The 114,505-nt window shown below is 72.4% G+C and carries 105 protein-coding genes and 8 tRNA genes (1 of these 113 cut by a window edge); 85 read left to right on the forward strand and 28 right to left on the reverse strand.

The annotated features are described in order from the left end of the window. Positions 1-129: 129 nt before the first annotated feature. A complete protein-coding gene (argG, locus tag AC067A_RS27750) occupies positions 130-1,575 on the reverse strand; it encodes an argininosuccinate synthase (RefSeq protein ID WP_479245218.1) in 1,446 nt (481 codons plus the stop codon). A 298-nt stretch (positions 1,576-1,873) separates the two neighbouring features. Here argG and AC067A_RS27755 point away from each other — a divergent pair, with 298 nt between their 5' ends. Then, positions 1,874-3,469 (forward strand): FAD-dependent monooxygenase, encoded by a 1,596-nt coding sequence (locus AC067A_RS27755; protein WP_479245219.1) that lies wholly within the window; start codon positions 1,874-1,876, stop codon positions 3,467-3,469. Positions 3,470-3,705: 236 nt separating this feature from the next. Here AC067A_RS27755 and AC067A_RS27760 read toward each other — a convergent pair whose 3' ends face one another. The 3 genes from AC067A_RS27760 to AC067A_RS27770 all read right to left on the reverse strand — a co-directional run bounded on the left by AC067A_RS27760 (position 3,706) and on the right by AC067A_RS27770 (position 5,405). After that, positions 3,706-4,182 (reverse strand): hypothetical protein, encoded by a 477-nt coding sequence (locus tag AC067A_RS27760; protein WP_479245220.1) that lies wholly within the window; start codon positions 4,180-4,182, stop codon positions 3,706-3,708. A gap of 147 nt (positions 4,183-4,329) precedes the next feature. Beyond that, the gene (locus AC067A_RS27765; protein ID WP_479245221.1) at positions 4,330-5,076 is read right to left on the reverse strand and encodes a DUF2071 domain-containing protein; all 747 of its coding nucleotides are present in this window, start codon (positions 5,074-5,076) and stop codon (positions 4,330-4,332) included. Continuing rightward, the gene (locus AC067A_RS27770) at positions 5,073-5,405 is read right to left on the reverse strand and encodes a metalloregulator ArsR/SmtB family transcription factor (RefSeq protein WP_479245222.1); all 333 of its coding nucleotides are present in this window, start codon (positions 5,403-5,405) and stop codon (positions 5,073-5,075) included. Before AC067A_RS27770 ends, AC067A_RS27765 begins: the two co-directional genes overlap by 4 nt. Positions 5,406-5,619: 214 nt before the next feature. Between AC067A_RS27770 and argC the strand changes: the two genes are divergently transcribed. Genes argC through AC067A_RS27795 form a run of 5 tightly spaced genes read left to right on the forward strand, consistent with a single transcriptional unit; the run spans position 5,620 to position 10,447 of the window. After that, entirely contained in the window at positions 5,620-6,648 is a 1,029-nt protein-coding gene (gene argC, locus AC067A_RS27775; RefSeq protein WP_479245223.1) for an N-acetyl-gamma-glutamyl-phosphate reductase, read from the forward strand. After that, positions 6,645-7,811, forward strand: coding sequence for a bifunctional glutamate N-acetyltransferase/amino-acid acetyltransferase ArgJ (gene argJ, locus AC067A_RS27780; RefSeq protein WP_479245224.1), 1,167 nt, complete (start codon positions 6,645-6,647; stop codon positions 7,809-7,811). The genes argC and argJ overlap by 4 nt, the downstream gene beginning before the upstream one ends. Continuing rightward, the gene (gene argB, locus AC067A_RS27785; protein WP_479245225.1) at positions 7,808-8,713 is read left to right on the forward strand and encodes an acetylglutamate kinase; all 906 of its coding nucleotides are present in this window, start codon (positions 7,808-7,810) and stop codon (positions 8,711-8,713) included. Before argJ ends, argB begins: the two co-directional genes overlap by 4 nt. After that, a complete protein-coding gene (locus AC067A_RS27790) occupies positions 8,710-9,909 on the forward strand; it encodes an acetylornithine transaminase (RefSeq protein ID WP_479245226.1) in 1,200 nt (399 codons plus the stop codon). The genes argB and AC067A_RS27790 overlap by 4 nt, the downstream gene beginning before the upstream one ends. A 7-nt stretch (positions 9,910-9,916) precedes the next feature. Next, positions 9,917-10,447: an arginine repressor gene (locus AC067A_RS27795; RefSeq protein ID WP_033206443.1), complete on the forward strand. Its 531-nt coding sequence runs from the start codon at positions 9,917-9,919 to the stop codon at positions 10,445-10,447. 169 nt (positions 10,448-10,616) lie between these two features. Here the strand turns inward: AC067A_RS27795 and AC067A_RS27800 are convergent, their stop codons facing one another. Next, on the reverse strand, positions 10,617-11,885 hold the full coding sequence (locus tag AC067A_RS27800) for a hypothetical protein (RefSeq protein ID WP_479245227.1): 1,269 nt from the start codon (positions 11,883-11,885) through the stop codon (positions 10,617-10,619). A gap of 411 nt (positions 11,886-12,296) precedes the next feature. Here AC067A_RS27800 and argH point away from each other — a divergent pair, with 411 nt between their 5' ends. Beyond that, positions 12,297-13,727, forward strand: coding sequence for an argininosuccinate lyase (gene argH, locus AC067A_RS27805; RefSeq protein ID WP_479245228.1), 1,431 nt, complete (start codon positions 12,297-12,299; stop codon positions 13,725-13,727). 170 nt (positions 13,728-13,897) lie between these two features. On the opposite strand, the gene AC067A_RS27810 is transcribed toward argH, so the two are convergent. Then, the gene (locus tag AC067A_RS27810) at positions 13,898-14,464 is read right to left on the reverse strand and encodes a GNAT family N-acetyltransferase (RefSeq protein WP_479245229.1); all 567 of its coding nucleotides are present in this window, start codon (positions 14,462-14,464) and stop codon (positions 13,898-13,900) included. A gap of 70 nt (positions 14,465-14,534) precedes the next feature. On the opposite strand from AC067A_RS27810, the gene AC067A_RS27815 reads away from it, so the two are divergent. Beyond that, positions 14,535-15,086, forward strand: coding sequence for a TetR/AcrR family transcriptional regulator (locus AC067A_RS27815; RefSeq protein WP_479245230.1), 552 nt, complete (start codon positions 14,535-14,537; stop codon positions 15,084-15,086). Beyond that, positions 15,083-16,627 (forward strand): MFS transporter, encoded by a 1,545-nt coding sequence (locus AC067A_RS27820; protein ID WP_479245231.1) that lies wholly within the window; start codon positions 15,083-15,085, stop codon positions 16,625-16,627. The genes AC067A_RS27815 and AC067A_RS27820 overlap by 4 nt, the downstream gene beginning before the upstream one ends. 66 nt (positions 16,628-16,693) lie before the next feature. Here AC067A_RS27820 and AC067A_RS27825 read toward each other — a convergent pair whose 3' ends face one another. Beyond that, the gene (locus AC067A_RS27825; RefSeq protein ID WP_479245232.1) at positions 16,694-17,365 is read right to left on the reverse strand and encodes a lysophospholipid acyltransferase family protein; all 672 of its coding nucleotides are present in this window, start codon (positions 17,363-17,365) and stop codon (positions 16,694-16,696) included. A gap of 246 nt (positions 17,366-17,611) precedes the next feature. On the opposite strand from AC067A_RS27825, the gene AC067A_RS27830 reads away from it, so the two are divergent. The 3 genes from AC067A_RS27830 to AC067A_RS27840 all read left to right on the forward strand — a co-directional run bounded on the left by AC067A_RS27830 (position 17,612) and on the right by AC067A_RS27840 (position 20,223). After that, entirely contained in the window at positions 17,612-18,787 is a 1,176-nt protein-coding gene (locus AC067A_RS27830) for a glycerophosphodiester phosphodiesterase (RefSeq protein WP_479245233.1), read from the forward strand. A gap of 404 nt (positions 18,788-19,191) precedes the next feature. Continuing rightward, a complete protein-coding gene (locus AC067A_RS27835) occupies positions 19,192-19,692 on the forward strand; it encodes a sigma-70 family RNA polymerase sigma factor (RefSeq protein WP_479245333.1) in 501 nt (166 codons plus the stop codon). Between the two features lie 36 nt (positions 19,693-19,728). Then, the gene (locus AC067A_RS27840) at positions 19,729-20,223 is read left to right on the forward strand and encodes a GNAT family N-acetyltransferase (RefSeq protein WP_479245234.1); all 495 of its coding nucleotides are present in this window, start codon (positions 19,729-19,731) and stop codon (positions 20,221-20,223) included. Position 20,224: 1 nt separating this feature from the next. Here AC067A_RS27840 and AC067A_RS27845 read toward each other — a convergent pair whose 3' ends face one another. Beyond that, on the reverse strand, positions 20,225-20,659 hold the full coding sequence (locus tag AC067A_RS27845; protein WP_479245235.1) for a hypothetical protein: 435 nt from the start codon (positions 20,657-20,659) through the stop codon (positions 20,225-20,227). Between the two features lie 2 nt (positions 20,660-20,661). Beyond that, positions 20,662-21,024, reverse strand: a complete 363-nt coding sequence (locus AC067A_RS27850) for a hypothetical protein (RefSeq protein ID WP_470875829.1) — start codon at positions 21,022-21,024, stop codon at positions 20,662-20,664. 562 nt (positions 21,025-21,586) lie between these two features. Between AC067A_RS27850 and AC067A_RS27855 the strand changes: the two genes are divergently transcribed. The 8 genes from AC067A_RS27855 (at position 21,587) to AC067A_RS27890 (ending at position 32,865) form a co-directional block, all read left to right on the forward strand. Then, entirely contained in the window at positions 21,587-22,642 is a 1,056-nt protein-coding gene (locus AC067A_RS27855; protein ID WP_479245236.1) for a methionine ABC transporter ATP-binding protein, read from the forward strand. Next, on the forward strand, positions 22,639-23,307 hold the full coding sequence (locus tag AC067A_RS27860) for a methionine ABC transporter permease (RefSeq protein ID WP_479245237.1): 669 nt from the start codon (positions 22,639-22,641) through the stop codon (positions 23,305-23,307). Before AC067A_RS27855 ends, AC067A_RS27860 begins: the two co-directional genes overlap by 4 nt. A 93-nt stretch (positions 23,308-23,400) precedes the next feature. After that, positions 23,401-24,255, forward strand: a complete 855-nt coding sequence (locus tag AC067A_RS27865; RefSeq protein ID WP_479245238.1) for a MetQ/NlpA family ABC transporter substrate-binding protein — start codon at positions 23,401-23,403, stop codon at positions 24,253-24,255. A gap of 206 nt (positions 24,256-24,461) precedes the next feature. Beyond that, on the forward strand, positions 24,462-25,097 hold the full coding sequence (locus tag AC067A_RS27870; protein ID WP_479245239.1) for a GNAT family N-acetyltransferase: 636 nt from the start codon (positions 24,462-24,464) through the stop codon (positions 25,095-25,097). A gap of 72 nt (positions 25,098-25,169) precedes the next feature. Beyond that, on the forward strand, positions 25,170-26,459 hold the full coding sequence (gene cbiE / locus AC067A_RS27875; protein WP_479245240.1) for a precorrin-6y C5,15-methyltransferase (decarboxylating) subunit CbiE: 1,290 nt from the start codon (positions 25,170-25,172) through the stop codon (positions 26,457-26,459). A 411-nt stretch (positions 26,460-26,870) separates the two neighbouring features. Beyond that, positions 26,871-30,404, forward strand: a complete 3,534-nt coding sequence (gene cobT / locus AC067A_RS27880) for a nicotinate-nucleotide--dimethylbenzimidazole phosphoribosyltransferase (protein ID WP_479245241.1) — start codon at positions 26,871-26,873, stop codon at positions 30,402-30,404. Between the two features lie 313 nt (positions 30,405-30,717). Then, a complete protein-coding gene (gene cobA / locus AC067A_RS27885) occupies positions 30,718-31,959 on the forward strand; it encodes a uroporphyrinogen-III C-methyltransferase (RefSeq protein ID WP_479245242.1) in 1,242 nt (413 codons plus the stop codon). A gap of 87 nt (positions 31,960-32,046) precedes the next feature. Beyond that, positions 32,047-32,865, forward strand: a complete 819-nt coding sequence (locus AC067A_RS27890) for a TrmH family RNA methyltransferase (RefSeq protein WP_017241775.1) — start codon at positions 32,047-32,049, stop codon at positions 32,863-32,865. A gap of 31 nt (positions 32,866-32,896) precedes the next feature. On the opposite strand, the gene AC067A_RS27895 is transcribed toward AC067A_RS27890, so the two are convergent. After that, positions 32,897-34,105, reverse strand: a complete 1,209-nt coding sequence (locus AC067A_RS27895) for a serine/threonine-protein kinase (RefSeq protein WP_479245243.1) — start codon at positions 34,103-34,105, stop codon at positions 32,897-32,899. Positions 34,106-34,596: 491 nt separating this feature from the next. On the opposite strand from AC067A_RS27895, the gene AC067A_RS27900 reads away from it, so the two are divergent. The 3 genes from AC067A_RS27900 (at position 34,597) to AC067A_RS27910 (ending at position 36,426) form a co-directional block, all read left to right on the forward strand. After that, positions 34,597-34,764: a hypothetical protein gene (locus tag AC067A_RS27900; RefSeq protein WP_017241776.1), complete on the forward strand. Its 168-nt coding sequence runs from the start codon at positions 34,597-34,599 to the stop codon at positions 34,762-34,764. A 296-nt stretch (positions 34,765-35,060) separates the two neighbouring features. After that, positions 35,061-36,101 (forward strand): phosphotransferase, encoded by a 1,041-nt coding sequence (locus AC067A_RS27905; protein ID WP_479245334.1) that lies wholly within the window; start codon positions 35,061-35,063, stop codon positions 36,099-36,101. A 46-nt stretch (positions 36,102-36,147) separates the two neighbouring features. Next, positions 36,148-36,426 (forward strand): TFIIB-type zinc ribbon-containing protein, encoded by a 279-nt coding sequence (locus AC067A_RS27910; protein ID WP_017241778.1) that lies wholly within the window; start codon positions 36,148-36,150, stop codon positions 36,424-36,426. Positions 36,427-36,530: 104 nt separating this feature from the next. On the opposite strand, the gene AC067A_RS27915 is transcribed toward AC067A_RS27910, so the two are convergent. The 6 genes from AC067A_RS27915 to AC067A_RS27940 form a co-directional block, all read right to left on the reverse strand. Beyond that, positions 36,531-36,605, reverse strand: a tRNA-Val gene (locus tag AC067A_RS27915). 29 nt (positions 36,606-36,634) lie between these two features. Continuing rightward, positions 36,635-36,706 (reverse strand) — tRNA-Val (locus tag AC067A_RS27920). Between the two features lie 29 nt (positions 36,707-36,735). After that, positions 36,736-36,807, reverse strand: a tRNA-Val gene (locus AC067A_RS27925). Between the two features lie 34 nt (positions 36,808-36,841). Next, positions 36,842-36,913, reverse strand: a tRNA-Val gene (locus AC067A_RS27930). Position 36,914: 1 nt separating this feature from the next. Further along, positions 36,915-36,988 (reverse strand) — tRNA-Cys (locus AC067A_RS27935). A gap of 39 nt (positions 36,989-37,027) precedes the next feature. Next, positions 37,028-37,100, reverse strand: a tRNA-Gly gene (locus AC067A_RS27940). 362 nt (positions 37,101-37,462) lie between these two features. On the opposite strand from AC067A_RS27940, the gene AC067A_RS27945 reads away from it, so the two are divergent. From AC067A_RS27945 to AC067A_RS27955, 3 genes are all read left to right on the forward strand, one after another. Further along, on the forward strand, positions 37,463-38,530 hold the full coding sequence (locus AC067A_RS27945; RefSeq protein WP_479245244.1) for a chorismate-binding protein: 1,068 nt from the start codon (positions 37,463-37,465) through the stop codon (positions 38,528-38,530). Then, positions 38,527-39,357 carry an aminotransferase class IV gene (locus AC067A_RS27950; RefSeq protein ID WP_479245245.1) on the forward strand — a complete coding sequence of 277 codons (831 nt, stop codon included), beginning with the start codon at positions 38,527-38,529 and terminating at the stop codon, positions 39,355-39,357. Before AC067A_RS27945 ends, AC067A_RS27950 begins: the two co-directional genes overlap by 4 nt. 116 nt (positions 39,358-39,473) lie before the next feature. Next, the gene (locus AC067A_RS27955) at positions 39,474-40,313 is read left to right on the forward strand and encodes a GNAT family N-acetyltransferase (RefSeq protein WP_479245246.1); all 840 of its coding nucleotides are present in this window, start codon (positions 39,474-39,476) and stop codon (positions 40,311-40,313) included. 106 nt (positions 40,314-40,419) lie between these two features. On the opposite strand, the gene AC067A_RS27960 is transcribed toward AC067A_RS27955, so the two are convergent. After that, positions 40,420-40,935: a DsbA family protein gene (locus AC067A_RS27960; protein WP_479245247.1), complete on the reverse strand. Its 516-nt coding sequence runs from the start codon at positions 40,933-40,935 to the stop codon at positions 40,420-40,422. 196 nt (positions 40,936-41,131) lie between these two features. Between AC067A_RS27960 and AC067A_RS27965 the strand changes: the two genes are divergently transcribed. Further along, positions 41,132-41,548 (forward strand): hypothetical protein, encoded by a 417-nt coding sequence (locus tag AC067A_RS27965; protein ID WP_479245248.1) that lies wholly within the window; start codon positions 41,132-41,134, stop codon positions 41,546-41,548. Positions 41,549-41,659: 111 nt separating this feature from the next. Then, complete coding sequence (locus tag AC067A_RS27970; RefSeq protein ID WP_479245249.1) at positions 41,660-41,824, forward strand: hypothetical protein; 165 nt, start codon at positions 41,660-41,662, stop codon at positions 41,822-41,824. A 22-nt stretch (positions 41,825-41,846) separates the two neighbouring features. Here the strand turns inward: AC067A_RS27970 and AC067A_RS27975 are convergent, their stop codons facing one another. Together AC067A_RS27975 and AC067A_RS27980 are read right to left on the reverse strand one after the other, a co-directional pair. Then, positions 41,847-42,404: a CGNR zinc finger domain-containing protein gene (locus AC067A_RS27975; protein ID WP_479245250.1), complete on the reverse strand. Its 558-nt coding sequence runs from the start codon at positions 42,402-42,404 to the stop codon at positions 41,847-41,849. Between the two features lie 191 nt (positions 42,405-42,595). Continuing rightward, positions 42,596-43,009 carry an SsgA family sporulation/cell division regulator gene (locus AC067A_RS27980; protein ID WP_015032345.1) on the reverse strand — a complete coding sequence of 138 codons (414 nt, stop codon included), beginning with the start codon at positions 43,007-43,009 and terminating at the stop codon, positions 42,596-42,598. A 190-nt stretch (positions 43,010-43,199) separates the two neighbouring features. On the opposite strand from AC067A_RS27980, the gene AC067A_RS27985 reads away from it, so the two are divergent. Continuing rightward, entirely contained in the window at positions 43,200-43,622 is a 423-nt protein-coding gene (locus tag AC067A_RS27985; RefSeq protein WP_479245251.1) for a TIGR02611 family protein, read from the forward strand. A 54-nt stretch (positions 43,623-43,676) separates the two neighbouring features. Next, a tRNA-Val gene (locus AC067A_RS27990) sits at positions 43,677-43,751 on the forward strand. A gap of 53 nt (positions 43,752-43,804) precedes the next feature. Here AC067A_RS27990 and AC067A_RS27995 read toward each other — a convergent pair. Then, positions 43,805-46,408, reverse strand: coding sequence for an SCO7613 C-terminal domain-containing membrane protein (locus AC067A_RS27995; RefSeq protein WP_479245252.1), 2,604 nt, complete (start codon positions 46,406-46,408; stop codon positions 43,805-43,807). 84 nt (positions 46,409-46,492) lie between these two features. Between AC067A_RS27995 and AC067A_RS28000 the strand changes: the two genes are divergently transcribed. Both AC067A_RS28000 and AC067A_RS28005 read left to right on the forward strand, forming a co-directional pair. After that, on the forward strand, positions 46,493-46,984 hold the full coding sequence (locus AC067A_RS28000) for an SRPBCC family protein (protein WP_479245253.1): 492 nt from the start codon (positions 46,493-46,495) through the stop codon (positions 46,982-46,984). Between the two features lie 39 nt (positions 46,985-47,023). Then, positions 47,024-47,095, forward strand: a tRNA-Val gene (locus AC067A_RS28005). A 47-nt stretch (positions 47,096-47,142) separates the two neighbouring features. On the opposite strand, the gene AC067A_RS28010 is transcribed toward AC067A_RS28005, so the two are convergent. Further along, positions 47,143-47,871 carry an exonuclease domain-containing protein gene (locus tag AC067A_RS28010; protein ID WP_479245254.1) on the reverse strand — a complete coding sequence of 243 codons (729 nt, stop codon included), beginning with the start codon at positions 47,869-47,871 and terminating at the stop codon, positions 47,143-47,145. A 122-nt stretch (positions 47,872-47,993) separates the two neighbouring features. Between AC067A_RS28010 and AC067A_RS28015 the strand changes: the two genes are divergently transcribed. The 3 genes from AC067A_RS28015 to thrS all read left to right on the forward strand — a co-directional run bounded on the left by AC067A_RS28015 (position 47,994) and on the right by thrS (position 52,017). Next, the gene (locus tag AC067A_RS28015; RefSeq protein ID WP_479245255.1) at positions 47,994-48,560 is read left to right on the forward strand and encodes a DUF4365 domain-containing protein; all 567 of its coding nucleotides are present in this window, start codon (positions 47,994-47,996) and stop codon (positions 48,558-48,560) included. After that, on the forward strand, positions 48,560-49,855 hold the full coding sequence (locus AC067A_RS28020; RefSeq protein ID WP_479245256.1) for a hypothetical protein: 1,296 nt from the start codon (positions 48,560-48,562) through the stop codon (positions 49,853-49,855). The genes AC067A_RS28015 and AC067A_RS28020 overlap by 1 nt, the downstream gene beginning before the upstream one ends. A gap of 185 nt (positions 49,856-50,040) precedes the next feature. Then, complete coding sequence (gene thrS, locus AC067A_RS28025; protein WP_479245257.1) at positions 50,041-52,017, forward strand: threonine--tRNA ligase; 1,977 nt, start codon at positions 50,041-50,043, stop codon at positions 52,015-52,017. 13 nt (positions 52,018-52,030) lie between these two features. On the opposite strand, the gene AC067A_RS28030 is transcribed toward thrS, so the two are convergent. After that, the gene (locus tag AC067A_RS28030; protein ID WP_479245258.1) at positions 52,031-52,732 is read right to left on the reverse strand and encodes a potassium channel family protein; all 702 of its coding nucleotides are present in this window, start codon (positions 52,730-52,732) and stop codon (positions 52,031-52,033) included. Positions 52,733-52,797: 65 nt separating this feature from the next. On the opposite strand from AC067A_RS28030, the gene AC067A_RS28035 reads away from it, so the two are divergent. Beyond that, entirely contained in the window at positions 52,798-53,361 is a 564-nt protein-coding gene (locus tag AC067A_RS28035) for an HIT family protein (protein WP_479245259.1), read from the forward strand. Positions 53,362-53,465: 104 nt separating this feature from the next. On the opposite strand, the gene AC067A_RS28040 is transcribed toward AC067A_RS28035, so the two are convergent. Both AC067A_RS28040 and AC067A_RS28045 read right to left on the reverse strand, forming a co-directional pair. Beyond that, positions 53,466-55,121, reverse strand: coding sequence for a hypothetical protein (locus AC067A_RS28040; protein ID WP_479245260.1), 1,656 nt, complete (start codon positions 55,119-55,121; stop codon positions 53,466-53,468). A gap of 282 nt (positions 55,122-55,403) precedes the next feature. Then, positions 55,404-57,599, reverse strand: coding sequence for an elongation factor G-like protein EF-G2 (locus tag AC067A_RS28045; RefSeq protein ID WP_479245261.1), 2,196 nt, complete (start codon positions 57,597-57,599; stop codon positions 55,404-55,406). A 270-nt stretch (positions 57,600-57,869) separates the two neighbouring features. Here AC067A_RS28045 and pgsA point away from each other — a divergent pair, with 270 nt between their 5' ends. From pgsA to AC067A_RS28120, 15 genes are all read left to right on the forward strand, one after another. Next, a complete protein-coding gene (pgsA, locus tag AC067A_RS28050) occupies positions 57,870-58,535 on the forward strand; it encodes a phosphatidylinositol phosphate synthase (protein ID WP_479245262.1) in 666 nt (221 codons plus the stop codon). Beyond that, the gene (locus AC067A_RS28055; protein ID WP_479245263.1) at positions 58,532-59,575 is read left to right on the forward strand and encodes a phosphatidylinositol mannoside acyltransferase; all 1,044 of its coding nucleotides are present in this window, start codon (positions 58,532-58,534) and stop codon (positions 59,573-59,575) included. Before pgsA ends, AC067A_RS28055 begins: the two co-directional genes overlap by 4 nt. Continuing rightward, positions 59,572-60,723: a glycosyltransferase family 4 protein gene (locus AC067A_RS28060; RefSeq protein ID WP_479245264.1), complete on the forward strand. Its 1,152-nt coding sequence runs from the start codon at positions 59,572-59,574 to the stop codon at positions 60,721-60,723. The genes AC067A_RS28055 and AC067A_RS28060 overlap by 4 nt, the downstream gene beginning before the upstream one ends. A gap of 770 nt (positions 60,724-61,493) precedes the next feature. Beyond that, entirely contained in the window at positions 61,494-62,036 is a 543-nt protein-coding gene (locus tag AC067A_RS28065; protein ID WP_479245265.1) for a hypothetical protein, read from the forward strand. A 116-nt stretch (positions 62,037-62,152) separates the two neighbouring features. Beyond that, positions 62,153-63,067, forward strand: a complete 915-nt coding sequence (gene pdxS, locus AC067A_RS28070) for a pyridoxal 5'-phosphate synthase lyase subunit PdxS (protein ID WP_317874515.1) — start codon at positions 62,153-62,155, stop codon at positions 63,065-63,067. A 6-nt stretch (positions 63,068-63,073) separates the two neighbouring features. Continuing rightward, positions 63,074-63,667 carry a pyridoxal 5'-phosphate synthase glutaminase subunit PdxT gene (pdxT, locus tag AC067A_RS28075; protein ID WP_479245266.1) on the forward strand — a complete coding sequence of 198 codons (594 nt, stop codon included), beginning with the start codon at positions 63,074-63,076 and terminating at the stop codon, positions 63,665-63,667. Positions 63,668-63,729: 62 nt separating this feature from the next. Then, on the forward strand, positions 63,730-64,482 hold the full coding sequence (locus tag AC067A_RS28080) for a YebC/PmpR family DNA-binding transcriptional regulator (protein WP_367820379.1): 753 nt from the start codon (positions 63,730-63,732) through the stop codon (positions 64,480-64,482). A gap of 109 nt (positions 64,483-64,591) precedes the next feature. Next, complete coding sequence (gene ruvC / locus AC067A_RS28085) at positions 64,592-65,155, forward strand: crossover junction endodeoxyribonuclease RuvC (RefSeq protein WP_479245267.1); 564 nt, start codon at positions 64,592-64,594, stop codon at positions 65,153-65,155. Beyond that, positions 65,152-65,784 (forward strand): Holliday junction branch migration protein RuvA, encoded by a 633-nt coding sequence (gene ruvA / locus AC067A_RS28090; RefSeq protein ID WP_479245268.1) that lies wholly within the window; start codon positions 65,152-65,154, stop codon positions 65,782-65,784. The genes ruvC and ruvA overlap by 4 nt, the downstream gene beginning before the upstream one ends. 52 nt (positions 65,785-65,836) lie before the next feature. Further along, on the forward strand, positions 65,837-66,925 hold the full coding sequence (gene ruvB / locus AC067A_RS28095; RefSeq protein ID WP_479245269.1) for a Holliday junction branch migration DNA helicase RuvB: 1,089 nt from the start codon (positions 65,837-65,839) through the stop codon (positions 66,923-66,925). 165 nt (positions 66,926-67,090) lie between these two features. Next, positions 67,091-67,564, forward strand: coding sequence for a preprotein translocase subunit YajC (yajC, locus tag AC067A_RS28100; protein WP_479245270.1), 474 nt, complete (start codon positions 67,091-67,093; stop codon positions 67,562-67,564). A gap of 144 nt (positions 67,565-67,708) precedes the next feature. Continuing rightward, positions 67,709-69,463, forward strand: coding sequence for a protein translocase subunit SecD (secD, locus tag AC067A_RS28105; protein WP_479245271.1), 1,755 nt, complete (start codon positions 67,709-67,711; stop codon positions 69,461-69,463). A 1-nt stretch (position 69,464) separates the two neighbouring features. Continuing rightward, positions 69,465-70,538, forward strand: coding sequence for a protein translocase subunit SecF (gene secF / locus AC067A_RS28110; RefSeq protein WP_479245272.1), 1,074 nt, complete (start codon positions 69,465-69,467; stop codon positions 70,536-70,538). Beyond that, positions 70,535-71,086 carry an adenine phosphoribosyltransferase gene (locus AC067A_RS28115; RefSeq protein WP_479245273.1) on the forward strand — a complete coding sequence of 184 codons (552 nt, stop codon included), beginning with the start codon at positions 70,535-70,537 and terminating at the stop codon, positions 71,084-71,086. Before secF ends, AC067A_RS28115 begins: the two co-directional genes overlap by 4 nt. A 200-nt stretch (positions 71,087-71,286) precedes the next feature. Further along, positions 71,287-73,758, forward strand: a complete 2,472-nt coding sequence (locus tag AC067A_RS28120) for a RelA/SpoT family protein (RefSeq protein ID WP_479245274.1) — start codon at positions 71,287-71,289, stop codon at positions 73,756-73,758. A 121-nt stretch (positions 73,759-73,879) separates the two neighbouring features. Here AC067A_RS28120 and AC067A_RS28125 read toward each other — a convergent pair whose 3' ends face one another. Next, entirely contained in the window at positions 73,880-75,109 is a 1,230-nt protein-coding gene (locus AC067A_RS28125; protein WP_479245275.1) for a DUF349 domain-containing protein, read from the reverse strand. Between the two features lie 197 nt (positions 75,110-75,306). Then, complete coding sequence (locus AC067A_RS28130) at positions 75,307-76,104, reverse strand: peptidylprolyl isomerase (RefSeq protein ID WP_479245276.1); 798 nt, start codon at positions 76,102-76,104, stop codon at positions 75,307-75,309. 164 nt (positions 76,105-76,268) lie between these two features. On the opposite strand from AC067A_RS28130, the gene AC067A_RS28135 reads away from it, so the two are divergent. From AC067A_RS28135 to rpsD, 5 genes are all read left to right on the forward strand, one after another. After that, positions 76,269-76,976 carry an MBL fold metallo-hydrolase gene (locus AC067A_RS28135; protein ID WP_479245277.1) on the forward strand — a complete coding sequence of 236 codons (708 nt, stop codon included), beginning with the start codon at positions 76,269-76,271 and terminating at the stop codon, positions 76,974-76,976. 8 nt (positions 76,977-76,984) lie between these two features. Next, positions 76,985-78,247 carry a histidine--tRNA ligase gene (gene hisS, locus AC067A_RS28140; RefSeq protein WP_479245278.1) on the forward strand — a complete coding sequence of 421 codons (1,263 nt, stop codon included), beginning with the start codon at positions 76,985-76,987 and terminating at the stop codon, positions 78,245-78,247. Between the two features lie 132 nt (positions 78,248-78,379). After that, a complete protein-coding gene (locus AC067A_RS28145; RefSeq protein ID WP_479245279.1) occupies positions 78,380-79,006 on the forward strand; it encodes a vitamin K epoxide reductase family protein in 627 nt (208 codons plus the stop codon). Between the two features lie 43 nt (positions 79,007-79,049). Beyond that, positions 79,050-80,405: a replication-associated recombination protein A gene (locus AC067A_RS28150; protein ID WP_479245335.1), complete on the forward strand. Its 1,356-nt coding sequence runs from the start codon at positions 79,050-79,052 to the stop codon at positions 80,403-80,405. 385 nt (positions 80,406-80,790) lie between these two features. Continuing rightward, a complete protein-coding gene (rpsD, locus tag AC067A_RS28155; RefSeq protein ID WP_015032311.1) occupies positions 80,791-81,405 on the forward strand; it encodes a 30S ribosomal protein S4 in 615 nt (204 codons plus the stop codon). Between the two features lie 34 nt (positions 81,406-81,439). Here the strand turns inward: rpsD and AC067A_RS28160 are convergent, their stop codons facing one another. Then, positions 81,440-83,665 carry an ATP-binding protein gene (locus AC067A_RS28160; protein ID WP_479245280.1) on the reverse strand — a complete coding sequence of 742 codons (2,226 nt, stop codon included), beginning with the start codon at positions 83,663-83,665 and terminating at the stop codon, positions 81,440-81,442. A 168-nt stretch (positions 83,666-83,833) separates the two neighbouring features. Here AC067A_RS28160 and AC067A_RS28165 point away from each other — a divergent pair, with 168 nt between their 5' ends. The 15 genes from AC067A_RS28165 to nusB all read left to right on the forward strand — a co-directional run bounded on the left by AC067A_RS28165 (position 83,834) and on the right by nusB (position 97,509). Then, a complete protein-coding gene (locus AC067A_RS28165; RefSeq protein WP_479245281.1) occupies positions 83,834-84,265 on the forward strand; it encodes a DUF948 domain-containing protein in 432 nt (143 codons plus the stop codon). Positions 84,266-84,271: 6 nt separating this feature from the next. Beyond that, entirely contained in the window at positions 84,272-84,628 is a 357-nt protein-coding gene (locus AC067A_RS28170; RefSeq protein ID WP_479245282.1) for a hypothetical protein, read from the forward strand. Beyond that, positions 84,628-87,297, forward strand: a complete 2,670-nt coding sequence (gene alaS, locus AC067A_RS28175; protein WP_479245283.1) for an alanine--tRNA ligase — start codon at positions 84,628-84,630, stop codon at positions 87,295-87,297. The genes AC067A_RS28170 and alaS overlap by 1 nt, the downstream gene beginning before the upstream one ends. Before the next feature lie 2 nt (positions 87,298-87,299). Further along, the gene (ruvX, locus tag AC067A_RS28180) at positions 87,300-87,764 is read left to right on the forward strand and encodes a Holliday junction resolvase RuvX (RefSeq protein ID WP_479245336.1); all 465 of its coding nucleotides are present in this window, start codon (positions 87,300-87,302) and stop codon (positions 87,762-87,764) included. A gap of 102 nt (positions 87,765-87,866) precedes the next feature. Next, a complete protein-coding gene (mltG, locus tag AC067A_RS28185; RefSeq protein ID WP_479245284.1) occupies positions 87,867-89,669 on the forward strand; it encodes an endolytic transglycosylase MltG in 1,803 nt (600 codons plus the stop codon). After that, positions 89,669-90,496 (forward strand): shikimate dehydrogenase, encoded by an 828-nt coding sequence (locus AC067A_RS28190; protein WP_479245285.1) that lies wholly within the window; start codon positions 89,669-89,671, stop codon positions 90,494-90,496. The genes mltG and AC067A_RS28190 overlap by 1 nt, the downstream gene beginning before the upstream one ends. 46 nt (positions 90,497-90,542) lie before the next feature. Beyond that, the gene (locus AC067A_RS28195) at positions 90,543-90,803 is read left to right on the forward strand and encodes a hypothetical protein (RefSeq protein ID WP_479245286.1); all 261 of its coding nucleotides are present in this window, start codon (positions 90,543-90,545) and stop codon (positions 90,801-90,803) included. A 115-nt stretch (positions 90,804-90,918) separates the two neighbouring features. Then, the gene (gene aroC / locus AC067A_RS28200) at positions 90,919-92,103 is read left to right on the forward strand and encodes a chorismate synthase (protein WP_479245287.1); all 1,185 of its coding nucleotides are present in this window, start codon (positions 90,919-90,921) and stop codon (positions 92,101-92,103) included. Continuing rightward, positions 92,100-92,621 (forward strand): shikimate kinase, encoded by a 522-nt coding sequence (locus AC067A_RS28205; RefSeq protein ID WP_479245288.1) that lies wholly within the window; start codon positions 92,100-92,102, stop codon positions 92,619-92,621. The genes aroC and AC067A_RS28205 overlap by 4 nt, the downstream gene beginning before the upstream one ends. Then, positions 92,618-93,712 (forward strand): 3-dehydroquinate synthase, encoded by a 1,095-nt coding sequence (gene aroB, locus AC067A_RS28210; protein ID WP_479245289.1) that lies wholly within the window; start codon positions 92,618-92,620, stop codon positions 93,710-93,712. Before AC067A_RS28205 ends, aroB begins: the two co-directional genes overlap by 4 nt. Then, positions 93,709-94,155 (forward strand): type II 3-dehydroquinate dehydratase, encoded by a 447-nt coding sequence (gene aroQ / locus AC067A_RS28215; protein WP_479245290.1) that lies wholly within the window; start codon positions 93,709-93,711, stop codon positions 94,153-94,155. The genes aroB and aroQ overlap by 4 nt, the downstream gene beginning before the upstream one ends. Before the next feature lie 113 nt (positions 94,156-94,268). Further along, positions 94,269-95,270 (forward strand): AAA family ATPase, encoded by a 1,002-nt coding sequence (locus tag AC067A_RS28220; RefSeq protein ID WP_479245291.1) that lies wholly within the window; start codon positions 94,269-94,271, stop codon positions 95,268-95,270. A gap of 70 nt (positions 95,271-95,340) precedes the next feature. Beyond that, positions 95,341-96,453 (forward strand): aminopeptidase P family protein, encoded by a 1,113-nt coding sequence (locus AC067A_RS28225; protein ID WP_479245292.1) that lies wholly within the window; start codon positions 95,341-95,343, stop codon positions 96,451-96,453. 49 nt (positions 96,454-96,502) lie between these two features. Next, positions 96,503-97,069 carry an elongation factor P gene (gene efp, locus AC067A_RS28230; protein ID WP_479245293.1) on the forward strand — a complete coding sequence of 189 codons (567 nt, stop codon included), beginning with the start codon at positions 96,503-96,505 and terminating at the stop codon, positions 97,067-97,069. Between the two features lie 2 nt (positions 97,070-97,071). Continuing rightward, complete coding sequence (nusB, locus tag AC067A_RS28235) at positions 97,072-97,509, forward strand: transcription antitermination factor NusB (protein ID WP_479245294.1); 438 nt, start codon at positions 97,072-97,074, stop codon at positions 97,507-97,509. A gap of 283 nt (positions 97,510-97,792) precedes the next feature. On the opposite strand, the gene bldD is transcribed toward nusB, so the two are convergent. Beyond that, on the reverse strand, positions 97,793-98,293 hold the full coding sequence (gene bldD / locus AC067A_RS28240; protein ID WP_017242229.1) for a transcriptional regulator BldD: 501 nt from the start codon (positions 98,291-98,293) through the stop codon (positions 97,793-97,795). Positions 98,294-98,538: 245 nt separating this feature from the next. Between bldD and pyrR the strand changes: the two genes are divergently transcribed. The 14 genes from pyrR to AC067A_RS28310 form a co-directional block, all read left to right on the forward strand. Beyond that, on the forward strand, positions 98,539-99,105 hold the full coding sequence (gene pyrR / locus AC067A_RS28245; protein ID WP_479245295.1) for a bifunctional pyr operon transcriptional regulator/uracil phosphoribosyltransferase PyrR: 567 nt from the start codon (positions 98,539-98,541) through the stop codon (positions 99,103-99,105). Positions 99,106-99,189: 84 nt separating this feature from the next. Then, the gene (locus AC067A_RS28250; RefSeq protein WP_479245296.1) at positions 99,190-100,170 is read left to right on the forward strand and encodes an aspartate carbamoyltransferase catalytic subunit; all 981 of its coding nucleotides are present in this window, start codon (positions 99,190-99,192) and stop codon (positions 100,168-100,170) included. 2 nt (positions 100,171-100,172) lie between these two features. Next, on the forward strand, positions 100,173-101,462 hold the full coding sequence (locus AC067A_RS28255) for a dihydroorotase (RefSeq protein WP_479245297.1): 1,290 nt from the start codon (positions 100,173-100,175) through the stop codon (positions 101,460-101,462). Then, the gene (locus AC067A_RS28260; protein ID WP_479245298.1) at positions 101,459-102,031 is read left to right on the forward strand and encodes a PH-like domain-containing protein; all 573 of its coding nucleotides are present in this window, start codon (positions 101,459-101,461) and stop codon (positions 102,029-102,031) included. The genes AC067A_RS28255 and AC067A_RS28260 overlap by 4 nt, the downstream gene beginning before the upstream one ends. Continuing rightward, positions 102,028-103,176 carry a glutamine-hydrolyzing carbamoyl-phosphate synthase small subunit gene (carA, locus tag AC067A_RS28265; RefSeq protein ID WP_479245299.1) on the forward strand — a complete coding sequence of 383 codons (1,149 nt, stop codon included), beginning with the start codon at positions 102,028-102,030 and terminating at the stop codon, positions 103,174-103,176. Before AC067A_RS28260 ends, carA begins: the two co-directional genes overlap by 4 nt. Beyond that, a complete protein-coding gene (carB, locus tag AC067A_RS28270) occupies positions 103,169-106,477 on the forward strand; it encodes a carbamoyl-phosphate synthase large subunit (RefSeq protein ID WP_479245300.1) in 3,309 nt (1,102 codons plus the stop codon). The genes carA and carB overlap by 8 nt, the downstream gene beginning before the upstream one ends. A 73-nt stretch (positions 106,478-106,550) precedes the next feature. Next, on the forward strand, positions 106,551-107,660 hold the full coding sequence (locus AC067A_RS28275) for a quinone-dependent dihydroorotate dehydrogenase (RefSeq protein WP_479245301.1): 1,110 nt from the start codon (positions 106,551-106,553) through the stop codon (positions 107,658-107,660). Then, the gene (gene pyrF / locus AC067A_RS28280; protein WP_479245302.1) at positions 107,657-108,493 is read left to right on the forward strand and encodes an orotidine-5'-phosphate decarboxylase; all 837 of its coding nucleotides are present in this window, start codon (positions 107,657-107,659) and stop codon (positions 108,491-108,493) included. The genes AC067A_RS28275 and pyrF overlap by 4 nt, the downstream gene beginning before the upstream one ends. 353 nt (positions 108,494-108,846) lie before the next feature. Beyond that, positions 108,847-109,170, forward strand: a complete 324-nt coding sequence (locus AC067A_RS28285) for an integration host factor (protein WP_017242220.1) — start codon at positions 108,847-108,849, stop codon at positions 109,168-109,170. Between the two features lie 49 nt (positions 109,171-109,219). After that, positions 109,220-109,807: a guanylate kinase gene (gene gmk / locus AC067A_RS28290; RefSeq protein ID WP_479245303.1), complete on the forward strand. Its 588-nt coding sequence runs from the start codon at positions 109,220-109,222 to the stop codon at positions 109,805-109,807. Positions 109,808-109,869: 62 nt separating this feature from the next. Next, complete coding sequence (gene rpoZ / locus AC067A_RS28295) at positions 109,870-110,142, forward strand: DNA-directed RNA polymerase subunit omega (protein WP_017242218.1); 273 nt, start codon at positions 109,870-109,872, stop codon at positions 110,140-110,142. A gap of 120 nt (positions 110,143-110,262) precedes the next feature. Continuing rightward, positions 110,263-111,474, forward strand: coding sequence for a bifunctional phosphopantothenoylcysteine decarboxylase/phosphopantothenate--cysteine ligase CoaBC (gene coaBC, locus AC067A_RS28300; protein ID WP_479245304.1), 1,212 nt, complete (start codon positions 110,263-110,265; stop codon positions 111,472-111,474). Between the two features lie 264 nt (positions 111,475-111,738). Continuing rightward, complete coding sequence (gene metK / locus AC067A_RS28305; protein ID WP_479245305.1) at positions 111,739-112,947, forward strand: methionine adenosyltransferase; 1,209 nt, start codon at positions 111,739-111,741, stop codon at positions 112,945-112,947. Between the two features lie 93 nt (positions 112,948-113,040). Next, positions 113,041-114,505 carry the 5' portion of a primosomal protein N' gene (locus tag AC067A_RS28310; protein WP_479245306.1) on the forward strand. It continues 665 nt past the right edge of the window, so only the first 1,465 of its 2,130 coding nucleotides appear in the window; its start codon is at positions 113,041-113,043; the stop codon falls past the right edge of the window.

Genomic DNA, 114,505 nt, shown 5'->3' on the forward strand with positions numbered 1-114,505 from the left:
CGCCCCTCCCCCCGGGGGCACCGCTGGGGGCCCCGCCCGTCCTTTTGCGCCCTCTGCGGCGCCCCCCGGGCGGGGGCGGGCCCGCCCCCTGGGGCGGCGCCCCGGCCCCTTCGGGTGTCGGTGTGGCGGTCAGTCCGTGCCGAACTCCATCGCGGCGCGGTCCAGCATCTCATCGTCGTCGGAGACGTCGCCGCGGGAGGCGATGGCCTCGGCGCCGCCCTCGGGCATGGTGCCGATGAGGCCGGTGGCGGCCGCCTGGGCGGCACCGATGGAGGGGCTGCCGGCGCCGATGAGGCCGAGGCCGGCGTACTGCTCCAGCTTGGCGCGGGAGTCGGCGATGTCGAGGTTGCGCATGGTGAGCTGGCCGATCCGGTCCACCGGGCCGAAGGCCGAGTCCTCGGTGCGCTCCATGGACAGCTTGTCCGGGTGGTAGCTGAACGCCGGGCCCGTGGTGTCGAGGATCGAGTAGTCCTCACCGCGCCGCAGCCGCAGCGTCACCTCGCCGGTGACGGCCGCGCCGACCCAGCGCTGGAGCGACTCGCGGATCATGAGGGCCTGCGGGTCCAGCCAGCGGCCCTCGTACATGAGGCGGCCCAGACGCCGGCCCTCGTTGTGGTACTGGGCGAGGGTGTCCTCGTTGTGGATGGCGTTGACCAGGCGCTCGTACGCGGCGTGCAGCAGCGCCATGCCGGGGGCCTCGTAGATGCCGCGGCTCTTGGCCTCGATGATCCGGTTCTCGATCTGGTCCGACATGCCCATGCCGTGGCGGCCGCCGATGGCGTTCGCCTCCATGACCAGGTCGACGGGGGAGGCGAACTCCTTGCCGTTGACGGTGACCGGGCGGCCCTGCTCGAAGCCGATCGTGACGTCCTCGGTGGCGATCTCGACCGAGGGGTCCCAGAACTTCACGCCCATGATCGGGTCGACGGTCTCGACGCCCGTGTCGAGGTGCTCCAGGGTCTTGGCCTCGTGGGTGGCGCCCCAGATGTTGGCGTCGGTGGAGTACGCCTTCTCCGTGCTGTCGCGGTACGGCAGCTCGTGGGCGAGCAGCCACTCCGACATCTCCTTGCGGCCGCCGAGCTCGGTCACGAAGTCGGCGTCGAGCCAGGGCTTGTAGATCCGCAGGTGCGGGTTGGCGAGCAGGCCGTAGCGGTAGAACCGCTCGATGTCGTTGCCCTTGAAGGTCGAGCCGTCGCCCCAGATCTGGACGTTGTCCTCGAGCATCGCCCGCACCAGGAGGGTGCCGGTGACGGCGCGGCCGAGGGGCGTGGTGTTGAAGTAGGCGCGGCCGCCGGAGCGGATGTGGAACGCCCCGCAGGTGAGTGCGGCAAGGCCCTCCTCGACCAGCGCCGCGCGGCAGTCGACCAGGCGCGCGATCTCGGCGCCGTAGGTCTTGGCGCGGCCGGGCACCGACGCGATGTCGGGCTCGTCGTACTGGCCGATGTCGGCGGTGTAGGTGCACGGGATGGCGCCCTTGTCGCGCATCCAAGCGACCGCGACCGAGGTGTCGAGGCCGCCGGAGAAGGCGATGCCGACGCGCTCGCCGGCGGGCAGGGAGGTGAGGACCTTGGACATAGGAAGAGTATGCATCATTCTGCATGGTCATGCAACGCCGGGTGTGGAACACCCCGGGGCGACAGCCCGCGCGGACCTCGCCGACAAAAAGAAAAGGCAAGGAGTTCCGCACCCCTTGCCACTCTCAAGGTATAGCGCACAGGGGGTCTTGCGGCAAGGCCCCCGTGATACCTCAGAATGAACGACCAAGCCCAGGACCTGCGGAAACGCAAGACGGTGCCCTTGTGCCGGACGTGTTGCGCGGCTGTCCCGGTGCCTTTCCGGCCTTCTTCTCGAACGGGGTTTTCCAGTGATCGACATGATCGACGTGATCGTGGTGGGCGGCGGACCGACCGGCCTCATGCTGGCTTCCGAGCTGCGGCTCGCGGGAGTCGGCGTGGTCGTCCTCGAGAAGCTGACCGAGCCCACCGCACAGTCCCGCGGGCAGGGCTTGCACGCGCGCAGCGTCGAGCTGATGGACCAGCGCGGCCTGCTCGACCGGTTCCTCGCGGTCAGCGAGAAGTTCCGGGTCGGCGGCCTCTTCGGCGGCATCGCCAAGCCGTGGCCGGACCGGCTGGACACGGCCCACGCGTACGGCCTCGCCACCCCGCAGCCGGTCACCGAGCGACTGCTGAACGAGCACGCCCTGGAAGTCGGCGTCGAGATCCGGCGAGGCCGGGAGGTGGTCGGACTGAGCCAGGACGGGGACGGGGTGACCGTCGAGCTCGCGGACGGCACGTCCCTGCGCTCGCGCTACCTGGTGGGGTGCGACGGAGGCCGCAGCGCGGTGCGCAAGCTGATCGGCGTCGCGTTCCCGGGCGAGCCCGCCAAGGTCGAGACGCTCCTCGGCGAGATGGAGCTGACGGCCGACGCGGAGACCGTCGCCGCCGTCGTCGAGGAGGTTCGCAAGACCCAGCTCCGGTTCGGCGTCGTCCCCATCGGCGACGGGGTGCACCGTGTGGTCGCGCCCGCCGACGGCGTCTCCGGGGACCGTACGGCCGCGCCGACCCTGGAGGAGTTCAAGGAGCGGCTGCGGGCCGTCGCGGGCACCGACTTCGGCGCCCACTCGCCGCGCTGGCTCTCCCGGTTCGGTGACGCCACCCGGCAGGCCGAGCGCTACCGCGTCGGCCGGGTGCTCCTCGCCGGCGACGCGGCGCACATCCACCCGCCGACCGGAGGCCAGGGCCTCAACCTCGGCGTCCAGGACGCGTTCAACCTCGGCTGGAAGCTGGCCGCGACCGTCAACGGCTGGGCGCCCGAGGACCTCCTCGACACCTACCACGCCGAACGCCACCCCGTGGGCGCCGCCGTCCTGGCCAACACCCGGGCGCAGATCACCCTCCTCGGGACCGACCCCGGTGCGACCGCGCTGCGCGAGCTCTTCTCCAGGCTGATGGACTTCGACGAGGTGAACCGCTACGTCACCGGCCTCATCACCGCCGTCGACGTCCGCTACGACCTCGGCGAGGGCCCCGAACTCCTCGGCCGCCGCCTCCGCGACCTGAAGCTGAAGGACGGCCGCCTCTACGAGCTGCTGCGCAGCGGCCGGGGCCTCCTCCTCGACCCCACCGGCCTGCTCTCGACGGAAGGCTGGACGGACCGCGTCGACCACCTCGTCGGCCCCGCCGAGGAGATCGGCCCCGCCGAGGAGACCGGCCCCGGCACGGACGCGGGCGACGCCGCTGAGGAGATCCGCCCCGGCACGGACGCGGACGACACCGAGGGGATCGGCACCGGCACGGACGCGGGCGACGCCGGGAATGCCGCGGCCGGCCGCGGGCCCGCCGGCACCGGAGACGCGTTCGGCACCTCCGCCCTGCTCCTGCGCCCCGATGGTCATGTGGCCTGGATCGGCGAGGACCAGCAGGACCTCGTCCGGCACCTGAACCGTTGGTTCGGCCGGGCCGCGGCCTGAGGTGCGCGCTCGCGCCCGGGGTGCCTCACGCGCTCCGGGCGCGGGCCGGGGCCGCGCCGTTCGATCGGCGGGGCGGCGGGAGGGGAGTGGCCAGGGGGGTGCTACGGCGCCCAGGACGCGGCCTCTTCCGCTCACGGGTGCGGCGAAGTCACGTGCTGACCCTTCTCGGAGGCTCGGCGGCGCCCTCTCTCGGAGGCTCGGCGGCGCCCTCGCGTGGTGCGCGTGAGGACGTGTCCTCAGTCGCGGCCGAAGAGCCGGCGCTGGGGAGCGGCCGGAGGTTCCTGCGGTGCGGGCCGGTAGGCCTCCTCGTACACCTGCGCGGCGACGGTGATGCGGCACAGCCCCTGGGCGTCGTTCTCGCCCCGCACCTCCACGAGCCACGAGCCGTCGGGGACGTGGTAGGCCTTGCGGCCTGCCCGTGCGCCGTACGACAGGTCCACTTCCGGGGGCACGTATTCCCTCGCCATCTGCTCCGCCAACGCCTCGGCCGCGCTGCGGCTGTCGGCCCTGCGCGTGGTGGCCAAGTGCCAGGTGTGATCGTCATGGCCCTCCCGGCGGGAGACCTTCCCGGCCTCGACGAGGACGACCCGGCTGACGTCCTCCGGTACCGCGTCGTTGATTATGCCCACACCCTGAGCAGGCGTGGTCACGTGCGCCGCTGACCCCCACTGTGCGGCCTGGCCGAGGGCCTGGGCGGCGAGAAGGATCTCCACATGACCTCGCCGTACCCGCTTGGCGCGTCACGACCCAGCGACGCGGCGTTACGGGGCCAAAACCCGTCAACAGTTCTCCTCGCCCGCCGGCCGTTCCCCTCGTCCGCCGACCGGCGCTCTCGGTCGCCCCGTGTGTGACTGAGCGCTTCAGTTGGCGAGTCGAGCACCTTGCTCGGAAGCCATGGTCGGCAGTGGTCGCCAACTGGCGGGGACGCCGCGCATGACCAGAGCGCAGTCCAGGGTCGCACTCCCGGATGGGAAGCGGTCCGGGTCGTCGAAGAAGGACGACGCGGCGGAGCGAACCCGGCCGGCTTCCACCTGCCAGACGTCGGTCCGCAGTTCCATACCGTCCAGGTGACGGCCGGAGCTGGTGGCCGAGAAGCCCTTTGCCCCGTCCCGGAAGAAGCAGGAAGCCTCGGCGAGATCGGCGAAGAGCTCGCTGCCTCGCAGCTCGTCGGATAGCTCGACCGTGACATCCACTCGGATATCGCCATCCCGTGTCGCCAGTGCGACGCGCGTCTGACCGGGCGTCTCGTGCACCTCAAAGTCGGCGCGGCCGTGTTCACCGGGGAAGATGCGGCCTCCGGCCCATACGTTGAGCCGCGAGGCGGTGTCGCGCCGTGGAATGTAGACGCCGGTCTCGACGCCGTCCGGTCCGTCCCATTCGACAGCGATCCGATGCGCCGCGTTCTCGCTCCGCAGCCCGAACACCTTGGGCGCCCAGGCGGGCCGGACACTTCCCAGGCGCAGCAGACAGATGCCCGCGACCGCGTAGCCGTGTACCAGTTGCGGGCGCAGTGGCCCGGGGAGCAGGCGTGCCGCGGCCTCCGGGGCGACCCGATAGTTCACCAGTAGCCGTCGTTCAACGACGCTGGACAGTCGCGGCTGCCTCATGACCCCTCGCTCTGTGCCCTGGGGCGCCATTTGGTGTGGCGAAGCACGATCTGCTCGGGGCAGACTGCGCTGAGGAACCGGCCGATGCAGGTGGCCAGGCGGTCCTCGGCCAGCGCGTAGAAGATCCGGTTGCCTTCCCGTCGCTCGGTGACCAGTCCGGCTCCCTTGAGCACGCCGAGATGCCGTGAGATCGAGGGCGCACTGATGGCGAACCTGGCAGCGATCTCGCCGGCCGCAAGCTCACCGCCTCTGAGGTCCTCAAGGATCTGGCGCCTCGTCGGATCGGCGAGAGCACGGAAGGCTCCCGCCTCATCCTGAGCTTCTGTCATGCCCAATATTTAGCACCTTGGCTAAATACCTAACAAGGGGTCACGCGACCTCCGTCGGCAGTTGCGGCTGACCGCTTCGGCTCAGCCCGCCAACTGGACCGCTCACTCGCCAGCTGAAGCACTCAGTCACACCGTGGCCGGAGGGTTGGCCGGATAGTCGTTGCATAAAACTGCGGGTGCACGTATAGTCATGCCATCCATGAGGAGGGTTTCGATGACGGTACGAGTAGCAGTGGCGGGCGCGAGCGGATACGCGGGCGGAGAGCTCCTGCGCCTGCTCCTGGGGCACCCGCACGTCGAGATCGGGAACCTGACCGGCCACTCGAACGCCGGCCAGCGGCTCGGAGGCCTCCAGCCCCACCTGCTGCCGCTCGCGGACCGCGTGCTCGTGCCGACCACGGCCGAGGAGCTCGCCGGACACGACGTCGTCTTCCTCGCCCTGCCGCACGGGCAGTCCGCGGCGGTCGCCGAGCAGCTCGGGCCGGACGTCCTCGTCGTCGACATGGGAGCCGACTTCCGGCTCGTGAACCCCGCCGACTGGGAGACGTACTACGGCTCCCCGCACGCCGGGACCTGGCCCTACGGCCTCCCCGAACTGCCGGGTGCCCGCCCCGCGCTGGAGGGGTCCAAGCGCATCGCGGTCCCCGGTTGCTACCCCACCGCCGTCTCGCTCGCGCTCTTCCCGGCGTACGCGAACGGCCTCGCCGAGCCGGAGGCCGTGATCGTCGCCGCCTCCGGCACCTCCGGGGCGGGCAAGGCCGTCAAGCCGCACCTGCTCGGCAGCGAGGTCATGGGGAACATGTCCCCGTACGGCGTGGGCGGCGGCCACCGCCACACCCCCGAGATGATCCAGAACCTGAGCGGGCCGGCGGGGGAGCGGGTCACGGTCTCCTTCACGCCGACCCTGGCCCCGATGCCCCGCGGCATCCTCGCCACCTGCACCGCCGCCGCGAAGCCGGGCGTCACCGCCGAGGCCGTGCGGACGGCGTACGAGAAGGCCTTCGCGGACGAGCCCTTCGTCCATCTGCTCCCCGAGGGGCAGTGGCCGGCCACGGCGTCCGTCTACGGTTCCAACGCCGTTCAGGTGCAGGTCGCGTACGACGCGGCCGCGAACCGGATCATCGCCATCAGCGCCATCGACAACCTCACCAAGGGCACCGCCGGCGGCGCGGTGCAGAGCATGAACATCGCCCTCGGCCTGCCCGAGGCCACCGGACTTTCCACGATTGGAGTCGCTCCGTGAGCGTCACCGCAGCGAAGGGATTCACGGCGGCGGGCATCGCCGCCGGGATCAAGTCGAACGGCAACCCGGACCTGGCCCTCGTGGTCAACACCGGACCCCGCCGCGCCGCCGCGGGAGTCTTCACCTCCAACCGCGTCAAGGCCGCCCCCGTCCTCTGGTCCCAGCAGGTCCTCGCCGACGGCGAACTGACCGCGGTCGTCCTCAACTCCGGCGGCGCCAACGCCTGTACGGGCCCCCAGGGCTTCCAGGACACCCACGCCACCGCCGAGAAGGCGGCCGAGGTCCTGACCAAGCAGGGCACGGACGTCGGCGCGGGCGAGATCGCCGTCGCCTCCACCGGTCTCATCGGCGTCCTGCTTCCCATGGACAAGCTGCTCCCCGGTGTCGAGAAGGCCGCGGCCGAACTCTCCGAGCACGGCGGCGAGAAGGCCGCCATCGCCATCAAGACCACGGACACCGTCCACAAGACGGCCGTCGTGACGAAGGACGGCTGGACGGTCGGCGGCATGGCCAAGGGAGCCGGCATGCTAGCCCCCGGTCTCGCCACCATGCTCGTCGTCCTCACCACCGACGCCGACGTCGACGCGGCCGGCCTGGACGGCGCCCTGCGGGGCGCCACCCGCGTCACCTTCGACCGGGTCGACTCCGACGGCTGCATGTCCACCAACGACACCGTCCTGCTCCTGGCCTCCGGCGCCTCCGGCACCACCCCCGCGCAGGACGAGTTCACCGAGGCCGTACGGGCTGTCTGCGACGACCTCGCCCGCCAGCTCATCGGCGACGCCGAGGGCGCCAGCAAGGACATCCGCATCGAGGTGATCAACGCCGCGACCGAGGACGACGCCGTCGAGGTGGGCCGGTCCATCGCCCGGAACAACCTCCTCAAGTGCGCCATCCACGGCGAGGACCCCAACTGGGGCCGGGTGCTCTCCGCCATCGGCACGACGGCCGCCGCCTTCGAGCCCGACAGCCTCAACGTCGCCATCAACGGCGTCTGGGTCTGCAGGAACGGCTCCGTCGGCGAGGACCGCGACCTCGTCGACATGCGCTTCCGGGAGGTCACCATCACCGCCGACCTGGCCGCCGGCACCGAGTCCGCCGTGATCTGGGCGAACGACCTGACAGCCGACTACGTCCACGAGAACAGCGCGTACTCGTCATGAGCAACACCGCGCGGAAGCACACCGCCCTCCCCAAGGCCCAGATCCTCATCGAGGCCCTCCCCTGGCTGACCCGCCACCACGGCAAGACCGTCGTCATCAAGTTCGGCGGCAACGCCATGATCGACGACGACCTCAAGGCCGCCTTCGCCCAGGACGTCGTGTTCCTGCGCCACGCCGGCCTCAAGCCGGTCGTGGTGCACGGCGGCGGCCCCCAGATCAGCGCCGCCCTCGACCGGCACGGCATCGTCAGCGAGTTCAAGGCGGGCCTGCGGGTCACCACCGAGGACGCCATGGACGTCGTACGGATGGTCCTCGCCGGCCAGGTCCAGCGCGAGCTCGTCGGGCTGCTCAACCAGCACGGCCCGCTCGCCGTCGGTCTCACCGGCGAGGACGCCCACACCATCACCGCCACCAGGCACCAGCCGCTCGTCGACGGCGAACGGATCGACATCGGCCGGGTCGGCGAGATCACCGCCATCGACACCGGCGCCATCCAGGCGCTCCTCGAGGACGGCCGGATCCCGGTCATCTCCTCGATCGCCCGCTCCCAGGACGACGGACATGTCTACAACGTCAATGCTGATACGGCGGCTGCGGCACTCGCTGCGGCGCTGGGCGCCGAGACCCTGATGGTCCTGACCGACGTCGAGGGCCTCTACGAGGACTGGCCCAACAGCGACGAGGTCATCAGCCGGCTCACCGCGAGGCAGCTGGAGAAGCTGCTGCCCGACCTCTCCAGCGGCATGGTCCCCAAGATGGAGGGCTGCCTGCACGCCGTACGGAACGGGGTCACGACGGCCCGGGTGATCGACGGCCGGGTGCAGCACTCGATCCTGCTGGAGATCTTCACCGACGAGGGCATCGGCACGATGGTCGTGCCGGACGATCAGGGGGCGAAATGAGCGGCAACACGGAGCTGACCCAGCGGTGGCAGGGCGCTCTCATGAACAACTACGGCACCCCCCGGCTGCCGCTGGTCCGCGGTGAGGGCGCCAAGGTCTGGGACGCCGACGGCAACGAGTACCTGGACTTCGTCGGCGGCATCGCCGTCAACGCGCTCGGCCACGCCCACCCGGCGGTCGTCGAGGCCGTCACCCGGCAGATCCAGAGCCTCGGCCACGTCTCCAACCTGTTCGTCGCCGAACCGCCCGTCCGGCTCGCCGAGCGGCTCCTGAACCTCTTCGGCCGGCCCGGCAAGGTCTTCTTCTGCAACTCCGGCGCCGAGGCCGTGGAAGGGGCGTTCAAGCTCGGCCGGCTCACCGGCCGGTCCCACATGGTCGCCACGCGGGGCGGCTTCCACGGCCGGACCATGGGGGCGCTCGCGCTCACCGGCCAGCCCGGCAAGCAGACCCCGTTCCTGCCGCTGCCCGGTGACGTCACCCACGTTCCGTACGGTGACGTCGAAGCGCTGCGGGCCGCGGTCACCGAGGACACCGCCCTCGTGATCATCGAGCCGATCCAGGGCGAGAACGGCGTCGTCGTCCCGCCGGCCGGATATCTCAAGGCCGCCCGGGAGATCACCCGCGCCGCCGGCGCCCTCCTCGTCCTCGACGAGGTCCAGACCGGCATCGGCCGCTGCGGCCACTGGTTCGAGTACCAGGCCCACGAGGGCGTCGAGCCGGACGTCGTGACCCTCGCCAAGGGCCTCGGCGGCGGCCTGCCGCTCGGCGCGACCGTGGCCTTCGGCGAGGCCGCGGAGCTCTTCGGGCCCGGCCACCACGGCACCACCTTCGGCGGGAACCCGGTCGCCTGCGCCGCCGGCCTCGCCGTCCTCGACACCCTCGGCGCGGACGCGGCCCTCGACCACGTGAAGGCCGTCGGGGAGCGGTTGCGCCAGGGAATCGAGGGTCTGGCGCACCCGCTGGTCTCCCACGTCCGTGGTGCGGGCCTCCTGCTGGGTATCGTGCTCACCGAGCCCCTCGCACCGCAGGTGCAGCAGGCGGCTCAGGACGCCGGCCTCCTGGTGAACGCGCCCGCCCCCGACGTCGTACGGATCATGCCTCCGCTGGTCCTCACCGATGCCGAGGCGGACGCCTTCCTCCAGGCCCTGCCCGGAGTCCTCGACGTGGCGAACGGGCAAGGACGAAGCGGAGAATGAGACGACGATGACCGACGCGCAGGAGAACGAGCACGGAGGGCCGTCCGTTCCGCAGACGCGCACCGCACGCCACCGCAGGATCGTCGACATCCTCAACCGGCAGCCGGTGCGCTCGCAGAGCCAGCTCGCCAAGCTCCTCGCGGACGACGGGCTGAGCGTCACGCAGGCGACGCTCTCCCGGGACCTCGACGAGCTGGGCGCGGTGAAGATCCGCAACACCGGCGGCGAGCTGATCTACGCGGTGCCCAGCGAGGGCGGCTTCCGCACCCCGCAGGCGCCGCTCGGCGAGTCCGCCAAGGAGGAGCGCATGCGGCGGCTCTCCGGCGAACTGCTGATCTCCGCCGAGGCCTCGGCCAACCTGGTGGTCCTGCGGACCCCGCCGGGGGCGGCCCAGTTCCTCGCGTCGGCCATCGACCAGGCCGAACTGCACGCCATCCTCGGCACGATCGCGGGTGACGACACGCTCCTGCTCATCAGCCGCGACCCCACGGGCGGTCAGGCGCTCGCCGACCACCTGCTGAAGCTGGCGCAGAAGTAACCCGCGCGGTCACCCGCCCGGTACCGCGTGATCGCCGTCGGAACTCCCGGGTTCCGGCGGCGGCGTGCTGTCGGAACCCGGTCGCGGCGGCGGCGTGCTGTCGGAATCCGGCTCGCCGTCGCCGACGAGGGCGAGCTGCGGGCGGTCCCGGCCGCCGCCGGGTCACCCCTCAACGGCCGGTGCCGTGCCGGGGGTCGCGCCCGAAGAGGGAGCGGATGCCCCGCAGGGTCAGGCGCCCGCGCGTACGGGGAACCCGGGCCGGGTCCGTCTCCGGGCGGGGGCCGGTGGCGTCCGGGGTCGCCTCCTCGCGGCGGCGTGGTCCCGGCAGGAGGGCTCCCGTCGGGAAGTGGTCCGCCCACGGGGCCAACGCCCTCGCGGCCTCGCGCACGACCCGCGGGGAGTCGTCGCCGAGCAGCGGGGCGAGCCGCTGGAGCCGGACGGCGTCGAGCACGCGCAGCCCCGCCACGGCGCTCGCCCGCACCCGGGGGTGCGGATGCCCGGTGAGGGTCCAGAGCGACTCCGCGTCCGCGGCGCGGTCGCCGCACTCGGCGAGACCGCGCGGGGCGTCGGAGGGCACCGCGTCGCCCGGGACGCAGGCGGCGCGGTAGAGGGGCAGGGGGTCGGTACCCGCCTGCCGCAGGGTCCAGCGCGCGCAGGCGCGTACGAGCGCGGAGCGGTCGTACAGGAACGGCTCCGCCTCGCCGGCCCGCCCGGTCCGGTGCAGCGCCGTGACGCCCGCCGCGCGCACGCGGCCGAGCCGGGAGGTCAGCAGGGGGCCGAGGACGGTCTCGTCGACCTGGTCGCCGGCCGCGGCGAGCGCCGCGTCCGCGCACAGGTCCTGGACGACCACGTCGTGATCGGCCGCGGCGATCGACGCGAGCCTGGCGGGGGAGAGCAGGCCGCGCTCGACGGCGATCCGGTGCGCGAGCCGCCGTACCGCCCGGTCCCCGTTGTCGAGCAGGGCGGCCGCGTCCGCGGGGGACGCCTCCCGCGCGTGGGCGGTCAGCAGGTCCCGGACGTCGTCCCCGTGCAGCCGGTCGCCGGCGTGGAGGGCCACCGCCGTGAGCAGGCCGAGGCTTCCGGGCGCGAGCCCCGGCAGTTCCGCGCGCAGCACGGCGCGGGCCCGCACACGCACCGGCCCGGCCCAGTCGGCGCACCGGATGACGACCAGGGGGAGCAGCTCGGGGAAGCGGCGTACGTGGGGGAGGGCCGCCTCACGGGTCCGGCCGTCGGGTCCGCAGAGGGCGACGGCGAGTTCGGGGGCGGTGAGCCCCCGGTCCGCGGCGGCGGGGAACCAGTCGTGGACGGCCGGGACGCGGCGGCCCCACCGGAGGCCGGCCCGGACGCTCCGGTCGAGGTCGACCCACGCGTCCGCGTGGGAGCCGCGCAGGACTCGGGCGAGGCGGCCGGTGACGTCGTCGAGGGCGGTGGTCGGCATGGGGTGGAGCGTAGATGCGGGGTGGCGTGGGCTGCCGCCGATTATCGAATGCGCGAGCGCGGGAACCGCGTACGAACGAGTCCGAGGCCGCGTGCGAGGAGCCCCGGGCCGCGTGCGAAGGAGCCCCGGGTCGTGTACGAACGAGTCCCGGGCCGCGTACGAAGGAGCCCCGGGTCGCGTACGAACGAGTCCCGGGCCGCGTATGAGACCAGGCCATGGACCGCGCGCACGAGCCCCCGGAGCGCGTTGACAAAACAATACGGTGGATTGCATAGTTATGCCTACCGGAGGGGCGCGCGATCGCCGTCCGGCGCGACCTGGCGTGACCCGCACGCGTTGAACATGCCGTCTCCCCGTCCCAGGCCCGGGCGGGAGGCGGCGGTCCATCCACTCTCCTGAGGAGCAGCAGCTGTGAGCAGCAACAACGGTGACGTCCGGCTCTGGGGCGGCCGGTTCGCCGACGGCCCCGCCGAGGCCCTCGCGAAGCTGTCCGCGTCGGTCCACTTCGACTGGCGTCTCGCGCCGTACGACATCGCCGGCTCCCGTGCCCACGCGCGCGTGCTGCACAAGGCCGGGCTGCTCACCGAGGACGAGCTGACCCGCATGATCGCCGGTCTCGACCAGCTGGAGGCGGACGTCGCCGACGGCTCCTTCGTCGGCACCATCGCCGACGAGGACGTCCACACCGCACTGGAGCGGGGCCTCCTGGAGCGCCTCGGTCCCGACCTCGGCGGCAAGCTGCGCGCCGGCCGGTCCCGCAACGACCAGGTCGCCACCCTCTTCCGGATGTACCTGCGGGACCACGCCCGGATCATCGGCGGCCTCGTCGCCGAACTCCAGGACGCCCTGGTCGGCCTCGCCGAGGCGCACCCGGACGTCGCCATGCCCGGCCGTACGCACCTCCAGCACGCCCAGCCCGTGCTCTTCGCCCACCACGTCCTGGCCCATGTCCAGTCGCTGTCCCGGGACGCCGAGCGGCTGCGGCAGTGGGACACCCGGACCGCGGTCTCCCCGTACGGCTCCGGCGCCCTCGCCGGCTCCTCGCTCGGGCTCGACCCGGAGGCGGTCGCGAAGGACCTCGGCTTCGAGCGCGGTTCGGCCGGCAACTCGATCGACGGCACGGCCTCCCGGGACTTCGTCGCCGAGTTCGCCTTCATCACCGCGATGATCGGCATCAACCTCTCGCGGATCGCGGAGGAGATCATCATCTGGAACACGAAGGAGTTCTCCTTCGTGACCCTGCACGACGCCTTCTCCACCGGCTCGTCGATCATGCCGCAGAAGAAGAACCCGGACATCGCCGAGCTGGCCCGTGGCAAGTCCGGCCGGCTCATCGGCAACCTGTCGGGCCTCCTGGCCACCCTCAAGGCCCTCCCGCTCGCGTACAACCGCGACCTCCAGGAGGACAAGGAGCCGGTCTTCGACTCCTGCGACCAGCTCGAGGTCCTGCTCCCCGCGTTCACCGGCATGATGGCCACCCTCACGGTCAACCGCGAGCGCATGGAGGAGCTGGCCCCCGCCGGCTTCTCGCTCGCGACGGACATCGCGGAGTGGCTGGTCAAGCAGGGCGTCCCGTTCCGGGTGGCGCACGAGGTCGCCGGCGAGTGCGTCAAGGTCGCCGAGTCCGAGGGCAAGGAGCTCGACGAACTCACGGACGACCAGTTCGCCAAGATCTCGGAGCACCTCACCCCCGAGGTCCGCACGGTCCTGAACGTCCCCGGCGCCCTGGCCTCCCGCGACGGCCGTGGCGGCACCGCCCCGTCCGCCGTCGCCGTCCAGCTCGTCGAGCTCAAGGCCGATCTGGTGATCCAGCACGCCTGGGCCACCGCCAAGCAGAAGTAACCCCGTACCGGGGCCCCGCACGTCGCCGAGCCGCCGCCCCTCCGGGCGGCGGCTCGGCGCGTTCCGGTCCGCGCGACCGCGGCGTCGAGGCACCGAGGCGCCGAGGTGTTCGGCTGTCCCGGTGCCCGGTGCCCGGTGCCCGGTGCCCGGTGCCCGGTGTCCCGGTGTCCTCAGTCGCCCGCGCGCCGGACGTGCAGGTGGCCGTCGCGGGGGAAGGCGGGCGGCGTCGCCGGCAGGACGCGGTCGAAGGCGTAGCCGCTCTTCGACGCGACCCGGCACGACGCCGGGTTGTCGGCCTGGTGCAGCAGGTCGAGCCGCTCCAGGCCTTCGGGTCCGAAGGTCCCGAAGGCCCATGCCGTGAGCACCTCGAGCGCGCGCGGAGCCACGCCCTTCCCGCGCGCGTGCGCGGCGGTCCAGTAGCCCACCTCGGCCGCCGGGCCGCCGGGGGCGATTTTCTTGAGGACGGCGTTGCCCACCAGGGGCCCCTCCTCGGCGCCGGGACCTTCCTCCAGGACCGCGAAGGCGAAGCGCTCACCGGTGGTCCAGCCCTTCTGCTGGGTCTCCAGCCACCGTGCCCCGTCGGCCTCGTCGTCCACCCGGTGGCTCGTCCACTGGCGCAGTACGGGATCCCGACACGCCTCGATGAGCGAGGGGATGTCCCGTATGGACCAGGGGCGGAGGACGAGGGCGGGGAGGGTCGGTGTCGCGGCGGCCCGCAGGGTGACGGAGGAATCCACCGTATGAGCATAGGACGTCACCCAGAGTAAGAGTGAGACATTGATGTCTCAATTGATGTATGGTCGTCTCATGGCAGTCGATCGCAACCACGTGCTCCGCAGCGCCGCCGCCCTTCTCTCCCTCAAGGCCACCGCCACGATGGACGAGGTCGCCCGGGCGGCAGGGATCGGCCGGGCCACGCTGCACCGCCTGTTCGCCGGGCGGGACGCGCTGGTCCGGGCCCTCGAAGCGCTCGGGCTCGAGGAGCTGGAGCAGGCGCACGACCGGGCCCGGCTCGACGAGGGCCCCGAGGACGAGGCCCTCCGGCGACTCGTCGCCGAGGTGGAGCCCGTCGCCCCGCTGCTCTCGTTCCTGGTCACCGAGAACCAGCTGTTCGAGGGAGACGAGCGGAACGAGGGCTGGGCCCGCATCGACGCCCGGATCGTGGCCCTCTTCCGGCGGGGCCAGGAGAGCGGCGTCTTCCGGATCGACCTGACCCCCGCCTGGCTGTCCGAGGCCTTCTACGGGCTGATCGGATCCGGTGCCTGGGCCGTGCACGACGGCCGGGTCGCCGCCAAGGACTTTCAGTACATGATCGCCGAGCTGCTGCTCGGCGGAGCGCGCAGGAGCGTGGAGAAGTGAGCACCAGCACCGTCGACCCCAAGAGCCATATCGAGGGCGTGCACCGCCCCGGCCGGTGGCTCGCCCTTTCCGTGCTCGTCCTGGCCGTCCTGCTCGTGGCGGTCGACGCCACGGTGCTCGGCCTCGCGACCCCCTTCCTCTCCGAGGACCTGGAGCCGTCGGGCACCCAGCTGCTCTGGATCGGCGACGTCTACTCGTTCGTCATCGCGGGTCTCCTGGTCTCCATGGGCAGCCTGGGCGACCGCATCGGCCGCAAGAAGCTGCTGCTGATCGGCGCCACCGCGTTCGGCGCCGTCTCGGTCCTGAACGCCTACGCCACCAGCCCCGAGATGATGATCGCGGCCCGCGCGCTCCTCGGCGTCGCCGGCGCGACCCTGATGCCGGCCACCCTGGCGCTCATCCGGAACCTCTTCACCGACCCGCGCGAGCGCAGCCTGGCCATCGGCGTCTGGGGTGCCATGGCCTCGGCCGGCGCCGCCGTCGGACCGGTCGTCGGCGGGTTCCTCCTCGAGCACTTCTGGTGGGGCTCGGTCTTCCTGATCAACCTGCCCGTCATGGCGGTCCTCGTCCTCGTCGGCATCAAGCTGATCCCCGAGTCGAAGAACCCGAACCCGGGCCCCTGGGACCTGCCCAGCGTCACGCTCTCCCTCGTCGGCATGATCGGCGTCGTCTACGCGGTCAAGGAACTGGCCTCGCACGGCCTGTCCCTCGACGCCGGTGTCGCGGCCCTCGTCGGTGCCACCGGCCTGACCTGGTTCGTCCGCCGGCAGCTGACCCTGCCCGTGCCGCTCCTCGACATGCGCCTCTTCCGCCACCGCGGACTCTCCGGCGCCGTCCTGGCCGACCTGCTGACCATCCTCGGCCTCTCCGGCCTGGTCTTCTTCCTGTCCCAGTTCTTCCAGCTGGTCCAGGGCCGCCAGCCGCTCGAGGCCGGCCTCGCCGAACTCCCGGCGGCGGTCGGCGCGGTCGCGGCCGGTCTGGTCGCGGGGCTCGTGGCCCGCCGGTACTCCGTGCGGTCCGTGGTGACCGGCGGCCTCGCGGCGATCGGTCTCGCCCTCGCCGTCCTGACGACGCTCGACCAGCACACCGGCTACCCGCTGCTCGGTGCCGCCCTGCTCGTGGTCGGCGTGGGCGCCGGCTTCTCGTTCACCGTCACCGCCGACGTGATCCTCTCCAGCGTCCCGAAGGAACAGGCCGGATCGGCCTCCGCCGTCTCCGAGACGGCGTACGAGCTCGGCGCCGCCCTCGGCATCGCGGTCCTCGGCTCCATCGTGACCGGCGTCTACCAGGGCTTCGCCACCCCGGCGGGCGTCCCCTCCGGCATCGCGTCGGCCGCCCACGAGTCCCTCGGCGGTGCGGTCGAGGCCTCCGGCGCCCTCGCCCCGGACAGTGCGGCCGCCCTGGTCTCCGCCGCCCAGGAGGCGTTCGTCGACGGCCTGCGGATCGCGGCCGGCGTCGGCGCCGCGGTCCTCCTCGCGACGGCGGTCGCGGCCTGGTTCCTGCTGAGGGGCCAGAAGCTGGAGGACGGCGTCGAGCACTGACGCACCCGGTGAACGCGAAGGTGCCCCGCCCGGCCGACGGCCGGGCGGGGCACCTTCACACGGGGACTACGCGGCCTTCGCCTTGGTGGCGTACATGTCGACGTACTCCTGCCCGGACAGCCGCATCACCTCGGCCATCACCGAGTCCGTCACCGCCCGCAGCACATAGCGGTCGCGGTCCATCCCGTCGTACCGGGAGAACTCCATCGGCTCGCCGAAGCGGACCGTCACGCGGCCCGGCCGGGGGAGGCCCGCCCCGCCCGGCTGGATCTTGTCGGTGCCGATCATCGCGAACGGGATCACCGGAGCCCCGGTCATCAGGGTGAGCCGCGCGATGCCCGTACGGCCCCGGTACAGCCGGCCGTCGGGGGAGCGGGTGCCCTCCGGGTAGATCGAGAAGATCTTGCCCTCCTCGAGGACCCGGCGACCGGTCATCAGGGCCGCCACACCGCCGCGGCCGCCGTCCCGGTCCACCGGGATCATGCCGACGCTGGTGAAGAACCAGGCCATCGCCCGGCCCTTGAGGCCCTTGCCCGTGACGTACTCGTCCTTGCCGATGAAGTAGACCGGGCGGTCCAGGCAGATCGGCATGATCATCGAGTCGATGAAGGTCAGGTGGTTGCCCGCCAGGATGACGGGACCGGTGCCCGGGATGTTCTCGGCGCCCTCCACGCGGGGGCGGAACATCAGGCGCATGACCGGCCCCAGCACTGCCTTGATGATCGCGAGACGGGACAACGGTTCCTCCGGTGAGACGCGGGTCAGTCGAGCGAGTCAGCGTGCGAGTCAGTCGGGCTGACGGTGCAGCTGGCGACGATACTCGCGGGTCACCGTCGCCCGCACATCGGGTTCACGAACTGGATACGCGGTGTTGACGTGTGTTTCCGCCATGTTCCGCAGAGGTCTGCCGTCCGTAGGGCGTCTTTGCCTAGCGTCGGAACCCCTGATGGACAGGTACGGGACACCACACAGGAGGAGCCTTTCATGACACAGGGTGCGCAGCCGAGCCCGGCACGTCGGAGCGTTCTCGGAGCGGCCGGAGCGGCGGCGGTACTGGGGGCCACCACGGTCCTCCCCGCCGGCACCGCCCACGCCGGCGAGGCCCGGGGCGGCGAGAACCGGGGCGGCGGCCGCGGCTACCGCTCCCTCCCCGTCCCCACCGTCATCGCCCACCGGGGCGCCAGCGGCTACCGCCCCGAGCACACCCTCGGGTCCTACCGGCACGCGCTCGACCTCGGCGCCCACGTCATCGAGCAGGACCTCGTCCCCACCCGGGACGGCCACCTCGTCTGCCGCCACGAGAACGACATCACCGGCACCACGGACGTCGCCGACCATCCCGAGTTCGCCTCCCGGAAGACCACCAAGAGCGTCGACGGCACCTCTCTGACCGGCTGGTTCACCGAGGACTTCACGCTCGCCGAGCTCAGGACCCTGCGGGCCAAGGAGCGCATCCCCGGCACCCGCCAGGAGAACACCCTCTACGACGGACGCTGGACGATCCCCACCTTCGAGGAGGTGCTGCGCTGGGCCGAGGACGAGGGACGCCGCCGGGGCCGCGAGATCTGGCTCCACGTCGAGACCAAGCACCCCACCTACTTCCGCGGCCTCGGCCTCGGCCTGGAGGAGCGGCTCGCCAGGCTCCTGCGCCGGTACGGGCGCCACCGCGCCCACTCCCCGGTCTTCCTCCAGTCCTTCGAGCCGAGCAGCATCCAGCGCCTCGCCGAACTGGTGGACTCCCCGCGGGTGGTCCTGCTCTCCGGTGCGGGCACCCGCCCGTGGGACTTCGTCCGGGCCGGGGACCCGCGCACCGTCGCCGACCTGGTCACCCCGGCGGGCCTGCGCTGGATCGCCTCGTACGCGCAGGGCATCGGCCCCACCCTCGACCTGGTCATCCCCAAGGACGCGAGCGGTCGGCTCGGCACCCCGACCACCCTGGTCCGGGACGCGCACGCCGAAGGGCTGATCCTCCACCCGTACACGCACCGCAACGAGAACACCTTCCTGCCCGCCGACTTCCGCCGCGGCACGGACCCGAACGCCTACGGCGACTCCTTCGGAGCCCTGAAGCGGTACCTGGAGACCGGCATCGACGGCGTCTTCTCCGACAACACGGACACCGCGCTGCTCGCCGCCGCGGACTTCACCGCCCGCGCCTGAACCGCGGGGCCGCCGGTCCGCCGGGCGGGGAGCCGGAAGGGTGCCGGGCGCCGGCCCGGACACCCGGACCGGAGGGCTTCCGCGCGGCGGACCGGGGGCCGTGCGGGTGCTCACCGTGCCTGCGCGACCCCCCTCCCGGGTGGTTTACGCGTCCCACCGCAACCGCCGCCGCGCCACCCTGCATCGTGCCGGTCATGACCACCCCCACCACGCCCGCGCCCCCCACCACCCCGGCGCCCACGCTCGTGCCCCACGCCGTCCCCGCGCCCGCACCCCACTCCACCCCCGCGCCGGCCCACTCCACCCCCGCGCCGGCCCACTCCACGCCCGCGCCGGCCCACTCCACGCCCGCGCCCGCCCACGCGTCAGACACCGCCCCCGGTCTCCTCGCCGCGCTCGCCCCGCTGCTCGCCGCCGAGTCGGACGCGGAGGCGCCGGCCGCCGGAGTCGAACCGGGGGACCTGGAGCAGGCCGTCTGGCTGCGGCTCCTGGAGCGCCTCCAGGAGACCGGCACCGCGCCCGAGCGGCCCGCCGAATGGCTCCGCAGGGCCGTCCGGGCGGAGGCCCGCCGCGCCCGCAGGACCACCGACCGGGAGCGCCCCTACCGGGACGAGCCCGTCCACGAGCCGGGCGGCGCCGAACCCGAAGGCTCCCCGGAGCACTCGCTGATGGCCGCCGAGGGCCGCCGCACCCTCCGCGCGGCCGTCACCCGGACACCCGGCCGCTGCCCCCGGGTGCTCACGGCGATGCTCGACCCGGAGGACCACACCTACCGGGAAATCGCAGGGGAGTTGGGTATCTCACAGGGGAGTCTGGGGCCGATGCGTTCCCGTTGCCTGGGATGCCTGCGCAGAATGCTGGCTGCAGAGGTTCCCGCCCCCGGCCGACGGGGAAGGGTGCGGTAAACCGATGATCGACAGATGAGCGGGAGGCGCGCACACATGGGCCTGAGTGTGACCATCTCAGCAGCGGACGAGCAGGACGCGGAGCACATCCTGAAGCTGCAGTACCTCTGCTACCAGAGCGAGGCGGAGCTCTACGGGGACTGGTCCATCGAACCGCTCACCCAGTCGCTCGACGCCCTGCGCACCGAACTCCGCGAGGGGCACGGCCTCGTGGCCCGGCTCGGCGACGAGGTCGTCGCCTCCGTCCGCGCGCGCCTCGACGAGGACGGCACGGTACGGATCGCCAAACTGATCGTCCACCCGCGCATGCGCCGGCACGGTCTCGGCGGCCGGCTCCTCGACGGCATCGAGCGTCACTTCGCGTCCGGCGCCGACCCGCTCCCCGTGGTGCCCGCCAAGCGCTTCCAGCTCTTCACCGGCCACCGCAGCGAGGGCAACCTGCGGCTCTACCGCAGCAAGGGGTACGCGCAGGTCGCCACCCGCGAGCTCGGCCCCCGGCTCACCCTGGTGACCCTGGAGAAGGCCGCCTGACTCAGGCGGCCACCGCCGGGCGGGTTTTGCGCAGCCACCAGATGCCGGTCAGCGGCAGCAGCACCGGAATGAAGAGGTAGCCGTACCCGAAGTCGGACCAGACCGTCGCGTCCGGGAAGGCGGACGGTTCGACCAGCGTCCAGGTCCCGACGACCACGACGCCCGCGAGCTCGGCGGCGCAGCACACCAGCGCCGCCCTGCGGGCCTTCTCCCCACCCCGTACCAGCGTGTACGTGATGAACACGTAGACGACGGCCGCCACGGCCGACAGGCCGTACGCGAGCGGGGCCCGGTCGAACTCGGTGGCGATCTGGTAGATCGAGCGGGAGACCGCGCCGACCGACATCACGCCGTACAGCCAGACGAGCAGGATGCCCGGGCCCGAGACGAGTCGGTTCCGCGCGCCCCGCGCCGCCTTCTCCTGAGTCGCGGTCATGGTCAGCCCACCGTCCAGATGTCGTAGAGACGCACTTCGAGCACGGCCAGGACGACCGCGCCGGCCGCCACCGTCGCCGAACCCCACCGGCTGCGCTCCGCGAGCGACATGAACCCGGCGATCGGCACCGCGCACAGCGCGCCGAGGAGATAGGCGACGAAGATGGTCGTCCCCTCCTCGGCCTTCTCGCCGCGCACCAGCTGCACGATGCCGACGACCAGCTGGACCAGGACGAGGAACGTCACCACGGCCATGCCGATGAAGTGCCAGTCCTTGGTCGGCTGGTCCCGGAAGGCGGCGAAGCCGCACCAGGCGGCGAGGGCGAGCGCGGCCACGGAGACCGCGACCGTCAGGGCGTCAAGCATGCGCCCGAGGGTATTACGGTCCGAATGGCCCGATGCGCTCACCCCTCCCCGCCGGACGCCCCGCGCGTGGCCTTGGCCACAACCGGCGTCCCGCACGGGCCCCGTGGCGAAGCCCACGGCGCCGGACGGCGGGGCCTTCCCCGCAGGCCACGCAAGGGAACCGCGGACGCGGCGGGCCTCCCCGGTGTCCGCATGGCATCTCAACAGTGTCCGCTATTCGGACAAGCTCCTGGTGTTCGCAGCTGCGCATGTTTTACTTGCAGACATGACCACGACGAGCAGCCGCACCCTTGCGACCGAGGCGACCACGACGCCCGGTGCTCGTTGTATGTGTCGAATGTGCGCCTTCTGAGGGCCCCCGCCTGAGTCTCGCGCCCCGAAGCGAGACCCGACGGCACGCGCCGATCCCCCGTCTTCCGGCGGTGGACCGCGCCCGCCCCCGCGCACCCGCTGTCCCCCGGCCACCCGCCGGAGCGGCCCCCGTGCGCCTGACTGTCCGAATGACGAATTTCCCGTGCCCGGCAGACCCCGCGCCGCGCACTCGACAGTGACGGAAACCCCTGTGATCACCACTTCGGGCCTGACCAAGGTCTACGAGTCGCGCGGCCGACAGGTCACCGCTCTGGACGGCGTCGACCTCCACGTCCGCGAGGGCGAGGTGTTCGGCGTGATCGGCCAGAGCGGCGCCGGCAAGTCCTCGCTCATCCGCTGCGTCAACCTCCTGGAGCGCCCCACCTCCGGCACCGTGACCGTCGACGGCCTCGACCTCACCGCGCTCGCCGGCAAGGGCCGCCGGGCGGGCAAGGACCTGCGTCGGGCGCGCAGCAGCATCGGCATGGTCTTCCAGCACTTCAACCTGCTGTCCTCCCGCACGGTCAAGGACAACATCGAGCTCCCCCTGGAGATCCTCGGCGTCTCCGGCGCCGAGCGCTCCCGCCGCGCCCTCGAACTCCTCGACCTCGTCGGCCTCGCCGACAAGGCCAAGGCCTACCCGGGCCAGCTCTCCGGCGGCCAGAAGCAGCGGGTCGGCATCGCCCGCGCCCTCGCCGGCGAGCCCAAGGTCCTCCTCTCCGACGAGGCGACCAGCGCCCTCGACCCGGAGACCACGCGCTCCATCCTCCAGCTCCTGCGCGACCTCAACCGGCAGCTCGGCCTCACCGTCCTGCTCATCACGCACGAGATGGACGTCGTCAAGACGGTCTGCGACTCCGCCGCGCTCATGCAGCACGGCCGCATCGTCGAGTCCGGCACCGTCGGCGAACTGCTCGCCACCCCCGGCTCCCAGCTGGCCGCCGAGCTCTTCCCCGTCGGCGGCGCCGCCACCGGCCCCGACCGCACCGTCGTCGACGTCACCTTCCACGGCGAGGCCGCGACCCAGCCGGTCATCTCCCAGCTCTCCCGCACGTACAACATCGACATCTCGATCCTCGGGGCGGCGATGGACACCGTCGGCGGCAAGCAGATCGGCCGGATGCGGATCGAGCTCCCCGGACGGTACGAGGACAACGTCGTCCCGGTCGGCTTCCTGCGCGAGCAGGGCCTCCAGGTGGAGCGCGTGGAAGAGGACGCACAGCAGCCGGGCACCGTGCCCGTACTGGTCAAGGAAGGTGCCAAGTGACCTGGTCGGAGATGCAGCCCCTCCTGGAGCAGGGCACCGTCGACACCCTCTACATGGTTCTGTGGGCCACCGTCGTCACCGTGCTCGGCGGCCTGCCGCTCGGCATCCTCCTCGTCCTCACGGACAAGGGCGGACTGCTGCAGAACCGGCCGGTGAACAAGGTCGTCGGTGCGATCGTGAACATCGGGCGTTCGCTGCCCTTCATCATCCTGCTGATCGCCCTGATCCCCTTCACCACCTTCGTCGTCGGCACCTTCATCGGCCCGACCGCGATGATCGTGCCGCTCGCCATCGGCGCCATCCCCTTCTTCGCCCGCCTCGTCGAGACCGCCGTCCGCGAGGTCGACCACGGGCTCGTCGAGGCCGTCCAGGCCATGGGCGGCGGCATCCCCACCATCGTCCGCAAGGTGCTGCTCCCGCAGGCGCTGCCCTCGCTGATCTCGGCCGTCACCACCACCGTGATCGTGCTCATCGGCTACTCGGCGATGGCCGGCGCCGTCGGCGGCGAAGGCCTCGGCTCCAAGGCCGTCACCTACGGATACCAGCGCTTCGACACCACCTTCATGCTGGTCACCGTCGTCGTCCTGGTCCTGATCGTGACCGTCGTCCAGCTCATCGGCGACGGAGTCGTCCGACTCCTCGACCGCCGGGGCCGTACCGCGTAACGGCTCCCCGGCCACCCAGACTTCGTCCTTCGAAGAAACAGCCCGGACTTGTTGTCCAGGCGTCCACCGCACCACCGGAAAGAGGCACTCTTCGTGCGTAAGAACATCAAGCTCACCGCCGGTATCGCCGCCACCGCCGCCCTCGCCCTCGGCCTCACCGCCTGCGGCACCTCCTCGGACCCGTCCTCCTCCAAGGACAAGGCCGGCGCGGCCGACAAGCCGCTCGTCGTCGCCGCGTCCCCGACGCCGCACGCCGACATCCTCAACTACGTCAAGGACAACCTGGCCGAGAAGGCCGGCCTGAAGCTGGAGGTGAAGGAGTTCACGGACTACGTCCTGCCGAACACCGCCACCGAGTCCGGCCAGGTCGACGCCAACTTCTTCCAGCACAAGCCGTACCTCGACGACTTCAACCAGAAGAACGGCACCCACGTCGTCCCGGTGGTCAACGTCCACCTGGAGCCGCTGGGCCTCTACTCCAAGAGCCTCAAGTCGGTGAAGGACATCAAGCCCGGCCAGACCATCGCCGTGCCGAACGACACCACCAACGGCGGCCGCGCGCTCCAGCTGCTCGCCGAGAACGGCCTGATCACCGTCAAGCCGGGCGTCGGCACCAACGCCAAGCTGTCCGACATCACCGACAAGAAGGGCCTGGAGTTCAAGGAGCTGGAGGCCGCCACCGTGCCCCGCGCCCTGAACGACGTGGACGCCGCCGTCATCAACGGCAACTACGCCATCGAGGCCAAGCTCGAGCCGGCGAAGGACGCCCTCGTCCTGGAGAAGGCCGACGACAACCCGTACGCCAACTTCCTCGCCGTCAAGGAGGGCAACGAGAAGGACGCCCGCGTGCAGAAGCTCGCCGAGCTCCTCAACTCGCCCGAGGTGAAGAAGTACATCGAGGACACCTACAAGGGCTCGGTCATCCCGGCCTTCGGCGCGGTCAAGTAACGTCCGCGACCGGCCCCGCCGTCCGAGGGCCCGTCAGACCCGGTCCCCCGTACAGTCCTTGTGCAGAAGGCCCCCGCATCCCGTCCGGTGCGCGGGGCCTTCGCCGTACCCGCCCGACACCCCACCCGGCCATGCGCACCGACGGTCGCATGCTGCATGCTGTGCGTTCACGGTCGATTCGGACGGTCCACGGCATGGAGCTGCGCATGACTACCACCTTTCCGGACATCTCCATCAACACGGACCGGTTGGTGCTGCGCGCGCTCGAAGAGGCGGACGCCCCCGCCCTCGCCGAGATGATGAACGACGAGATGGTCGCCGCCTGGACGGCCGTGCCCCAGCCCTTCACCGAGACCGCCGCCCGCCAGTGGATCACCGAGTACGCCCCCGCCGAACGCGCCGCCGGCCGGGGTCTCGACCTCGCCGTCACCGAGTTCCTGACCCAGCGTCCGGTGGGCGTCGTCCAGCTGGGCAACACGAACTGGCGCGTCCGCTCCACCGAGATGTCCTACATCATCGCCCCCTGGGCCCGAGGCGAGGGATACGCCTCCGAGGCCGCGCTCGCCACCGCCCAGTGGCTCTTCGGCGACCAGGGGTTCGAGCGCATCGAACTGCGCACCGCGGCCGACAACACGGCGTCCCAGCAGGTCGCCCAGAAGATCGGCTGCATCAGCGAGGGCGTCCTGCGCAACGCCTGCATAGCCCGCACCCGCACCGAGGACGGCAGCTGGACCGACCTGCGCACCGACTTCATCGTCTGGGGCCTCCTCCCCGAGGACCTCGACGGCGTCGCCGACCAGATGGCCGAAGCCGGGTACTCCTCCTACACCGACTGGAGCTGAGCCCCCGGGACGATCCCGGGGTACGCTCGGCACGCCCCCGACCTGCGACAACACCACAGGAGACAGACGACGATGGCCGACCGCGTCACGGTGATCGGCTGGGACGGATCGCCCCTCACCGCGGCGGCCAGGTCCGCTCTCTCCGCCGCCACCCTGGTGGCCGGCGCCGCCCACCACCTGGCGCTGCCCGAGGTCCCGCCCGACGCCGAACGCATCCGCCTCGGCAGCGTCGACCTCGCCGCCCGCCGCATCGCGGGACACCGCGGCACCGCCGTCGTACTCGCCGACGGCGACCCCGGTTTCTTCGGCGTGGTCCGCACCCTGCGCGCCCCCGAGTACGGCCTGGAGATCGAGGTCGTCTCCGCCGTCTCCGCCGTCGCCGCCGCCTTCGCCCGGGCCGGCATGCCCTGGGAGGACGCCCGCGTCGTCGTCGCCCACCAGCGCACCCTGCGGCGCGCCGTGAACGTCTGCCGCGCCCACCCCAAGGTCGCCGTCCTCACCTCGCCCGGCGCCGGACCCGCCGAGCTCGCCCTCCTCCTCGAAGGCGTCCACCGCACCTTCGTCGTCTGCGAGGAGCTCGGCACCGACCGCGAACAGGTATCCGTCCTCACCTCCGACAAGGCCGCCGACCACGTCTGGCGCGACCCGAACGTCGTCCTCGTCATCGGCGGCGGCACCACCGGCGCCGCCACCCCCGGCGGCACCTGGCTGACGGGCCAGGACCCGGCCGCCCGGCCCGTACGCGGCTGGGGACTGCCCACCGAGGAGTACGCCCCCCAGGAGTACGGCCGCGGGCCCGCCAGTCCCACGGCCGGCCCGGCCCCCGACACCGCCGCACCCGCGGGGGCGCGCACCGCGGCGGGCGAGGACCCCGCCCTGCGCGCCGCGCAACTGGCCCGGCTCGGCCCCCGCGTCGGCGACCTCGTCTGGGACATCGGCTGCGCGGGCGGCGCCTTCGCCGTCGAGGCCGCCCGCTTCGGCGCCGCCGTCATCGCCGTGGACACCGACCCGTCGGCCTGCGCCCGCACCGAGGCGGCCGCCCGCCGCCACGGCGTCCTCCTCCAGGCCGTCCGCGGCAGCGCCCCGCACGTCCTGGAGCGCCTGCCCGAACCCGACGTCGTACGGGTCGCCGGGGGCGGGGTCCCCGTCGTCCGGGCCTGCGCCGACCGTCGCCCGGAACGCATCGTCGCCCACGCCTCCACCCGCGACGAGGCCGAGGCCATCGGCGCCGCCCTCGCCGACGGCGGCTACGCCGTCGAGAGCCTCCTGCTCCAGACCGTCGGCCTCGACCCCTCCGACTGGTCGGAACGCGAGCGTTCGGTCGTCTTCCTGCTGTCCGGCCGCAGGCCGGCGTCGGTCTAGACGGCGTCCTGCCGGTCGGGCCTGACCGGCAGGACACCCCTGGGTCCCGCCCGCCGGACCGGGGCCGGTCCGGCCCCGGCCACGCCGGGCGGATCCCACCCGTGACCCGGCCGCCCGCCCGGGGCAGGGTAGGCTGGCCGATTGTTGTACCGCGCCTGGACGTTCGATGCTCTGTGCGTCAATGTCCTGAATTGGTGGTGGCTTTCTGCCACTGATGTGCTGCGGGGCAAGGGGGGACCGCGCGACGTGGCGCAGTCCACAGCGCACCGTGGCGGATCTTCCTGCCACGATGGCACAGGACCGCGACAATGAGTGGGTGTCCGCGTGTTCTTCGTGCCGCGCGGCGCGCGCGCTCGTTGTTGTCGACGGGCGCAGGTCTGAAGGAGCACAACCGATGGGCGAGGGGTACGCATGACGGACACCGGCCAGGTCCCGGGCGAGGGACTGCCGGAGAACGCAGGCATGGTCGAGCAGCCGGGCATCCCCGCACCGGGCGCGTACACCTTCCTGGACCCCTCCGGGCACACCACCGACGACGACGACGTGCTGCTGATGCCGGGCGCCCAGGGCGCCTGGAGCGAGCACCCGCCGGGCTTCGTGCCCGCGCCGCCGGTCGCCGTACCGGCCCCGCCGGTCGCTCCCGTGGTCCCGAACCAGGCGGCGCCGCACCAGGGCGTTCCGCAGCCGGCCGCCCCGCTGGGCGACCCGCTCACCGGCCCCCTGCCGGACCCGCTCACGGGCCCCCTCCCCGACTCCGTCGCCCTCGCCGACGTGCTGACCGCCCCGCAGGGCCAGACCCCGCCGCAGGGCGTGCCGCTCGGCCACCCCGCGGGCACTCCCGCGCACGGCGTCCCCGCGGCCTACGAGCAGGTCGTCACCGACCACGGATACGAGCCCGGCATCCTCGACACCGGCGCGCACGAGGCCGCGGGCCGGGACACCGGCTCCGTCGACCTCGGCGGCGTCCGCGTGCCGCCGCCCGGTGCCGCCCCGACCCCGGCGCCCGCCCGGCGCCCGCTGCACATGGGCCCGCCCGTGCCCGACGCGACGGGTGGCGTCGTGCTCTCGCTGGCCGACCGCGGTCCGGCCGCCGCGCCCGCCCCGGCCCCGCAGGCCGTCCCGGTCGTGGCCACCGAGCCCGCGCCCGTCCCCGTACGGAACCCGGGACCGCCCACCACCGGCCCCGAGTACTTCGACATCCCGCAGGACCAGCAGCTCGCCCCGCAGGGCGCCGAGCCGTGGGCCGCGCAGCCGCAGGAGGCCGCGGCGCCCCCCGCCGCCGTCCCCGCAGAAACGGTCGTCCCGTCGACCGGCCGGTTCGTGCAGGTCGAGGGCACCGTCCCGACCGCTCCGCACCTGGCGCCGGTCGCGGCCGCCGAGGCGGTCGCGGAGACCCCGGAGCCGTCCCCGGCCCCCGAGCACGCCGAGGCCGAGGCCCCCGCGTCCGCCGTCGCGGAGCCCGCCGCCGAGGTCGTCCCGGAGCCCGCCCCCGAAGCCGTCGCCGAGACGCCGGACACGGCCCCCGTGGCCGTCGACGCCCAGGCCACCGTGCCCGCGCCGCGCGAGGGCGAGCCCGCCGCCGAGGCCCCCGTCCCCGCGGACGTCGTGGAGGCCGAGGAAGGCACCCCCGAGGCCGAGCCGGCGCCGGAGGCGCAGCCCGAGCCCGTCGCCGTCGCGGAGCAGCCGACCGAGGCCGCCGCCGAGGTCGTCCCCGAGGCCGTCGCGGAGCCCGTCGAGGTCGTCGCGGAGCCCGTCGCCGAAGCCGTCCCCGCCGCGCAGGCGCCGGCGGAGCACACTCCGGAGGAGGCCGCCGAGGCGGTCGCCGACGAGGCCCCGGCCGTCGTCGAGACCGTGCCGGAGACCCTGGAGCAGGCCCCGGAGCCGGAGGCCGCTCCCGAGGCCGCCCCGGTCGCCGAGCAGCCCGCCGCGCCCGTCGAGGAGGCGGCGCCGGTCGAGGCCGCCGAGGTTCCGGCGGCCCAGGTCGCCGAGCCGGCCGAGGCCGTGACCGTGGCCGTGACCGCCGAAGCGGACCGGCCCGTCGCGACCCCGGCGGAAGTCCCCGAGGCCCTCGCGACCCCCGCGGAGCCCGAGGCCGCCGTCGCCCCCGAGTCCGCGGCGGACGCGGTCGCCGCCCCCGAGGCCGCGGTCGTCGCCGAGGCCCCCGAGGCGGCGGTTGTCGCCGACGAGGACCCCGCCGCGGAGGAGGCGCCCGGCGCCCCCGCCCCCGGCTACGACGACGCCGAGCGCGAGGCCGTCCTGCGCGTGATGCGCGAGCGCCGCGACATCCGCAACGGCTTCCGCTCCGACCCGATCCCGCACGAGGTGCTGCTCCGCGTCCTGGAGGCCGCCCACACGGCCCCCAGCGTCGGCCACTCGCAGCCCTGGGACTTCGTCGTCATCCGCTCCGCCGAGACCCGGCAGACGATGCACGAACTGGCCCAGCGCCAGCGCGAGGCCTACGCCAAGTCGCTGCCGAAGGCCCGGGCGAAGCAGTTCAAGGAACTGAAGATCGAGGCCATCCTCGACACCCCGGTCAACATCGTCGTCACCGCCGACCCCACCCGGGGCGGCCGCCACACCCTCGGCCGCTACACGCAGCCGCAGATGGCCCCGTACTCCTCGGCGCTCGCCGTCGAGAACCTCTGGCTCGCGGCCCGCGCCGAGGGCCTGGGCGTCGGCTGGGTCAGCTTCTTCGACGAGCGCGAGATGGTCCGTGCCCTCGGCCTTCCCGAGCACCTCGAAGTGGTCGCGTACCTCTGCGTGGGATACGTCGACGAGTTCCCGGACGAGCCCGAGCTGGCCCAGGCGGGCTGGTCCAAGCGCCGTCCGCTGGCCTGGGTCGTCCACGAGGAGACGTACGGCCGCCGCGCCCTGCCCGGCGAGGAGCCGCACGACCTGCTCCAGGAGACCGTCGCCCACATCCGCCCGCTGGACGCCAAGGCGCTCGGCGAGGCCTGGGAGCGGCAGAAGCGGATGACCAAGCCGGCCGGCGCGCTCGGCATGCTGGAGATCATCTCCGCCCAGCTCTCCGGACTCTCCCGGATCTGCCCGCCGCCGATCCCGGAGCCCGCGGCCGTCGCGATCTTCGCCGGCGACCACGGCGTCCACGCCCAGGGCGTCACCCCCTGGCCGCAGGAGGTGACCGGCCAGATGGTCGCGAACTTCCTCGGCGGCGGAGCGGTCTGCAACGCCTTCGCGAACCAGGTCGGCGCCGAGGTCTGCGTCATCGACGTCGGCGTGGCCTCCGAGCTCCCGGCCACCCCCGGACTCCTGCCCCGCAAGGTCCGCCCGGGCACCGGCGACTTCACCACCGGTCTCGCGATGACCCGCGAGGAGGTGCTGGCCGCGATCGAGGTCGGCATCGAGACCGCCCGCGACCTCGTCGCGGCGGGCAACAAGGCGATCCTCACCGGTGAGATGGGCATCGCGAACACCACCGCGTCCGCCGCGCTCATCTCGGTCTACACCGGCGTCGACGCCGCCGAGGTCACCGGCCGCGGCACCGGCATCAACGACGAGACGCACGCCCGCAAGGTCGACGTGGTGCGCCGCGCCCTCGACCTGCACAAGCCGGACCCGGCGGACCCGATCGGCGTCCTCTCGGCGATCGGCGGCCTGGAGCACGCGGCGCTCGTCGGCCTGATCCTGGGCGCCGCCTCGCTGCGCACCCCGGTCATCCTGGACGGCGTCTCCACCGGCGCGGCGGCACTCGTCGCCCGGGCCATCGCGCCCGAGTCGCTCGCGGCCTGCATCGCCGGTCACCGCAGCGCCGAGCCCGGCCACGTCGCGGCCCTCAACAAGCTGGGCCTGCGCCCCCTGGTCGACCTGGACCTCCGCCTCGGCGAGGGCACGGGCGCACTGCTCGCGCTCCCGCTGGTGCAGAGCGCGGCCCGCGCGATGCACGAGGTCGCCACGTTCGACTCGGCCGGCGTCACCGAGAAGTAGGCACCACCCGGCTCGTCGCCCCGCCCGCCCCGGCGGGCGGGGCGGGCGGGGCGACGAGCGGGCCGCTGTCCGGGACGCGTGCCGACGCGCTGCCCCGCGCCTCTCGCAGGGCTCCGCCCGAGGCGCTCGTACGCCGTGGAGCCCGCCGTCCCCGAACCGGCCCCGGAACACGACCACGCCCCCGGTCGCCGGGAGATCCGTCACACCCTGCCGCCCGCAGGTCACCGATATCGTGGGGCACACAACGCGCCCCACCAGCCGCTCCACCGCAGCAGCGGCCCCCGTACACGTCCTTCCGAGGAGCCGCTCACCCATGGCCGAGCCCGCCGCGCACCCCGAGCACCCCGCCTACCCCGTCGGACTGCGCCTCGCCGGCCGCCGCGTCGTCGTCCTCGGCGGCGGCCAGGTCGCCCAGCGCCGGCTCCCCGCGCTGATCGCCGCGGGCGCCGACATCACGCTGATCTCCCCGTCGGCCACCCCCTCCGTCGAGGCGATGGCCGAGGCCGGCGAGATCACCTGGACCCGGCGGCGGTACGAGGACGGAGACCTCGCCGACACCTGGTACGCGCTGGTCGCCACCACGGACCCGGCGTCGAACGCCGCCGCCTCCGCGGAGGCCGAGCGGACCCGCACCTGGTGCGTGCGCGCCGACGACGCCGAGGCGGCCACGGCCTGGACCCCGGCCACCGGCCGCGACGCCGGCGTCACCGTCGCCGTGCTCACCGGCCACGACCCCCGCCGCTCCGCCTCCGTGCGCGACGCGATCGTCGAGGGCCTCCGCGACGGTTCGATCGCCGCGCCCGTGCACCGCACCCGCGCCCCGTTCGTCGCGCTGGTCGGCGGCGGCCCCGGCGACCCGGACCTCATCACGGTGCGCGGCCGCCGGCTGCTCGCCGAGGCCGACGTGGTCATCGCCGACCGGCTCGGCCCCCGCGACCTCCTCGACGAACTGCCCCCGCACGTCGAGGTGATCGACGCGGCGAAGATCCCGTACGGCCGGTTCATGGCCCAGGAGGCCATCAACAACGCGCTCATCGAGCACGCGAAGGCCGGCAAGTCCGTCGTCCGCCTCAAGGGCGGCGACCCGTTCGTCTTCGGCCGGGGCATGGAGGAGGCGCAGGCGCTCGCCGCCGAGGGCATCTCCTGCACGGTCGTCCCGGGCATCTCCAGCTCCATCTCGGTCCCCGGCGCGGCCGGCATCCCGGTCACGCACCGGGGCGTGGCGCACGAGTTCACGGTGGTCAGCGGCCACGTCGCTCCCGACGACCCGCGCTCGCTCGTCGACTGGGCCTCGCTCGCGAAGCTCACCGGCACCCTCGTCATCCTCATGGGCGTCGACAAGATCGGGAAGATCGCCGAGGCGCTGGTCGCGCACGGCAAGAGCCCCGACACCCCGCTGGCCCTGATCCAGGAGGGCACCACGGCGACCCAGCGCCGGGTGGACGCCACGCTCGCGACGGTCGCCGAGACCGTCAGGGCGCAGGAGGTCCGTCCGCCGGCCGTCATCGTCGTCGGCGAGGTCGTCACCGAGGGGCCCGACAAGCTGGTGAAGTGACCCCGGGAGCGCCCGCACGGCGTAACCAGGGGTAACCAGGCCCCTCGACACATTGGCACCACACCCCGGACAAGGCAGTATCACCTCGTGGCCGAACTCATCACGATCGACGACCCCGACGACCCGCGCCTGCGCGACTACACGGGCCTGACCGACGTCGAGCTCCGGCGCAGACGCGAACCGGCCGAGGGGCTGTTCATCGCGGAGGGCGAGAAGGTCATCCGCCGCGCCCGGCAGGCGGGGTACGAGATGCGGTCGATGCTGCTCTCCGCCAAGTGGGTCGACGTCATGCGGGACGTCATCGACGAGGTCCCGGCGCCGGTGTACGCGATCCAGCCCGACCTCGCGGAACGCGTCACCGGCTACCACGTGCACCGCGGCGCGCTCGCCTCCATGCAGCGCAAGCCGCTCCCGGACGCCGCCGAACTGCTCGTCGGCGCCCGGCGCGTGGTCGTCATGGAGTCGGTCAACGACCACACCAACATCGGCGCGATCTTCCGCAGCGCCGCCGCCCTCGGCATGGACGCCGTCCTGCTCTCCCCGGACTGCGCGGACCCGCTCTACCGGCGCTCGGTGAAGGTCTCGATGGGCGCGGTCTTCTCCGTCCCGTACGCCCGCCTCGACACCTGGCCCCGAGGCCTGGAGGCCGTACGGGAGGCCGGGTTCAAGCTCCTCGCCCTCACCCCGGCCGAGAAGGCGACCTCCATCGACGAGGCCGCCCCTCACAAGCTGGACCGGGTGGCCCTGATGCTCGGCGCGGAGGGCGACGGCCTCTCCACGCAGGCGCTGCGCGCCGCCGACGAATGGGTCCGCATCCCCATGGCCCACGGCGTCGACTCGCTCAACGTGGGAGCCGCCGCCGCGGTCGCCTTCTACGCGGTGGCCACGGGCCGCCCGGAGTCCTGAGCCCCGGCGGGTCCCACCCGCCGGGCGCTTCCTAACCCTGCAGGGCCTGGGCCGCGGCGATCCCCAGGGCCACGACCAGCGTCACGACCACGAAGACGAACAGCCGCTGGCGCAGCAGACGCGGGTTGGCCGGCCGGCGGCCCGTCGACGTCGAGCGGGCGCCGGGCCTGGTGCCGGTACGCGGCTGGGGGCGCGAGCCACCGGTCCGCGAGCCCCCCGACGGCCGGGACGACGGCCCAGGACCACGCCCGGCCGTCCGGTCACGGTCCGCACCCCGCTCGGCGCCCCGGTCGCGGTCCGCCCCGCGCTCCGCGTCACGACCGCGCGTGTCACGCTCGGTGTACCGCTCCGTCGGCCGTACGGGGCTCCGCTCCTCGGTCCGCTCCCGCTGCGCGGGCGGACGCGCGACCGGCAGCCCCTGCGCCTCGCGCGCCGCGATCTCCTTGAGCCGCATCGACAGCTGGAGCGTGCTGGGCCGGTCCTCGGGATCCTTCGCCAGGCAGGCCCGGATCAGCGGCGCCAGCGCGTCCGGCACCCCGTGCAGCTGGGGCTCCTCGTGCACCACGCGGTACAGCATGACCTCGGAACTGCCGTGCCCGAACGGCGAGTCCGCCATCGCCGCGTACGCCAGGGTGGCACCGAGCGAGAACACGTCGGTCGCCGGCGTCACCGCCGCGCCGCGCACCTGCTCGGGAGCGAGGAAGCCCGGTGAACCCACCGCCGTGCCCACATGGGTGAGGGTGCTCGCCCCGGTGGCCCACGCGATGCCGAAGTCGATGATGCGGGGGCCCTTGGGGGAGAGCAGGATGTTCGACGGCTTGAGGTCGCGGTGCACCACCCCGGCCTCGTGGACGGCGACCAGGCCCTCCGAGAGCGCGGCCCCGATCGAGGCGACGTCGGCGGCGCGCAGCCCGCCCTCCTCGGCCACCCGGTCGTGCAGCGAGGGGCCGGGCACGTACTGGGTCGCGAACCAGGGGCGCTCGGCCTCCAGGTCGGCGGCCACGAGCCGGGCCGTACAACCGCCGCGGATCCGCCGGGCGGCGGATACCTCGCGCGCGAACCGCGAGCGGAACTCCTGGTCCTCGGCCAGATCGGGCCGGATCACCTTCAGCGCCACCCGCTGGCCGCGCCGGTCGGACCCCAGGTACACGACGCCCATCCCGCCGGCCCCGAGCCTGCGGTGGAGCCGGAACGACCCGACGATCCGCGGATCCTCGCGCCGGAGCCGCATCATCGCCATGTCCGTCCCCTCGTCCGTTCGACGTGGCACAGCTTACGTAGTGGCGCCCGCACGCGCTCATAGGCCGCGCCCTCCTCCGGGATCGATTGTCAGTGCTGACGGGAGCACCACGGGTCCGCACGGGACGGCGGCACTTTCCAACACCCGTTGCCGGAAACCTATTTGACGCCGTGTCGCATACGGCGCGAGTCGGCCCGCCGGCCCGTCCGGCGGTCCGGCCCGGCACGGTCCGCGGATCGCACCCCGCGAAGTGAGCGAAGTCACGCCGCCACCCCGACCCCTCCGGGAAGACCCCGGGATCGGAGCAGCCGTCTCCACCCAGGGGAGTACGCCGCACGGGCGGGTGTCATCCTCCGGGAGGCCCGCAAGTCGGTACGCGGGCATGACGTCCCGGCGCTCCCCGCTCCCTAGTCTTGAGATCAAGCGGTGGGTGCAGCACTCGTCCCCCGAGGTCACGCACCCGCCGCGCCGGACACGACAGGAGAGGACCCATGGCCTTCACGGCACCGCGGACGAGCACCCGGCCTTCGAGCCAGCGCCACCCCCTGGTGGCCACCGCCATGGTCCTCCCTCTCGCGGCCCTGCTCGTAGTCGTCTTCGGCGGCTGGGACGCGGTGGTCACACAGGCGTCGTCCGTGGGCGTGATGCTGGGGCGCTGAGCGGCGCCCCGGACCCGGGAGAGCGGCCCGGGTCGGGACATCCGGCCATCAGCCCCGTGGGGACGGGGGTGCGGCGGACGGCAGCGTGGGGCCGGTCAGCTGGGGAGCTGACCGGCCCTCGCGCTTTCCCTCCGGCCTTCCTCGCCCGCCGCGGCGGCCGGGGGACCGTCGTAGGGCCTCGCGCATCTTCCTCCGGCCTTCCTCGCCCGCGACGGCAGCCGGGGGAGTGGCGGCGGGCCCCGACGACGTACGCTCCCGGCGTGGACTCCACCGCCCCGAACCCACCCGAGCCGACCCTGCCCCCGCCCAGGCCGCCCGTTTCGCTCGACCGCCTCGCCGCCGTCGCGCGGGAGGCGGCCCACGGGGCCGGCGGGTCCTGTCACTGCCCGAGCGGAGTCGTGGGAGTGCTCGCCGACCGGGACGACGGGACCGTGGTGCGGCACGGGGCGCTCGTCGTCAAGGCGCACGCCCCGGACACCGATCCGCAGGCCCACCGGGCCCGGCTCGCGCTCGCCGGGCACGCGGACGCCGCCGGTGTCTTCCTGCCGCCGCTCCCGCTCCCGCTCCCGCGCGCGAGCACAGGTCCCGGTGCGCGGGACGGATTCGGCGGCCGCCCCGTGACGGTCTGGCCGTACGGGCCTCCCGTCGACCCGGCGGACCCGGACGCCGCCCCCTGGGAGGAGGCGGCCCGCCTCCTCGCCGTGCTCCACCGGACGCCGCCGCCGGGCGGCTCGTCGGAGGGCCTGCCGGAGATGCGGGCCCCGGTGAAGGCGCGGCTCGCCGTGGACCGGATGGTCCGCGCGGCACCCGGCCATCCGGCGACCGCCACCGTACTCGGCGCCTGGCACACGCTTCCCGACCGTGACCGTGACCGCGGCGGCGTCCCCGGTACCGGTCAGAGCGGTCGCGCGGACGGCGTCCGCACCCTCTGCCACGGCGACTTCCACCTCGGGCAGCTGGTCCGCGACGGCGCGGCCGTGGCGGGCCGGTCGCCGGGGCGGTGGCGGTTGATCGACATCGACGACGTCGGTCTCGGCGACCCGGCGTGGGATCTGGCCCGGCCCGCGGCGTGGTTCGCGGCGGGCATCCTGCCCCCGGAGGTGTGGTCGCGGTTCCTCGGCGCGTACCAGGAGGCGGGAGGCCCGGCCGTGGGGGCCGATCCATGGGTGCGTCTCGACGTGCCGGCGCGGGCCCTGACGGTGCAGACCGCCGCGCTGGCCGTGGCCAAGGCGACGGCGGAGCAACGGGAGTTGGACGAGGTGGAAATCGTGATGATCGACACTTGTGCGCGTATCGCGGGACATCGAACCGACTCGGCCGATACGGCGTCCACGTAAGGTAAGGCCACCATTCGAACGGCGATGTCAGGGAGTTGAGCCGAGCATGCAGTGTCCCAAGTGCCATGCGGCCATGCACACGTACAACCGCAACGGCGTCCAGATCGAGCAGTGCAGCGGCTGCCGAGGCATATTCCTGGACTTCGGCGAGCTGGAGGCCCTGACCCGCCTGGAGTCCCAGTGGGCCCAGCAGGCCCCGCCCGCCCCGCCGGCCTACCCGGCGCAGCCCGCCGCCCCGGCCTGGGGCGCCCCGCACCACGGCGGCCACCACGGTGGCGGTCACTACCGCCAGCGTGGCTTCGGGCGGATGCTCTTCTCCTCCTGATCCCGTCCTGACGGGACCGGTCGGCGCCCCCGGGCGCCGACCGCCGTCCACCCGCGGACGGGTACGCGGAAGCCCCCGACCGCAAGGCGGCCGGGGGCTTCGTATGGTGCGCGATACTGGGATTGAACCAGTGACCTCTTCCGTGTCAGGGAAGCGCTCTCCCGCTGAGCTAATCGCGCGGGACGCACCTGTGGGTGCCTGTACTGCGTGCGCGATACTGGGATTGAACCAGTGACCTCTTCCGTGTCAGGGAAGCGCTCTCCCGCTGAGCTAATCGCGCGGGACGCACCCGGAGGCGCGTGAACTGTGTGCGCGATACTGGGATTGAACCAGTGACCTCTTCCGTGTCAGGGAAGCGCTCTCCCGCTGAGCTAATCGCGCGGGGGATCCTAAGACCCAGGACCCGAAGGTCCAGTGGACGATACTGGGATTGAACCAGTGACCTCTTCCGTGTCAGGGAAGCGCTCTCCCGCTGAGCTAATCGTCCTTGGAGGTGGAGACGGGATTTGAACCCGTGTAGACGGCTTTGCAGGCCGTTGCCTCGCCTCTCGGCCACTCCACCAGGAGTGAATACGGGGGTTCGGGAAGATCCCCCACATCGAGCGGACGACGAGATTCGAACTCGCGACCCTCACCTTGGCAAGGTGATGCTCTACCAACTGAGCCACGTCCGCTTGTCGTTTCCGTTCCGCTTGCGCGTCCCGGCGACGTGTTGAACTCTAGCGGATTCCTGGGCCAGTACAAAAACGCGTTTCCGCAGCGTGCTGACCTGCGAGGCGACCGACCCGGCCGACCGGGCACCCCGCAGGGTTCCCGTGGCGTTCACTCGCCGTGTTCCCGGCGTGGCTCGGAGCCCCCGTGGAGACGGCCCGGAGTCACGGCCGCCGACCGCGGCCCGAGGAGGCACGGTGCCGGACACCGCGTCGTCGTCGGTGGCGGCGCCCGCGTCGACTCCCTCCTCCGCCTTGCGATCGCCCGCCCCGGGCCCCACTCCCTGATCCGGCCCGACCCGTAAGCCAGCCCCTAGACTCGATGCGTGCACGACCTTGCTCCTCTGGCCCGCTTCGGCGGCCTCGTCGCGACCGACCTCCGGGACGTCACCCACGACCCCGAGGCCCTGGACTCCGCCGGCTTCTGGGCCGTCTGCGCGGATTTCGAAGGGCGCCTCACCTGCGCCCGCTTCGGAGACGTGCGGCGCGAAGCGGTCCCCACGCCCGTCCCGGGCGCCTGGCGCGGTCCCGCCGCCGGTGACTGGACGTCCTCGCTCGACCGCGCCGCGTACATCGCGGGTGTGCGCCGGGTGCGCGAACACATCGCGCGCGGCGAGGTCTACCAGGCGAACCTCTGCCGCGTCCTGACCGCGCCGCTGCCGGACCCGGCCGCCGCCGACGTGGACGCCCTCACGGCACTGCTCGCCCGGGGCAATCCCGCTCCCTATGCCGGAACGATCCGGCTGCCGGCCCACGGCGTGGAGATCGCGACCGCGTCCCCCGAGCTCTACCTCCGCCAGGAGGGCGCCCTGATCTCCTCCGGGCCCATCAAGGGAACCGGACGGACCGCCGCCGACCTGCTCCCCAAGGACCACGCCGAGAACGTCATGATCGTCGACCTGGTCCGCAACGACCTGGGGCGCGTCAGCGAGACCGGCTCCGTCGCCGTCCCCGCCCTCTGCGCGCTGGAGGAGCATCCCGGCCTGGTCCACCTCGTCTCCACGGTCACCGGCGTCCTGCGCGAGGACGCCGGCTGGCCCGAACTGCTCGGCGCGACCTTCCCGCCCGGCTCCGTCACCGGGGCCCCCAAGTCCAGCGCCCTGCGGATCATCGAGGCGCTGGAGACGGCGCCCCGGGGCCCGTACTGCGGCGGCGTCGGCTGGGTCGACGCCGACGCGGGCACCGCGCAGCTGGCCGTCGGCATACGCACCTTCTGGATCGACCGCCCCGAGGGCGTGCTCCGCTTCGGCACCGGCGCCGGGATCACCTGGGGGTCCGACCCCGAGCGGGAATGGGAGGAGACCGAGCTGAAGGCCGCCCGGCTGGTCGCGATAGCGTCGGGCGCCTATGAGGCGGGCGCCCGTGAGGCGAGTGGAAAGGTCGGTTCTCGATGAGACTGTGGGTCAACGGCGGGCTGTACGACGAGCGGGAAGCCCGGGTCTCCGTACTGGACCACGGGCTTACCGTCGGCGACGGCATCTTCGAGACGGTCAGGACCGAGCGCGGTGAAACGTTTGCTCTCACCCTCCACCTGGAGCGCCTCACCCGCTCCGCCCGTGGTCTGGGCCTCCCCGACCCGGACCTCGACGAGGTCCGCCGCGCCGTCGCCGCCGTGCTCGACGCCAACCCGGTGGAACTCGGCCGGCTCCGCATCACGTACACCGGCGGGCTCTCCCCGCTCGGCTCGGAGCGGGGCGACTCCGGCGCGGGTCTCGTCGTCGCCCTCGGCGAGACCGGCCGTCGCGCCGACTCCACCGCGGTGATCACCGTGCCCTGGACGCGCAACGAGCGCGGCGCCCTGACCGGACTCAAGACCACCTCGTACGCCGAGAACGTCGTCGCCCTCGCCAGGGCGCGCGAGCAGGGCGCCTCCGAGGCGCTCTTCGCCAACACGGTGGGGAGGCTCTGCGAAGGCACCGGCTCCAACGTCTTCGTCGTGGTCGACGGCCGGATCCTCACCCCGCCGGTCTCCTCCGGCTGCCTCGCGGGCATCACCCGCGCCCTCGCGGTGGAGTGGACCGGCGCGGAGGAGGCCGACCTGCCGTTCGACGTCCTGGAGACCGCCGAGGAGATCTTCCTGACCTCCACCCTCCGCGACGTCCAGGGCGTCCACCGGGTGGACGGGCGGGAGCTGACCGACGCGCCCGGCCCGGTCACCGCCAAGGCGATGCGGATCTTCGACGAGCGCGCGGCGCGCGACCGGGACCCGCGCCTCGCCTAGGGCCTGCCGTCGGTCGGGCCGCGTGCCGGCCCGACCGACGGACACCCCCGGGGCCGCTCCGAACGCGGCCGCAAAATCGGATGACGGACGGCCCGGGGCTGGGTAGAACTCCTCTGATGACCACCACCCTGCGGCCGGCCGAGCCGCTTCAGCAGACGCCCGACGGCGGCCGTTCCCGGATCTACGACGTGTGTGTGAACAGTCGTCGCGTCGGCTCCGTCCGACTCTCGACCGACCTTCGTTTCGGGGCCGCGTCGGGAGTGATCGACGAGCTCCGGGTCGACGAGCCGGACCGGCGGCGTGGGCGCGGCACGGTCGCCGCGCTCGCCTCCGAGGAGGTGCTGCGGGGCTGGGACTGCGTCGAGGTGCAGATATCGGTGCCTGCCGACGCCGAGGCGGCCCTGCGGATGGCCCGCTCGCTCGGCTACACCGAGCGCAGTCGCAACATGGTCAAGGAACTGCCCGCCGAGCCTCCGGCGCTGCCGGAGGGCGTCGAGGTCCGGCGCATGACCGAGGGCGAGTACGCGGAGTGGGAGGCGCGGGCCAAGGCGGGCTTCGCGCAGAACTGGATCGACCGGGGCGTCCCCGAGGAGCAGGCCCGCACCAAGGCGGAGGACAGCCATCGCAGGTACCTCCCCGAAGGCCTGGCCACCCCCGGCGTCGCGATCCATGTCGTCGTCCGGGACGGCCTGCCCGCCGGCTTCCTGTGGACCGGCCGGATCGAGCTGGAACCGGGGGTGTGGGCGGCCTTCGTGTACGACATCGAGGTCGACGAGGCCCAGCGCGGCCGCGGCTACGGCCGGGCGCTGATGCTGCTCGCCGAACGGGTCGCGCGGGAGGCCGGGGAGACCCGGATCGGACTGCACGTCTTCGCGGGCAACACCCCGGCGATCCGGCTCTACGAGTCCCTGGGCTACCGCACGACCCTCGTCAACAGTGCCAAGGAGCTGCGCTAGGTCCTGTCCGACCATCCCCGCCGGGCCGGGGCCGCCCGGCACGCGCGCTCGGCCTGATCCGACGCGAATGGCCGGACAGGACCCATGGCCCGCCCGGCCCGGCTGCTCAGCCGTTCAGGAGGCGGTCGGCGATCTCCGCGATCCGCTCCCGCAGGCCCTCCTGGCTCTTGCCGCCGTCCAGGCGCTCGCCGCCGATGACGTACGTCGGCGTGCCGGTGACCTTGATCGCCTTGCCCTCGGCCTCGTCCGCGTCCACCGTCAGCAGGTGCCGGCCGTCGATCAGTGCGGTGTCGAACTCCTCGGCGTCCAGGCCGAGTTCGGCGGCCACCTCCAGGAGGACCGGCTCGCCCCGGTCGCCCAGCTCGGCGGTCCTGGCGAGCAGCGCCTCCACGTACGGCCAGCCCTTGCCCTGCTCGACGGCCTCCTCCGCGGCCTGTGCGGCGGCGTACGCGTGCTTGTGCTTCTCCAGCGGGAAGTGACGCAGCTGTACCTCGAGCCGGTCGCCGTACTGCTCGCGCAGCGCGCGGACGTCGTCGAGGGCCGCGAAGCAGTCGGGGCACTGGAGGTCGAACCACGCCTCGAGGACGACGGGGGAGGCGGATGCGGTGGTGGGGTCGCTCATGACAGCAGTCTCCCTCACCGGCACCCGGGGTCGCCCCGCCGGTCGGCCCGTCGCGGCCCGGCGGGGCACTCCCTGAGGAGGAGATCCGGCCGGGCCGACCCGGAGATCTCCCTGAGACCGGCCTCGGGACATGGCCCCGGACGGCTTGCCCGGTGCAGGATGGAAGGGACGTATCACCCGGGACCTGGAGGACCGCATGCTCGCCGAGACCATCTGCTCCGCGGTGTCCGCGGCGGGCCTGGGCATCGCCGCGATCGCGGCCTACCGGAAGCGCTTCCTGTCCGCGACGCGGATCGCGGCCTACGCCCTGGTTCCCCTGGGCCTGGTGATGACGGGCGCCGTCGAGTGGATCGTGGACACCGCCTTCAGCCCCGTGGCCTGGGCCGGATTCGGCGTGCTCGGCCTCGCCTTCCTGCTCTTCCTCTCCACCCGGGCCGTGGAGCGGCGCCGGGGCGGCCGCAAGGAGGCCGGCGGGGGAGCGGCGCCGAAGGCCGTCGCCCCGGCCGCGTCGGCGCCCCCGCGGGGAGTGTCCGCGGCACAGCCGCGAGCCGGACAGACCTCCGGGGACGACTTCAGCGACATCGAGGCGATTCTGAAGAAGCACGGAATCTGATCACTTCTGGCGCTTCCCGTTCCCGCGATCCACGGGATGGGATGAACGGCCCCTGCCGTGGGGCGTGTTGCGGGATTTCAGGGGCGCGCCGTGCGCCATCATCCCCCCGAGATGCTGGATACCTCGCGGGAACCCCTCCCCGCCTCCCCCGAAGCCCCCGTCGACGAGCCGCGCGGCTGCCTGTTCGCGCTCTCCCAGCCGCCCCTGATGATCTTCCTCGGAGTGATCGGCTGTCTGCTGCTGATGGCGGCCCTGCACGATCTCTTCGTGCTGTGACCCTTCGCGCCGGCCGGGGCGGTCAGCCCGCCGCCTCCTTGCGGCGCGCCCGGTACGCGGCCACGTGCAGCCGGTTCCCGCAGGTGCGGCTGTCGCAGTAGCGGCGCGACCGGTTGCGGGAGAGGTCGACGAAGGCACGGCCGCAGTCCGGCGCCTCGCAGCGGCGCAGCCGCTCCTGCTCACCGCCCACGACGATGAACGCGAGCGCCATGCCGCAGTCGGCCGCCAGGTGGTCCGCCACGGAGGCGCCCGGCGCGAAGTAGTGGACGTGCCAGTCGTAGCCGTCGTGGTCGGTGAGCTGCGGGGTGGTCCCCGCCGCCGCCACCAGCTGGTTGATCAGCGGGGCCGCGATGCGGGCCTCGGGGGCGGAGAAGACCGCCGCGAACTTCTCGCGCACGTCCCGCACGGCCCGCAGGTCGTCCTCGTCGAGGTCGCCCACGTCGCTGATCTTGTGCGCTCGCACGAAGGCGTGCAGCCCCGGGAGGTCCGCGAGCTCGTCGGCGCGGCCGCCCTGGGGGGCGGTGTTCATCAGATCGACGACGGTGTCGAGGGCGATCCGGGTGTCGTGGGGGATCAGCACGATTCGCTCCCTGGCCGGCCGCGGGCGGGCGCCCGCGGAATGGCGCTGACTTTAGCGCGCCCCGGAAAAGGACAACGGCGCCCGCCACCGCGCCGGCTGCACGGTGGGAGCGCCGGATGTCGTGCCTGTGTGACTGTCCGCGCGGCGCCGTCGCCCCGAGTCGGACGGCGTCGTGCGGTTGTCGGCCTGGCTCAGCTGTCGGCCAGGATGTGGGAGAGCTCGGTATCGAGGTCGAAGTGCCGGTGCTCGGTGCCCGGTGGCACCGCGGCGTCGGTCCGCTTGAGGAACGACTCCAGAGCCCGCGCAGGGGCCTCGAGCAGGGCTTCTCCTTCGGGTGAGCTCAGCGCGATGCAGACGACTCCCTGACCGTGACTACGGGATGGCCAGACGCGGACGTCGCCTGTGCCGGTGGGCCGGTGCAGCCCCTCGGCGAGAAGGTCGCGGGCGAAGACCCACTCGACCGTCTCCTCGGCTCCGGTGTGGAAGGTGGCGTGCACGGCATAGGGATCGGCCGTGTCATACCGCAGGCCCGCGGGTACAGGCAGTGAGGACTCGCTCGACACAACGAGGCGCAGGTGCAGCTCGCAGCTGACCGTGGTGTTCATAAGCGCCAGGGCCTTTCGCTCAGTGTGCGCTCGGGGATTCGCACGTCGGCGAAATCGACATGCCACCTCCGGTGCCGTTGTAAACCCCTCTGTCGGTTTTGTGATCGTTCAGGTAGCTCGTATGGGCGTATGTAACTTTGGGTAATACCGCCATTCCGGGTGGGGTCGCCGGTCCGGTAGGTTGGGGTGCATGAATGCGGAGAGTGACGAGCGCGCCGGGGAGTCCGGAGACGGCCAGGAAGCCGAGCTGGGATCCCGCGCGCCGGAGTTCATCAAGTCGCGCCGAGGCCTGCATCTGAGCTGGCAGGTCGGCGTCTTCATCGTGGGACTCGCCGTGGTCGGCGCCGGTGTGGTGATGCTCCCGCTGCCCGGCCCCGGCTGGCTGGTCATCTTCGGCGGCATGGCGATCTGGGCGACCGAGTTCGTCTGGGCCCAGCTCGTGCTCCGCTGGACCAAGCGGAAGGTCACCGAGGCCGCCCAGCGCGCCCTCGACCCCAAGGTCCGCCGCAGGAACATCATCCTCACCACCGTCGGACTGGTGATCATCGCCGCCCTGCTCGGCGTCTACCTCTGGAAGTTCGGCTTCGTCATGCCGTGGAAGATCGACGAGTGACCTCGGAATGGTTCGGGAGCCCCGCTGACATGGGGTAATGTTTGGGGTGTGCCCGGGCGATTAGCTCAGCGGGAGAGCACTTCGTTCACACCGAAGGGGTCACTGGTTCGATCCCAGTATCGCCCACCACCCGGCACGAAGGCCCGGAGACGGAACACCGTCTCCGGGCCTTCGGCGTTTCCTCACCGCATCCGCGCCAGCCGCTCCCGTAGCCGCCGGGCGTCGCGCAGTCGCTGCTCGTACGTGGCCCCCACCCCGAGCAGCAGGAGCCCGGCGAGGGCCGGCGGCAGCCAGCGCGGCAGCGCGCCCACGGCCTGCACCACGTACGGCGCCAGCTCGTGCAGTCCGACCAGGGCCAGCACCGCGCCGCCGAGCACGAGCAGTGCCTGGAGCCGGAACCGCGCGCCGAGCAGCGTCACCGCGAGCGCCGCGAGCCCCAGGACCAGCGGGCGCGTCCACTCCGGGTCCGTCCACGCCGCCACGAGGCCCGGCAGCAGCGCCGCCGCGAGACCAGGGCCGTACGCCGTCCAGGACGAGGCCTCCGCGTCCCGGCGCCGCCGCAGGAAGCCGACCACGAGCGCCGGCACGGTCACCGGCAGCGTGTACGCCTCCGGGGTCGTCACGTCCCAGACGGCCAGGCGCACCCAGGTGGCCAGCAGGAACAGCACCGCCGCCGTCCACGAGGCGAACCGCCGCCGCTCCGGCCGGACCGCCGTAGCCGCCGCGATCACCCCGCCGAGCGCCAGGGCGAGGGCGAGGAACGCCGGCCGGGACGAGGCGATCCCCAGGGCGAGCAGCCCCACGGCGCCGCCCGTGATCTCCACCGCCAGGGCCACCGGACGCGGCGCCCGGGAGCCGACCGCGGCCGTCGCGGCCGGGACCAGCAGCAGCGCGAGCGCCGTCCAGTGGTCCTCGAACCCGCCGGCGGCCGCGGCCGCGAACACCAGCCCCGTCGCGGCGAGCACCGCCGCGACGGCCGAGACCACCCGGCGCGCGTCCGCTCCGAGCACGGCGACACCCGTGAACAGCCCGAGCAGCACGCCCAGCGTCGCGAACGTCGCCCCGCGCACGTCCAGGGCCAGCCCGACCGCGCTCACCGCGGACGCGAGCCCGCCGGTGTACGCGCACCAGCCGAGCGCGGTACGGGCGTCGGCGCCGGCCGTCGCGGACCGCAGCGGGGAGGAAGCCCAGGGAGCCCAGGGAGCTCCCGGCCCGGCCATCGGCTCGGCCGGGGCGCCACCGGCACCCGCCGTCGCCGCGCCCGCCGCCCCGGCCGCCTCGGCGGGGCGCAGCCCGCGTGTCAGGAATCCGGGACGGACGGCCGCCCACAGCGCCGCCGACGTGGTCAGGAGCTGGAGGGAGAGCGTCACCGGGTAGGACAGGTCCAGGGAGACCGGCAGGGCGGTCAGGAGCGCCCAGGTGAGGGCGAGGGCCCCGCAGCGGGCCCAGAGCCGGGAGCCGGCCGCGAGGACGGCGCCGGCCACCAGGAGGACCAGGGCGGCGGTCGCCGGGTACGACGTCAGGACCCGCTCGGCGTGCTCGCCCGACCAGACGCCCGTCGTACGGCCCACCGGACCGAGCAGCCCCGCCACCACCGGCGGCAGCGCCCACACGACCCCGAGCGCCGCGACCCCCGCACCCGCGGCCGCCAGGCCGAGCCGGACGCCGTGCGGCAGACGGCCGGCCGGGGCCGCGGAGCCCGGCTCCCCGCCGTGCGGCAGCCCGCCTCCGGGCGCGTCCACGGGCGCCGCCGTGCCCGTCCCGCCGTCGGGCGTCGTGGCCGCCGCCGGGCCCGTGCCCGGCGCGGTGCCCAGGCGCCACACCGAGGCCAGGGCCAGCGCGCACAGCACGTACCCGGGCACCGCCCAGTCGGCGGGAAGCGCCGCGCGCAGGAGTCCGCCGGCCGCGGCCACGGCGGCCAGGCCCGCGATCGCCGCGGCCGCGGCCGCGTGGGCCGGCACGCGCCAGGCCACGTACAGGAGGATCGCCGCGCCCGACAGGAGGAGGGCCGCGCCGCTCCACGGAGAGACGAGGGAGAGCCAGCCGCCCGTCAGCAGCGCCCAGCCGCCGAGGGCCGTCGCCGCCGAGCCCGCCGTGATCCGGACCGCCGCCGGCCGGGTCCACAGCGCCGCCGCCGCGTCCGCCGCGGCCGTGACGAGGGCCGCCCAGGCTACGGCCGTCGGGCCGCCGCCGGCCGCGAGCGCGCCCAGCGGCAGCGGCAGCTGGGCCGCGACCACGGCCACCGGCAGCGGGATCCGCAGCCGGGACAGCGCCGATCCGTACGCAGCCCACGCGCCCGCCAGGACCGCGGCGGCCACCGCCGAGTACCCCAGGCCGTCCGTCCCCGGCAGCGCCACCCGGTGCAGGGCGTACGCGTCGAGCACCATCAGGACCAGACCCAGCGCCGCCACCGACTCGGCCGTCGACACCAGGTTCCTGCGCAGCAGCGCCACCGGAACCGCGAGCGCCGCCGACGTCACCGTGAACAGCACCGCGGAGCGGGCGCCGATGCCCATCGAGCCCCAGCTCACCAGGGTGAAGGCGACCGCCGCGATCGTCAGCAGCGTCCCGCCCAGCGTCAGCAGCACGTTCTGCGCGCTCCGCGGCGTCGAGTCCGCCACCGGCGGCCGCGGGTACGGGCGCGGCGCCGCGGCGGCGACCGGCCGGTACAGCGCCTGGATCAGCCAGGCCCGCCGGGCCAGCAACTGGGACCGGCGCGCGTCGAGTTGGGCCAGCTCGCGGTCGACGAGCACCAGCTCGTCCGCGGGCGGCAGGGAAGTGTCCATACCGGGAGTGTGGCCCCGGCCACACGCGGCGGGAATGCGTCCACGTACTCAGATCCGCGCCTGAGTACCCCCCACACTGGGGGCATGGACTGGTGCCGGTACCGCTTCCGCAGCGTCTGGCGGCTGCCCGCCCCGCCCGACGCCGTCTACGCCGTCCTCGCCCGCGCCGAGGACTACCCCCGCTGGTGGCCCCAGGTCCGCGAGGTCGCCCCCCTCGACGACACCACCGGCACCGCCCGGTTCCGCTCCCTCCTCCCGTACGACCTCGTCGTCACCCTCCGCGCCCTGCGTCGCGACCCGGCGGCCCGCGTCCTGGAGATCGGCCTCGCCGGCGACCTGGAGGGGTGGGCGCGCTGGACCCTCACGGCGGAGGGCGGCGGCACCCGCGCCCTGTACGAGCAGGAGGTCGAGGTCCGCGCCCGGCTCCTGCGCGCCCTCGCCGTCCCCGGGCGGCCCGTCTTCCGGGCCAACCACGCCCTGATGATGCGCGGCGGACGGCGTGGACTGGCGGCCGAACTGAGGGGAGCCGCCCGGCGGACGGCGCCGCGGGACGGCGGCCGGCGCGGGCCGGTTTGAACACGGGGTGCGAAGGCCTGTATGGTTCAACCCGTTCCCGGGCGATTAGCTCAGCGGGAGAGCACTTCGTTCACACCGAAGGGGTCACTGGTTCGATCCCAGTATCGCCCACCGGGAGAGGCCGGTCCGTCGAAAGACGGACCGGCCTCTGTCATGTGTCAGGCCGCCGTGCGCAGTTCCGGCCGCAGCGGCCACGCCGGGTCCACCGTCTCCGGCGTCCCCTGCCGGGTGAACCACGCCTGCAGCCCCCGGGCCTGCGCCGCGTGCCACACCGCCTGGAGCGTGTGGAGCTCCGCCGGCGTCAGCCGCTCCAGCCGGGACGAGAACCGGCGTGCCACCGCCCGTACGACGTCCATCGCCGCCGCCGCGTCCGCCGCCGCGTCGTGCGCCCCCGACAACTCCACCTCGTAGTGCGCGCACAGGTCCGTCAGCGTCCGGCGGCCCTTCCGGTAGCGGTCCAGGTGCTTGTCCAGGACCCGCGGGTCGAGCACGCACAGCGGCGCGCCCTCCAGATACGTGTCGAGCGAGGACGCCCGGTGCCGACGCAGCTCGCGGTCCAGGATCGTCAGGTCGAACGGCGCGTTCATCACCACCAGCGGACGTCCCGCCGCGGTCTGTTCGGCCAGCGCGCGCGCCAGCTCCTCCATCACCGGAGCCGGCCACCGGCCGTTCCGCTGGAGGTGATCGTCCGTCAGGCCGTGCACCGCCGTGGCCTCCGAGGGCACGGGTATGCCCGGATTGACCAGCCAGCGCGTCACCCGCGGCCGCGCCCCGACAGCGTCCTGCACGACCAGGGCGGCCGAGACGATCCGGTCCCCCTCGACGTCGACTCCCGTCGTCTCCGTGTCGAAAGCGGCCAGGGGCCCCTCGTACCAGTGCGTCGTCATCCCCGAACTCCTCGCACACGTGCGGCAGATGGCCAACCCCCTGCCCCGAAACGGTGATACCCGCACTGTTTGCGCCGTACGCGGACCGGTCACAACAGAGGGGACGGGGAAGGAAAAAAGACATGGCGCTCGCCCAGCCCGAGTCGGGAGGGCTGCCGCCCCAGCGGGTGGCACCGACGCGCGGCTCACTCGCCACCACCGCATGCATGGAGACCCTTCAGGTGGGATACCTGCACGCCGTCGCCGCCGCGGCGGGCTGCTCGCTGTCCCAGCCCTTTCCGGACAACGGCATCGACTGGCACGTGAGCCACGGATCGCCCGGACACACCGTCGACGACGAAGTCACCATCAAGGTGCAGCTCAAGTGCACCTACCAGATACCGCCCCGCCCGCCGGGGAGCGCGTTCTCCTTCACCCTCGACAACGACCACCTGGTGAAACTCGCCCGGACCCCCGTGTCCGTGCACAAGATCCTGGTCGTGATGCTCGTCCCGAGGACCCAGGAGGACTGGCTGAGGGCGAGCCACGACCGGCTCGACCTGCGGCACTGCTGCTACTGGACCAACCTGGCCGGACACCCGGTCACGGGACGGCGCCGGACCACCGTCCGCATCCCGACGACACGGATCTTCGACGACCGGGCGCTCTGCGAGATCATGACCCGGGTCGGCGTGGGAGGGAGACCTTGATGCACCGGCCTATCGACGAACCGGGGAACGGGGACGGGGCCGGGCACGGCCCCGTCCCTTCGCCCTACCGCCCCCACCCGGCGCCCGGCGAGACCACCGGCCCCTGGACCGGCCCGCCCGCCGGACCCTGGGCCGACGCCCACGGCGCACCCGACCCGGGCCGGGTCGACCCGCGCGTCCTCGGCGCCCTGCTCGCCCGCCACGGCTGGCGGCGGCGCGGCGGGGCCGCCGGCCGGTACAGCCGCTGGACCCCGCCCGGCAGCGGAACCCAGGGCGGCACGAGCCTCCTCGTCCCGGAGAGCCGCGCCTTCCCCGACTGCGAGGACCTCCTCGGCGAGGCCCTCACGGCCCTCGCCCGCAGCGCCACCCCCTCCGCCCGCGAGGTCCTCACCGGCCTCTCCGTACCCAGCGACGAGATCCGCTGGTGGCACGACGTGCCCCCGGGCCCGGCCGGAACCGCCCCCTGGCCCGTCCAGGAACAGCTCAGGTCCGCCGCCCGTCGGCTCCTCCTCGCCGGCGCCCTCGCCGTGCGTGGACGGGCCGGCTACTACGGCGCCAGGCACCGGCGCGCCGCCCAGGCCTCCCTGGAGACCGTCGCCGTCGGCACGGCACCCGGCGGGCGCGGCCTCACCGCCTTCCTGCCGGTCGAACCGGGCCGGCCGGTCGCCGTCCGGCTCTACCACGCGCTCCACGCGGCCCGCGAGGCCACGGACTACCAGCGGGCGACCGGCGGGACGGAGGCCTTCGACGCGGCCGTCGCGGCCGGCGTCAGCCGCGAGCTCACCGAGGCGCTCGTCGCCCTCGTCCGGGGCACCGAAGGCGCCCGCGTCGCCCTGGCGTGGGCGCCGGCCGCCGGGGCGCCCGACGGCTGCGCCGCCCGGCCCGAACCCGTCGAGTTCTCCCCCGGCGACCTGCCCGCCCTGCGCGAGGCCGGCGCCCGCTACCTGACCGGCGAACCGTCCGTCCCCGTACGGCTCACCGGCGCCGTCGTCCGCATGCGCCGCTCCGGGCCGCGCGGCGAGGGCACCGTACGCCTCCGGGTCCTGGCCGGCGCGGACGTCCCGCACGTCCGCGTCGCCCTCGACGAGGAGGCGTACCGCACCGCGGGTCACGCCCACCTCGCCGGCCTGCCCATCCGGGTGGCCGGCCGCCTGGAGAGCCGCGGCGGCTTCCGCCGCCTCACCGACGCCTCCGGGGTCGCCCCCGTCCAGGTCGACGAGACGGAACGCGACCGGCTGATGAAGTCCCTCCACGACGACCCGGGCTTCTTCGAGGAGGCGTGCGGACCGGACTAGGAGGTGTGCGGACCGGACCAGGAGGCGTGCGGACCGGACCAGGGGCCGGCCGGCCGGGGGAAACCGTTTCGCGGAGGGCGCGGACGGCTCGGTAACATCAGCGGTGCGCGGCACCTCGTCTCTGTTGCGCACCGCCGGCGCCGGCACCTCGTGTCTGCCCGCGCCCCAAAGGAAGAAGAACACCAGTGTCTGAAGTCCGTGTGACCGTCCAGTCCGCCTCGGAGGCAGAGGAGAGGGCGGTGAGCGCGGGCACCACCGCCGGTGCCCTCTTCGCCGACGACCGCACCGTCATCGCCGCCCGCGTGGGCGGCGAGCTGAAGGACCTGTCGTACGAGCTCGCCGACGGCGATGTCGTCGAGGGCGTCGAGATCTCCTCCCCGGACGGTCTCGACATCCTGCGCCACTCGACCGCGCACGTCATGGCCCAGGCCGTGCAGGAGCTCTTCCCCGAGGCCAAGCTGGGCATCGGCCCGCCGGTCCGGGACGGCTTCTACTACGACTTCGACGTCGAGAAGCCCTTCACTCCCGAGGACCTCAAGGTCATCGAGAAGAAGATGCAGGAGATCCAGAAGCGCGGCCAGCGCTTCGCCCGCCGCGTGGTGACCGACGAGGCCGCCCGCGAGGAGCTCGCCGACGAGCCGTACAAGCTGGAGCTCATCGGCATCAAGGGCTCGGCGTCGACCGACGACGGCGCCAGCGTCGAGGTGGGCGGCGGCGAGCTGACCATCTACGACAACCTCGACGCCAAGACCGGCGACCTGTGCTGGAAGGACCTCTGCCGCGGTCCGCACCTGCCCACCACCCGGAACATCCCGGCGTTCAAGCTGATGCGCAACGCGGCCGCCTACTGGCGCGGCAGCGAGAAGAACCCGATGCTCCAGCGCATCTACGGCACCGCCTGGCCGTCGAAGGACGAGCTGAAGGCGCACCTCGACTTCCTCGCCGAGGCCGAGAAGCGCGACCACCGCAAGCTCGGCAACGAGCTCGACCTCTTCTCCATCCCGGACGAGATCGGCTCCGGCCTCGCCGTCTTCCACCCCAAGGGCGGCATCATCCGCCGGGTCATGGAGGACTACTCGCGCAAGCGCCACGAGGAGGAGGGCTACGAGTTCGTCTACTCGCCGCACGCCACCAAGGGCAAGCTGTTCGAGAAGTCGGGTCACCTGGACTGGTACGCCGAGGGCATGTACCCCCCCATGCAGCTCGACGAGGGCGTGGACTACTACCTCAAGCCCATGAACTGCCCGATGCACAACCTGATCTTCGACGCGCGCGGCCGCTCCTACCGTGAACTTCCGCTGCGCCTGTTCGAGTTCGGCACCGTGTACCGGTACGAGAAGTCCGGCGTCGTCCACGGCCTCACCCGGGCGCGCGGCTTCACCCAGGACGACGCGCACATCTACTGCACCCGCGAGCAGATGGCGGAGGAGCTGGACCGCACCCTCACCTTCGTCCTGAACCTGCTCCGCGACTACGGTCTGACCGACTTCTACCTGGAGCTGTCGACCAAGGACCCGGAGAAGTTCGTCGGCTCCGACGAGGTGTGGGAGGAGGCCACCGCCGTCCTCCAGCAGGTCGCCGAGAAGCAGGGCCTCCCGCTGACCCCCGACCCGGGCGGCGCCGCGTTCTACGGCCCGAAGATCTCGGTGCAGGCGCGGGACGCCATCGGCCGCACCTGGCAGATGTCGACCGTCCAGCTCGACTTCAACCTGCCGGAGCGCTTCGACCTGGAGTACACCTCCCCGGACGGCACCAAGCAGCGCCCGGTCATGATCCACCGCGCGCTCTTCGGTTCCATCGAGCGCTTCTTCGCGGTGCTCCTGGAGCACTACGCGGGCGCCATGCCGCCGTGGCTCGCCCCGGTGCAGGCGACCGGCATCCCGATCGGTGACGCGCACGTCGACTACCTGCACGAGTTCGCCGCCAAGGCGAAGAAGCAGGGCCTGCGGGTGGAGGTCGACTCCTCCTCGGACCGGATGCAGAAGAAGATCCGGAACGCGCAGAAGCAGAAGGTCCCGTTCATGATCATCGCGGGTGACGAGGACATGGCCGCCGGCGCCGTCTCCTTCCGCTACCGCGACGGTTCGCAGGAGAACGGCATCCCCGCCGACGAGGCCATCGCCAAGATCGCCAAGATCGTCGAGGACCGCGTCCAGGTCTGATGACCTGAGCCGTTCAGGAGGCCCCCGGGGAACCCCCCGGGGGCCTCCTCGCGTCCGCCTCCTCGTCCTCCCGGGTGAACACCTGGATCAGCCAGGACGAGAACGAACCCGTCACCGCGCCCAGGAGCGCCAGCCCGCAGGCCATCATGCCCACCGCGACCAGCCGGCCCATCGGGGTCACCGGCGTCACGTCCCCGTACCCCACCGTCGCGAGCGTCGCGCAGGTCCACCAGACCGAATCCCCGAAGGTGAGGATCGAGGCGCCGGGGGCGTCCCGCTCGTACCGGAAGACGGTGAGCGCACCCGCGAATCCCAGCAGGGACGTGCTCAGGCCCGCGTAGACCATCACCCGCCCGTACAGCGTGAACCGGGGAGTGTCGCGACGGCCCTGGAGCCGGTAGTACAGGTTCACCATGCGTACCGGCCGCAGCAGCGGCAGGACCAGGACCACGGTGTCGAGGAGGTGGGTGCGGACGAAGCGCAGTGTGCCCTGACCGCTGAGCAGGAGCCGTACCCCGTAGTCCACGCCGAAGACGGCCCAGGCGGCCAGGGTGAGGGCGAGGCAGAGGTCGAGCCAGCCCTCGGAGAGGTGGTGGTCGGCGAGGACGCGGACCGCGTAGCCCGCCAGGTAGACGAGGGAGGCCACGGCGAGCGGGATCTCCATACGCCGGTCCCAGCGCTCCTGCCGTGGTGGTTTCGGTGGCCTGACGCTCATCGGAGCAGCATGGCGGCCGCATGGATCTTCTGCCCCGGCGACACGTTCCGAACGGACGACGCAATATGCTGCACAGCATGACGACTGAGCCGGAGCAGCAGATCGGAGTGGGGACGCGGGACGCGTTCCAGCGCCTGTGGACGCCTCACCGGATGGCGTACATCCAGGGCGAGAACAAGCCCACCGGGCCGGGTGCCGACGACGGCTGTCCGTTCTGCTCGATCCCGTCGAAGTCCGACGAGGACGGACTGGTCATCGCCCGCGGCCAGGCCGTGTACGCCGTGCTCAACCTCTACCCGTACAACGGCGGCCACCTGATGGTGGTCCCGTACCGGCACGTCGCCGACTACACCGACCTCGACGAGGCGGAGACCGTCGAGCTGGCCGCCTTCACCAAGCGCGCGATGGTCGCGCTGCGCGCGGCGTCCGGCGCCCACGGCTTCAACATCGGCATGAACCAGGGCGCCGTCGCGGGCGCCGGCATCGCCGCCCACCTGCACCAGCACGTGGTGCCGCGCTGGGGCGGCGACACCAACTTCATGCCGGTCGTCGGCCACACCAAGGTGCTGCCGCAGCTGCTCGCCGACACCCGGAAGATGCTGGCCGACGCCTGGCCGGCCACCATCTGATCCGTCGCCGCGGGAGACCCGGGTCAGGCGTCTGGTGGACGGGACCCGGGTCAGGCGTCTGGTGGACGGGGCCCGGGTCAGGCGTCTGGTGGACGGGACCCGGGTCAGGCGTCGTAGACGTCGGCCTTCTTCGGGCCCGGGTCCTGGATGCCGCCGCTGAGGATCAGCGAGCGGTTGGTGAAGCGCTCCGTGTCGACGTTGTGCTCGTCGAGCACCTTGATGGTCGCGGCGTGGACGGCGCGGAGCACCGGCGTCGCCATGCGGATGGCGTCGTCGGCCATGAACCGGTTCTTCCAGAGCGGCCCGGCCCAGACGTGCCGCAGACCGAACGGCTCGGGCAGGGTCATCTTCCCGCCGAGGTAGTCGAGGACCGGCGGGTACCACGTCAGCGGGGCGCGCACCGCGAGCCGCACGATGTCGTTGGTCCCCAGCAGCGGCTGCTGGATCTCCCTCGTCTCCCAGAAGCGGACCGTCTTGGAGACCTCCCTCGTCTTCGCCTTCGGCTTCGTGGTGAAGAGGCCGTGGACCGGACCGAGCGCGTGGCCGGCGACCTCGATCCGGAGCGTGTCGTGCAGCGAGGTCACGGTGACCATCATGGTGAGGACCAGGTTCCCGCCCCAGAGCGTGAACTGCACGCCGAGGTAGTGCCGGTCGCCCGCGTCGAACTGCTGGTCGTTGCAGATGCGCTGTATCTCGTGCGGCTTGACCTGGAAGTGGACGATGTTGTCGCCCTCGGGCCGGGCGACCTCGTCGGCGCCCTCGCCGACCGGGGAGACGATCCAGTGCTTGACGGTCGGCTTCGGGAAGCCGGTCTTCAGTGCGCCCCGCTCCAGGAGCGTCAGCTCGTCGTGGATCCGGCGCACGACGTCCCAGGCGCGGAAGGCGTGGAGCTCCCGGCCGGGCTGGGGGATCAGCGGCTCGGCGAGCGTCCAGCTGCCCCAGCGGGTGCCCAGGCCGAGGATCCCCTTGGTGCCGGCGTAGAACACGATGTTGGACTGCTGCTCGGCGGAGAGCTTCTCCAGGTTGACCCGGAGTGCCTCGGCCGACTTCTCGCCCGGGTCCTGGGGGACGGACTTGGGGACGTGGGGACCGATGCCACCGCCGCCGAGCAGGCCGGCCCAGCGCTCCCGCAGGTCGATGGCCGCGTTCATGCAGATGCGGCTCGCGAGGTACCAGCCGACGACCGGGGCGACGATCATCGCGCGCAGGTAGTTCGGCAGGATCCCGTCGAAGGGCAGTTTGAGCAGGACGAGCACGGCGAAGAGCCCGACGGCCCAGAGGAGGGCGGTGCCGAGGACGCTGTGGCGCTTGTTCTCGGAGCCGGAGACGAGGCGGCGGAGCTGGATGACGCCGAGCCAGAGGAGCAGGCCGGGCAGGAAGAGGACACCGCAGAAGAAGGTGACCAGGGTCAGTTTGACGTCGCGCTGCCGGCGCAGGTGGGTCGCGGCCAGGCAGTGCTCGACGATCGGCTGCGGCTCGGCGCCGAAGGACTGGATGAGGGCCTTGCGGGCGCCGCCGAGCATGCGGACCTGGACCGCGCGGGAGAACGCCTCGCCGAGGTCGGGGCTGAAGAGCCCCCACTTCCCTTCCTTGACCGTGGTCTTGTAGAGCTCGTTGTCGGCCTGCTTGATCGTGTCCAGGGGGCTGTCCCGGTACGCGGCGGAGGCGAGCGCGTTCGTCGCCGCCGTCCCACTGCCGGAGCCCTGGAGGGGAATCTGTGCCCCGGGTCCGAATCTGTCGATCGCCACTGCCGCCCCCATCGCGCGCGAGTACCTGTGCGGGCTGTTCCCAACTGCCGCGCCCCGCACACCTTCTGAGCTGGGCACCACAGCGTAACCGGGTACCGGCGGATGCGTCACTGCCTGTGGGTGTCGACGGCCGAATGACGTCCGCCCGGCCCGTGCCGGGCGGACGTGCGGCGCTGTCGCCGCGTCAACCAGGAGTGCTTTCAGGCCTGTTCGCGTCGACCAGGAGCCTCTTCAGGCCTGTTCGTGTCGACCTGCGGCCTTCTCAGGCCTGTTCGCGTCGACCTGCGGCCTTCTTCAGGACTGTTCGCGCATCCTCTCCGCCAGGTGCGGCGGCATCGGCTCGTGCCGGGCGTACGCGCGGTCGAACCGTCCGGTGCCGTGCGAGACCGAACGCAGGTCGATCGCGTACCGCCCGATCTCGATCTCGGGCACCTCGGCCCGCACCACGGTCCGTCCCGGGCCGGCCTGTTCGGTGCCGACGACCCGGCCGCGCCGCCCCGACAGGTCGCTCATGACCGGCCCGACGTACTCGTCGGGGACGAGGACCTGGACCTCGGCGACCGGCTCCAGGAGGTGGACGGGCACGTCGGCGGCCGCCTCGCGCAGGGCGAGCGCGCCGGCCGTCTGGAAGGCCGCGTCGGAGGAGTCCACCGAGTGGGCCTTGCCGTCCCGCAGGGTGATCCGGACGTCGACGAGGGGATGGCCGGCGGCGACGCCGCGGGCCGCCTGGGCCCGTACCCCCTTCTCGACGGACGGGATGAACTGGCGGGGGACCGCGCCGCCGACCACCTTGTCGACGAACTCGATGCCACTGCCCGCGGGCAGCGGTTCGACGTCGATCTCGCAGATGGCGTACTGGCCGTGGCCGCCCGACTGCTTCACGTGCCGACCGCGGCCGGAGGAGGGCGCCCCGAAGGTCTCGCGCAGCGACACCTTGTACGGGACGGCGTCGACCTGCACGCCGTACCGGCCGCGGAGGCGTTCGAGGACGACGTCCTGGTGGGCCTCGCCCAGACACCACAGGACGACCTGCCGGGTGTCCTGGTTCTGTTCGAGGCGCAGGGTCGGGTCCTCGGCGACCAGCCGGGCGAGGCCCTGGGAGAGCCGGTCCTCGTCGGCCTTGCTGTGGGCCTCGACGGCGAGCGGGAGCAGGGGTTCCGGCATGCTCCAGGGCTCCATGAGGAGCGGTTCGTCCTTGGCGGAGATCGTGTCGCCCGTCTCGGCGCGGCCGAGTCGTGCGACGCACGCCAGGTCTCCGGCGATGCACTGCTGCTGGGGGCGCTGCTGTTTGCCGAAGGGGGAGGTCAGGCCGCCGACCCGCTCGTCGACGTCGTGGTCCTCGTGTCCCCGGTCGGCGAGGCCGTGGCCCGAGATGTGCACGGTCTCGTCGGGGCGCAGGGTGCCCGAGAAGACCCTGACCAGCGAGATCCGGCCCACATAGGGGTCGGCCGCGGTCTTGACGACCTCGGCGACCAGCGGGCCGTCGGGGTCGCAGGTGATCGGCGGGCGGGGCTGTCCGTCGGGAGTGGTGACGGCCGGCGGCTCGTGCTCCAGGGGCGAGGGGAAGCCCCCCGTGATCAGCTCGAGGAGTTCGAGGGTGCCGAGGCCCTGCGTGCCGCCGTCGGCGGCGGGCGCGGCCGCGAGCACCGGGTGGAAGGCGCCCCGGGCGACGGCCTTCTCCAGGTCGTCGACGAGCGTCTTCAGATCGATGTCCTCGCCGCCGAGGTACCGGTCCATGAGGGACTCGTCCTCGCTCTCGGCGATGATCCCCTCGATGAGCCGCCCGCGGGCCTCCGCGATCAGCTCCCGCTGCGCCTCGTCGGGCGCGTCCTCCCGGCGCACCCCCGTGGAGTAGTCGAAGATCCGCTCCGAGAGCAGGCCGGCGAGGCCGGTGGCGGGCGCGTGACCGTCGGCGCCTTCGGCACCGCGCACCGGCAGGTAGAGCGGGAGGACGGCGTCGGGGTCGTCGCGGCCGAAGAGGTCGGCGCAGACGGCGGTGAGCTCGGTGAAGTCGGTGCGGGCGGTGTCGAGGTGGGTGACGACGATGGCGCGGGGCATCCCGACGGCGGCGCACTCCTCCCAGACCATACGGGTCGAAGCGGCGACGGCGTCGGCCTCCTGGGCGGCCGAGACGACGAAGAGGGCCGCGTCCGCCGCGCGCAGACCGGCCCTCAGCTCTCCGACGAAGTCGGCGTATCCGGGGGTGTCGAGCAGATTGATCTTGTAGCCGTCCCAGCCGACCGGTACGAGGGACAGCTGCACCGAGCGGTGCTGGCGGTGCTCGATCTCGTCGTAGTCCGAGACCGTGGCGCCGTCCTCGACGCGCCCGGGCCGGTTGAGCGCCCCCGCGGTCTGCGCGAGGGCCTCGACCAGGGTCGTCTTGCCCGATCCGCTGTGGCCGACCAGCACCACGTTGCGCACTGCCTGGGGCCGGTCGGCCGTCGGAGCCCTGCCGGCGGCCCCGGCGGGCGTGTTCGCCTTGTCACCCATGATGTGTTCCTCCCGGCTGCTCGCACGGTGCGGCGGGACGCGGGCGCGGGGGAGTGGTGTGTCGCGGTACTGCTCCTGCGGTGCCCGCGGTGGTCCTTCGAGCTTTGCACCACCGCAGGGACGCGTCCATACGTCGTACACGGACGGGCCCGCCGGGGGACCCCGACGCGGCGGGGACGGGTGCCCGCCGCATCGCCGGGACACGCGTGGCTACGATGGGCGAGCCGGTGGTCGCAGGGGCCGCGCGGCCCACCGAACCTCGGGAAGGCCATGCTGAACAAGTACGCGCGTGCCTTTTTCACGCGTGTCCTCACGCCGTTCGCCGCGTTTCTGCTCCGCCGGGGCGTCAGCCCCGACGCGGTCACGCTCATCGGCACGGCGGGGGTGATGGCCGGCGCACTGATCTTCTTCCCCCGCGGAGAGTTCTTCTGGGGCACGATCGTCATCACCCTCTTCGTCTTCTCCGACCTCGTCGACGGCAACATGGCCCGGCAGGCGGGGATCTCCAGTCGATGGGGCGCCTTCCTCGACTCGACGCTCGACCGGGTCGCCGACGGCGCGATCTTCGGCGGCTTCGCCCTCTGGTACGCGGGCAAGGGCGACGACAACGTGCTGTGCGCCGTGGCCATCTTCTGTCTCGCCAGCGGCCAGGTCGTCTCGTACACCAAGGCCCGTGGCGAATCGATTGGCCTGCCGGTCGCCGTCAACGGCCTGATCGAACGCGCCGAGCGGCTCGTCATCTCGCTGGTCGCCGCGGGCCTCAGCGGCCTGCACGCCTTCGGCGTGCCCGGCGTTCAGGTGCTGCTGCCCGTCGCCCTGTGGATCGTGGCCGTCGGCAGCGCGGTGACCCTGGGACAGCGGGTCGTGACGGTACGGCGGGAATCGGCCGAGGCGGACGCCGCCGCGGCTGCCCAGGGGGGCGGGTCGGCATCATGAGCGCACTGAAGGACCGACTGAGCGACGGCCTGTACGGCCTCGGATGGGCGACCGTGAAGAAGCTGCCGGAGCCGGTGGCGACGGGCCTCGGCCGCCGGATCGCCGACCTGACGTGGAAGCGGCGCGGCAAGAGCGTCCTGCGCCTCGAGTCCAACCTCGCGCGCGTGGTGCCCGACGCCACGCCCGAGCGGCTCGCCGAGCTGTCGCAGGCCGGCATGCGTTCGTACATGCGGTACTGGATGGAGTCGTTCCGGCTGCCGACCTGGAGCAGGGAACGGGTCGAGCGGTCCGTCGACATCAAGGGCCGCCACCACCTGGAGGAGGGGCTCGCCGCCGGGCGCGGCGTCGTCCTCGCCCTGCCGCACCTGGCCAACTGGGACCTGGCGGGCGTCTGGGTGACCCGCTCGCTCGGCTTGCCCTTCACCACCGTGGCGGAACGGCTCAAGCCCGAGTCGCTCTACGACCGCTTCGTCGCCTACCGCGAGTCCCTCGGCATGGAGGTCCTGCCGCACACCGGCGGCTCCGCCTTCGGCACCCTCGCCCGGCGGCTGCGGGCGGGCGGCCTGGTCTGCCTCGTCGCCGACCGCGACCTCTCCGCCTCCGGCATCGAGGTCAGCTTCTTCGGCGACACGGCGCGCATGCCCGCCGGCCCCGCCATCCTCGCCCAGCAGACGGGCGCGCTCCTCCTGCCGGTGACCCTCTGGTACGACGGCTCCGCGGTCATGCGCGGCCGCATCCACCCGCCCGTCGGCCTCCCCGACTCCGGCACCCGCGCCGAGAAGACCTCCGCCATGACCCAGGACCTCGCCGACGCCTTCGCCGCCGGCATCGCGGAACACCCCGAGGACTGGCACATGCTCCAACGCCTCTGGCTCGCCGACCTGGAGGAACGCGGCGACACGCCGGGGTCCGGGGCTTCGGCGAAGGACGGAGCGTCTGCCGGGGCCGGGTCCGGACCCGGGTCCGGGGCTTCGGCGGGGCGTGGGGCTTCGGGCGGGTCCGGTGCTTCGGCCGGGCGCGGGGAGGAGCGGCAGAAGTGAAGATCGGGATCGTCTGCCCCTATTCCTGGGACGTGCCGGGCGGCGTGCAGTTCCACATCCGCGACCTCGCCGAGCACCTCATCCGGCTCGGTCACGAGGTGTCCGTCCTCGCCCCCGCCGACGACGACACCCCGCTGCCGCCGTACGTCGTCTCCGCCGGCCGGGCCGTACCCGTGTCCTACAACGGCTCGGTGGCCCGGCTCAGCTTCGGCTTCCTCTCCGCCGCGCGGGTGCGCCGCTGGCTGCACGACGGCACCTTCGACGTCGTCCACATCCACGAACCGACCTCGCCCTCCCTCGGGCTGCTCACCTGCTGGGCGGCGCAGGGACCGATCGTGGCCACCTTCCACACCTCGAACCCGCGCTCGCGGGCCATGATCGCCGCGTACCCGATCCTCCAGCCCGCCCTGGAGAAGATCAGCGCCCGCATCGCGGTCAGCGAGTACGCGCGGCGCACGCTCGTCGAGCACCTCGGCGGCGACGCGGTCGTCATCCCCAACGGCGTCGACGTCGACTTCTTCGCCCGCGCCGAACCGAAGAAGGAATGGCAGGGCGGGACCCTCGGCTTCATCGGCCGCATCGACGAACCCCGCAAGGGCCTGCCCGTCCTCATGCGCGCCCTGCCCCGCATCCTCACCGAACGGCCCGAGGCACGGCTCCTCGTCGCCGGCCGCGGTGACGAGGAGGAGGCGGTGGCCTCCCTGCCGGCCGACATGCGCTCCCGGGTGGAGTTCCTCGGCATGGTCAGCGACGAGGACAAGGCCCGGTTGCTGCGCAGCGTCGACGTGTACGTGGCGCCCAACACCGGCGGCGAGAGCTTCGGCATCATCCTCGTCGAGGCGCTGTCGGCCGGCGCGCCCGTCCTCGCCTCCGACCTCGACGCCTTCGCCCAGGTCCTCGACCAGGGCGCGGCCGGCGAGCTCTTCGCCAACGAGGACGCCGACGCGCTGGCCTCCGCAGCCGTCCGCCTCCTCGGCGACGCGGGCCGCCGCGCCGAACTCGGCGCTCGGGGCTCCGCCCATGTGCGCCGCTTCGACTGGTCCACGGTCGGGGCGGACATCCTCGCGGTGTACGAGACCGTCGCGGACGGGGCGGCCGCGGTCGACACCGACGAACGCGTCGGCCTCCGAGCCCGCCTGGGCCTCTGACCCCCGCCCGCACCCCGTCGTAGGCGTCCGTTCCACGGGGGCCGCGCCCGCCCCGCCCGTTGTGGGCCCTCGCTTCACCGGGACGGTGCCCCCCGCCCCGCCCGTTGTGGGCAGTCGTTCCGTCGGGGCGGTGCCCCCGTGCGTTGTGGGCCCTCGTTCCGCTGGGCGGTGCCCACCGCCGTGCCTCCGCCCCCGTTGTGGGCAATCGTTCCGCTGGGGCGGAACGGGTGGGCACAACGGACGGCGCCCCGTGCCGGGCCTAGGCTTCCGCGCCCGGACCCGCACCCGGTGCGCACCGGACTGTGAGTGCGGGCCCAGGCACAAGGGGCGGAGGCGCTGCCAAGGGGCGCCGTCCCGTGTGCCCACCCGTCCCGCCCAGCGGGACGATTGCCCACACGGCGGGCGGGTGCGGCGAAGGCCACGGGGCGGGGGCGAAGGCCCCCACGGGAGCGGGCGCGAGCCCCCACGGCAGCAGGCGCGGAGGTCGACACGGCGGTGGGCGCGGGCCCGCGCGGGACGGGGCGAAGGTCCACGCGGCAGCAGGCACGGGACCATACGGCGGTGGGCGAAGGCCCACGTGGCGGGGGCGGGCGGCAGCCCAGGCGGGGCAGGCCCACGCGGGGCGGGGGCGAAGGCCCACGCGGCAGCGGGCGCGAGCCCCCACGGCAGCGGGCGCGAGCCCACGCGGCAGCAGGCGCGGGAACACGCGGCGGGGGGCGAAGGTCCGCGCGGCGGGGGGTGCGGGCCGCCGCCCGGTAGCCTGTGCGCCCGTGATGGAAACCGTGATCTGGACCGTCGTCGCGCTGATCTTCATCGGCGTCTACCTGAGCTGGACCGCCGGGCGGCTCGACCGGCTGCACGCGCGCATCGACGCGGCCCGCGCGGCCCTGGACGCGCAGCTTCTGCGCCGGGCCTCGGTCACCCAGGAGCTCGCGACCTCGGGCGTCCTGGATCCGGCGGCCTCGATCGTGCTGTACGAGGCCGCGCACGCGGCCCGGCAGGCGGAGGAGGACCACCGGGAGGTCGCGGAGAGCGAGCTGAGCCAGGCGCTGCGGGCCGTCTTCGGGGAGCCCGAGCAGGTGGAGCTCGTACGGGAGGCCCCGGGCGGCGAGGAGGCGGCGGGGGAGCTCGCGCAGGCCGTGCGCCGGGTGCCGATGGCCCGGCGCTTCCACAACGACGCGGTGCGGGCGGCCCGCGCGCTGCGCCGCCACCGCAAGGTCCGGTGGTTCCGGCTGGCGGGCCACGCGCCGTTCCCGCTGGCCTTCGAAATGGACGACGAGCCGCCGGTGGCCCTTGCCGATCGTCCGGCCTGACGCCCCGTAACCTGCGAAAACGATCCACCGGGTCCACATTGGCCCTTGCTGTGGACCGCAGGTGGACTGTTTCCTCACTCTTGTCGTCAATCGCTGTTGTCACGAGTGAGGTACTTGTGTCCACCACGCCTTCCCCCTCCCCCCAGTCCCCCGAGACCGGCACCGCCCGTGTGAAGCGCGGCATGGCCGAGCAGCTCAAGGGCGGCGTGATCATGGACGTGGTCAACGCCGAGCAGGCGAAGATCGCCGAGGACGCCGGCGCCGTGGCCGTCATGGCCCTGGAGCGGGTCCCCGCGGACATCCGCAAGGACGGCGGCGTGGCCCGCATGTCCGACCCGAACATGATCGAGGAGATCATCGGTGCGGTGTCCATCCCGGTCATGGCCAAGTCCCGCATCGGTCACTTCGTCGAGGCCCAGGTCCTGCAGTCCCTCGGCGTCGACTACATCGACGAGTCCGAGGTCCTGACCCCGGCCGACGAGGTCAACCACTCCGACAAGTGGGCCTTCACGACCCCCTTCGTCTGTGGCGCCACCAACCTGGGCGAGGCCCTGCGCCGCATCGCCGAGGGCGCGGCCATGATCCGCTCGAAGGGCGAGGCCGGCACCGGCAACGTCGTCGAGGCCGTCCGCCACCTGCGCCAGATCAAGAACGAGATCGCCAGGCTGCGCGGCTTCGACAACAACGAGCTGTTCGCCGCCGCCAAGGACCTGCGCGCCCCGTACGAGCTCGTCAAGGAGGTCGCCGAGCTCGGCAAGCTGCCGGTCGTGCTGTTCTCCGCCGGTGGCGTCGCCACCCCGGCCGACGCCGCGCTCATGCGCCAGCTCGGCGCCGAGGGCGTCTTCGTCGGCTCCGGCATCTTCAAGTCGGGCGACCCGGCCAAGCGCGCCGCCGCCATCGTGAAGGCCACCACCTTCTACGACGACCCGAAGATCATCGCGGACGCCTCCCGCAACCTGGGCGAGGCCATGGTCGGCATCAACTGCGACACCCTCCCCGAGTCCGAGCGCTACGCCAACCGGGGCTGGTAAGCACCGATGAACGCCTCTCCCGTGATTGGTGTCCTGGCTCTCCAGGGCGACGTACGGGAGCACCTGATCGCCCTGGCCGCGGCTGACGCCGTGGCCAGGCCGGTGAGGCGCCCCGAGGAGCTCGCCGAGGTCGACGGCCTGGTCATCCCCGGTGGTGAGTCCACCACCATCTCCAAGCTGGCCGCGCTCTTCGGCCTCATGGAGCCGCTCCGCGAGCGCATCGCCGCGGGCATGCCGGTCTACGGCACCTGTGCCGGTCTGATCATGCTGGCCGACAAGATCCTCGACCCGCGTTCGGGCCAGGAGACCTTCGGCGGCATCGACATGATCGTCCGCCGCAACGCCTTCGGGCGGCAGAACGAGTCGTTCGAGGCCGGCGTCACCGTCACGGGCGTCGAGGACGGCCCCGTCGAGGGCGTCTTCATCCGCGCCCCGTGGGTCGAGTCCGTCGGTGCCGAGGTCGAGGTCCTGGCCGAGCACGGCGGTCACATCGTCGCCGTACGGCAGGGCAACGCCCTCGCGACCTCGTTCCACCCCGAACTCACGGGGGACCACCGGATTCACGCCCTGTTCGTCGACATGGTGCGCGCTTCGGGTTGATCCGATCCCGGTAGGATCTCTGGGGTTCGTTCAGAAATGGGTTACGCGAAGGAGACAGGCAGATGTCCGGCCACTCTAAATGGGCTACGACGAAGCACAAGAAGGCCGTGATCGACGCCAAGCGCGGCAAGCTCTTCGCGAAGCTGATCAAGAACATCGAGGTCGCGGCCCGGACCGGTGGTGCCGACCTGGACGGTAACCCGACGCTCTTCGACGCCGTTCAGAAGGCCAAGAAGCAGTCGGTTCCGAACAAGAACATCGACTCCGCGCTCAAGCGCGGTGCGGGTCTCGAGGCCGGCGGTGCCGACTACGCGACGATCATGTACGAGGGCTACGGCCCGAACGGTGTCGCGGTGCTCATCGAGTGCCTCACCGACAACCGCAACCGCGCCGCCTCGGACGTGCGCGTCGCCATGACCCGCAACGGCGGCTCCATGGCCGACCCGGGCTCTGTCTCGTACCTGTTCAACCGCAAGGGCGTCATCGTGCTCCCCAAGGGCGAGCTGTCCGAGGACGACGTGCTGGAGTCGGTGCTCGAGGCCGGTGCCGAGGAGGTCAACGACCTCGGTGAGTCGTTCGAGATCATCAGCGAGTCCACCGACCTGGTCGCGGTCCGCACCGCCCTCCAGGAGGCCGGCATCGACTACGACTCCGCCGAGTCGAGCTTCGTTCCGACGATGCAGGTCGAGCTCGACGAAGAGGGCGCGCGCAAGATGTTCAAGCTGATCGACGCCCTGGAGGACAGCGACGACGTGCAGAACGTCTTCGCCAACTTCGACGTCAGCGACGAGGTCATGGCCAAGGTCGACGCCTGATCGCGGTCTTTCCGAACAGCGGGCCGACGGGACACACCCCGTCGGCCCGCTGTGTTGTCAGTGCCACCCGATAGCCTGCACAAACAGACTTGCGAAAGGGAGGGGCACAGTGCGTGTACTCGGGGTGGACCCCGGTCTCACCCGGTGTGGCGTCGGCGTCGTCGAGGGCGTCGCCGGACGGCCCCTGACCATGCTCGGCGTCGGTGTGGTGCGGACGGCCGCGGACGCGGACATCGGCGTGCGCCTCGTCGGCATCGAGCGCGGCATCGAGGAGTGGCTCGACCGCTTCTCTCCCGACCTGGTCGCCGTCGAGCGGGTGTTCAGCCAGCACAACGTCCGTACGGTGATGGGCACGGCCCAGGCCAGCGCGGTCGCCATGCTCTGCGCCTCGCGCCGCGGCATCCCCGTCGCCCTGCACACCCCCAGCGAGGTCAAGGCCGCCGTCACCGGCAGCGGACGCGCCGACAAGGCCCAGGTCGGAGCCATGGTGACCCGGCTCCTGAGGCTTTCCGCCCCGCCCAAGCCCGCCGACGCCGCCGACGCGCTCGCCCTCGCCATCTGTCACATCTGGCGGTCCCCCGCGCAGAACCGCCTCCAGCAGGCCGTCGCCCAGAACCGTCTCCAGCAGGCGGTCGCCCAACAGACGTCCGCAGTGAAAGGCCGAAACCGATGATCGCCTTCGTCAGCGGCCCGGTCGCCGCCCTCGCCCCCACCACCGCCGTGATCGAGGTCGGCGGCGTGGGCATGGCCGTCCAGTGCACGCCGAACACGCTCTCCGCGCTGAGGATCGGCCAGGAGGCCCGGCTCGCCACCTCCCTGGTCGTCCGCGAGGACTCCCTCACCCTGTACGGCTTCGCCGACGACGACGAGCGGCAGGTCTTCGAACTCCTCCAGACGGCCAGCGGCGTCGGCCCCCGCCTCGCCCAGGCCATGCTCGGCGTGCACAGCCCCGACGCCCTGCGCCTGGCCGTCTCCACCGGCGACGAGAAGGCCCTCACCGCCGTCCCCGGCATCGGCAAGAAGGGCGCGCAGAAACTCCTCCTCGAACTGAAGGACAAGCTCGGCGCCCCGCTCGGCAGCAGCGGCCTGGTCGGCGCCCAGCGTGCCGCCGCGTCCGGCCCGGCCCCGTGGACCGAGCAGCTCTCCGCCGCGCTGATCGGCCTCGGCTACGCGAGCCGCGAGGCGGAGGAGGCCGTCAGCGCCGTCACCCCGCAGGCCGAGGCCGCCCTCGCCGAGACCGGCGCCGCCCCCGTGCCGCAGCTGCTCCGCGCGGCCCTGCAGACCCTCAACCGCACCCGCTGAGCCACCCGCCGCTGCCCCGCCGACCAGACCGTACGAACGAGAAGGCATCACCGTGAACTGGGACGACGACATCACCGCCGAGGCACCCGAGGCCGAGGCGCGCATCGTCGGCGCCTCCGCCGAAGGGGACGACCAGGCCGTCGAGGCGGCCCTGCGCCCCAAGGACCTCAGCGAGTTCGTCGGCCAGGAGAAGGTCCGCCAGCAGCTCGACCTGGTCCTCAAGGCCGCCCGCCAGCGCGGTGCCACCGCCGACCACGTGCTGCTCTCCGGAGCCCCCGGCCTCGGCAAGACGACCCTCTCGATGATCATCGCGGCCGAGATGAACGCCCCGATCCGCATCACCTCCGGCCCCGCCATCCAGCACGCCGGCGACCTCGCCGCGATCCTCTCCTCCCTCCAGGAGGGCGAGATCCTCTTCCTCGACGAGATCCACCGGATGTCCCGGCCCGCCGAGGAGATGCTCTACATGGCGATGGAGGACTTCCGCGTCGACGTCATCGTCGGCAAGGGCCCGGGCGCCACCGCCATCCCGCTGGAACTCCCGCCCTTCACGCTGGTCGGCGCCACCACCCGGGCCGGGCTCCTGCCGCCCCCGCTGCGCGACCGGTTCGGCTTCACCGCGCACATGGAGTTCTACGACCCGGCCGAGCTCCAGCGCGTGATCCACCGCTCCGCCGGACTCCTCGACGTCGAGATCGACCCGGCCGGCGCCGCCGAGATCGCCGGCCGCTCCCGCGGCACCCCCCGCATCGCCAACCGGCTGCTGCGCCGCGTCCGCGACTACGCGCAGGTCAAGGCCGACGGAGCGATCACCCGGGAGATCTCCGAGGCCGCCCTCAGGGTGTACGAGGTCGACGGCCGCGGCCTCGACCGCCTCGACCGCGCCGTCCTGGAGGCGCTGCTCAAGCTCTTCGGCGGCGGACCGGTCGGTCTGTCCACCCTCGCGGTCGCCGTGGGGGAGGAGCGCGAGACCGTCGAGGAGGTCGCCGAACCCTTCCTCGTACGCGAAGGACTACTGGCCCGTACGCCCCGTGGCCGGGTCGCGACTCCGGCGGCGTGGGCGCACCTCGGACTGGTTCCGCCGCAGGCAGCGGGCCCGGGAGCACACGGAAGCGGACAACAGGGGCTCTTCGGGGCGTGACGGTGCCGACACTCGCCCGGACCGGAACCAGGGTGCGATGCTGGACGTTGTTCCATCGATGCGGACTCGCCTAGACTCCGCCGATGCCGCCCTTTCCGGTCGGCGCGCCCACCCCCGAAGATCAGGCCGCGGGTTCTCCGCGACCATGCGAAGGAAACCCGTCCCGTGAACATCGTGACCCTCCTCCCCTTCATCGTCCTCATCGGGGCCATGTTCCTGATGACCCGCTCCGCCAAGAAGAAGCAGCAGGCGGCGGCGCAGATGCGCGACGACATGCAGCCCGGCACCGGCATCCGCACGATCGGGGGGATGTACGCCACGGTCAAGGAGATCGGTGACGAGACCGTCCTCCTCGAGGTCGCTCCCGGCGTGCACGCCGTCTACGCGAAGAACGCGATCGGCGCGGTCCTCGAGGACTCCGAGTACAACCGCATCGTCCACGGCGACGAGGAGGAGTCCGGCTCCGACACCGTCGTCCCGGACGACGCCTCCTCGCTGACCGAGGCCGCCGACGCCGAGGGCACGGAGAAGACCGACGAGGCGCCGAAGGCCGATCTGACGAAGAAGTCGGACGCGGCCGAGGACGGCACCGAGGTCCGGAAGGACGGCAAGGCCGAGGGCGAGACCGACGCGAAGTAGTCGCGGCCGGGGACCGCGCGCACGCCCACAGGCGAGCGCGGTCCCCGGAACGGTTCCACGTCTGCGGGGGCAGGTCCCCACACACACTTCGTGGCCGTCCCGCGCACACCCGGCGCGGGACGGTTGGACAGGGAGATACGACAGGTGGCAGCACCGAAGAAGGGCCGAAGGCCGGCGGGGGGACAGAGCCGTCCGGGCCGCGCCCTGGCACTCATCCTGATCGCCATGGTCGCGCTCACCGGCGGCATGTTCTGGTCGGGGCACACCACCCCGCGCCTCGGCATCGACCTCGCCGGCGGTACGTCGATCACGCTCAAGGCGAAGGCCGAGCCCGGCCAGGAGTCGGCGGTCAACGAGACCAACATGAACACGGCGGTCGGCATCATCGAGCGCCGTGTCAACGGTCTGGGTGTCTCCGAGGCCGAGGTCCAGACGCAGGGCCGCGAGAACATCATCGTCAACATTCCTCGCGGGACGAACGAGAAGCAGGCCCGTGAGCAGGTCGGTACCACCGCCCAGCTCTACTTCCGGCCCGTTCTCGCCGTGACGAACGGCGCGCCGCAGGCGGCCCCGAGCGCCACGCCCTCGGGTTCTCCCTCGGCCAAGCCGTCCGCCTCCACCGGTGCCACCGCGGGCGAGAAGTCGGCCACGCCGACGGCCACCGCCTCCACCCAGGGCCGCGCGCTCACCGAGGCCCTCAAGGCCCCGAGCCCGACGCCCACCGCGAGCTCCTCGGCCTCCACGAAGCCGACGGCCACCGGGACCCCCCAGGCGACCCCGAAGCCCGACCCCGCCACCGCGGCGCTGGAGCAGAAGTTCACCGCGCTGAACTGCCTCGACCCCAAGCAGCGCACCGCCGCCGGCCAGGGCGTCAAGGCCGAGCAGCCCACCGTCGCGTGCGGCGAGGACGAGCCCGGCGTGTGGTCGAAGTACCTCCTCGGCCCGGCCGAGGTCGGAGGCCGTGACGTCGACGACGCCAAGGGCGTCCTCGACCCGCAGCGCGGCATCTGGATCGTGACCATGGACTTCACGGACGCGGGCGCGAAGAAGTTCCAGGCGATCACCAGCAAGCTGTCGGCGCAGACCGACCCGCAGAACCGCTTCGCGATCGTCCTGGACGGCGAGGTCGTCTCGGCCCCGTCGGTGCGCACCACGCTGAGCGCCAGCGCGGAGATCTCCGGCAACTTCAACCAGCAGACGGCGCAGGACCTCGGCAACATCCTGTCCTACGGTGCCCTGCCCCTGACGTTCGAGACGCAGAGCGTCGACACCGTCACCGCCGCCCTCGGCGGCGACCAGCTGGAGGCGGGCCTGATCGCGGGCGCCATCGGCCTCGCGCTGGTCATCATCTACCTGGTCGCCTACTACCGCGGCCTGTCGCTGATCGCCATCCTCAGCCTCGGCGTCTCGGCGCTCCTCACCTACGTGATCATGGCCCTGCTCGGCCCGGCCATCGGCTTCGCGCTGAACCTGCCGGCCGTCTGCGGCGCCATCGTCGCCATCGGCATCACCGCGGACTCGTTCATCGTGTACTTCGAGCGCATCCGCGACGAGCTCCGCGAGGGCCGCACGCTCCGCCCGGCCGTCGAGCGCGCCTGGCCGCGCGCCCGCCGCACGATCCTGGTCTCCGACTTCGTGTCGTTCCTGGCCGCGGCCGTGCTCTTCGTCGTCACCGTCGGCAAGGTCCAGGGCTTCGCGTTCACGCTCGGCCTGACCACCCTGCTCGACGTCGTCGTGGTCTTCCTCTTCACCAAGCCGGTCATGACGCTCCTGGCGCGGACCAAGTTCTTCGGCAACGGCCACCCGTGGTCCGGTCTGGACCCGAAGCGGCTCGGTGCCAAGCCGCCGCTGCGCCGCACCCGCCGTGCCCACGCCCCCGTCGACGCGAAGGAGGCGTGAGATGTCGAAGCTCGGCGATCTCGGCGCCCGGCTCCACCGCGGTGAGGTCGGTTACGACTTCATCGGCAACCGCAAGATCTGGTACGGCCTGTCCATCCTGATCACCATCACCGCCATCGTGGCCCTGGCCGTCCGCGGCCTCAACATGGGCATCGAGTTCCAGGGCGGTGCCGTCTTCACGACCCCGAAGTCGGAGGTCTCCGTCAGCCAGGCGCAGGAGTACGCGGAAGAGGCCTCCGGCCACGACGCCATCGTCCAGCAGCTCGGCAACGGCTCCCTGCGCATCCAGGTCGGCGGCCTCGACACCGCGCAGTCCGACCAGGTCCGCGCGGAGCTCTCGAAGGACCTGGGCGTCCCCGAGGACAAGATCGCGGCCGAGCTGGTCGGCCCCAGCTGGGGTGAGCAGATCGCCAACAAGGCCTGGACCGGCCTCGGGGTCTTCATGATCCTCGTGGTGATCTACCTGGCCATCGCCTTCGAGTGGCGCATGGCGGTCGCGGCACTGATCGCCCTCATCCACGACCTCACGATCACCGTCGGCATCTACTCGCTGGTCGGCTTCGAGGTCACGGTCGGTACGGTGATCGGTCTGCTGACCATCCTCGGCTACTCGCTGTACGACACGGTGGTGGTCTTCGACTCGCTCAAGGAGCAGACGAAGGACATCACCAAGCAGACCCGCTTCACCTACAGCGAGCTGGCCAACCGCTCGATCAACGGCACCCTGGTCCGTTCGATCAACACCACCGTCGTCGCGCTGCTGCCGGTCGCCGGTCTGCTCTTCATCGGTGGCGGCGTCCTCGGCGCCGGCATGCTGAACGACATCTCGCTGTCGCTGTTCGTGGGCCTCGCCGCCGGTGCGTACTCCTCGATCTTCATCGCCACCCCGCTGGTCGCCGACCTCAAGGAGCGCGAGCCGGCGATCAAGGCCCTGAGGAAGCGCATTCAGGCCAAGCGCGCCAGCGCCGCCGCCAAGGGCGAGTCGGGAGACGAGACGGACGCGCTGTCCGTCGAGGCGGAGACCGCCGTGGTGGGCCCCCGGACCAGCCGTCGGGGCCAGGAGCACCGAGGATGACCGCCGAGGCCCAGGACGTCGCCGAGCTCCTGCTCAGCCGCATCCGTGACGTCCCCGACTACCCGAAGCCGGGCGTGCTGTTCAAGGACATCACGCCCCTGCTCGCGGACCCGGTGGCGTTCACCGCCCTCACCGACACCCTCGCCGGGTTGTGCAGCGCGCACGGCGCGACGAAGATCGTCGGCCTGGAGGCGCGCGGCTTCATCCTGGCCGCCCCGGTGGCCGTCCGCGCGGGCCTGGGCTTCATCCCGGTCCGCAAGGCCGGCAAGCTCCCCGGGGCCACGCTCAGCCAGGCGTACGAGCTGGAGTACGGCACCGCCGAGATCGAGGTGCACGCCGAGGACCTGGCCGCGGGCGACCGCGTCATGGTCATCGACGACGTCCTCGCCACCGGCGGCACGGCCGAGGCCTCGATCGAACTCATCCGCCGCGCGGGCGCCGAGGTCGCAGGCGTCGCCGTCCTCATGGAACTGAGCTTCCTCCCGGGCCGCGCCCGGCTGGAGCCGGCCCTGGGCGACGCACCGCTGAAGGCGCTGATCACGGTCTGACGTCGGGGTTCGCCCTGACAGGGGCGCTCCGGGGAATCCCCGGAGCGCCCCTTCGCGTTCTCCGATACGTGCCCGCCCGCACGGCGCTGCCCCCTCGGAAGCCGTCCGAAACCCGGGCCCGTGAGCACGGGCACTCTTGGCTCGATACCATGGCCTTTCCGGGCCTGACCGGGGGACCCGGCACCGCACGAGGAGCGCTCTTGCCAGACGAGGCCCAGTCACTCTCCGCCGCGCAGCCCGACCCGAAGGCCGAGAAGGCCGCGACGGGAACCGGCACGCCCCAGGACAAGCCCGCGGAGACCGGGCCCGCGCCCGAGCCGCCCGCGCCGGCCCCCGCCTCGACTGCCCGGCCGACACCGGCGGCCCCCTCCCGCTCGGGAGGCTCGTCCAACCGGGTCCGCGCCCGCCTCGCCCGCCTCGGCGTCCAGCGCTCCTCCCCGTACAACCCGGTCCTCGAACCGCTGCTGCGGATCGTCCGCTCCAACGACCCCAAGATCGAGACGGCGACCCTCCGCCAGGTCGAGCACGCCTACCAGGTCGCCGAGCGCTGGCACCGCGGCCAGAAGCGCAAGAGCGGCGACCCGTACATCACCCACCCGCTCGCCGTGACGACGATCCTCGCCGAGCTCGGCATGGACCCGGCGACCCTGATGGCGGGCCTGCTCCACGACACCGTCGAGGACACCGAGTACGGCCTGGAGACCCTCCGCCGTGACTTCGGCGACCAGGTCGCGCTCCTCGTCGACGGCGTCACCAAGCTCGACAAGGTCAAGTTCGGCGAGGCGGCCCAGGCCGAGACGGTCCGCAAGATGGTCGTCGCCATGGCCAAGGACCCCCGTGTCCTGGTCATCAAGCTCGCCGACCGCCTGCACAACATGCGCACGATGCGCTACCTCAAGCGGGAGAAGCAGGAGAAGAAGGCCCGCGAGACCCTCGAGATCTACGCGCCCCTGGCCCACCGCCTGGGCATGAACACCATCAAGTGGGAGCTGGAGGACCTCGCCTTCGCGATCCTCTACCCCAAGATGTACGACGAGATCGTCCGGCTCGTCGCCGAGCGCGCCCCCAAGCGGGACGAGTACCTCGCCATAGTGACCGACGAGGTCCAGACCGACCTGCGCGCCGCCCGGATCAAGGCGACCGTGACCGGCCGCCCCAAGCACTACTACAGCGTCTACCAGAAGATGATCGTCCGCGGCCGTGACTTCGCGGAGATCTACGACCTGGTGGGCATCCGCGTCCTCGTCGACACGGTGAGGGACTGCTACGCCGCCCTCGGCACCGTCCACGCGCGATGGAACCCGGTCCCCGGCCGGTTCAAGGACTACATCGCGATGCCGAAGTTCAACATGTACCAGTCCCTGCACACGACGGTCATCGGACCCAACGGCAAGCCCGTCGAGCTCCAGATCCGGACCTTCGACATGCACCGCCGTGCCGAGTACGGCATCGCCGCCCACTGGAAGTACAAGCAGGAGGCCGTCGCCGGGGCCTCCAAGGTCCGCGCCGACGTGCCCAAGAAGGCCGGCAAGGACGACCACCTCAACGACATGGCGTGGCTCCGCCAGCTCCTGGACTGGCAGAAGGAGACCGAGGACCCCAGCGAGTTCCTGGAGTCCCTGCGCTTCGACCTCTCCCGCAACGAGGTCTTCGTCTTCACGCCCAAGGGTGACGTCATCGCCCTCCCCGCGGGCGCCACCCCGGTCGACTTCTCGTACGCCGTCCACACCGAGGTCGGCCACCGCACCATAGGGGCGCGGGTCAACGGCCGGCTCGTGCCGCTCGAATCGACCCTCGACAACGGCGACCTGGTCGAGGTCTTCACCTCCAAGGCCGCCGGCGCCGGCCCCTCGCGCGACTGGCTGGGCTTCGTCAAGTCCCCGCGCGCCCGCAACAAGATCCGCGCCTGGTTCTCCAAGGAGCGCCGCGACGAGGCCATCGAGCAGGGCAAGGACGCCATCGCCCGGGCCATGCGCAAGCAGAACCTGCCGATCCAGCGGATCCTGACCGGCGACTCCCTCGTCACCCTCGCCCACGAGCTGCGCTACACCGACATCTCCTCGCTGTACGCGGCGATCGGCGAGGGCCACGTCACGGCCCAGTCCATCGTGCAGAAGCTGGTCCAGGCGCTCGGCGGCGAGGAAGCCGCCACCGAGGACATCGAAGAGGCCGCGCCGCCCGCCCGCGGCCGCTCCAAGCGCCGCTCCAGCGCCGACCCCGGCGTCGTCGTCAAGGGCGTCGAGGACGTGTGGGTGAAGCTGGCCCGCTGCTGTACCCCCGTGCCCGGCGACCCGATCATCGGGTTCGTCACCCGGGGCAGTGGCGTATCGGTTCACCGCAGCGACTGCGTCAACGTGGACTCCCTCTCCCGGGAACCGGAGCGGATCCTGGAGGTCGAGTGGGCCCCGACCCAGTCCTCGGTCTTCCTCGTCGCCATCCAGGTCGAGGCCCTCGACCGGTCCCGGCTGCTCTCGGACGTCACCCGGGTCCTGTCGGACCAGCACGTCAACATCCTGTCGGCGGCCGTCCAGACCTCCCGCGACCGGGTGGCCACCTCCCGCTTCACCTTCGAGATGGGCGACCCGAAGCACCTGGGCCACGTCCTGAAGGCGGTACGGGGCGTGGAGGGCGTGTACGACGTGTACCGCGTGACCAGCGCCCGGCGACCGTAAGGGAGCGTCCGCCGATCATGCGGGCCTGATCGGCGAGACGCTTCCCGGGACCCTCCGTCCACACGAGGAAGGCCCCCGGCGAGATGCCGGGGGCCTTCCTCGTGCGCGAAGGGCGACGGCGTCAGCCGCCGAACTCCTCCAGGCCCTTCATGGCCTGGTCGAGCAGGGCCTGGCGGCCCTCCAGCTCGCGGGCGAGCTTGTCGGCCTTCGAGTCGTTCCCGGCGGCACGGGCCGCGTCGATCTGCTTGCGCAGCTTCTCGACGGCGTCCTGGAGCTGACCGGTCAGACCCGCGGCACGGGCGCGTGCCTCCGGGTTCGTCCGGCGCCACTCGGCCTCCTCGGCCTCCTGGATCGCACGCTCCACCGTGTGCATCCGGCCCTCGACCTTGGGGCGGGCGTCACGCGGGACGTGGCCGATGGCCTCCCAGCGCTCGTTGAGGGAACGGAAGGCCGCGCGCGCCGCCTTCAGGTCCGTCACCGGCACCAGCTTCTCGGCCTCGGTCGCGAGCTCCTCCTTCAGCTTGAGGTTCTCGGTCTGCTCCGCGTCCCGCTCGGCGAAGACCTCGCCACGCGCCGCGAAGAAGACGTCCTGGGCGCCGCGGAAGCGGTTCCACAGGTCGTCCTCGTGCTCGCGCTGGGCGCGGCCGGCCGCCTTCCACTCCGTCATCAGGTCGCGGTAGCGGGCCGCCGTGGTGCTCCAGTCGGTGGAGTTCGACAGCGACTCCGCCTCGGCGACCAGACGCTCCTTCGCCTTGCGGGCGTCCTCGCGCTGGGCGTCCAGCGACGCGAAGTGGGCCTTGCGGCGCTTCGAGAACGCCGAGCGGGCGTGCGAGAAGCGGTGCCACAGCTCGTCGTCGGACTTGCGGTCGAGCCGGGGGAGGCCCTTCCAGGTGTCCACGAGCGCCCGCAGCCGCTCGCCGGCGGAACGCCACTGCTCGCTCTGGGCCAGTTCCTCGGCCTCCGTGACGAGCTTCTCCTTGGCGGAGCGGGCCTCGTCGGTCTGCTTCGCCTTCTGGGCCTTGCGCTCCTCGCGGCGCGATTCGACCGTCTCGACGAGCTTGTCCAGCCGGGCGGCGAGCGCGGCCAGGTCGCCGACGGCGTGGTGCTCGTCGACCTGCTGCCGGATGTGCTCGATCGCCGCGGTGGCGTCCTTCGCCGAGAGGTCGGTGGTCCTCACGCGCTTCTCGAGGAGGCCGATCTCGACCACCAGGCCCTCGTACTTGCGCTCGAAGTAGGCCAGGGCCTCCTCGGGGGTGCCGGCCTGCCACGATCCGACGACCTTCTCGCCCCCGGCCGTCCGCACGTACACGGTGCCCGTCTCGTCGACGCGGCCCCACGGGTCGCTGCTCACAGCGCCTCCTCACCATGATGCCGTCGCGGGGTCGTACCCCCCGGGCATCGTCCACAGTTTCCCGGCGGGCCTCGCCCGCCTTCCGCAGCGCGCCCGAAGGCCCACGCTGCACAACGCCAATCTAGGCGAACCGCGGCCCGGCTGTCCGCACTCAGCGCGACCGAGATTCGACGGTCGCGCGCGTGCGGACGCCCGGCTCACTTCTTCGCGACGGTCGCCTTCTCGATGGTGACGGCCTTCTTGGGCGCGCCGTCCGTGGCGCCGCCCTCGACACCGGCCGCGGCCACGTCCTGGACCGCCTTGAGACCGGCCGCGTCGATCTTCCCGAACGGGGTGTACGTCGGCGGCAGCTGGGTGTCCTTGTAGACGAGGAAGAACTGCGAGCCGCCGGTGCCCGGCTGCCCGGTGTTGGCCATGGCGACGGTGCCGGCCGGGAAGGTCACCGAGCCGTCCTTGCCCGCCTTGCCCAGGGCGCCCAGGTTCTCGTCCGGGATGGTGTAGCCCGGGCCGCCGGTGCCGTCGCCCTTGGGGTCGCCGCACTGGAGCACGAAGATGCCCTGGGTGGTGAGCCGGTGGCACTTGGTCCCGTCGAAGTACTTCTTGCCCGCGAGGTGGGCGAAGGAGTTCACCGTGCGCGGGGTCTTCGCCGCGTCCATGGTGATCGTGATGTCGCCCTTGTCGGTCTTCAGGGACATCGCGTACGTGGCCTTCGTGTCCACGGCCAGCTTCGGCTCGGGGCCCGCCGACTCGCTCTGCGTGGGCGTGGGCGCCGCCGTGGTCGGCGTGTCGCTCGCCGCGTCGTCCGAGCCCTTGTCGGGGCCCGTCAGCGCCACGGAGGCGTACACGGCACCGCCCGCCGCGAGCACCACCGCGAGGGAGGCCGCGATGACGGTGTTGCGACGCCTCGCCCTGAGCCGGTTCTCCTCCCGCCGCTGCTGCTGCCGCGCGTACTTCTCCCTGGCAAGCTGCCGCCGCCGCTGATCGCTGGTGACCACCGGGTCCGCTCCTTGTCGCTCGTCTGTTCCTGTCCGGGCCGGATGTGCCCGTACCGTATACGGGTTGGCTGTGGAAGCGGCACCGCCGGTAGGCTCTGATCTGCCGCATTCCGTGTTTTCCACGAGTTCCGCGCCCCCGTGCCGGACGACATCTAAGGACGAACGTGCTGATTGCCGGGTTCCCCGCCGGGGCCTGGGGGACCAATTGCTATCTGGTCGCCCCCGCCGCAGGCGAGGAGTGCGTGATCATCGACCCCGGCCACCAGGCCGCCCAGGGTGTCGAGGAGACGCTGAAGAAGCATCGGCTCAAGCCCGTCGCCGTCGTCCTCACCCATGGACACATCGACCACGTCGCCTCCGTCGTCCCGGTGTGCGGCGCCCATGACGTCCCCGCGTGGATCCACCCGTCCGACCGCTACATGATGAGCGACCCGGAGAAGGCCCTCGGCCGCTCCATCGGGATGCCCCTCATGGGCGAGCTGACCGTCGGCGAGCCCGGCGACGTGCGCGAGCTCACCGACGGCGCCGAGCTGAAGCTCGCCGGTCTGGAGTTCTCCGTCGCCCACGCGCCCGGTCATACCAAGGGGTCGGTGACCTTCAGGATGCCCGAGACCACGGAGATCCCCTCCGTGTTCTTCTCGGGGGACCTGCTGTTCGCCGGCTCCATCGGACGCACCGACCTTCCCGGCGGTGACATGGACGAGATGCTCGCTTCGCTGGCCCGCGTGTGCCTGCCGCTCGACAACTCGACCGTGGTGCTGTCGGGACACGGTCCCCAGACGACCATCGGCCAGGAGCGCGCCACCAACCCCTATCTGCGGGACGTGGCGGCCGGCCTCGGGAGCACGGACGCTCCCCGACGAGGAATGTGACGACTTTCGTGAGCACCTTCAAGGCCCCCAAGGGCACGTACGACCTGCTGCCGCCCCGCTCCGCGACCTTCCTCGCGGTGCGCGAGGCGATCGCCACGCCGCTGCGCGACTCCGGCTACGGCTACGTCGAGACCCCCGGCTTCGAGGACGTGAAGCTGTTCTCCCGCGGTGTCGGCGAGTCCACCGACATCGTCAGCAAGGAGATGTACACCCTCACGACCAAGGGCAACGACGAGCTGGCGCTGCGGCCGGAGGGCACCGCGTCCGTCCTGCGCGCGGCGCTCCAGGGCAACCTGCACAAGCTCGGCAACCTGCCGGTCAAGCTGTGGTACTCCGGCTCGTACTACCGGTACGAGCGGGCCCAGGCGGGCCGCTACCGCCACTTCTCGCAGGTCGGTGCCGAGGCGATCGGCGCGGAGGACCCGGCGCTCGACGCCGAACTGATCATCCTGGCCGACCAGGCGTACCGCTCGCTCGGCCTGCGGAACTTCCGCATCCTGCTGAACTCCCTCGGCGACAAGGAGTGCCGCCCCGTCTACCGGGAGGCCCTGCAGACCTTCCTGCGCGGGCTCGACCTCGACGAGGAGACCCTGCGCCGCGCCGAGATCAACCCGCTGCGCGTCCTGGACGACAAGCGCGAGGCCGTGCAGAAGCAGCTGACGGACGCGCCCCTGCTGCGCGACTACCTGTGCGACGCGTGCAAGGCGTACCACGAGGAGGTGCGCGCCCTGATCACCGCGGCGGGTGTCGTCTTCGAGGACGATGCCAAGCTGGTCCGCGGCCTCGACTACTACACCCGCACCACCTTCGAGTTCGTCCACGGCGGTCTCGGCTCCCAGTCCGCGGTCGGCGGCGGTGGCCGCTACGACGGCCTCTCCGAGATGATCGGCGGCCCCGCGCTGCCTTCGGTGGGCTGGGCGCTCGGCGTGGACCGCACGGTCCTCGCCCTGGAGGCGGAGGGCATCGAGCTCGACATCCCCGCCGCCACCAGCGTCTTCGCGGTCGCCATCGGGGACGAGGCGCGCCGCCTGCTCTTCGGCAAGGTCACCGAGCTCCGCAGGGAGGGCATCGCCGCGGACTTCTCCTTCGGCGGCAAGGGCCTCAAGGGCGCCATGAAGGACGCCAACCGCTCGGGCGCCCGCCTCGCCGTCGTCGCCGGTGAGCGGGACCTCGCCGAGGGCGTCGTCCAGCTCAAGGACATGGAGTCCGGCGAGCAGCAGGCCGTCCCCGTGGACGGTCTCCTGGACGCCGTACGGGCCAAGCTGGCCTGATCCGTCGTACGGGCGGGCCCGGACCACACCGTGGTCCGGGCCCGCCCTTATCTCCGGCGAACGGCCGGACGGCGGGTCGGTGTTGCAGAATGACCGTGCCCACAAGGCCCGCGAGCGAGGGAAACAGGCGACATGACGAAGGCAGCGGTGGACGAGACCGCGTCCGGCCGGGACGGCGGCGGCACGATCGGGGCGAGCCGGGCCTTCGCCTGGCTCCTCGTGATCACCGGCGCGGCCGGGCTGCTCGCCGCGTGGGTCATCACGATCGACAAGATCAAGCTCCTCGAGGACCCCAGCTTCACGCCGGGGTGCAGCCTCAACCCGATCGTCTCCTGCGGCAACATCATGAAGAGCGAGCAGGCCTCGGTCTTCGGCTTCCCCAACCCGATGCTGGGCCTGGTCACGTACGCCATGGTGATCGCCATCGGCGTGGCCCTGCTCGCCGGCGCGCGCTACCGACGCTGGTACTGGCTCGGCCTCGACGCGGGCACGCTGTTCGGCGTCGGCTTCTGCACCTGGCTCATGTACCAGTCGCTGTACGAGATCAACTCCCTCTGCCTCTGGTGCTGCCTGGCCTGGGTCGCCACCATCGTCATGTTCTGGTACGTGACCTCGCACAACGTCCGGTCCGGCGTCATCCCCGCCCCCCGCGGCCTGCGGACCTTCTTCGACGAGTTCACCTGGGTCCTGCCCGTCCTGCACATCGGGATCGTCGGCATGCTGATCCTGACGCGCTGGTGGGACTTCTGGACCGGCTGACGGAAGACCGCGCTGTCGGCGCGGTGACCTAGGCTTCATGACTGTGGAGCCCGACCTCTTTACCGCAGCCGCCGAAGACCGCCAGGAGAAGGACCCGTCCAGCAGCCCGCTGGCCGTCCGGATGCGTCCCCGCACCCTCGACGAGGTGGTGGGCCAGCAGCACCTGCTCAAGCCCGGCTCACCGCTGCGCCGGCTCGTGGGAGACGGCGACGGCGGCCCCGCCGGCGCGTCCTCCGTGATCCTCTGGGGCCCGCCCGGCATCGGCAAGACGACCCTGGCGTACGTCGTCTCGAAGGCCACCGACAAGCGGTTCGTGGAGCTCTCCGCGATCACCGCGGGCGTCAAGGAGGTCCGGGCCGTCATCGACGGCGCCCGGCGTGCGGTCGGCGGCTACGGCAAGGAGACCGTCCTCTTCCTCGACGAGATCCACCGCTTCTCCAAGGCCCAGCAGGACTCCCTCCTGCCGGCCGTCGAGAACCGCTGGGTGACGCTGATCGCCGCCACGACGGAGAACCCCTACTTCTCCGTGATCTCCCCGCTCCTCTCCCGCTCCCTGCTGCTCACCCTGGAGCCGCTGACCGACGAGGACCTCAAGGGCCTGATGGCCCGGGCCCTCACCGGCGAGCGCGGACTCGGCGGGGCCGTGACCCTCCCCGAGGACGCCGAGGCGCACCTCCTGCGCGTCGCGGGCGGCGACGCCCGGCGGGCCCTGACCGCCCTGGAGGCGGCGGCGGGCGCGGCGATCGCCAAGGGCGAGGAGGAGATCACCCTCCAGACCGTCGAGGAGACCGTCGACCGGGCGGCCGTGAAGTACGACCGGGACGGCGACCAGCACTACGACGTGGCGAGCGCGCTCATCAAGTCGATCCGCGGCTCGGACGTGGACGCGGCCCTGCACTACCTGGCCCGGATGATCGAGGCGGGGGAGGACCCGCGCTTCATCGCCCGCCGGCTCATGATCTCCGCCAGCGAGGACATCGGCCTCGCCGACCCCCACGCGCTGCCGATCGCCGTCGCCGCCGCCCAGGCCGTCGCGATGATCGGGTTCCCCGAGGCAGCCCTCACCCTCAGCCACGCCACCATCGCCCTGGCCCTGGCCCCCAAGTCGAACGCCGCGACCACCGCGATCGGCGCCGCCCTCGCCGACGTCCGCAGCGGCCTCGCCGGCTCCGTCCCGCCCCACCTCCGCGACGGCCACTACAAGGGCGCCGCCAAACTCGGCCACGCCCAGGGCTACGTCTACCCGCACGACGTCCCCGGCGGCATCGCCGCCCAGCAGTACGCCCCCGACACCGTCCACGGCCGCCACTACTACGAACCCACCCGCTACGGCGCCGAGGCCCGGTACGCGGACGTGGTGGAGCGCGTACGCGAGCGCCTGAAGGGCGAGGGCGGCTGACCGGCCGCCTCCCGGACGGCCGCCCCCGAGGCGGGACGGCCCCGGTGCGAGCGGACCTCCCGGAACCGGTACACTGGTCCGGATTGCTGCGTCCCGTGTCCGACTCCGGTCGGCACACCAGAGCGGGACAGTCAGCCGGAGACCCGGCCCTCGGGCGGGGTTTCCAGGAGCGTCGCGCACCTTCGAAGGTGTCGCGGGCCACCCATCACCACCCGGATCCCGGGAGCGGCGGTGGGTCGTTCGCGTGCTGCACGTATGTGCCCAGACCTGGGAGCGGCTGCCCGACAGGTCCGTCCCGTACGGACCAGACGGGTTTCCCGGCTGCGGATGCGACCTCCCCTAACCCTGGTGAAGCCGTTTTCGCATCAATGAGAGAGGTTGGTTCATGCCGAACCAGTCCCGTCCCAAGGTCAAGAAGTCGCGTGCCCTCGGCATCGCGCTGACCCCCAAGGCCGTCAAGTACTTCGAGGCCCGCCCCTACCCGCCGGGCGAGCACGGCCGTGGCCGCAAGCAGAACTCGGACTACAAGGTCCGTCTGCTCGAGAAGCAGCGTCTGCGCGCCCAGTACGACATCAGCGAGCGCCAGATGGCGCGTGCCTACGACCGCGCCAAGAAGGCCGAGGGCAAGACGGGCGAGGCGCTGGTCGTCGAGCTCGAGCGTCGCCTCGACGCCCTGGTCCTGCGTTCGGGCATCGCCCGCACCATCTACCAGGCCCGCCAGATGGTCGTCCACGGCCACATCCAGGTCAACGGTGGCAAGGTCGACAAGCCGTCGTTCCGCGTCCGTCCCGACGACGTCGTGATGGTCCGCGAGCGCAGCCGCACCAAGCCGCTGTTCGAGATGGCCCGTGAGGGTGGCTTCGCCGCCGACGGCGAGACCCCGCGCTACCTGCAGGTCAACCTGAAGGCCCTGGCCTTCCGCCTCGACCGCGACCCGAACCGCAAGGAAATCCCGGTCATCTGCGACGAGCAGCTGGTCGTCGAGTACTACGCCCGCTGATCCCAGCCCCGGCGCAGTACCACCCACGCGGTGTTCAGCCCGCCGCTTCCCCGCCCTTTCCGGTGGGGGAGCCGGCGGGCTTCCGCGTTCCCGGGAGCGCCGCCGACCTGGCCGTACGGAACGGGCGCGGGGCCACGGGACCGGCCGGGCCGCCGCGGGACGGCTCCCGGCGGCCGGCGAGCGCGCGTTCCACCGCCGCGTCCAGCGAGAGCCCCTGGCCCTCCCGGAACGCGACGTCGTACGCCTCCGCACCCAGCGCCTCGTCCGCGAGCCGCTCGCACAGCGCCCTCGGCCCGCCGAAGGTCGCCGAGCCGAAGAGCCGGATGCCCACGGTGTCCCACACCGGCACCGTCGCCCCCTGGAGGACCGCGGCCTCCGCCGCGTCGCCCTCGCTCACCGTCACCAGGGCGAGCAGCTCGATCGCCAGGACGAGGCCGACCAGGTCGCGGAAGGCGTGGTTGATCGACACGCACTCGTCGAGCAGCTCCCGCGCCTCCGCGTACGCGCCCCGGGTCCAGGCCGAGAACCCCAGGACGTAGAGGGCGTAGGCCCGGGTCCACCGCTCCCCGCGCTCCTCGCAGATCTCCCGCACCTCACGGCAGATCGCGACCGCCCCCTCCAGGTCGTCCTGGAAGGCCCGTGCCATGGCCAGCTCGACCTGCCCCATCAGCACGTTGCTGTTCAGCTCGCCGAGCTCCCGGTAGGCGTCGAGGGCCCGCCCGATCAACTCCTCGGCGCGCGGCACGTCGTCCGAGAGCAGCGCCAGGCAGCCCATCCGGTGCGTGGCGTACGCCTCCGCCAGCGCGTTGCCCGAGGACCTGGCCTGCTCCCCGCACTCGTGGAGCGCCGCCACCGCCGCCGTGCCGTCCCCCTGGAGGACGGCCACGTACCCGAGGACCCACAGCGCCTTCAGTCGCGCCTCCTCGTGCCCCGAATCCAGGGCGAGCGCCCGGTCCAGCCAGTGGCGGCCCTCCGAGAGCCGCCCGCAGCCCACCCACGCGAACCAGAGGGTGCCCGCCAGGTGCTGGGCGAGGTGCGTGTCCTCCGGGAGTTCGAGGCACAGGTCGAGGGCCGCCCGCAGATTGGGCAGCGCCGCGTCCGTGCGGGCCGCGACCTCCGCCTGGCGCGGACTGAACCACTCCAGCTCGCACCAGGTGGCCAGGCCCATGTACCAGTCGCGGTGCCGCCGTCGCATCCGGTCCGTGTCGCCGAGCGCGGCCAGCCACTCCGCCCCGTACGCGGCGACCGTGTCCAGGAGCCGGTACGCGGGACCGGCCGGACCGTCCTCCCGCGCCACCAGCGACTGCGCGAGCAGCCCCCCGAGCAGGTCGAGGACGCGCTCCGGCGGGAGCTCCGGGCCCCCGCACACGTACTCCACCGCCTCCAGGTCGAAGGGTCCGGCGAACACCGAGAGCCGCGCCCAGAGGAGCCGCTCCTCGGTGGTGCACAGCTCGTGGCTCCAGCCGATCGCCGTCCGCAGCGTCTGGTGGCGGGGCAGCGCCCCGCGCGCGCCGTCCGTGAGGAGCCGGAACCGGTCGTCGAGACGGCACAGCATCTGCTCGACGGAGAGGAGCGGCAGTCTGCCCGCCGCCAGTTCGAGGGCGAGCGGGATGCCGTCGAGCCGCCGGCACAGCTCCCGCACGGCCTCGGCCGTACCGGGGAGGACGGGAGCCCCCGGCACCGTGGGGGCGGGCAGGGCGGCGGCCGGGACGGGAAGCGCCACCGCCATCGGGGCACCCGCCTCCGCGGCCCGCTCCGCGAGGAGCGTCACGGCGTCCGCCTCGCCCATCGGCGCCAGCGTGAACACCGTCTCGCCCGCCACCCGCAGCGCCCTGCGCCCGACGGCGAGGACGGTGAGCCCGGGGGCGTGCGCCAGGAGGTCCCGCACCAGCGGGGCGCAGCTGTCCACCAGGTGCTCGAACCCGTCGACGACGAGCAGCATGCGGCGTTCGGCGAGGTGCTCGACGAGCACCTCGCGCGGGGCCCGCAGGGTGTGGTCGGTCAGGCCGAGCCCCTCGACCAGGGCGTACGCCACCAGGTCCGGGTCGCGCAGCGGCGCGAGATCGGCGAGGCGCACCCCGTCGACGTAGCGTTTCTGCGCCCCGGCGGCAGCCCGCAGCGCCAGTCGGGTCTTGCCCACCCCGCCGACTCCCACGACCGTGACCAGGCGGGACGTCTCAAGGAGCGCCGCCAGGGCGGCCTGCTCCGCGGCCCGTCCGACGAACCGGTTCAGCTCCGCCGGGAGATTGCTCCGTCGCATGGGACACGGAGCGTACCCATCCGCACGCTCTCCGTACAATCGGTTCCTCTAACTCCCGTCCCACGAGCGGTAATGCGGTACGGCCGGACAGCCCGGGCGCGATAGGGTCGGGGGACTACTTTGGCAAGAACCCGACGACAGATCCGACGACACAGAGAGCGGTGCAGAGTGACCGGTGGAGAGGTTGCCGGCATCCTGGTCGCCGTCTTCTGGGCGATCCTGGTCTCCTTCCTCGCCGTGGTGCTGGTGAGGCTGGCGCAGACGCTCAAGGCGACCACCCGACTGGTGGCGGACGTGACCGAGAAGGCCGTCCCCCTGCTGGTCGACGCCTCCGCGACCGTGCGGTCGGCACAGACCCAGCTGGACCGGGTCGACGCCATCGCGTCGGACGTCCAGGAGGTCACCTCCAACGCCTCCGCGCTCTCCTCCACCGTCGCCTCCACCTTCGGCGGCCCGCTCGTCAAGGTGGCCGCCTTCGGCTACGGCGTGCGCAAGGCGCTGGGCCGGGACGGAGAGGACGTGCCGCGCGGCTCCGCGCGACGTACTGTGATCGTCGGCCGTACCGTGCCGTCCTCGAGACGCCGGAAGCAGAAGGGCTGAGCCGCGATGTTCCGCCGCACGTTCTGGTTCACGGCCGGCGCAGCCGCCGGTGTGTGGGCCACCACCAAGGTCAACCGCAAGCTGAAGCAGCTGACCCCCGAGAGCCTCGCGGCCCAGGCGGCGAACAAGGCCGTCGAGACCGGCCACCGCCTCAAGGACTTCGCCCTCGACGTGAGGGCGGGCATGCTCCAGCGCGAGGCCGAACTGGGCGAGGCGCTCGGGCTCGACGCCCCCGTGGACCAGGGAACCGCCCGCGACCGTGAGCTTCCCGAGCCCCGCCGCAGGACCGCGCTCGGCACCACGCCGCACAAGACCACGCATTCAATTCCCACGATCCCGTACAACCGGAATGAGGACCACTGATGGAGTCGGCTGAAATCCGCCGCCGCTGGCTGAGCTTCTTCGAGGAGCGCGGGCACACCGTCGTCCCTTCGGCGTCGCTCATCGCGGACGACCCGACTCTGCTGCTCGTCCCCGCCGGCATGGTGCCCTTCAAGCCCTACTTCCTGGGTGAGGTCAAGCCGCCCTTCACGCGCGCCTCCAGCGTGCAGAAGTGCGTGCGCACGCCCGACATCGAAGAGGTCGGCAAGACCACCCGCCACGGCACGTTCTTCCAGATGTGCGGCAACTTCTCCTTCGGCGACTACTTCAAGGAAGGCGCCATCAAGCTCGCCTGGGAGCTGCTGACCACCCCGGTGGAGCACGGCGGCTACGGGCTGGAGCCGGAGAAGCTCTGGATCACCGTCTACCAGGAGGACGACGAGGCCGAGCAGATCTGGCGCGACGTCGTCGGCGTCCCGGCCGAGCGCATCCAGCGCCTCGGCAAGAAGGACAACTACTGGTCGATGGGCGTCCCCGGCCCCTGCGGCCCGTGTTCCGAGATCAACTACGACCGCGGTCCCGAGTTCGGCGTCGAAGGCGGCCCGGCCGTCAACGACGAGCGGTACGTGGAGATCTGGAACCTGGTCTTCATGCAGTACGAGCGCGGCGAGGGCTCCGGCAAGGACGACTTCCCGATCCTCGGCGAGCTGCCGTCGAAGAACATCGACACGGGCCTCGGCCTGGAGCGCCTGGCGATGATCCTCCAGGGCGTCCGGAACATGTACGAGACGGACACCCTCCAGGTCGTCATCGACAAGGCCACCGAGCTCACCGGCGTCGCCTACGGCAAGGCCCACGACAGCGACGTCTCGCTGCGCGTGGTCGCCGACCACATGCGCACCTCCGTCATGCTCATCGGCGACGGCGTCACCCCCGGCAACGAGGGCCGCGGCTACGTGCTGCGCCGCATCATGCGCCGCGCCGTCCGCAACATGCGCCTGCTCGGCGCCACCGGCCCGGTCGTCCAGGACCTCGTCGACACCGTGATCGACACGATGGGCGAGCAGTACCCGGAGCTGGTCACCGACCGCAAGCGGATCGAGACCGTCGCCCTCGCAGAGGAGGCCGCGTTCCTCAAGGCCCTCAAGGGCGGCACCAACATCCTCGACACCGCCGTCACCGAGACCAAGGCCGCCGGCGGCACGATCCTCGCCGGCGAGAAGGCCTTCCTCCTCCACGACACGTGGGGCTTCCCGATCGACCTCACCCTGGAGATGGCCGCCGAGCAGGGCCTCTCCGTGGACGAGGACGGCTTCCGCCGCCTGATGAAGGAGCAGCGGGACCGGGCCAAGGCCGACGCCAAGGCCAAGAAGACCGGCCACGCCGACATGACCGCGTACCGGGAGATCGCCGACGGCAACGGCGCCACCCAGTTCACCGGCTACACCAACACCGAGGGCGAGACCACGGTCGTCGGTCTCCTCGTCAACGGCGTCTCCTCGCCGGCCGCCTCCGAGGGCGACGAGGTCGAGGTCGTCCTGGACCGGACCCCGTTCTACGCCGAGGGCGGCGGCCAGATCGCCGACCAGGGCCGGATCAAGCTGCACAGCGGCGCGGTCATCGAGATCCGCGACGTCCAGCAGCCGGTCCCCGGCGTCTCCGTGCACAAGGGCTCCGTCCAGGTCGGCGAGGTGACCGTGGGCGCCACCGCCTACGCCTCCATCGACGTCAAGCGCCGCCGCGCCATCGCCCGCGCCCACTCGGCCACCCACCTGACCCACCAGGCGCTGCGCGACGCCCTCGGCCCGACGGCCGCGCAGGCCGGTTCCGAGAACCAGCCCGGCCGCTTCCGCTTCGACTTCGGTTCGCCGAACGCCGTACCCGGCGCCGTGCTCACCGACGTCGAGCAGAAGATCAACGAGGTCCTCTCGCGCGAGCTCGAGGTCCACGCCGAGGTCATGCCGATCAACGAGGCCAAGCGTCAGGGCGCCATCGCCGAGTTCGGCGAGAAGTACGGCGAGCAGGTCCGCGTCGTCACCATCGGCGACTTCTCCAAGGAGCTGTGCGGCGGCACGCACGTCGGCAACACCGCCCAGCTGGGCCTGGTGAAGCTGCTCGGCGAGTCGTCCATCGGCTCCGGCGTGCGCCGCATCGAGGCCCTCGTCGGCGTCGACGCGTACAACTTCCTCGCCCGTGAGCACACGGTCGTCGCCCAGCTCCAGGAGCTGGTCAAGGGCCGTCCCGAGGAGCTGCCGGAGAAGATCTCCACCATGCTCGGCAAGCTGAAGGACGCCGAGAAGGAGATCGAGAAGTTCCGTGCGGAGAAGGTCCTCCAGGCCGCCGCCGGTCTGGTCGACTCCGCCCAGGACATCCGCGGCCTCGCCCTCGTCACGGGCCGGGTCCAGGACGGCACCGGCGCCGACGACCTGCGCAGGCTGGTCCTCGACGTGCGGGGGCGCTTCCCGTCCGACCGTCCGGCCGTCGTCGCCCTGTTCACCACCGTCAACGGCAAGCCGCTGACGGTCATCGCCACCAACGAGGCCGCCCGTGAGCGCGGTCTCAAGGCCGGCGAGCTGGTCCGCACCGCCGCCAAGACCCTCGGTGGCGGTGGCGGCGGCAAGCCGGACGTCGCCCAGGGCGGCGGCCAGAACCCGGAGGCCGTCGGCGAGGCCATCGCCGCCGTCGAGCGCCTCGTGGTGGAGACGGCGTGACGATGCGCCGCGGCCGCCGTCTCGCGGTCGACGTGGGGGACGCCCGGATCGGGGTCGCCTCGTGCGACCCCGACGGGGTCCTCGCGACGCCGGTGGAGACCGTGCCGGGACGCGACGTCCCGGCCGCCCACCGGCGGCTCCGCCAGCTCGTCGAGGAGTACGAGCCCATCGAGGTCGTCGTCGGTCTGCCCCGCTCGCTCAGCGGGCGGGAGGGCCCGGCCGCGACCAAGGTCCGCGCGTTCGCCCGGGAGATGGCCAAGGGCATCGCCCCGGTGCCGGTCCGTCTCGTCGACGAGCGGATGACCACGGTCACCGCGACCCAGGGCCTGCGGGCCTCCGGGGTCAAGGCCAAGAAGGGGCGGTCGGTCATCGACCAGGCCGCCGCTGTGATCATCCTTCAGAACGCTCTTGAGTCCGAACGGGTATCAGGTAATCCGCCCGGTGAGGGCGTCGAAGTGGTCATCTGATCGCGATACGGTAACGTTCCGCGCGATGCGGCGGTGTTCGAATAGCCGCCCCACTACGTAGAGGCGGATCGTCCGGAAGCCTCGCGGCTGTTTTGGGGATCGATGACTGAGTATGGCCGGAGCCCTGGCTCCGAACCGTGGCACCCCGGGGACCCGCTGTTCGGGGACCAGGGGTGGGAGGGCCAGCAGCAGCAGTACCCGCAGCCGCAGCAGGCGAGCCAGTACGGCCAGGGCGGTCACGGCTACGAGGACCCGTACGGCCAGGCGGGCCAGGGCTACCAGGGCGACCCGTACCAGCAGCAGTCGCAGCAGCACTACCAGCAGCAGCCTCAGCAGCACCACCAGCAGCCGCAGGGCTACGCGGACCAGCAGTACCAGCAGTATCAGCAGCAGCCCCAGCACCAGCAGCCTCACCACCAGCCCCAGCACCAGCAGCCTCACCAGCAGGCCCAGCAGCAGTACGGCACGGGGTACCCGGGCGACTACGACACGCCCGGGCACCTCGGACAGCAGTACGACGGCGGCTGGGAGACCGGCCAGGCGGCGATGGCGTACGGCGCGCCCCCGGCCGATCCGTACGGCGGCCAGGACCCGGACCTCTACGGGACCCCCGAGGCCTACCCGCCGCCCCAGCCCCCCGGGCACCGCCGGACCCCGCCGGAACCGGTCATCGACTGGGCCCCGGAGGAAGAGGCACGCCCGGAGCCGGAGGAGGAGCAGCACGCCTTCTTCACCGGCGGTGACGACCACGACGACGAGTACGACGAGGAGCCGGCCGGCCGGGGCTCCCGCGGCGGCGACCGCGACCGCCGCAGCAAGGCGAAGAAACGCAAGGGCAAGAACGGCGTGGCCTGCCTGGTCGTCGCGCTGGTCCTCGCGGGCGGCGTCGGCGGCATCGGCTACTTCGGCTACCAGTTCTGGCAGGGTGAGTTCGGTGCCGCCCCCGACTACGCGGGCAGCGGCAGCGGGGACGTCCAGGTCGAGATCCCCAAGTCCGCCGGCGGCTACGAGATCGGCAACATCCTCAAGAGGGCGGGCGTCGTCAAGAGCGTCGACGCCTTCGTCTCGGCGCAGCAGAAGAACCCCCGCGGCCTCTCGATCCAGGCGGGCGTGTACACGCTGAAGAAGGAGATGTCGGCCGAGAGCGCGGTCGCGCTGATGCTCAATCCGGCCAGCCAGACCAACTTCGTCATCCCCGAGGGCCGGCGGAACGTCTGGGTGTACGAGCAGATCGACAAGAAGCTCGCCCTCAAGCCGGGCACGACACAGGGCGTCGCTAAGGCGAAGGCCGACGACCTCGGCCTGCCGGACTGGGCGAAGAACCACAAGAACGTGAAGGACCCGCTGGAGGGCTTCCTCTTCCCGGCGAGCTACCCGGTCGCCAAGGGCAACAAGCCCGAGGACGTGCTCCGCAAGATGGTGAGCCGCGCGAACCAGGAGTACGGCAAGCTCGACCTGGAGGCCAAGGCGCAGGCGCTCGGCGTCGAGAGCCCCTGGGAGCTCGTCACGATCGCCAGCCTCGTCCAGGCCGAAGGCGTCTCCCACGACGACTTCCGCAAGATGGCCGAGGTCGTCTACAACCGGCTCAAGCCGTCGAACCCGCAGACCTACGGCGGGCTGGAGTTCGACTCCACGTACAACTACATCAAGAACCAGAGCGAGATCGACCTCACCCTCGAAGAGCTGCGGAAGTACGACAACCCGTACAACACGTACTTCGTCAAGGGACTGCCGCCCGGCCCCATCGGCAACCCCGGCGCCGAGGCGGTCCAGGGAGTGCTCAACCCGACGAACGACGGCTGGTACTACTTCATCTCGATCGACGGTAAGACCTCCCAGTTCACGAAGACCAACGCCGAGCACCAGAAGCTGGTCGAGAAGTTCAACGAGTCGAGGAAGAACTGATGGCGACAGCACGCCGGGCGGCGGTTCTGGGATCGCCGATCGCCCACTCGCTCTCCCCGGTCCTGCACCGGGCCGCGTACGCCGAGCTCGGCCTCGACGACTGGTCGTACGAGCGGTTCGAGGTCGACGAGGCGGCCCTGCCGGGCTTCGTCGCGGAACTCGACGCCTCGTGGGCGGGCCTGTCCCTGACCATGCCGCTCAAGCGGGCGATCATCCCGCTGCTCGACGAGATCAGCGACACGGCCGCCTCCGTGGAGGCCGTCAACACGGTCGTCCTCCGCCAGGACGGCCGGCGGGTCGGCGACAACACCGACATCCCCGGCATGATCGCCGCCCTGCACGAGCGGGGCGTCGAGAAGGTGGAGTCGGCGGCGATCCTCGGCGCCGGCGCCACCGCCTCCTCCGCCCTCGCCGCGCTCGCCCGGATCTGCGGCGGCCCCGTCACCGCGTACGTCCGGAGCGAGGCGCGCGCCGCGGAGATGCGGGGCTGGGGCGAGCGGCTCGACGTGGAGGTCCGTACCGAGGCCTGGGAGCGCGCGGCCGAGGCCTTCGCGTCCCCGCTGGTCGTCGCCACCACCCCGGCCGGCACCACCAACGCCCTCGCCGCCGACGTGCCGGACTCCGTCGGCACCCTCTTCGACGTCCTCTACGACCCCTGGCCCACCGCACTGGCGGCCGCCTGGTCCGACCGCGGCGGCAAGGTCGTCGGCGGCCTCGACCTCCTCGTCCACCAGGCCGTCCTCCAGGTCGAGCAGATCACCGGCCGCACCCCCGCCCCGCTCGCCGTCATGCGGGCGGCCGGCGGACAGGCGCTCGCCTCCCGATAGGCTGAACCGCCACGCCGAACGGCGGAACACGGGGGAGTACGGCGACATGGGTGAGGACCTGACGCTCGCGTCCAAATGGGACGCGGCGATCGACATCGCGCTCTTCTTCAGGATGGTGGTCTTCGGCCACCTGCCCGAGTGGCTCCGCCATCCCCTCCTCGCCGCCGGTCTCGCCGGCCTGGTGCACGCGGGTCTCGGATGGCTGCGGACCCGCTTCGGCGAGGTGCCCGACGAGGCCGCTCCTGTCCAGGAGGAGGCGCCCGACGAGGCCACTCCTGTCCAGGAAAACGAAGCGGGCGTCCGATAGCTGGACCGGAGGACGGGTTCGTCCCCCGGACGTGAAAGGATCGGGAGCGGCGGGCCAGGGCCGCGCACCCGGCCGCGCCGTCGCAGTGCCCAGGCGCGAGCATCGAGGAGCATCGTTGAGCAGGTTGCGTTGGCTGACCGCTGGGGAGTCCCACGGACCCGCGCTGGTCGCGACACTGGAGGGCCTTCCCGCCGGAGTCCCGGTCACCACTGAGCTGGTGGCGGACCACCTCGCGCGGCGACGCCTCGGCTACGGACGTGGCGCCCGGATGAAGTTCGAGCAGGACGAGATCACCTTCCTCGGCGGTGTCCGGCACGGACTCTCCCTCGGCTCCCCGATCGCCGTCATGGTCGGGAACACCGAGTGGCCCAAGTGGGAGAAGGTCATGTCGGCCGACCCGGTCGACCCGGCGGAGCTCAAGGAGACGGGCCGCAACGCGCCCCTGACCCGGCCCCGGCCCGGCCACGCCGACCTCGCCGGCATGCAAAAGTACGGCTTCGACGAGGCCCGGCCGATCCTGGAGCGCGCCAGCGCCCGGGAGACCGCCGCCCGCGTCGCCCTCGGTGCCGTCGCCCGGTCCTTCATCAAGGAGGCCGCCGGCATCGAGATCGTCTCCCACGTCGTCGAGCTGGCCGCCGCCAAGGCGCCGTACGGCGTCTACCCGACCCCCGCCGACGTCGAGCGGCTCGACGCCGACCCGGTCCGCTGCCTCGACGCCGACGCGTCGAAGGCGATGGTCGCCGAGATCGACCAGGCCCACAAGGACGGCGACACCCTCGGCGGCGTCGTCGAGGTCCTCGCGTACGGCGTGCCCGTCGGCCTCGGCTCGCACGTCCACTGGGACCGGCGTCTCGACGCCCGGCTCGCCGCCGCCCTCATGGGCATCCAGGCCATCAAGGGCGTCGAGGTCGGCGACGGCTTCGACCTCGCCCGCGTGCCCGGCTCGCAGGCGCACGACGAGATCGTCCGCACCGAGGACGGCATCAAGCGCACCTCCGGCCGCGCCGGCGGCACCGAGGGCGGTCTGACCACCGGCGAGCTGCTGCGCGTCCGCGCCGCGATGAAGCCGATCGCGACCGTCCCGCGCGCCCTCGCCACCGTCGACGTGGTCACCGGTGAGGCGGCCGCCGCCCACCACCAGCGCTCCGACGTCTGCGCGGTCCCCGCCGCCGGCATCGTCGCCGAGGCCATGGTCGCGCTCGTCCTCGCGGACGCGGTCGTCGAGAAGTTCGGTGGCGACAGCGTCCCCGAGACCCGCCGCAACGTGCGGTCGTACCTCGAGAACCTGCGCATCCGGTGACCGGCGGCCCCCTGGTCGTCCTCGTCGGGCCCATGGGCTCCGGCAAGTCCACGGTGGGCGCGCTCCTGGCCGCGAAGCTGGGCGCGCCCTACCGGGACACCGACGCCGACATCGTCGCCGCCGAGGGACGCGAGATCTCCGACATCTTCGTCGAGGACGGCGAAGAGCACTTCCGCGCCCTCGAACGGGCCGCCGTCGCCACCGCCGTCGCCGAGCACGAGGGCGTCCTCGCTCTCGGCGGCGGCGCGGTCCTCGACGACGGGACCCGTACCCTGCTGGCCGGGCTGCCCGTCGCGTACCTCTCGATGGACGTGGAGGAGGCGGTCCGCCGGGTCGGCCTCAACACCGCGCGGCCGCTGCTCGCCGTCAACCCGCGCCGCCAGTGGCGCGAGCTGATGGATGCCCGCCGCCACCTGTACACCGAAGTAGCCCGGGCCGTCGTCGCCACCGACGACCGCACCCCCGAAGAGATCGCGGACGCGGTCCTCTCGGCACTGGATCTGAAGAAGGACGCATGACGGACCAGGAAACGACCCGTATCCACGTCGCGGGCAGCGCGGGCACGGATCCGTACGAGGTGCTGGTCGGCCGGCAGCTGCTCGCCGAGCTCCCCGCCCTGATCGGCACGCAGGCCAAGCGGGTCGCCGTGATCCACCCGGAGGCGCTCGCCGACACCGGTGAGGCGCTCCGCGCCGACCTCGCCGAGCAGGGCTACGAGGCGGTCGCCATCCAGGTGCCGAACGCCGAGGAGGCGAAGACCGCCGAGGTCGCCGCCTACTGCTGGAAGGCGCTCGGCCAGACCGGCTTCACCCGCAGCGACGTCGTCGTCGGCGTCGGCGGCGGCTCCACCACGGACCTGGCCGGCTTCGTGGCCGCGACCTGGCTCCGGGGCGTGCGCTGGATCGCCGTGCCGACCACCGTCCTCGCGATGGTCGACGCGGCCGTCGGCGGCAAGACGGGCATCAACACCGCCGAGGGCAAGAACCTCGTCGGCTCCTTCCACCCGCCGGCCGGCGTCCTCTGCGACCTCGCCGCGCTGGACTCGCTGCCCGTCCACGACTACGTCAGCGGGCTCGCCGAGATCATCAAGGCCGGCTTCATCGTCGACCCGGTCATCCTCGACCTCATCGAGGAGGACCCGCAGGGCGCCCGCACCCCCGCCGGACCGCACACCGCCGAGCTGATCGTCCGCTCGATCAGGGTCAAGGCCGAGGTCGTCTCCGGCGACCTCAAGGAGGCCGGCCGCCGGGAGATCCTCAACTACGGGCACACGCTCGCCCACGCCATCGAGAAGAACGAGCGGTACAAGTGGCGCCACGGCGCCGCCGTCTCCGTCGGCATGGTCTTCGCCGCCGAGCTCGGCCGGCTGGCCGGGCGCCTCGACGACGCCACCGCCGACCGGCACCGCACCGTCCTGGAGTCCGTCGGACTGCCGCTCACCTACCGCGGCGACCAGTGGCCCAAGCTCCTGGAGACGATGCGGGTCGACAAGAAGTCCCGCGGCGACCTGCTCCGCTTCATCGTGCTCGACGGGATCGGCAAGCCGACCGTCCTGGAGGGCCCGGACCCGGCGGTGCTGATCGCGGCGTACGGCGAGGTGTCCGCGTGAGCGAGGCGCGCCGGGTCCTGGTGCTCAACGGGCCCAACCTGGGCCGTCTAGGCTCACGCGAGCCCGACATCTACGGCGCCACCTCGTACAAGGGGCTCGTCGAGTCCTGCCGGACGCTCGGCGCGGAGCTCGGCTTCGACGTGGACGTGCGGGAGACCAACGACGAGGGCGAGATGATCCGCTGGCTCCACGAGGCGGCGGACGGCTCGATCCCGGTGGTGATCAACCCCGGCGCGTTCACCCACTACTCGTACGGGATGCGGGACGCGGCCGCCCAGCGGACCGCCCCCCTGATCGAGGTGCACATCTCGAACCCGTACGCCCGGGAGGAGTTCCGGCACACCTCGGTCGTCGCGGCCGTGGCGACCGGGACCGTGGCCGGCTTCGGGATCGGCTCCTACCGGCTGGCCCTGCGGGCGCTCGCCGAGGAACTCAGCGGCTGACGGGGCACCAGGAGCCGTCCCCGGCCGTTGCCCATGTGGGGGTCGGGGACGGTAACGTTCCGGCGTCCACGGATACCAGAGGCCGACAGACGTACGAGACGGAGTGGCACCGGATGCAGCACGCAGTGGGGGGTCCGCTGCCACCGCCCGAACGGCCGGGGCAGGCACCCGACCCCGGCCCCGCGCCGGCGACGGCGGACGGGGGCGGCCGAACGGCGCCTCCCCCCGTCCCCCCGACCCCGCCGCAGGGGACCCCGTACCCCGCCGCCGGGACGCCCGCGGGCCCTCCGACGGCGCCGCCGCGGCTCGGTGTGCACCGGACCGTCCAGGGCAGCGCCCCGCGGCACCCGCAGGCCCCGCCCCCGCACCCGGCGCCCGGAGCGCCGCCGGCCGGCCCGGGAGGACCGGGATGGGGCGGACCCGGGGCCGTGCCGCAGCGGCAGACCGCGGTGCCGTACCCGGTCGCGCCGCCGCAGCGCGCGGACCTGACCGGGCACGTGCCGCTGCCGCCCGTCGGCGCGCCGCCGGTGCCCGCGGAACACGGCGCGGGCACCGGCACGGCCACGCTCGCCGTCCTGCTGATCGGGCCGGCGGGGGCCGGCAAGACGACCGTCGCGCGCCACTGGGCGCAGCGCCGGCGGGTGCCCACGGCGCACATCAGCCTCGACGACGTCCGCGAGTGGGTCTGCTCCGGGTTCGCCGACCCGCAGTCGGGGTGGAACGAGCACTCGGAGGCGCAGTACCGCCTCGCCCGCCGGACCTGCGGCTTCGCCGCGCGCAACTTCCTCGCCAACGGGATCTCCTGCATCGTCGACGACGCCGTCTTCCCGGACCGGCCCGTCGTCGGCCTCGGCGGGTGGAAGCGGCACGTCGGGCCCGGGCTGCTCCCGGTGGTCCTGCTGCCCGGCCTCGAGGTCGTCCTGGAGCGCAACGCGGAGCGCAGCGGCAACCGGCGCCTCTCGGACGAGGAGGTCGCCGCCATCCACGGCCGGATGGCCGGCTGGTACGGCTCGGGGCTGCCGATCATCGACAACTCCACGTACGACGTCGAGACCACCGCCCGCGTCCTCGACGACGTCCTGGCCCGCGCGATCGCGAGTCCGCCCACCTGGTGACCCGGGCGTGCGGCGCCCGGTCGGCCGCCCAGAACAGGCCGCCGCGGCGCAGGGCTCGTACGCTCGGAGCATGTCAGAGGTGTATGCGGACCGCCGTGTGCGGCTGCGCGACCGGTGCGCGGCCGCGGGCAGCCCGGCGGCCCTGGTCTCCCGCCCCGCCAACGTCCGCTATCTCGCCGGCGGGTCGCCGCCGGGCGCCGTGCTGCTCGTCGGCCCCGAGCCCGACGCGGACGTGCTGCTCTGTCCCGTCGCCCCGGGCGGCGAACCGGCCGACGGGCGGCTCGACGAACTGCTGAGGCAGCAGGTCCTGCCCGCCGGAGGAGGCGATCCGGCGGTCGCCGCCGTCGACCTGGCCCGCCGGGCGGGCGCGGACGCGCTCGCCGTCGAGGAGCACGACCTCACGGTGGCCCGGCACCGGGCCATGGGCTCGGTCACGCCCGGCCTCCACCTCGCCGACCTCGCCTGCGCCGTCGAGCAGCTCAGGATCGTCAAGGACGAGGACGAGATCGCCTGCCTCCGGATCGCCGCCGAGATCGCCGACCAGGCCCTCGGCGAGCTCCTGGAGTCGATCCTCGTGGGGCGCACCGAGCGCCACCTCGCCCTGGAGCTGGAGCGCCGGCTCGTCGACCACGGTGCCGACGGGGCCGCGTTCCCCACCTCCGTGGCGACCGGACCGCACTCCGGGCGCCGTGGGCACCGGCCGACCGACCGCCGGGTCGAGGAGGGTGATTTCCTCTCGGTCTGCCTGGGCGCCGACTACCGCGGCTACCGGTGCGAGATCGGCCGCACCTTCGTCATCGGAACGGCCCCCGCCGACTGGCAGATTGAGCTGTACGAGCTCGTCTTCGCCGCTCAGCGCGCCGGACGGGAGTCCCTCGCGCCGGGCGCCGGGTACCGGGACGTGGACCGCGCCGCCCGGCAGATCCTGGACGCGGCGGGCCACGCGGAGGCCGCCGTGCCGCTCACCGGGCACGGGGTGGGGCTCGAAATCGACGAGGACCCGCAGCTCTCACCCTCCGCCATGGGTAAACTGGACGCTTGTGTGCCGGTCACCGTCGAACCGGGGGTCCACCTCCCGGGCCGGGGCGGGGTCCGGATCGATGACACGCTCGTCGTGCGCCAGGAGGCGGACGGCGGACCCGAGCTACTCACCATCACGACCAAGGAGCTGCTCGCGCTGTAAGGCGCGTACGCCTCCCAGGTCCCACGTCAGTCCAGGAGATTCCGCAACCGTGGCTTCCACGAACGACCTCAAGAACGGCATGGTGCTCAAGCTCGAAGGCGGCCAGCTCTGGTCCGTCGTCGAGTTCCAGCACGTCAAGCCCGGCAAGGGCCCGGCCTTCGTGCGCACCAAGCTCAAGAACGTGCTGTCCGGCAAGGTCGTCGACAAGACCTTCAACGCGGGCGTCAAGGTCGAGACGGCCACCATCGACCGCCGCGACATGCAGTTCTCCTACATGGACGGCGACTACTTCGTCTTCATGGACATGGAGACGTACGACCAACTGCACGTCGACCGCAAGGCCGTCGGCGACGCCGCCAACTTCCTGATCGAGGGCTTCACCGCCTCGGTCGCGCAGCACGAGGGCTCGGTGCTCTACGTCGAGCTCCCGGCCGCCGTCGTGCTGACGATCGAGCACACCGACCCGGGCGTCCAGGGCGACCGCTCCACCGGTGGCACCAAGCCCGCCAAGCTGGAGACCGGCCACGAGATCCAGGTCCCGCTCTTCGTCACCACCGGTGAGAAGGTCAAGGTCGACACGCGCACCAGCGACTACCTCGGCCGGGTGAACGACTAACCGTGGCCGCTCGGAGCAAGGCCCGCAAGCGCGCCTTCCAGATCCTCTTCGAGGCCGACCAGCGCGGTGTCTCCGTCAAGGAGGTCCTCGCCGACCAGGTCCGGCACGCGCGGTCGGACGACCGCCAGCCGCCGGTCAGCGACTTCACCATGCAGCTGGTCGAGGGGTACGCGTCCTACGTGACGCGCATCGACGAGCTCATCGCGACCTACGCGGTGGACTGGGACCTCGACCGGATGCCCGTCGCCGACCGGAACATCGTGCGCCTCGGCGCGTACGAGGTGATCTGGGAGGACGGCACGCCGGACGCGGTCGCGATCGACGAGGCGGTTCAGCTCGCCAAGGAGTTCTCCACCGACGAGTCCCCGACCTTCGTCAACGGTCTGCTGGCGCGCTTCAAGGATTTGAAGCCGCGTCTGCGCCGCGACGCGGAGGACTGAGTCCTCAGCCACCACCGGCATCCGAAGGGGCCCGCAGCACACGTGCTGCGGGCCCCTTCGGCGTTCTCACGCCGGCGGTCCGCCTTCGGCGTCTTTCCTTCGGCGTCTCCCCTTCGGGGTCTTCCCTCCGTCCGACTCTCCGGACGGCTCCGCTTCCAGGTCGTAAGGGGCCTCCCCGGCCGCGTACGGCCCCGGGAGAGGGCCGGGCACAGCAGAGGGCCCGTGGACGTCGGATGACGTCCACGGGCCCGGCGGTACGTTTCTGCTGTGCCCTCGTAAGGGGTCAGTTGTCCTCGTGGGCGACCGCGCGGCGCGCGTCCGCGTCCAGGACGCCCCAGCTGATCAGCTGCTCGGTGAGCACCGAGGGGGACTGGTCGTAGATGACGGCGAGCGTGCGCAGGTCGTCCTGGCGGATCGACAGCACCTTGCCGTTGTAGTCGCCGCGCTGCGACTGGATCGTCGCCGCGTAGCGCTGGAGCGGGCCGGCCTTCTCCTGGGGGACGTGCGCCAGGCGCTCCAGGTCGAGGACCAGCTTCGGCGGCGGCTCGGCGGCCCCGCCCGGGGTCGTGCCCGGCAGGAGCTCCTGCACCGGCACGCCGTAGAAATCGGCCAGCTCGGCAAGACGCTGCACGGTCACCGCACGGTCACCACGCTCGTACGAGCCGACCACCACGGCCTTCCAGCGGCCCTGGGACTTCTCCTCCACCCCGTGGAGCGACAGACCCTGCTGGGTGCGGATGGCGCGGAGTTTGGCCCCGAGCTGCTTTGCGTATTCGCTGGACATAACGCTCCCGGACGCTGTGACGACATGCGGCTGCGCCGCGCGGCTGGTAACTCACTGTGAGGTTACGCAGCGTTACTCTTTCCCGTCAAGCCGAAAGGTCCGTACCGCCCCCTCCCGAGGGACGGCGCCCGGTGCGGCGACCGGGGTGCGAACGGCGCCGCCGCCCGGCCCTGGTAAAGTGAACGGCGCAATTCCGACGTCCTTTAAGAGCCGTCCCGTGAGGCGGAGAAGGAGGTCCGTTTCCCATGGACACCCAGCAGTACGAAGGCGATGACGCCCGGCCCGTCCTCGAGGCCCCCGACATCGCGCGGGTCCTGACCCGCATCGCCCACGAGATCGTCGAGCGCGCCAAGGGCGCCGACGACGTGGTCCTCCTCGGCATTCCCACCCGCGGCGTGTTCCTCGCCCGCCGGCTCGCCGAGAAGCTCGAGTCGATCACCGGCGCCAAGGTCCCGGTCGGCTCCCTCGACATCACCATGTACCGGGACGACCTCCGGCTGAAGCCCGCCCGCGCCATCGGCCGCACCGAGATCCCCGGTGACGGCGTCGACGGCCGCCTGGTCGTCCTCGTCGACGACGTGCTCTTCTCCGGCCGCACCATCCGCGCCGCCCTCGACGCCCTCGGCGACATCGGCCGCCCGCGCGCCGTCCAGCTCGCGGTCCTCGTCGACCGCGGCCACCGCGAACTCCCGATCCGCGCCGACTACGTCGGCAAGAACCTCCCCACGTCGCTGCGGGAGACGGTCAAGGTCCAGCTCGCCGAGGAGGACGGTCGCGACACCGTGCTGCTCGGCACCAGGACCGCCTCCTAGCCGGACCGGCCTGCCCGCGGGTCCGGGGCACACCCCTGCGCTCCCGCATGTCCTCACACCTCCCCACCACGGAGAGACACCCCGATGATGCGTCACCTCATCTCGGCCGCCGACCTCACCCGCGACGACGCCGTCCAGATCCTCGACACGGCCGAGGAGATGGCCCGGGTGGCCGACCGGCCGATCAAGAAGCTGCCGACCCTGCGCGGCCGGACCATCTGCAACCTGTTCTTCGAGGACTCCACCCGGACCCGGATCTCCTTCGAGGCGGCCGAGAAGCGCCTCTCCGCCGACGTGATCAACTTCGCGGCCAAGGGCTCCAGCGTCTCCAAGGGCGAGTCCCTCAAGGACACCGCGCAGACCCTGGAGGCCATGGGCGTCGACGCGGTCGTCATCCGGCACGGCGCCTCCGGCGCGCCCTACCGGCTCGCCACCTCCGGCTGGATCGACGCCCCCGTCATCAACGCCGGCGACGGCACCCACCAGCACCCCACCCAGGCCCTCCTGGACGCCTTCACCATGCGCCGCCGCCTGGTCGGCCGCGACGCCGGCCTCGGCCAGGACCTCGCGGGCAAGCGGATCACGCTGGTGGGCGACGTCCTGCACAGCCGGGTCGCCCGCTCCAACGTCGACCTGCTCCACACCCTCGGCGCCGAGGTCACCCTGGTGGCCCCGCCCACCCTGGTCCCCGTCGGCGTCGAGACCTGGCCCTGCGAGATCTCGTACGACCTCGACAGCGTGCTGCCGAAGTCCGACGCGGTGATGATGCTGCGTGTGCAGCGCGAGCGGATGAACGCCGCCTTCTTCCCGACCGAGCGCGAGTACTCGCGCCGCTACGGGCTCGACGGCGAGCGGATGGCGAAGATGCCCGAGCACGCCATCGTCATGCACCCCGGACCCATGGTCCGCGGCATGGAGATCACCGCCGAGGTCGCCGACTCCGACCGCTGCACGGTCGTCGAGCAGGTCAGCAACGGCGTCTCCGTCCGGATGGCCGTCCTCTACCTGCTTCTGGGCGGCAACGAGTCCGCCGTCAGCCACACCCGTACCGAGGAGAGCAAGTAACCATGAGCAAGATCCTTATCCGCGGTGCGAAGGTCCTCGGCGGCGAGGCCCAGGACGTCCTCATCGACGGCGAGACCATCGTCGAGGTCGGACCCGGGGTGTCGGCCGACGGCGTCACCCAGGTCATCGAGGCGAGCGGCCAGATCCTGCTGCCCGGCCTGGTCGACCTCCACACCCACCTGCGCGAGCCCGGCCGCGAGGACTCCGAGACCGTCCTCACCGGCACCCGCGCCGCCGCCTCCGGCGGCTACACCGCCGTCTTCGCCATGGCCAACACCCACCCGGTCGCCGACACCGCCGGCGTCGTCGAGCAGGTCTACCGCCTCGGCAAGGAGTCCGGCTACTGCGACGTGCAGCCCATCGGCGCCGTCACCGTCGGCCTGGAGGGCAGGAAGCTCGCCGAGCTCGGCGCCATGCACGACTCCGCCGCCGGCGTCACCGTCTTCTCCGACGACGGCAAGTGCGTCGACGACGCCGTGATCATGCGCCGCGCCCTGGAGTACGTGAAGGCCTTCGGCGGCGTCGTCGCCCAGCACGCCCAGGAGCCCCGCCTCACCGAGGGTGCCCAGATGAACGAGGGCATCGTCTCCGCCGAACTCGGTCTCGGCGGCTGGCCGGCCGTCGCCGAGGAGTCGATCATCGCCCGCGACGTCCTCCTCGCCGAGCACGTCGGCTCCCGCGTCCACATCTGCCACCTCTCCACCGCCGGCTCCGTCGAGATCGTCCGCTGGGCCAAGTCCCGCGGCATCGACGTCACCGCCGAGGTCACCCCGCACCACCTCCTCCTCACGGACGAGCTGGTCCGCTCGTACAACCCGGTCTACAAGGTCAACCCGCCGCTGCGCACCGAGAAGGACGTCCTCGCCCTGCGCGAGGCGCTGGCCGACGGCACGATCGACATCGTCGCCACCGACCACGCCCCGCACCCGCACGAGGACAAGGACTGCGAGTGGGCCGCGGCCGCCATGGGCATGGTCGGCCTGGAGACCGCGCTCTCCGTCGTCCAGCAGACGATGGTCGAGACCGGCCTCCTCGACTGGGCCGGCGTCGCCGACCGGATGTCCTTCGCCCCCGCGCGCATCGGACGGGCGAGCGGCCACGGACGCCCCGTCTCGGCTGGTGAGCCCGCGAACCTCACGCTGGTCGATCCGGCTTACCGTGGTGTCGTGGACCCCGCGGACTTCGCCTCCCGCAGCCGCAACACCCCCTACGAGGGTCGCGAGCTGCCGGGACGCGTCACCCACACCTTCCTGCGGGGCCGGGCAACGGTCGTGGACGGGAAGCTGGCGTGACACCACTCATCACAATCGCCGCGGAGGCAGCCGATCAGAAGTCGGCGGAGGTGACCGACTGGGCCGGCAGGCTCGGCTGGGTCGCCGGACTGCTGCTCTTCATCGCCTTCGTCTACTGGCTGATGCGCCAGGGATGGAAATGGCGCGGCAGCCTCCAGTCGGACCTGCCCGAGCTGCCCACCGCGCCGCAGGAGCCCGGTGCGGCGAGACTGACTCTCAGCGGGCGCTACCACGGGTCCACGACCGCCGGGCAGTGGCTCGACCGGATCGTCGCCCACGGCCTCGGCACCCGCAGCCGCGTCGAGCTCACCCTCACCGACGCCGGGATCGCGGTCGTACGCCCCGGGGCGAACGACTTCTTCGTCCCGGCCGACGCCCTGCGCGAGGCCCGCCTCGACAAGGGCATCGCGGGCAAGGTCCTCGCCGAGGGCGGCCTGCTGATCGTCACCTGGGCCCACGGCGAGAAGCTGCTCGACTCCGGCTTCCGCTCCGACCGGGCGGCCGAGCACACCGCCTGGGTCGAAGCCATCAATTCCATGACCGACACGACGGAAGGCATCGCACGATGACGACCTCCACCAGGGGAGCCGCCAAGGCTCCCGCCGTACTCGTCCTGGAGGACGGCCGCATCTTCCGCGGCCGCGCCTACGGGGCCGTGGGGGAGACCTTCGGCGAGGCCGTGTTCTCCACCGGCATGACCGGCTACCAGGAGACCCTCACCGACCCGTCGTACCACCGCCAGGTCGTCGTCATGACGGCCCCGCACGTCGGCAACACCGGCGTCAACGACGAGGACCCCGAGTCCGGCCGCATCTGGGTCTCCGGCTACGTCGTCCGCGACCCCGCCCGCGTCTCCTCCAACTGGCGCTCCCGGCGCTCGCTGGACGAGGAGCTGGAGCGCCAGGGCGTCGTCGGCATCTCCGGCATCGACACCCGCGCCCTCACCCGCCACCTGCGCGAGCGCGGCGCCATGCGCGTCGGCATCTTCTCCGGCGACGCCTGGACCGGCGTCCGCGACGAGGCCCTCCTCGCCAAGGTGCAGGAGCAGCCCCAGATGAAGGGCGCGAACCTCGCCGCCGAGGTCGCCACCAAGGAGACGTACGTCGTCCCCGCGATCGGCACGAAGAAGTTCACCGTCGCCGCCGTCGACCTCGGCATCAAGGGCATGACCCCGCACCGGATGGCCGAGCGCGGCATCGAGGTCCACGTGCTGCCCGCCACCGCCACCGCCGAGGACATCTACGCGGTGAACCCGGACGGCGTCTTCTTCTCCAACGGCCCGGGCGACCCGGCCACGGCCGACGGCCCCGTCGCCGTCATGCGCGCCGTCCTGGAGCGCAGGACCCCGCTCTTCGGCATCTGCTTCGGCAACCAGATCCTCGGCCGAGCCCTCGGCTTCGGCACCTACAAGCTGAAGTACGGCCACCGGGGCATCAACCAGCCCGTCCAGGACCGCACCACCGGCAAGGTCGAGGTCACCGCGCACAACCACGGCTTCGCCGTCGACGCGCCCCTCGACAAGGTCTCCGACACCCCCTTCGGGCGCGCCGAGGTCTCCCACGTCTGCCTGAACGACGACGTCGTGGAAGGCCTCCAGCTGCTCGACCAGCCGGCCTTCTCCGTCCAGTACCACCCCGAGGCGGCCGCGGGCCCGCACGACGCCGCGTACCTCTTCGACCGCTTCGTATCCCTGATGGAGGCCGAGCGTGCCTAAGCGCACCGATATCCAGTCCGTCCTGGTCATCGGCTCCGGCCCGATCGTCATCGGCCAGGCCGCCGAGTTCGACTACTCCGGCACCCAGGCGTGCCGCATCCTCAAGGCCGAGGGCCTGCGGGTGATCCTGGTCAACTCCAACCCGGCCACGATCATGACCGACCCGGAGATCGCCGACGCCACGTACGTCGAGCCGATCACCCCCGAGTTCGTCGAGAAGATCATCGCCAAGGAGCGCCCCGACGCGCTCCTGCCCACCCTCGGCGGCCAGACCGCGCTCAACACCGCGATCTCCATGCACGAGCAGGGCGTCCTGGAGAAGTACGGCGTCGAGCTCATCGGCGCCAACGTCGAGGCCATCCACAAGGGCGAGGACCGCGACCTCTTCAAGGGCGTCGTCGAGGCCGTCAAGGCCAAGATCGGCTACGGCGAGTCCGCCCGCTCGGTCATCTGCCACTCCATGGACGACGTCCTCAAGGGCGTCGAGACGCTCGGCGGCTACCCCGTCGTCGTCCGCCCCTCCTTCACCATGGGCGGCGCTGGCTCCGGCTTCGCCCACGACGAGGACGAGCTGCGCCGCATCGCCGGCCAGGGCCTCACGCTCTCCCCGACCACCGAGGTGCTCCTGGAGGAGTCCATCCTCGGCTGGAAGGAGTACGAGCTGGAGCTGATGCGCGACAAGGCCGACAACGTCGTGGTCGTCTGCTCCATCGAGAACTTCGACCCGATGGGCGTCCACACCGGTGACTCGATCACCGTCGCCCCGGCGATGACCCTCACCGACCGCGAGTACCAGCGGCTCCGCGACATCGGCATCGCGATCATCCGCGAGGTCGGCGTCGACACCGGCGGCTGCAACATCCAGTTCGCGATCGACCCGGTCGACGGCCGGATCATCGTCATCGAGATGAACCCCCGCGTCTCCCGCTCCTCGGCGCTCGCCTCCAAGGCGACCGGCTTCCCGATCGCCAAGATCGCGGCCCGCCTCGCCGTCGGCTACACGCTGGACGAGATCCCGAACGACATCACGGAGAAGACCCCGGCGTCCTTCGAGCCCACGCTCGACTACGTCGTCGTCAAGGCCCCGCGCTTCGCCTTCGAGAAGTTCCCGCAGGCAGACTCCACCCTCACCACGACCATGAAGTCGGTCGGCGAGGCCATGGCGATCGGCCGCAACTTCACCGAGGCCCTGCAGAAGGCCCTGCGCTCCCTGGAGAAGAAGGGCTCGCAGTTCACCTTCGTCGGCGAGCCCGGCGACAAGGCCGAGCTGCTGCGCGAGTCCGTCCGCCCGACCGACGGCCGCATCAACACGGTCATGCAGGCCATCCGCGCCGGTGCCACCCCGCAGGAGGTCTTCGACGCCACGAAGATCGACCCGTGGTTCGTCGACCAGCTCTTCCTGATCAAGGAGATCGCCGACGAGCTGGCCGACGCCGAGAAGCTCGAGCCCGAGCTCCTCGCCGAGGCCAAGCGCCACGGCTTCTCCGACGCCCAGATCGCCGAGATCCGCGGCCTGCGCGAGGACGTCGTCCGCGAGGTCCGGCACGCCCTCGGCGTCCGCCCGGTCTACAAGACGGTCGACACCTGCGCCGCCGAGTTCGCCGCCAAGACCCCGTACTTCTACTCCTCGTACGACGAGGAGAGCGAGGTCGCCCCGCGCGAGAAGCCCGCCGTGATCATCCTGGGCTCCGGCCCGAACCGCATCGGCCAGGGCATCGAGTTCGACTACTCCTGCGTCCACGCCTCCTTCGCCCTGAGCGACGCCGGCTACGAGACCGTGATGGTCAACTGCAACCCGGAGACCGTCTCCACCGACTACGACACCTCCGACCGCCTGTACTTCGAGCCGCTGACGCTCGAGGACGTGCTGGAGATCGTCCACGCCGAGACGCTGGCCGGCCCCGTCGCCGGCGTCGTCGTCCAGCTCGGCGGCCAGACCCCGCTGGGTCTGGCCCAGGCGCTCAAGGACAACGGCGTGCCCGTCGTCGGCACCTCCCCCGAGGCCATCCACGCCGCCGAGGACCGCGGCGCCTTCGGCCGGGTCCTCGCCGAGGCCGGCCTCCCGGCCCCGAAGCACGGCACCGCGACCACCTTCGCCGGCGCCAAGGCCATCGCCGACGAGATCGGCTACCCCGTCCTCGTGCGCCCCTCGTACGTGCTGGGCGGCCGCGGCATGGAGATCGTGTACGACGAGGCCCGCCTCGAGTCGTACATCGCCGAGTCCACCGAGATCAGCCCCACCCGGCCGGTCCTGGTCGACCGCTTCCTCGACGACGCCATCGAGATCGACGTCGACGCGCTCTACGACGGCCACGAGCTCTACCTCGGCGGCGTCATGGAGCACATCGAGGAGGCCGGCATCCACTCCGGCGACTCGGCCTGCGCCCTGCCCCCGATCACCCTCGGCGGCTTCGACATCAAGCGCCTGCGCATCTCCACCGAGGCGATCGCCAAGGGCGTCGGCGTCCGCGGCCTGATCAACATCCAGTTCGCGATGGCGGGTGACATCCTCTACGTCCTGGAGGCCAACCCGCGCGCCTCCCGGACCGTCCCCTTCACCTCGAAGGCGACCGCCGTCCCGCTCGCGAAGGCCGCCGCCCGCATCTCGCTCGGCGCCACCATCGCCGAACTGCGCGAGGAGGGCCTGCTGCCGAAGAACGGCGACGGCGGCACCCTGCCGATCGACGCGCCGATCTCCGTCAAGGAGGCCGTGATGCCGTGGAGCCGCTTCCGCGACATCCACGGGCGCGGCGTCGACACCGTCCTCGGCCCGGAGATGCGCTCCACCGGCGAGGTCATGGGCATCGACGCGGTCTTCGGCACGGCGTACGCCAAGTCGCAGGCCGGCGCCTACGGCCCGCTGCCCACCAAGGGCCGCGCGTTCATTTCCGTCGCCAACCGCGACAAGCGCTCGATGATCTTCCCGGCCCGCGAGCTCGTCGCCCACGGCTTCGAGCTGCTCGCCACCTCCGGCACCGCCGAGGTCCTCAAGCGCAACGGCATCAACGCCACGATCGTGCGCAAGCTCAGCGAGGGCGAGGGCCCGAACGGCGAGAAGACGATCGTCCAGCTGATCCACGACGGCCAGGTCGACCTGATCGTCAACACCCCGTACGGCACCGGCGGCCGCCTCGACGGCTACGAGATCCGTACGGCCGCGGTGGCCCGCAGCGTCCCGTGCCTCACCACGGTCCAGGCGCTCGCCGCCGCCGTCCAGGGCATCGACGCGCTCAACCGCGGCGACGTCGGCGTCCGCTCGCTCCAGGAACACGCGGAGCATCTGACCGCGGCCCGCGACTAGCAGCCCGTACGAAGAGGGGGACACCGGAACACAGCGGTGTCCCCCTCTTCATGAGCACACCTGGACTCCCCGCATGTACAAGTTCTTCTTCACCGTCGTCTTCAAGCGCATGGACCCCGAGAAGGCCCACTACCTGGCCTTCCGCTGGATCCGTCTGGCCGCCCGCGTCCCCGTCCTGCGCACCTTCGTCGCCGCCGTCCTCGCGCCCCGGTACGAGGAGCTCCGCACCGAGGCCCTGGGCCTGCGGATGCACGGCCCCTTCGGCCTCGCCGCCGGCTTCGACAAGAACGCCGTGGCCATCGACGGCATGTCGATGCTCGGCTTCGACCACATCGAGATCGGCACCGTCACCGGCGAGGCCCAGCCCGGCAACCCGAGGAAGCGCCTCTTCCGGCTGGTCCAGGACCGCGCCCTGATCAACCGCATGGGCTTCAACAACGAGGGTTCCGCCGCCGTCGCCGAGCGCCTCCGCGCGCGCGTGCCGGTCTTCAGGACCGTCGTCGGCGTGAACATCGGCAAGACCAAGGTCGTCCCGGAGGCCGAGGCCGCCGCCGACTACGTGAAGTCCACCGAGCGCCTCGCCGCCCACGCCGACTACCTCGTCGTGAACGTCTCCTCGCCGAACACCCCCGGGCTGCGCAACCTCCAGGCCACCGAATCCCTGCGCCCGCTGCTCACGGCCGTACGCGAGGCCGCCGACCGCTCGGTCACCGGCCGCCGCGTCCCCCTCCTGGTCAAGATCGCCCCCGACCTGGCCGACGAGGACGTCGACGCGGTCGCCGACCTCGCCCTGGAGCTCGGCCTGGACGGCATCATCGCCACCAACACCACCATCGCCCGCGAGGGCCTCGGGCTGAAGTCCGACCCCGCCCTGATCAAGGAGACCGGCGGCCTGTCCGGCGCGCCCGTCAAGGAGCGCTCCCTGGCCGTCCTGCGCCGCCTCCACGCGCGCGTGGGCGACCGCCTGGTCCTCGTGGGCGTCGGCGGCATCGAGAACGCCGAGGACGCCTGGCAGCGCATCCTCGCCGGCGCCACCCTGATCCAGGGCTACAGCGCCTTCGTCTACGAGGGCCCGTTCTACGCCCGCGCGATCCACAAGGGCCTCGCCGCGCGCCTCGCCGCCTCCCCGTACGCCACCCTCGCCGAGGCCGTCGGCGCCGACAACCGAAAGGCCGCCAAGTGACCCTCTCCTTCGGTACCCGCCTGCGCTCCGCCATGGACGAGCGCGGCCCCCTCTGCGTCGGCATCGACCCGCACGCCGCCCTGCTCGGCTCCTGGGGCCTGAGCGACGACATCGCCGGTCTCGAGCGCTTCACCTTCACCGTCGTCGAGGCGCTCGCCGAGACCGTGGCCGTCTTCAAGCCGCAGTCCGCCTTCTTCGAGCGCTTCGGCTCGCGCGGCATCGCCGTCCTGGAGCGCGCCGTGGCCGATCTGCGCGCCGCGGGCGGCCTGGTCGTGATGGACGCCAAGCGCGGTGACATCGGCTCCACCATGGCCGCGTACGCCGAGACCTTCCTGCGCAAGGACTCCCCGCTCTTCTCCGACGCCCTCACGGTCTCCCCGTACCTGGGCTACGGCTCCCTCGCGCCGGCCGTCGAGCTGGCCCGCGAGTCCGGCGCCGGGCTCTTCGTGCTGGCCCTCACCTCCAACCCGGAGGGCGCCGAGGTCCAGCGCGCGGTCCGCGAGGACGGCCGGACCATCGGCGCGACCATGCTGGCCCACCTGGCGGCGGAGAACGCGGGGGAGACCCCCCTGGGCTCCTTCGGCGCGGTCGTCGGTGCCACCCTCGGCGACCTGTCCTCGTTCGACCTGGACATCAACGGGCCGCTGCTCGCCCCCGGCATCGGTGCCCAGGGCGCGACCGCGGCCGACCTCCCCGCCGTCTTCGGCGCGGCGGTGCGCAACGTCGTCCCGAACGTCAGCCGCGGCGTCCTGAGGAACGGACCGGACGCGGCCGCTCTGCGGGACTCGGCTCACCGGTACGCGGACGAGGTCCGGGCCGCGGTCGGCGCCTGAGGGGTCCGCGGACGATCCCGCGCGGGCGTCCGGGTGATCCTCTCCGGGGTCTCCGGTCAAGCCGCAGGTGGGAGCCGTTTCGGCCCGGTGGGACGACCCGTCTCGCCGGACCGTCTCACTACTTGACGAAAACTTGGCTCAAAACAGGGTCGTTTTGCCGGAAAAGTCCTGGTCGGTCGATGCTGACCAGGACTTTTCCGCTGTTCTCGCTGACGGGAGCGGCCTCGGCCGCTAGTCTCCGGGGCAGAGCAGGCGTTCAGCACCACTGCGTTGGGCGTTGCTCCACTGGTGTGGGGGCGCTGGGTTCCTCACCGGTCCGTATCCGACAGATCGACATCCGAGGTGACGTAGGCGTGGCTCTTCCGCCCCTTACCCCTGAACAGCGCGCAGCCGCGCTCGAGAAGGCCGCCGCGGCTCGCCGGGAGCGGGCCGAGATCAAGAATCGACTCAAGCACTCCGGTGCCTCGCTCCACGAGGTGATCAAGACCGGCCAGGAGAACGACGTCATCGGCAAGATGAAGGTCTCCGCGCTCCTCGAGTCCCTGCCGGGCGTGGGCAAGGTCCGCGCCAAGCAGATCATGGAGCGTCTCGGCATCTCCGAGAGCCGCCGCGTCCGGGGTCTCGGCTCCAACCAGATCGCCTCCCTGGAGCGCGAGTTCGGCAGCACCGGCGCCTGATCCGGGACGCGCGTCCCGGGCACACCGGTAAAGCTGGAATAATCGCTGCATGGCAGCAGAGGTACGTCCGCGGCTGACCGTGCTCTCCGGCCCCTCAGGGGTCGGCAAGAGCACGGTCGTCGCTCATATGCGCAAGGTCCACCCCGAGGTCTGGCTCTCGGTGTCGGCGACGACACGGAAGCCCCGCCCCGGCGAGAAGCACGGCGTCCACTACTTCTTCGTGGCGGACGACGAGTTCGACAAGCTGATCGCCAACGGTGAGCTCCTCGAATGGGCCGAGTTCGCGGGCAACCGCTACGGCACCCCTCGCGGGGCGGTCCTCGAGCGCCTGGACTCCGGGGAGCCCGTCCTCCTGGAGATCGACCTCCAGGGCGCCCGCCAGGTCAAGGACTCCATGCCGGAGTCCCAGCTGGTCTTCCTGGCCCCGCCGAGCTGGGAGGAGCTGGTCCGCCGGCTCACCGGCCGGGGCACCGAGTCCCCCGAGGTCATCGCGCGCCGGCTGGACGCCGCGAAGGTCGAGCTGGCCGCCGAGTCGGAGTTCGACACGACGCTCGTCAACACCTCCGTCGAGGACGTCGCACGCGAGCTGCTAACGTTGATGCTGCTGTCATCTGGGGACCTGGACAACAACGGCTGAGGCCGTGGGACCCCGAACTTCACGGCATTCCTGATTTTTTCTCCATCTTCGGAAGGTAGAGCGTGTCCTCTTCCATGACTGCGCCCGAGGGCATCATCAACCCGCCGATCGACGAGCTGCTCGAGGCCACGGACTCGAAGTACAGCCTCGTGATCTACGCGGCCAAGCGCGCGCGTCAGATCAACGCGTACTACTCCCAGCTCGGCGAGGGCCTGCTGGAGTACGTGGGTCCGCTCGTCGACACCCACGTCCACGAGAAGCCGCTCTCGATCGCCCTGCGGGAGATCAACGCGGGTCTGCTGACGTCCGAGGCCATCGAGGGCCCGGCTCAGTAAGCACGTACAGCTTGTAACGCTTGTCACCACGGGCCCGGCGGAACATCCGCCGGGCCCGTGGTGTCTCATGGAGTCGTACGCATCCGAGTGCGCGTCCGAGTGCGGGGAGTCGTGGAAGTCGTGGCCAAGCCGAAGGTCGTTCTGGGGGTCAGTGGCGGCATCGCCGCCTACAAGGCGTGCGAGCTGCTGCGCCGGCTCACCGAATCGGGCCACGACGTCCGGGTCGTGCCCACCGACTCCGCCCTGCACTTCGTCGGGGCGGCCACCTGGTCCGCGCTGTCCGGCAACCCGGTCTCGACCGAGGTGTGGGAGTCCGTCCACGAGGTGCCGCACGTCCGGATCGGCCAGGGCGCCGACCTCGTCGTCGTCGCCCCCGCCACCGCCGACATGCTCGCCAAGGCGGCCCACGGCCTCGCCGACGACCTCCTCACCAACACGCTGCTCACCGCGCGCTGTCCGGTCGTCTTCGCCCCCGCCATGCACACCGAGATGTGGGAACACCCGGCGACCCAGGAGAACGTGGCCACCCTCCGCCGCCGCGGCGCCGTCGTCATCGAGCCCGCGGTCGGCCGCCTCACCGGCGTCGACACCGGCAAGGGCCGGCTGCCCGACGCGGCGGAGATCTTCGAGATCTGCCGGCGGATCCTCGCGCGCGGCGTCACCGCCCCCGACCTGGCCGGCCGGCACGTCGTGGTCAGCGCGGGCGGCACCCGCGAGCCCCTCGACCCCGTGCGCTACCTGGGCAACCGCTCCTCCGGCAAGCAGGGCTACGCGCTCGCCAGGGCGGCCGCCGCCCGGGGCGCCCGGGTGACCCTGGTCGAGGCCAACACCGGCATCCCGGACCCGGCCGGCGTCGACGTGGTCCACGTCGGCACCGCCGTCCAGCTCCGCGAGGCCGTGCTGAAGGCCGCCGCGGACGCCGACGCCGTGGTGATGGCCGCGGCCGTGGCCGACTTCCGCCCGGCGGTCTACGCCGCCGGGAAGATCAAGAAGAAGGACGACGGCGGCGCCCCCACCGTCGAGCTGGTCCGCAACCCCGACATCCTCGCCGAGCTGTCCGCCGACCGCGCACTGCCCGGCCAGGTGGTCGTCGGCTTCGCCGCCGAGACCGACGACGTCCTCGCCAACGGGCGCGAGAAGCTCCGCCGCAAGGGCTGCGACCTGCTCGTGGTCAACGAGGTGGGGGAGCGCAAGACCTTCGGCTCCGAGGAGAACGAGGCGGTCGTCCTCGCCTCGGACGGTGCCGAGACCCCTGTGCCGTACGGGCCGAAGGAAGCGCTCGCCGAGACGGTCTGGGACCTCGTCCTGCCGCGGCTGCGGGCCGCGACCTGACAGGTTTCGCCGCCCGTCGGCGCGCCGGGGGTGACGCACCGGAGGCGAGAAACGCCGGGTCGCGAGTGATCTGTGTCCCACCCGAAGAGTGATCTTCCCCTTGCCGGAGGCCGGTTCCGCGCCTCCCGTGCCATTCGTCTGGCGAGACACCTGGTCCACACCCCGACCACGACCGATAGACTGTTCGTGGAACGTCGCGGGGCGCAGCCCCCTGCCGGTCCGCGTCACGAGTAGCCAGCAGCCGCTGCAACCCCAGGGAGCGTTGTGTCCCGTCGTCTGTTCACCTCGGAGTCCGTCACCGAGGGTCACCCCGACAAGATCGCTGACCAGATCAGCGACACCATCCTCGACGCACTGCTGCGGGAGGACCCCACCTCTCGCGTCGCCGTCGAGACGCTGATCACCACCGGCCTCGTGCACGTCGCCGGTGAGGTGACCACCAAGGCGTGGGCGGACATCCCGACCCTCGTCCGGAACAAGATCCTCGAGATCGGTTACGACTCCTCGAAGAAGGGCTTCGACGGCGCCTCCTGCGGCGTGTCGGTGTCCATCGGATCCCAGTCCCCGGACATCGCCCAGGGTGTCGACACCGCGTACGAGAAGCGGGTCGAGGGTGACGAGGACGAGCTCGACAAGCAGGGCGCCGGCGACCAGGGCCTGATGTTCGGCTACGCCTCGGACGAGACCCCCGAGCTGATGCCGCTGCCGATCCACATCGCGCACCGGCTGTCCCGCCGCCTCACCGAGGTCCGCAAGAACGGGACCATCCCGTACCTGCGCCCCGACGGCAAGACCCAGGTCACCATCGAGTACGACGGCGACAAGGCAGTCCGCCTCGACACGGTCGTCGTCTCCTCGCAGCACGCCTCCGACATCGACCTGGAGTCGCTGCTCGCGCCCGACATCCGCGAGTTCGTCGTCGAGCACGTGCTCAAGCAGCTCGTCGAGGACGGCATCAAGCTCGACACCGACGGCTACCGCCTCCTGGTGAACCCGACCGGCCGCTTCGAGATCGGCGGCCCGATGGGCGACGCCGGCCTCACCGGCCGCAAGATCATCATCGACACCTACGGCGGCATGGCCCGCCACGGTGGCGGTGCCTTCTCCGGCAAGGACCCGTCCAAGGTCGACCGCTCGGCCGCCTACGCCATGCGCTGGGTCGCCAAGAACGTCGTCGCCGCCGGCCTCGCCGCGCGCTGCGAGGTCCAGGTCGCCTACGCGATCGGCAAGGCCGAGCCTGTCGGCCTCTTCGTCGAGACCTTCGGCACCAACACCGTCGAGATCGAGAAGATCGAGAACGCCATCGCCGAGGTCTTCGACCTCCGCCCGGCCGCGATCATCCGCGACCTCGACCTGCTCCGCCCGATCTACTCCCAGACCGCCGCCTACGGCCACTTCGGCCGCGAGCTGCCGGACTTCACCTGGGAGCGCACGGACCGCGTGGACGCGCTGAAGAAGGCCGCCGGCCTGTAATCGCGCGTACGCGACCGAAGCCCGGTACCCCTCGAAGAGGTGCCGGGCTTCGGTCGTGCCCGGCTGTCGGTGGCGTCTGGTAGGTATGGGGCTGTGAGCAGCGAGAACGAGAAGTCCGACGAACCCGAGCAGCTCGCGCTCATTCGGGAGACCGTGCGGACGGCGAAGGTGCCGCGGGCCAAGCCGCGGACCTGGCGCGGAGCCGCGCTGGCCAAGGAGCTGCCGGTCGCCAGGGTCGTGGTGAACAAGGGGGCGCTCCACCTCGACCAGTTCTTCGACTACGCCGTGCCCGAGGAGCTGGGCGAGGTGGCACGGCCCGGAGTGCGGGTGCGCGTGCGGTTCGGCGCCGGCGCGCACCAGGTCAAGAACGGGCGCAGGGAAGGCGGCCGGCTGATCGACGGCTTCCTCGTCGAGCGCCGGGCCACCTCGGACTACTCCGGACCGCTCGCCGCGCTCGCCGACGTCGTCTCGCCCGAACCGGTCCTCGGACCCGAACTGCTCGGTCTCGCCCGCGCCGTCGCCGACCGGTACGCGGGAAGCCTCGCGGACGTGCTCCAGCTCGCCGTGCCGCCCCGCAGCGCCCGCGCCGAAGGCCGCCCCTCCCCGGCGCCGCTGCCGCCGCCCGGCCCTCCGGAGCCGGGAAGCTGGACGCGGTACGAGCGGGGGACGGCGTTCCTGGACTCGCTGGCCCGCGGCGGGGCGCCCCGGGCGGTGTGGAACGCGCTCCCGGGGCCGTACTGGGCCGAGGAGATCGCCCGGGCCGTCGCCGCGACCCTGGCGTCGGGCCGGGGCGCGCTCGTCGTCGTCCCCGACGGCCGGGCCGCGGGCCGCGTCGACGCGGCCCTGAACGACGTCCTGGGGGAGGGGCGGCACGCGCTGCTGACCGCCGAGGCCGGACCGGAGAAGCGGTACGCGCAGTGGCTCGCGGTGCGGCGCGGAGCGGTACGGGCGGTCGTGGGCACCCGGGCCGCGATGTTCGCGCCCGTGCGGGACCTCGGGCTCGTGGTCATCTGGGACGACGGCGACGGCAGCCACAGCGAACCGCACGCCCCGCAGCCCCACGCGCGCGAGGTGCTCATCCTGCGCGCCGGCCAGGACCGGTGTGCCTTCCTGCTCGGGGGCACCGGCTGCACCGTCGAGGCGGCCCAGCTCGTCGAGTCGGGCTGGGCCGAGGCGCTGACCGCAGGCCGCGAGCAGGTCCGCAGGGCCGCCCCGCTGATCCGGACCGTCGGCGACGGCGACCTCGCCCGCGACGAGGCGGCGCGCGCGGCCCGGCTCCCCTCGCTCGCCTGGCAGACCGTGCGGGAGGGCCTCAAGAGCGGTCCGGTGCTCGTCCAGGTGCCCCGGCGGGGATACGTGCCGAAACTCGCCTGCGAGCGGTGCCGGACGCCCGCCCGCTGCCGGCACTGCGCGGGCCCCCTGGAGGCGCCCGAGCAGCAGGAGCTGCGGTGCGGCTGGTGCGGCCGGGGCGCGCCCGACTGGCACTGCGTGGCGTGCGGATCGAACCGGCTGCGCGCCCAGATCGTGGGCGCGCGGCGGACGGCGGAGGAGCTGGGCC

Source organism: Streptomyces sp. NPDC043176, assembly GCF_056436715.1.

Bases quoted from the DNA above. Each gene is read 5' to 3' on its own strand.
- argG (WP_479245218.1), bottom strand. From the start codon at position 1,575: ATGTCCAAGGTCCTCACCTCCCTGCCCGCCGGCGAGCGCGTCGGCATC.
- AC067A_RS27755 (WP_479245219.1), top strand. From the start codon at position 1,874: ATGATCGACGTGATCGTGGTGGGCGGCGGACCGACCGGCCTCATGCTG.
- AC067A_RS27765 (WP_479245221.1), bottom strand. From the start codon at position 5,076: ATGAGGCAGCCGCGACTGTCCAGCGTCGTTGAACGACGGCTACTGGTG.
- AC067A_RS27770 (WP_479245222.1), bottom strand. From the start codon at position 5,405: ATGACAGAAGCTCAGGATGAGGCGGGAGCCTTCCGTGCTCTCGCCGAT.
- argC (WP_479245223.1), top strand. From the start codon at position 5,620: ATGACGGTACGAGTAGCAGTGGCGGGCGCGAGCGGATACGCGGGCGGA.
- argB (WP_479245225.1), top strand. From the start codon at position 7,808: ATGAGCAACACCGCGCGGAAGCACACCGCCCTCCCCAAGGCCCAGATC.
- AC067A_RS27790 (WP_479245226.1), top strand. From the start codon at position 8,710: ATGAGCGGCAACACGGAGCTGACCCAGCGGTGGCAGGGCGCTCTCATG.
- AC067A_RS27795 (WP_033206443.1), top strand. From the start codon at position 9,917: ATGACCGACGCGCAGGAGAACGAGCACGGAGGGCCGTCCGTTCCGCAG.
- AC067A_RS27800 (WP_479245227.1), bottom strand. From the start codon at position 11,885: ATGCCGACCACCGCCCTCGACGACGTCACCGGCCGCCTCGCCCGAGTC.
- AC067A_RS27815 (WP_479245230.1), top strand. From the start codon at position 14,535: ATGGCAGTCGATCGCAACCACGTGCTCCGCAGCGCCGCCGCCCTTCTC.
- AC067A_RS27830 (WP_479245233.1), top strand. From the start codon at position 17,612: ATGACACAGGGTGCGCAGCCGAGCCCGGCACGTCGGAGCGTTCTCGGA.
- AC067A_RS27840 (WP_479245234.1), top strand. From the start codon at position 19,729: ATGGGCCTGAGTGTGACCATCTCAGCAGCGGACGAGCAGGACGCGGAG.
- AC067A_RS27845 (WP_479245235.1), bottom strand. From the start codon at position 20,659: ATGACCGCGACTCAGGAGAAGGCGGCGCGGGGCGCGCGGAACCGACTC.
- AC067A_RS27850 (WP_470875829.1), bottom strand. From the start codon at position 21,024: ATGCTTGACGCCCTGACGGTCGCGGTCTCCGTGGCCGCGCTCGCCCTC.
- AC067A_RS27870 (WP_479245239.1), top strand. From the start codon at position 24,462: ATGACTACCACCTTTCCGGACATCTCCATCAACACGGACCGGTTGGTG.
- cbiE (WP_479245240.1), top strand. From the start codon at position 25,170: ATGGCCGACCGCGTCACGGTGATCGGCTGGGACGGATCGCCCCTCACC.
- cobT (WP_479245241.1), top strand. From the start codon at position 26,871: ATGACGGACACCGGCCAGGTCCCGGGCGAGGGACTGCCGGAGAACGCA.
- cobA (WP_479245242.1), top strand. From the start codon at position 30,718: ATGGCCGAGCCCGCCGCGCACCCCGAGCACCCCGCCTACCCCGTCGGA.
- AC067A_RS27895 (WP_479245243.1), bottom strand. From the start codon at position 34,105: ATGGCGATGATGCGGCTCCGGCGCGAGGATCCGCGGATCGTCGGGTCG.
- AC067A_RS27900 (WP_017241776.1), top strand. From the start codon at position 34,597: ATGGCCTTCACGGCACCGCGGACGAGCACCCGGCCTTCGAGCCAGCGC.
- AC067A_RS27910 (WP_017241778.1), top strand. From the start codon at position 36,148: ATGCAGTGTCCCAAGTGCCATGCGGCCATGCACACGTACAACCGCAAC.
- AC067A_RS27950 (WP_479245245.1), top strand. From the start codon at position 38,527: ATGAGACTGTGGGTCAACGGCGGGCTGTACGACGAGCGGGAAGCCCGG.
- AC067A_RS27955 (WP_479245246.1), top strand. From the start codon at position 39,474: ATGACCACCACCCTGCGGCCGGCCGAGCCGCTTCAGCAGACGCCCGAC.
- AC067A_RS27960 (WP_479245247.1), bottom strand. From the start codon at position 40,935: ATGAGCGACCCCACCACCGCATCCGCCTCCCCCGTCGTCCTCGAGGCG.
- AC067A_RS27965 (WP_479245248.1), top strand. From the start codon at position 41,132: ATGCTCGCCGAGACCATCTGCTCCGCGGTGTCCGCGGCGGGCCTGGGC.
- AC067A_RS27970 (WP_479245249.1), top strand. From the start codon at position 41,660: ATGCTGGATACCTCGCGGGAACCCCTCCCCGCCTCCCCCGAAGCCCCC.
- AC067A_RS27980 (WP_015032345.1), bottom strand. From the start codon at position 43,009: ATGAACACCACGGTCAGCTGCGAGCTGCACCTGCGCCTCGTTGTGTCG.
- AC067A_RS27985 (WP_479245251.1), top strand. From the start codon at position 43,200: ATGAATGCGGAGAGTGACGAGCGCGCCGGGGAGTCCGGAGACGGCCAG.
- AC067A_RS27995 (WP_479245252.1), bottom strand. From the start codon at position 46,408: ATGGACACTTCCCTGCCGCCCGCGGACGAGCTGGTGCTCGTCGACCGC.
- AC067A_RS28000 (WP_479245253.1), top strand. From the start codon at position 46,493: ATGGACTGGTGCCGGTACCGCTTCCGCAGCGTCTGGCGGCTGCCCGCC.
- AC067A_RS28010 (WP_479245254.1), bottom strand. From the start codon at position 47,871: ATGACGACGCACTGGTACGAGGGGCCCCTGGCCGCTTTCGACACGGAG.
- AC067A_RS28015 (WP_479245255.1), top strand. From the start codon at position 47,994: ATGGCGCTCGCCCAGCCCGAGTCGGGAGGGCTGCCGCCCCAGCGGGTG.
- AC067A_RS28020 (WP_479245256.1), top strand. From the start codon at position 48,560: ATGCACCGGCCTATCGACGAACCGGGGAACGGGGACGGGGCCGGGCAC.
- AC067A_RS28030 (WP_479245258.1), bottom strand. From the start codon at position 52,732: ATGAGCGTCAGGCCACCGAAACCACCACGGCAGGAGCGCTGGGACCGG.
- AC067A_RS28035 (WP_479245259.1), top strand. From the start codon at position 52,798: ATGCTGCACAGCATGACGACTGAGCCGGAGCAGCAGATCGGAGTGGGG.
- AC067A_RS28040 (WP_479245260.1), bottom strand. From the start codon at position 55,121: ATGGGGGCGGCAGTGGCGATCGACAGATTCGGACCCGGGGCACAGATT.
- AC067A_RS28045 (WP_479245261.1), bottom strand. From the start codon at position 57,599: ATGGGTGACAAGGCGAACACGCCCGCCGGGGCCGCCGGCAGGGCTCCG.
- pgsA (WP_479245262.1), top strand. From the start codon at position 57,870: ATGCTGAACAAGTACGCGCGTGCCTTTTTCACGCGTGTCCTCACGCCG.
- AC067A_RS28055 (WP_479245263.1), top strand. From the start codon at position 58,532: ATGAGCGCACTGAAGGACCGACTGAGCGACGGCCTGTACGGCCTCGGA.
- pdxT (WP_479245266.1), top strand. From the start codon at position 63,074: ATGAACGCCTCTCCCGTGATTGGTGTCCTGGCTCTCCAGGGCGACGTA.
- AC067A_RS28080 (WP_367820379.1), top strand. From the start codon at position 63,730: ATGTCCGGCCACTCTAAATGGGCTACGACGAAGCACAAGAAGGCCGTG.
- ruvA (WP_479245268.1), top strand. From the start codon at position 65,152: ATGATCGCCTTCGTCAGCGGCCCGGTCGCCGCCCTCGCCCCCACCACC.
- secF (WP_479245272.1), top strand. From the start codon at position 69,465: ATGTCGAAGCTCGGCGATCTCGGCGCCCGGCTCCACCGCGGTGAGGTC.
- AC067A_RS28115 (WP_479245273.1), top strand. From the start codon at position 70,535: ATGACCGCCGAGGCCCAGGACGTCGCCGAGCTCCTGCTCAGCCGCATC.
- AC067A_RS28145 (WP_479245279.1), top strand. From the start codon at position 78,380: ATGACGAAGGCAGCGGTGGACGAGACCGCGTCCGGCCGGGACGGCGGC.
- rpsD (WP_015032311.1), top strand. From the start codon at position 80,791: ATGCCGAACCAGTCCCGTCCCAAGGTCAAGAAGTCGCGTGCCCTCGGC.
- AC067A_RS28160 (WP_479245280.1), bottom strand. From the start codon at position 83,665: ATGCGACGGAGCAATCTCCCGGCGGAGCTGAACCGGTTCGTCGGACGG.
- AC067A_RS28170 (WP_479245282.1), top strand. From the start codon at position 84,272: ATGTTCCGCCGCACGTTCTGGTTCACGGCCGGCGCAGCCGCCGGTGTG.
- alaS (WP_479245283.1), top strand. From the start codon at position 84,628: ATGGAGTCGGCTGAAATCCGCCGCCGCTGGCTGAGCTTCTTCGAGGAG.
- ruvX (WP_479245336.1), top strand. From the start codon at position 87,300: ATGCGCCGCGGCCGCCGTCTCGCGGTCGACGTGGGGGACGCCCGGATC.
- mltG (WP_479245284.1), top strand. From the start codon at position 87,867: ATGACTGAGTATGGCCGGAGCCCTGGCTCCGAACCGTGGCACCCCGGG.
- AC067A_RS28190 (WP_479245285.1), top strand. From the start codon at position 89,669: ATGGCGACAGCACGCCGGGCGGCGGTTCTGGGATCGCCGATCGCCCAC.
- AC067A_RS28195 (WP_479245286.1), top strand. From the start codon at position 90,543: ATGGGTGAGGACCTGACGCTCGCGTCCAAATGGGACGCGGCGATCGAC.
- aroB (WP_479245289.1), top strand. From the start codon at position 92,618: ATGACGGACCAGGAAACGACCCGTATCCACGTCGCGGGCAGCGCGGGC.
- AC067A_RS28220 (WP_479245291.1), top strand. From the start codon at position 94,269: ATGCAGCACGCAGTGGGGGGTCCGCTGCCACCGCCCGAACGGCCGGGG.
- AC067A_RS28225 (WP_479245292.1), top strand. From the start codon at position 95,341: ATGTCAGAGGTGTATGCGGACCGCCGTGTGCGGCTGCGCGACCGGTGC.
- bldD (WP_017242229.1), bottom strand. From the start codon at position 98,293: ATGTCCAGCGAATACGCAAAGCAGCTCGGGGCCAAACTCCGCGCCATC.
- pyrR (WP_479245295.1), top strand. From the start codon at position 98,539: ATGGACACCCAGCAGTACGAAGGCGATGACGCCCGGCCCGTCCTCGAG.
- AC067A_RS28250 (WP_479245296.1), top strand. From the start codon at position 99,190: ATGATGCGTCACCTCATCTCGGCCGCCGACCTCACCCGCGACGACGCC.
- AC067A_RS28255 (WP_479245297.1), top strand. From the start codon at position 100,173: ATGAGCAAGATCCTTATCCGCGGTGCGAAGGTCCTCGGCGGCGAGGCC.
- carA (WP_479245299.1), top strand. From the start codon at position 102,028: ATGACGACCTCCACCAGGGGAGCCGCCAAGGCTCCCGCCGTACTCGTC.
- AC067A_RS28275 (WP_479245301.1), top strand. From the start codon at position 106,551: ATGTACAAGTTCTTCTTCACCGTCGTCTTCAAGCGCATGGACCCCGAG.
- gmk (WP_479245303.1), top strand. From the start codon at position 109,220: ATGGCAGCAGAGGTACGTCCGCGGCTGACCGTGCTCTCCGGCCCCTCA.